Below are 100592 nucleotides of genomic sequence, written 5' to 3'. Positions count from 1 at the left end.
CCAGCTGGTGGGGAGCCTCCCGTCCGTCGTCTGGTCCCTCCACCACCTCGCGCCGTTCCACCTGCTTCGCCCCGCCGCCTGGTAGACACGGAGCATGGCCTCGACGCGCACCCCCGATCCCGACCCCGACTCCGGCTGGCTGTCCGACGAGGAGCTCGCGATGGTCCGCCGTCGCCTGCCGATCTGCTACGTCGAAGCCATCCCCGTGCGCACCGACGGACTCGGTGTCGTGACCGAGGTCGGCGTGCTGCTCCGCGTGGCCCCGAGCGGGTCGATCGCCCGCACGCTCGTGTCTGGACGTGTCATGTTCGGCGAGTCGATCCGCACCGCGCTGTTCCGGCACCTCGAGAAGGACCTCGGGCCGATGGCGTTCCCGCAGCTGCCCTCGAACCCGGCGCCGTTCACCGTGGCGGAGTACTTCCCGCTCCCCGGTGCCTCGGTCTACACGGACGAGCGCCAGCACGCGATCTCCCTGGCCTACGTCGTGCCCGTCACCGGGACCTGCGAGCCGCGGCAGGACGCCCTCGAGCTGACGTGGATGAGCCCGATGGAGGCCGCCTCGATCGCCGTCTCCGAGGAGATGGAGGGCGGCCGCGGCGCCCTCATGCGCGCCGGGCTCGCCTCGGTCGGCGCCCTGCTCTAGCACCGCACTGCGCACGACGAAGCCCCCGGGACCGATGGTCCCGGGGGCTTCGCAGCGCGGTCTGTCGAGACCGGCTTGGTCCTACTTGTCGTTCTTGAAGCTGTCGGCCACGCCGTGCGCGGCGTCCTTGACGTCGGTCGCACCCTGCTTGGTCGAGGCCTTGGCCTGGTCGGTCTGACCCTCGGCCTTCAGCCGGTCGTTGTCCGTCGTGTTGCCGACGGCTTCCTTGACCTTGCCGGCCGCTTTCTCAGCGGCGTTCTTGATGTCGTCGATGCCTGCCATGTGGCGGCCCCTTCCGTCGTCGGACAAAACCACCGGTGGTCGCTCTCGCGCCCTCCGATGACCAGAACCGTACGCGCTCTGCGGACATTCGTTCGCAGGGCCCGTCCAGGTTCCGTCAGAGCGGTCGGTCAGCGTCCGGTGCCGGCCGGACGGGAGGCGCGGCGCGAGCCACCACGACGGTTGCCGCTGGACTCGGTGCCGGCTGCGCGACCGGGGGCGTAGCCACCGTCGGAGGACCAGACCTGCGCCGAGCCGCCGCGAGGCGAGTCACTGCCGGCGCGACGGGGGGCGCCACCGGAACGACGCTGGCCGGTCGAGCCGGCGGACGAGGCGGACGCGCCCTCGGCGGCACGACCGCCGCGACGACCCGAACCCGAGCCGTTGCCGGCCGAGCTGGACTGCGCGGCCGGAGCCGAGCCTCCGGTGCGGCCACCGCGGCCACGACCGCGACCGGCGGACGACGAGCCGGCGGCGGAGGACTGCTGACGGCGCTGCGGCTGCTGCTGCTGGACGGGCGCCTCGGCCACGTGGCGGATCGGGGCGATCTCGCCGACGAGCTCGAGCACCGGCGCGGACCGCGGGGTGACCTGCTGCGGTGCGACGGAGATCGCGGCCTTGCGCATCATCTGCGCGACGTCGCGACGCTCGGCGGGCATCACCACGGTGACGACGTCACCGGACGAACCGGCACGGGCGGTGCGGCCCGAGCGGTGCAGGTACGCCTTGTGCTCGGTCGGCGGGTCGACGTGCACGACGAGCTCGACGTTGTCGACGTGCACACCGCGGGCGGCGACGTCGGTGGCGACGAGGACGAGGGCCTCACCGGCGGAGAACTTGGCGAGGTTGCGCTCACGAGCACCCTGCGACAGGTTGCCCTGCAGGTCCACCGCGGGGATGCCCTGCGAGGAGAGCTGCTTCGCCAGGCGCTTGGCGTGGTGCTTCGTGCGCATGAAGAGGATGCGACGACCGGTGCCCGAGGCGAGGGTCTGGACGAGGTCCTTCTTGCCGTCGGCGTCGGCGACCTCGAACACGTGGTGGGTCATCGCCTCGACGGGGCTGGACTCGTCGTCGACGGAGTGCATCACCGGGTTGTGCAGGAACTTCTTGACGAGCTTGTCCACGCCGTTGTCGAGCGTGGCGGAGAAGAGCATGCGCTGCCCGCGCTCCGGCGTGGCCTGCATGATCTTGGTCACACCGGGCAGGAAGCCCATGTCGGCCATGTGGTCGGCCTCGTCGAGGACGGTGACGTCGATCGCGTCGAGGTGGGCGTGGCCCTGCTGCATGAGGTCGGCGAGGCGGCCGGGGCAGGCGACGACGATGTCGACGCCGCTGCGGAGGGCCTCGACCTGACGGCCCTGCGAGACGCCGCCGAAGATCGTCGTGGTGGTGAGGCCCATCGCCTTGGCGAGGGGGGCGAGCACGGCGTCGATCTGCGTCGCGAGCTCACGGGTCGGGGCGAGCACCAGGGCGCGGGGGCGGCCCGGGCGGCGCTTCTGCGGGTTCGCCGCGAGACGGGCGACGAGGGGGATCGCGAATGCGATGGTCTTGCCGGAGCCGGTGCGACCGCGGCCGAGCACGTCCTTGCCCTTGAGGGAGTCGGGGAGCGTGTCCGCCTGGATCGGGAAGGCGTTCTCCTTGCCCTGGCTGACGAGCACGTCGACCATGGGGGCGGGGACGCCGAGGTCGGAGAAACGGATGTCTTCGATGGGGTTGGTCATGACGACCTTTCGGGCCGGATTTGGCCGTGGTGCGCGCTCGATCGGCGCGCGGGCGGGATCATGTCCGCGTCCGTCGTCCGCTCGGGGAGCGGGCTCGTCCTCTGCTGGAGAGGACACGGAGGTGCGGGCACTGTCGCCGCAGCAGAGAGCCTGGCACCGGTGTCCCACCCGGACGGGTTCCGGGGGAGCGGTGGTGCGCGATACGCATCGGTCGAGTTCGACCGGGAGGTTTCGGGGGCGTCCGTACGACGCACGAGGCGATCGGCGCCTCGAGTACGGCCAGTGTAGCGCTCCGACGGGACCCGGCGGAAGAGCAGGCACCGCATGGGACCCTGGTCGTCGTGCGTCTCCGTTCCCTCCTGCTCCCCGCCGTCCTCCTCGTCACCCTGGTCGGCACCGCCGGCTGCGCGACCGACGCCGCCGCCAGCCCCGAGCCCCTCCCGACCTCGGGCGTGCCGGACTACCAGCTCGGCGGGGCGTACACGCCGCCGTCCGGCGTGACCGTCGTCGAGCGCGACAGCACCGAGCGCCCGGCGAAGGGCACCTACGGCATCTGCTACGTCAACGGCTTCCAGACGCAGCCTGGGGACGCCGCGATGTGGAAGGAGCGGTACCCCTCCGCGGTCCTCCGCACCGCGAGCGGGAAGCCCGTGTCCGACCCCGGTTGGCCGGACGAGATGCTCCTCGACACCCGCACCGCGGCGAAGCGTGCTGTGATCACGAAGGTCATCGGGAAGGCGATCACCCGCTGTGCGGACCGGGGCTTCGACGCCGTCGAGTTCGACAACCTCGACTCGTGGACCCGGTCGAAGGGCGCGCTGACGCGGGCGGGCAACGTCGCGCTGGCGAAGTCCCTCGTCGCGGCGGTGCACCGCGAGGGGATGGCGGCGGCGCAGAAGAACACCCCGCAGCTCGGCACGGCCGGCAAGCGGACCGCCGGGTTCGACTTCGCGGTCGCCGAGGAGTGCGTGCAGTACCGGGAGTGCTCGGCGTACACGGACGTCTACGGCAAGCGGGTCATCGACGTCGAGTACGCGGACACGCTGAAGCCGACGTGGTCGGCCGTGTGCGCGATGCGGGACCGACCGGCGATGACGATCCTGCGCGATCGCGACCTGGTGCCGAAGGGCGACTCGGCGTACGTCTTCCGCCACTGCTGAGCGCAGCGGATCCGCCGCGTCCAGCGGACGTGGTCCCTACGCGGGCCAGGCGTCCCGGAGCGCGGCGGCCGCCTGGTCGGCGGAGAGCCCCGCTGCACGGGCCTCGGTGACCACCGCACGGATCGCCGCGGCGACCTCGTCCGGCACCGCTGCCGGCCGGACCACGCGGGTGCCGGCTCCGCGCGCGGTCTGCACGAGCCCCGACTCCTCGAGCAGCTGGTACGCCTTCGCGACCGTGCCGGGAGCGAGTCGCAGGTCGTCCGCGAGCGACCGCACGCTCGGCAGCCGTTCGCCGTCGACCAGGTAGCCGGCGGCGATCTGCGCCGCGATCTGGGAGCGCACCTGTTCGAAGGGCGGGATGCGGCCGCCGGGGTCGAGTGCCACCAGGCTCGTCGTCGACATGTCGGAAGCTCCTAGAAGTCGTACTGCTCGCCGACGGGGATCGGCACCGCGACGGTGTTGCCGGGAGGCGCGAGCGGGCACGCCCACGCCGGGTCGTACGCGCACGAGGGGTTGTACGCGAAGTTGAAGTCGAGCACGAGCTCGCCGTCGTCCCCACCGAGGTCGGAGCCCTTGATCGTGTCGAGCAGGTAGCGCCCACCGCCGTACGTGCCGCGCGCCTTGCCGGCACTGGCGTCCTTGACGGGCACGAAGACGCCGCCCGCGTAGCCGCCGTGGGACCACACGTCGAGCGTGCCGATGCCGGCCAGGGAGACCACGCCGAGGCGGTCGAAGTGCACGATGCCGTCGGTGCCCGTCTCGACGTCGAGCACCTGCGGCTCGGCGGCCTCGATGCGGGCCCGGAAGCGCCACGCCGGGTCGTACGCCGGCACGGGGAGCTCCTCGAAGTCGCGGGCGTCCTCGTCGAGGAGCGGGCTGGCGGGGTGCTCGGCGAACATCGCGTCACGGGTCTCGCGCCACAGCGCGTGTGCCGTCTCCGGGTCGGCTGTCGCGCGGACCCGGCGGTACAGGTCGAACGTCATGCGCCGCCAGTCCACGGTCGCCATCGTGCTGTGCACGCGGTCGTCGGTCGTCGGCTCCTGGGGGCGCGTCTGGCTCACAGGGACGAGGCTACGCCCGTCGCGCTCCCGGCCACCAGGGCTGACGGGAGGCCCGGGTCCGGTCGGCGTGTCCTGTCCAGCCCGCTCCGTGACAGGTCCACGGCACGGGGCGGCTCAGCGACGCGAGTCCGGTCAACGCGGCGGTGCCGCGTCGGTCGGCAGTGTGCCGTCAGGCCGGCGGCCAGGACGGCGCCTGCGCCCGCATCCGGATCGCCCGCCACTGCCAGATGACCCACATGCCGGGCCAGAGCGCGATGCCGAGCACGGCCGGACGCATCCGGTAGTCGAGCCGGTCGACGAACAGGGTCTTCCCGTCGGGGAGCTCGGTCGCGGCCATCCGATGCCGCATGTCCATCCGGGCGAACAGGCCGCTCGTGCCGCCGCCGTTGTCGCGCTGCACGGGGACGCCGTCGACCTCGTACCGGTCGATGTCCACGTGGCTCGCACCGCTCGGCACGACGCCGAAGGCACTCGCGGCGATCGGGTGCGGCTGCCCGGGGGTCCAGCGGCGCGGGAAGCCCTCGGGGGCGAGCGAGCGGTAGACCAGGAACGGCTTGGTCACGCCCACCATCACCGCCGGGGCCATCAGGGCGTCACGGACGGACGCGACCGGGGCGTCGAGGACGAGGCGGAGACCGACGTGCATGACGCCGACCGTACGCCGCGGCGCTGCTGCCGGCCCGTGCCGGGTCAGGCGTGCCGGGCGGAGCGCCGACGGGAGCCCTCGGCCCGGTCGTGCTGCCGGAGGCGCTCGGCCAGGGACAGCCGGACGGTGGGCCACTCGGACGCGGTGATCGAGAAGACCACGGTGTCGCGGAGGGTGCCGTCCCGCCCGATCTGGTGGTTGCGGAGGACACCGTCCTGCTTGGCGCCGAGCCGGGCGATCGCGGCGCGGGACTGCTGGTTGTGCCAGTGCGTGCGGAACTCGACCGCGATGCACTGCCAGACGTCGAACGCCTGCGAGAGCATCAGCAGCTTCGACTCGGTGTTGATCCCGGACCGCTGCGCCGACCGCGCCAGGAACGTCGACCCGATCTCGACCCGGCGGTTGGCGGTGTCGACCGCCATGAACGTCGTCGAGCCCACCACGCGCCCGGTCGGCCGGTCGCGCACGGCGAACGGCACCATCCGGCCGGCGGTCTGCTCGGCCAGACGCCGCTCGATCTCGTCGTCGACCTGCGCCGGGGAGGGGATCGCCGTGTACCAGGTGCGCCAGAGGTCCCCGTCGGCGACCGCCGCGCGGAGGTCGTCCGCGTGCTCGGGGCCGAGTGGCTCGAGCGTGACGCGGTCACCGGTCAGGGTCGGTGCGGGGGCGATCTCCATGGGAGTCGATCGTACTGGCGGCCCTGCTGCCGAACGGTGCGAGAGCGCATCACCTGTGAAGAAGGACAGGTCCTCCACAGCGGTTATCGTGACGAGGTGCGTGAACGAGGCCAGCAGCAGTACCAGGTCCGCTTCGGGTGGGGCATCGCCGATGCCCGTCGGGTCGCCGTCGGGGCGCACCTGGTCGTCTGGACGGACGTCCTGCCGTCGCCGGGCGCCGACGACGACGCCACCCACCGGGCCGTGCGCCGCGCGGTGCCGGCCGGGGCGGAGGTCGTCGTCGGCCACCTCGGCAACGCGACGACGGTCGCGGACCGCGTGACGAGCCTCCAGGCTGCTCTCGGTGACCGCTGTGTCGTCGCGGTGATCGCTGCCGGCACCGCTCCGACGCCCGTCGGGGACGACGCCGCCGAGGCGGCCGGGGAGTCCGTCGACGTGCCGGACGCTCCCGGTTTCGCCGTCGAGGACCTGCTCGGCGCCGGTGCCGTCGTCGACGCGCTGACGGCGGTCGGGATCGACCACTGCTCGCCGGAGGCCGCCGCCGCCTGCGCCGCGTTCACCGGACTCCGACGGGCCGTCCGCCACCTGGTCTCCGCGTCCGAGGCGGCGCGGGAGCTCGGACCGGAGCGGGTGCAGGCGGCGCTCGCCTCGGGGCCGGAGCTCCTGACCGTCCGGCCCGGGGAACACACCAGCCGGGCGTAGCGTTCCAGCCATCACGCCAGCGGTCACCGGATCGCGGGCACGGCACGAGGAGCACATCATGAAGGCAGTCGTCGGCGACACCGTCATCGCAGAGGCATCCGAGGACGACCTCATCAAGATCGAGGGCAACTGGTACTTCCCGCCGTCGAGCGTGAAGACCGAGCTCTTCACCGAGACCGACACGCAGTACCACTGCCCGTGGAAGGGCGACACGCAGTACTTCACCGTGAACGTCGACGGGCAGTCGCTCAAGGACAGCGCCTGGTCGTACCCGACCCCGATCCCGTCGTCCTTCGACCGGGTGGGCAAGGACTACAGCGGCTACGTGGCGTTCTGGAAGGGCGTCCGCGTCGTCGAGTAGCCCCGGGCTCAGCCGACGAACGTGAGCACCACCAGGGCCACGTTCAACGCGACGATCACCGCCGCGATCACCCACGCCACGACGCGGGTGATCGCGGCGTTGACGTCGGTGCCCATGACGCTCCGCCTGGACGTGTAGACCACGAGCGGCACGAGCGCGAAGGCGATCCCGAAGCTCAGCACGACCTGGCTCACCACGAGCAGCATCGTCGGGTCGGCGCCGACCGCCAGCAGGACGAGCGCCGGCACCAGGGTCACCAGGCGCCGGGCGAGCAGCGGGACCCGCACGTGCAGCAGCCCGTGCATGATCTCCGCGCCGGCCATGCAGCCCACCGAGGTCGAGGCCAGGCCCGACGCGAGCAGCCCCACGGCGAAGAGCACCCCGACGACCGGCCCGACGTTCGCGGCGATCGCGGCCTGCGCGCCCGGGATGGTGTCCGTGCCGGCGACCCCCGGCAGCGTCGCCGCGGCGAGCACGAGCATGCAGACGTTCACGCCGCCCGCGACGATCAGTGCCAGCGCGACGTCCCACCGCGTCGCGACGAGGACCCGCCGGCGCTCCGGTCCCGCGGGGGTGTCGCCGTGCCGGTCGCGGGCGAGGGCTGAGTGCAGGTACACCGCGTGCGGCATCACCGTCGCCCCGAGCATCGACGCTGCGAGCATCACCGACCGGGTGCCCTCGAACCGCGGGACCAGGCCGGACACCAGCTCACCCGGTGACACCTGTGCGAAGAGCAGCCCCGCGCAGAAGCCCACGGTCAGGATCGCGAGCATCGACGTGACGACGACCTCGAACGTGCGGGCGCCCCGCCGGTTTTGCAGCACGAGGATCGCCATCGAGACGACCCCGGTGATGACGCCACCGACGACGAGCGGCAGGCCGAACAGCAGGTGCAGGGCCAGCGCGCCGCCGATCACCTCGGCCACGTCGGTCGCGGCGGCCACCACCTCGGCCTGCGCCCAGAACAGCAGCCGCGGGGTCCGGCGCATCTTCAGCCCGAGCAGCTCCGGCAGCGACCGTCCGGTGACCACCCCGAGCTTGGCGGACAGGTACTGGACGACCACGGCGCTGGCGTTCGCGGCGACGAGGACCCAGAGCAGCAGGTAGCCGTACTGCGCCCCCGCGGTGAGGTTCGCGGCGACGTTGCCGGGGTCGACGTAGGCGATCGCGGCGACGAACGCGGGCCCGAGGAGCGTCAGGCCGGCCGCACGCTTCCGCGGACCGCCGGCGGGTGCACGGCGCGGGGTGACGATGTCGGTCATGGTGCCGAGCATGCCAGAGGATTCGGGAGGCCGAATCCCGGAATTCGGTCGTTCGCAACCCGACGGACAGCCGAGCTTCCGTCGAGGACGTGCCCCGAGCCTCCCGGCTGACTACCGTGGTCGACCATGCAGGGGACCGCAGCACGACTGACCACGGCTGGGGCGCTCACCATCGCCGCCGCCATGACGCTCACCGGGTGCGCCCAGGGCGGCCACGACCTCGGCGACGCCGTGACCACGAAGCTCAACGGCTCCGCGTTCCACGGCCAGCTCGACATCCGGGCAACGAAGGTGGAGCGTGTGACCGCCCGGGCGATGGACCAGTTCGGGCTCGACCCGAAGGGGGACGACGCCTACCTGGCGCACTTCACCGTGCGCACCGAGAGCGGCACCTTCGACACGGACGCCGTCGGCGACCTGGCCAACGACGCCTGGGGACTCCGCGCCGGCGACCGGCTGCAGGCGGGTCCCGAGCTCGACCCGGCCGACCGGAACGCCGTCCTGCAGGACGCCTGCCCGTTCGACCGATCGGCGATCGCCGAGGCGCTCACCGCCGACGGGACCGCTGACGTCTGCGCCGTCCTCCTCGCACCGCGGGGCAGCACCGTCGACGCGGTCAGCTACCTGCGCGCAGCACCGGTCGACGAGGGCCTGGAAGGCGACTCGACGATCACCTGGCGCGCATCCGACGCGTAGCAGCGGGTCAGGCCGCCGCGCGACGGGCGCGGTGTGCGCGCACCTTGGCGCGGTTGCCGCAGCGCTGCATCGCGCACCAGCGACGGGTGCCGCCGCGCGAGGAGTCGTAGAACACCAGCCCGCAGTCCGGCGCCGAGCACCGGCTCAGCCGGGTGGGTCGGCCGTCGGCCTCGACGTCGTCGAAGCCGACCTCGGTGAACAGGGACACGGCGTCGCGAGCGACGCTCGACAGCGCCTGGGTGAGCCGGACACGGTTGGCGCCGGCCCGGCGCCGTCCACCCGGGAGGCTCGGGGGCACGTCCGGCAGGGCGGCGAACAGGTTGACGGTGTCGATGTCGTCGGGCGTGGGACGCGTGCGGCCGCCACCAGCGCGGAGTCCTGCCGCCACGGCGGCCCGGTCCGCCGCGGACGAGGCCGGTGCGGGGGCTGCCGCGACCGCGAGGCGGCCGATGGCGGCACGGAGGGCGCGGGCGTCCTGGAGCTCGCGGGCGTTCGCGCCGACGTCGATGGGCTCGGTGTGCTCGCTGAGCCACTCGTCGAGGTCGGCCGGCGTCATCAGGAGCTCGCCGAGCCGTGACCGCGGGCGTCGGCCGTCGGGGTCGTCGGCGAAGCCACCGGTGTGCGCGAAGTCGAGCGCGATCCGTCCGGCGTCGAAGAACCACGACGAGCCCGAGTCCGTGCGGATGTGCTGCCCCGTGTGCATCCGGCCAGGCTAGTAGGTCGGTTCGCGCTCCTGTTGGCGAGCCCACGTGATGAGGTGACGCTCGTCGAACCGCCGGGAGCACTTCGCGCAGGCCAGGGGTCTGGTCGGCGTCCGGTAGCGGTAGTGCTCGTGGCCGGCAGGGCAGGTCCCCACCCACGGCGCGAGCTCGCTGGCGATCGGCCCGTCGTGCAGCCGCGACCCGGTGTACCCGATCGACCGAGCGGTGCGCCGCCAGGTCGGTCCGTGTCCGGCGCGGGCGCCGCTCAGCGCGTGGGCGACCTCGTGCAGCAGGACCTGCTCGACGTCCTCGTCGGAGAACCGTGCCGCCAGGTGCCGGCTGACCGTGATCCGGCGCTTCGCGAAGTCGCACTGCCCGGCGCGGGTCTTCGCGTGGTCGAAGCCGAACGACCACGAACCGCCGCCGAGGTGCAGGCGCAGCAGCTCCTCGGCCCGGTCGCGGACCTGGTCGAGCGAGGTCACCGGTCGGTGTCGGTGGGGCGCGAGCGGTCCGAACGCCCGGTCAGCTTGCCCCAGATGCTGTCGCCCTCGGTCCGGGCCGCGTCGGGGGCACCGAGGACCCGACGACGGATCGGCGGCACCTCCTTCACCGGCTCGGCCACCCGGGTGACCGGGTCGGTCTCGCGGCGGGCGGCGACCTCGCGGGCCGTCCGGGGACGGTCTGCTGCGTCGCGGTGCTTCGTGCCGGTCGCGGCGGGCTGGGCGATCGACGCGCGCATGGCGGCCTCGACCGCGGTGCGCAGGGCGTCGGTGCGCTCGGACGGCGCCCCGGCAGCGCGGAAGGCCTCGTACGAGCGCGCCAGGACCTCGCGGGCCTCGTCGAAGCGGGAGAGCTCGAACAGGGACCAGCCCTCGATCTCGGCGGCGGCGCCCTCGAGCTCCGGCCACTCCTCGGTCGTGGCGGTGTCGCGTGCCATGGCGGCCTCGCTCGCGGCGCGCTCGTGGCGACCCAGGTCGTGCAGGACGTGGGCGCGGCGGATGCGGGCGGCGACCTTGTCGGAGCGTTCCCCCGTGAACATCGTCAGGCGGAAGACCTCCTCGGCCAGCACGAGGGCTTCGTCGAGACGGCCGAGCAGCCGCATCAGCTCGGCGCGCTCGGCGAGGGCGTCCGTGCTGCGGCTCTGGCCGAGGTCACGGAGGCGGTCCTGCACGGCCTGTACGTCCACGGCGGGGCGCAGACTGATGGGCGCGAAGGTGCTGCCGGGGCTGACGCTCGCGCTTCCGGGGGCCGCGTGACGCGGTTCCCGGGCGTGGTCGTCCCGGTCGAGGTGCTGGCGGTCTTCGGGCGGGTTGGACATCAGGGTCGAGGGTAACCGGGCTCACCCGGGAGTGACCGCTGCCACACGCCGAAGGCCCGCCTCGCGCAGTGCGGGACGGGCCTTCGAGGGTGGGTCCGGTCAGGAACCGGAGACCGCGACCCCGATGTACACGACGAACGCCACGATGAACGCGACGACGGCGAGGATGATCGCGAAGACACCCCAGCGACGGCCGCGCTTGGTGGCGATCGCGACGATGCCCTGCACGATGCCCCAGAGGCCGAACAGCGTGGCCACCCACATGAAGACGCTGCCGATGGCGAACTGGCCGCCGTTCGCGGAGTTCATCAGCGAGTCCTGGAGCTGCCGCTGGAGCTCCTGCTGTTCGGTCGGGCTCGCGGCGCCACCGCTCTGCGCGAGGTCGCGGATGACGCCGGTGGCACCGAGTGCCGTGCCGAGGATCGACCCACCGATGATGCCGAGGACGAGTGCGACGACCGAGGCGACGAAGGCGATGCGGCCGACGGTCGGCTTCTTCGTGACGGGCTCGTGGTGCTGCTGCCACGCGGGGCCGCCGGACGACGCCGGGGCCGACCCGTACTGCTGCTGGTGCTGCGGCTGGTGCTGCTGGCCGCCCCACGAGGGGGCGTCCGACTGCTGGCCCTGCTGCTGCCCGTACTGGCCGTACTGCTGCTGCTGGCCGTACTGCTGCCCGGACTGGTCCCCCTGCTGCTGGCCGTACTGCTGGCCCTGCTGGCCCTGCTGGCCCTGCTGCTGGCCGTACTGCTGCTGCTCGCCGTACTGCGGCGTCGAGTCCGGCGTGATGCGCTCGCCGTAGCGAGGCCGGTCGTCGTTGCTCCGGTCGTCGTTCGTCATGAGGGCTTCCCCGTCTCGTTCGGTCGCGCACCTGCGCGGTCGTCCAGCGTCCATCCTGGCAGCGGGACCGCCCGGTTGCCCGAGAGCGCCGGTGGGCTACGCCCCGAAGACGGACCGGTTCGGCTCCGGGGACGCGACCGCCGTGGCGTCGGTGACGATGGGCGCCCCGGCGATGAACGCCCGCAGCTCAGCCCCGTGCACGACCTTCGCCGGCATCGGGTCCGAGGAGTACCGGCGCGGCATGTCGGCCACGGGCAGGTCGGTCGGCGAGCCGAGGAGGACGATGTTCCCGAAGCGCCGGCCCTTGAGCATGCCGGTGTCCGCGACCGCCGCGACCGAGGGCAGCACGGACTGCAACGTCGACGCCTGGCCGCGGGCGAACGCGAGACCGGCACCGTCGGCGACGTTCACCGCGACGATCCCGGTGGGGGAGAGGAACGCGGCGACCTCGCGGTAGAACTCGACACTCGTCACGTGCGCCGGGATCCGCGAGCCGCCGAAGACGTCCACGACGGCGAGGTCGACCGTGCCGTGCAGCCCGTTCGGCAGCTTGCCGAGGACCTCGCGGGCGTCGCCGTACCGCACGCGGATCGAGGCGCCGCGGGGGAACGGCAGCACCTCGCGCACCTGGTCGACGAGGTCGCGCTCGAGCTCGACCACCTGCTGGCGGGACCCCGGCCGGGTCACCGCGACGTACCGGGGGAGCGTGAGGGCACCAGCACCGAGGTGCAGCGCGGTGATCGGCCCGGGCGGCAGCAGGTCGATGGCGTGCCCGATCCGCCGGATGTACTCGAACGCCAGGTGCGTCGGGTCCTCCAGGTCCACGTGGGACTGGGGCGTGCCGTCGACCACCAGCGTGAAGGACCCCGGCCGGTGCCGGTCGGGCTCGATCACCGAGAACCCCGCACCGAGCTTGAACCCGTCGAACGCATCACCCATGGGTCCATGGAACACCACCGACATCCCCATCCCGGTCACCACCCCTGGGTGGTGGGGCTGCGGAGCCGTTCGTTGAACGATGGGACCACCGGCAGGGAGCCCCCGCCGGACACTTCGGAAGGCGCACACCATGTCGGCTCAACTCCTCGCGAACATCGTCATCGGCCTCGCACTCGTCGGCTTCCTGGCCTGGCACCAGGCGACGTGGCAGTACCTCGACCCCGCCCGCATCTGGCGTGCACCGCTCGTGATGGCGGTCGTCGGGATCGTCGTCCTCGCCCAGTCCACGGCGACGATCGGCACGACCGACGTCGTGTTCCTCGGCATCGAGGCGCTCGTGTCCGTCGGCCTCGGCCTCGCGATGGGCAGCCTGACCCGCTTCCGCACCGTCGGCACCCCCGACGACAAGGGCCGCACGCTGCAGTCCCGCACCGGTACGGCGGGCGCCGTGCTGTGGATCGTGCTCATCGTCGTCCGGATCGGCATCGACGTCCTCGGCGGCCACCTCGGAGCCCACCTGCTCAGCTCGACCGGCGCGATCCTGCTCATGCTCGCGATCAACCGGGCCGCCCGGGCGCTCGTCGTCGACCAGCGCATCCCCTCCCGCGCCAGCGGCATGATGGTCCGGTGACCCTCCTCTCCGGTGTCGAGCCGACCGACCTCACCAGGGGCCGGTCGCGTTCGCGTCTCGGCTGGGGGCTCACCGCCGTCGGGGTCGTCGCCGTCACGTTCTGGTTCGTGCGCAACGGCCTCGCCCTGCACCACCCCGCGTGGGTGTGGGCGGTCGGGGGCGTGGCGCTCGCCGCGTGGGTGGGGCGTGAGGTCGTGCGCTCCTCCCGAGCCGGGTTCGCCCTCGCCGTGGTGATGGTCGTCGCCGGGGCCGTCGTCGTCGTGCCCACCGACGCGCTCCTGCTCGTGCCGGTGATCATCGGCATCGTCGCCCTGCAGGCCAGCGCGGACCTGCCCGTCTGGACCGGCACGGTCGCGGTGCTGACGGCGGTCGTCGAGATCGCCGTCGTCGCCACCCTCGAACGGACGCCCGTCGCGTTCGTCCTCGCTGCCTGCGGTGGGCTCGTGCTCGGCGTGCTGGTCGGCTTCAGTCGCCGACAGGTCCGACTCACGGAGCTCCAGGCGCGCCAGGCCGAGCGGGACCAGCAGCGTGCCGAGCTCCTGGCCGACCGGTCCCGGGCGGCCAGGGACGTCCACGACGTCCTCGCGCACTCCCTCGGCGGGCTCGTGCTGCAGCTCGACGCGGTCGAGGCCCTGCTCGAGGCCGGGCGGATCGACGACGCCACCCGACGTGCGGCTGACGCCCGCACCCTCGCCGTCGACGGTCTCGCCGAGGCGCGGCGTGCGGTCCGCGCGCTGCGTGAGGACGACCCGGCTCCCGCCGACGTGCCGGAGCCGCACCGAGCCTCCCGGCCGGGGACGACCGCGGCGACCACCCCGACCGGTCTCGCGCCCCTCGTCGACGCGCACCGGTCCTTCGGCGGCGACCTGCGCGTCGACGGTGACCTCACCCTGGCCGCACTCGACCCGGCCCACCGTGCCGCCGTCGTCGCTGCCACCCGCGAGGCCCTCAGCAACGCCCGCCGGCACGCGCCCGGCCGCCCGGTCACGCTCAGCGTCGAGCGGACCGGACCGACGGGGCACGTCGACGTCGTCGTCACGAACCCCCTGGCCGACCCCGGACACGGACTCGTCGGCATGCGCGAGCGCTTCGCCGAGCTCGGCGACGACGCCACGATCCGCGCGGAGCGCACCGACGACACGTTCGTCGTCGCGATGCACCTGCCCGTGTCGCCGTCCGGCACGGAGGCCACCGCGTGAGCATCCGCGTGCTCGTCGTCGACGACCAGGCCATCGTCCGCGACGGCCTGGTGACGGTGCTGTCGCTCGTGCCGGACCTCGCGGTCGTGGGCGAGGCCGCCGACGGCGCCGAGGCGGTCGCCCTCGTGGCCGAGCTCACACCGGACGTCGTCCTCATGGACCTGCGCATGCCGGTGGTGGACGGCCCGACCGCCACCGCGCAGATCACGGCGGCGCACCCCGAGGTCGCGGTCCTGGTGCTGACGACCTTCGCCGACGATGACTCGATCACGACCGCCCTCCGCGCCGGTGCCCGCGGCTACCTGACGAAGGACGCGGGCCGCGTGGAGATCGCGACCGCGATCCGGGCGGTGGCCTCGGGACAGTCGACCTTCGACGCCGTGGTCGGGGCCCGGCTCGTCGCAGCGCTCGGCACACCGGAGCTCCCGACACCCCCGACGCCGGTGTCGGTCCGCGAGCGCTTCCCCGAGCTCACCCCGCGCGAGGCCGACGTGCTCGAGCGCATCGCCGACGGCCGGACGAACCCGGAGATCGCCGCCGAGCTGTTCCTGACCGTGCCGACCGTGAAGTCGTACGTGAACCAGCTGTTCCAGAAGCTCGGGGTGCGGTCCCGCGCCGAGGCCGTCGCCCTCGTCCTGCGCTGACACGGACGCGACCCCCGGTGGCGCGTCCCCTGCTCTGGGGTGGATGCGTCCACATGAACGGACAGTGAACGCCAAGGCACGCGACGTACCGTCGACGGGTCGTCCGCCGAGCGCGTCGACCCCCGGAGTCACTCCCGGCGGGTCCGCATCCGGCAGGCCGTGGCGCGCACCCCCACTGCCGCCACCCACGGGTCGCGCCGCAGCACCCGCGCCGTCGGCGCGCCCCGGTGCGCTCCGACCCCGAACACACCGCGTCCTGGGTGCCCCACGCCCCGGACCGCACGCCCCAGGAGACCCACTTGTCCGCCGACACCATGAGCATCCAGACGCCCCGTCGCGTCACCGCGAGCCGATCGACGGGGCCGAGCCGAGCCTCCCGGCCGTTCCACGCCGACCGCGAGGCGGCGCCGCTCTGGATGCGGGCGATCGGTGCAGCGCTCCTCGGCGCCGGAACCGCCCTGTCGGCGGCCGTCCTCGCCTGGCCGGGGGATGCGCCGGAGGTCGCACTCCTGGTACCGGGCGTCCTCGCCGTGACCGTCGGCCTGCTGCTCCTGCTCGCGCGTGCCGGGTTCACCGTCACCGAGCGGCACGTCACGCTGCACTTCCGTCCGCTGCCGCCGCGCCGGATCCGGCGCAGCCGGATCGTCCAGGCGCGCCTGGTCGAGGCCGACGCGACCACCTTCGGCGGCATCGGCCTGCGCATCGGCCGTGGGGTGCGCGCGCTCCTGCTGACGCCGGGTCTCGGCATCGAGCTCACCGACGACCGCGGCCGCACCACCTTCGTCCGGACGCGTCGTCCGGAGGACGCGTTCCGTGCGCTGGCCGGTCTGACCGGTCAGCCGGGAGGCTCGGTGCAGGCCGAGCGCGAACGGCTCGGCTGAGCGGCTGGTCGCCTCCGGATCCGCGGCGCGACGGCGATCGCGGGGCGGCGACCAGCGGGAGCAGTGACGACCTGCTCGTGCTTATACACGGCCCTGGCGATCTTGGTCAAGCCAGGACTGGACAGCACGTGTGACCACTGCATATGATGACTGTTCGCGCTCCCTGGCATCCGCGTCGTCATATTGCGGTCGACCGAAAGTCCTCGAAGGACTCCGCCTGGTGCAGCCGGACCCGCACATGTCGGCAGGTCCCGCTCACCCAGATCATCGCACATGCAACGCCTTCACTCGGATGGTGCATGACCGCGTGTTCTCGTGGGGTCGTCGGCGTTCAATCCACTCACCTACATGCTGCCCGTCAGTATCGGCCCGACGGGGCCAACCGGAGGTCAAACCCTTGGCTGCTGCGCTCAACGCATCCACCAACACCCCCAAGAACGGTCGCAACCACTCGCGACTCTCGTTCGCCAAGATCACGGACACCCTCACGGTTCCTGATCTGCTCGCTCTCCAGACGGAGAGCTTCGACTGGCTCGTCGGCAACGACGTCTGGAAGGCCCGACTGGCCGAGGGGCAGGAGCAGGGTCGTACCGACCTCGCGCTGCACTCCGGTCTCGAGGAGATCTTCGAGGAGATCTCCCCGATCGAGGACCTCGGCGAGACGATGCAGCTCTCGTTCACGTCCCCGGAGCTCGAGGACCCGAAGTACTCGATCGACGACTGCAAGGAACGCGGCAAGACCTACGCGGCCCCGCTGTACGTCAACGCCGAGTTCATGAACCACATGACCGGTGAGATCAAGACGCAGACGGTCTTCATGGGCGACTTCCCGCTCATGACCGAGCGCGGCACGTTCATCATCAACGGCACCGAGCGCGTCGTCGTCTCGCAGCTCGTCCGCTCGCCGGGCGTGTACTTCGAGCGCCAGCAGGAGAAGACGTCCGACAAGGACATCTACTCCGCTCGCGTCATCCCGTCCCGCGGTGCCTGGCTCGAGTTCGAGATCGACAAGCGCGACCAGGTGGGCGTGCGCATCGACCGCAAGCGCAAGCAGTCGGTCACGGTCTTCCTCAAGGCGCTCGGCATGACGAGCGAGGAGATCCTCGAGGAGTTCCAGGGCTTCGCCTCGATCGAGTCGACCCTCGAGAAGGACGCCATCCTCACGAAGGAAGAGGCGCTCAAGGACATCTACCGCAAGCTGCGCCCCGGCGAGCAGGTCGCTGCCGAGGCCGCGCGTGCGCTCCTCGACAACTTCTACTTCAACTCCAAGCGTTACGACCTGGCGAAGGTGGGCCGCTACAAGCTCAACCGCAAGCTCGGCATCGACGCGCAGCTGAGCGACTCGGTCCTGACCGTGCAGGACATCGTCCGCACGATCAAGTACCTGGTCTCGCTGCACGCCGAGAAGACGAACCTCGACGGCGTCCGCGACGGCGAGCCGGTGCAGCTGCGCCTCGACGTGGACGACATCGACCACTTCGGCAACCGTCGCATCCGCGCCGTCGGCGAGCTCATCCAGAACCAGGTCCGCACGGGTCTGTCCCGCATGGAGCGCGTCGTCCGCGAGCGCATGACCACGCAGGACATCGAGGCCATCACCCCGCAGACCCTGATCAACGTGCGCCCCGTCGTCGCCGCGATCAAGGAGTTCTTCGGCACCTCGCAGCTGTCGCAGTTCATGGACCAGAACAACCCGCTCGCGGGCCTGACGCACAAGCGGCGTCTGTCGGCCCTCGGCCCGGGTGGTCTGTCCCGTGAGCGTGCCGGCGTCGAGGTCCGTGACGTCCACCCGTCGCACTACGGCCGCATGTGCCCGATCGAGACCCCGGAAGGCCCGAACATCGGCCTGATCGGCTCGCTCGCGTCCTTCGGTCGGATCAACTCGTTCGGCTTCATCGAGACCCCGTACCGTCGCGTCGTCGACGGCGAGGTCACGAAGACCATCGACTACCTGACCGCTTCGGAAGAGGACGAGTTCGTCGTCGCGCAGGCCAACGCCCCGCTGACGACCGACTTCCACTTCGCCGACGACAAGGTGCTCGTCCGCAAGAAGGGCGGCGAGGTCGAGCTCGTCGGCCGCGGCGAGGTCGACTACATGGACGTCTCCCCGCGCCAGATGGTGTCGGTCGCGACGTCGCTCATCCCGTTCCTCGAGCACGACGACGCGAACCGCGCGCTCATGGGTGCGAACATGCAGCGCCAGGCCGTGCCGCTCCTCCGCTCCGAGTCGCCGCTCGTCGGCACCGGCATGGAGGGCTACACCGCCATCGACGCCGGCGACGTCATCATCGCCGACAAGGCCGGTGTCGTCTCCGAGGTCTCGGCCGACGCCGTGACCCTGCAGCTCGACGACGGTGGCACGCAGTCGTTCTACCTGCGCAAGTTCGACCGCTCGAACCAGGGCACCAGCTACAACCACCGCGTGATCGTCAGCGCCGGTGAGCGTGTGGAGCAGGGCGAGGTCATCGCCGACGGCCCCGCGACGGAGAACGGCGAGCTCGCGCTCGGCAAGAACCTCCTCGTCGCGTTCATGCCGTGGGAGGGCTACAACTACGAGGACGCGATGATCCTGTCGCAGAACCTCGTGAAGGACGACACGCTCTCCTCGATCCACATCGAGGAGTACGAGGTCGACGCCCGCGACACCAAGCTCGGCAAGGAAGAGATCACCCGCGACCTGCCGAACGTCAGCCCGGACCTCCTGGCCGACCTCGACGAGCGCGGCATCATCCGCATCGGTGCCGAGGTCCGCCCCGGCGACATCCTGGTCGGCAAGGTCACGCCGAAGGGCGAGACCGAGCTCTCCGCCGAGGAGCGCCTGCTCCGCGCGATCTTCAACGAGAAGTCGCGCGAGGTGCGCGACACCTCGCTGAAGGTGCCCCACGGTGAAGAGGGCACGATCATCGGCGTCAAGGTGTTCGACTCGCAGGACGGCGACGACGAGCTCGGCTCGGGCGTCAACCAGCGCGTGGTCGTCTACATCGCTCAGAAGCGCAAGATCACCGCGGGTGACAAGCTCGCCGGTCGTCACGGCAACAAGGGCGTCATCTCGACGATCCTGCCGGTCGAGGACATGCCGTTCCTGGCGGACGGCACCCCGGTCGACATCGTGCTGAACCCGCTCGGCGTCCCCGGCCGCATGAACTTCGGCCAGGTGCTCGAGATCCACCTCGGGTGGCTCGCGAAGCAGGGCTGGAAGGTCGACGGCATCCAGGAGTGGGCTTCGGCTCTCCCCGAGGCCGCACACAGCGCCGAGCCCGGCACCAAGGTCGCCACCCCGGTGTTCGACGGCGCCTACGAGCGCGAGATCGAGGGCCTCCTCGACTCGACGCTCCCGAACCGTGACGGCGAACGCCTGATCGGCTCCTCCGGCAAGGCCCAGCTCTTCGACGGCCGCTCCGGCGAGCCGTTCCCGGAGCCCGTGTCGGTCGGCTACATGTACATCCTGAAGCTCCACCACCTGGTCGACGACAAGATCCACGCCCGTTCGACCGGTCCGTACTCGATGATCACGCAGCAGCCGCTGGGTGGTAAGGCGCAGTTCGGTGGACAGCGTTTCGGCGAGATGGAGGTGTGGGCGCTCGAGGCGTACGGCGCGGCCTACGCCCTCCAGGAGCTCCTGACGATCAAGTCCGACGACATCCTCGGCCGCGTGAAGGTCTACGAGGCGATCGTCAAGGGCGAGAACATCCAGGAGCCCGGCATCCCGGAGAGCTTCAAGGTCCTCATGAAGGAGATGCAGTCGCTCTGCCTGAACGTCGAGGTCCTCTCGGCCGACGGCCAGGCGGTCAGCCTCCGCGACACGGACGACGAGGTCTTCCGTGCCGCTGAAGAGCTCGGCATCAACATCTCCTCGCGGTTCGAGTCGTCCTCCGTCGACGACATCTGATCCCGCCCCGCCCGACAACGTTTCGAATTCAGCAAGAGAGAAGAACATTGCTCGAAGCAACTTCCTTTGACGCACTGCGGATCGGCCTCGCCACGGCCGAGGACATCCGCCAGTGGTCGTACGGCGAGGTCAAGAAGCCGGAGACCATCAACTACCGCACCCTGAAGCCCGAGAAGGACGGTCTGTTCGGCGAACAGATCTTCGGTCCTTCCCGCGACTGGGAGTGCGCCTGCGGCAAGTACAAGCGAGTCCGGTTCAAGGGCATCGTCTGCGAGCGCTGCGGCGTCGAGGTCACCAAGTCCTCGGTCCGTCGTGAGCGCATGGGCCACATCGAGCTCGCCGCACCCGTCACGCACATCTGGTACTTCAAGGGCGTCCCGTCGCGCTTGGGCTACCTGCTGGACATGGCGCCGAAGGACCTCGAGAAGGTCATCTACTTCGCCGCGTACATGATCATCAGCATCGACGAAGAGGGCCGGCACGCTGACATGCCGGGTCTCGAGAACGAGATGCGCCTCGAGATCAAGAACCTCGAGAACCAGCGCGACTCGATCATCGCCGACCGCCTCAAGAAGCTCGAGGACGACCTCGCAGCGCTCGAGGAAGAGGGCGCCAAGGCCGACATCAAGCGCCGGACCAAGGACACCGCCGAGAAGGAGATGGCCCAGGTCCGCAAGTCCTTCGACGAGGACATCACCCGTCTCGAGCGTGTGTGGGAGGACTTCCGCAACCTCAAGGTGGGCGACCTCAAGCCCGAGGACGCCGTCTTCCACGAGCTGCAGGACCGCTTCGGGATCTACTTCGACGCCTACATGGGCGCCGAGGCGATCAAGCTGCGGCTCGAGGCCTTCGACCTGACCGCCGAGGCCGAGGCGCTGCGTCTGCAGATCGCCGAGGGCAAGGGCCAGAAGAAGATCCGTGCGATCAAGCGTCTGCGCGTCGTCAGCTCCTTCCTCGCCACCGGCAACTCGCCGGCAGCGATGGTGCTCGGCGTCGTGCCGGTCATCCCGCCGGAGCTCCGCCCGATGGTGCAGCTCGACGGTGGCCGGTTCGCCACGTCGGACCTCAACGACCTCTACCGTCGTGTGATCAACCGCAACAACCGTCTCCGCCGCCTGCTCGACCTCGGTGCCCCCGAGATCATCGTGAACAACGAGAAGCGCATGCTGCAGGAAGCGGTCGACGCGCTGTTCGACAACGGTCGTCGTGGACGTCCGGTCACGGGTACCGGCAACCGCGCCCTGAAGTCCCTGAGCGACATGCTCAAGGGCAAGCAGGGTCGTTTCCGTCAGAACCTGCTCGGCAAGCGCGTCGACTACTCGGGCCGTTCGGTCATCATCGTCGGCCCGCAGCTCAAGCTGCACCAGTGCGGTCTGCCCAAGCAGATGGCGCTCGAGCTGTTCAAGCCGTTCGTCATCAAGCGCCTGATCGACCTGTCCCACGCGCAGAACATCAAGTCGGCCAAGCGCATGGTCGAGCGTTCGCGTCCGCAGGTGTGGGACGTGCTCGAGGAGATCATCCGCGAGCGCCCCGTCCTGCTGAACCGTGCGCCGACGCTGCACCGTCTGGGCATCCAGGCGTTCGAGCCGCAGCTCGTCGAGGGCAAGGCCATCCAGCTCCACCCGCTCGTGTGTGCCGCGTTCAACGCGGACTTCGACGGTGACCAGATGGCGGTGCACCTGCCGCTGTCGGTCGAGGCCCAGGCCGAGGCACGCATCCTGATGCTCGCCTCGAACAACATCCTCAAGCCGTCGGACGGCCGTCCGGTCACTCTGCCCGCGCAGGACATGATCATCGGTCTGCACCACCTGACGACCGTCCGCGAGGGCGCCGTCGGTGAGGGCCGTTCGTTCTCCTCGGTCGCCGAGGCGATCATGGCGAAGGACCAGAACACGCTGCACCTCAACGCGACCGTGAAGATCCGCATGTCGGGTGTCCACTTCGCCGAGGGTGAAGCACCCGAGGGCTACGAGGTGGGTCAGCCGATCCTGCTCGAGACCACCCTCGGTCGCGCGCTGTTCAACGAGACCCTGCCGGCGGACTACCCGTTCGTCCAGAAGGTCACCGACAAGGGCACGCTCTCCGCGATCGTCAACGACCTCGCCGAGCGCTACTCCAAGACCGAGACGGCCGCTGCGCTGGACCGGATCAAGGACGCTGGCTTCTACTGGGGCACGCGCTCCGGTGTGACCGTCGCTCTGTCGGACGTCGTGACGCCTCCTCGCAAGAAGGAGATCATCGCGGGCTACGAGATCCAGGCCGCCAAGGTCCAGGGTGAGTTCGACAAGGGTCTGATCACCGACTCCGAGCGTCGCGCCGACCTGATCAAGATCTGGACCGAGGCCACCAACGAGATCGCACAGGAGATGCGGGACAACTTCCCCATCGACAACACGATCAACCGCATGGTGTCCTCCGGCGCCCGAGGCAACTGGCTGCAGGTCCGCAACATCGCCGGTATGCGTGGTCTGGTGAACAACCCGAAGGGCGAGATCATCGCCCGCCCGATCATCAACTCGTACCGCGAGGGCCTGACCGTGGCGGAGTACTTCATCGCCACCCACGGTGCTCGCAAGGGTCTTGCCGACACCGCGCTGCGTACCGCGGACTCCGGGTACCTCACCCGTCGTCTCGTGGACGTCTCGCAGGACGTCATCATCCGCGAGGACGACTGCGGCACGACGCGTGGCCTCGAGCTGCCGATCGCGACCGTGGACGCCGACGGCAAGCTGGTCCGCGACCCGCGCGTCGAGAACACCGTGTACTCCCGCACCCTCGCCACCGCGGCGTCGGACGCGTCGGGCACGGTCGTCGCCGAGGGTGGCGAGGACGTCGGTGACGTCCTCCTGGACACGCTGCTCGCTGCCGGTGTCGAGAGCATCAAGGTGCGCTCGGTCCTGACCTGCGAGTCGGCCGTCGGTGTCTGCGCGCAGTGCTACGGCCGGTCGCTCGCCACGGGCAACCTCGTCGACATCGGCGAGGCGGTCGGCATCATCGCCGCCCAGTCCATCGGTGAGCCCGGTACCCAGCTGACGATGCGTACCTTCCACACGGGTGGTTCGGCCTCGGCCGACGACATCACCCAGGGTCTGCCCCGTGTCACCGAGCTCTTCGAGGCTCGTACCCCCAAGGGCGCGTCCCCGATCGCCGAGGCCCCCGGCCGCGTCGTCGTCGAGGACACGGACAAGGGCCGTCGGATCATCCTGACGCCGGACAACGGTGACGAGCCGTTCATCTACCCGGTGCTCAAGCGTGCGACGCTCCTCATCGAGGACAACCAGCACGTCGAGCTCGGCGAGCAGTTCATCGCCGGCACCGTCGACCCGAAGGAAGTCCTCCGGGTCAAGGGTGTCCGAGAGGTCCAGAAGCACCTGGTCAACGGTGTGCAGGACGTCTACGGCTCGCAGGGTGTGCCGATCCATGACAAGCACATCGAGGTCATCGTCCGGCAGATGCTCCGCAAGGTGACGGTCGTCGACCACGCCGACACGGACCTGCTGCCGGGTGAGCTCGTCGACCGGTCGCGCTACAACGCGATCAACCGTGCGGCGCTGCAGGAGGGTCGCAAGACCGCCTCGGCTCGCCAGGAGGTCATGGGCATCACGAAGGCGTCCCTCGCGACCGAGTCGTGGCTGTCCGCTGCGTCCTTCCAGGAGACCACCCGCGTGCTCACGCAGGCGGCCATGGAGGGCAAGCAGGACCACCTCGTCGGCCTCAAGGAGAACGTCATCATCGGCAAGCTCATCCCCGCGGGGACGGGTCTCAGCCGGTACCGCGACGTGGACGTGAACGCGACGGAAGAGGCGAAGGCAGAGCGGTACCCCAACCGCATCTTCGCCGACGACTCGTCGTTCTCGGACGCCGACCTGAGCTTCGTCGACTTCGACAGCTTCTCGTCGGACGACTTCACGCCGGGCACCTACAACTGAGCACGCGCAGCCGGCTGGACACCAGCCGACTGAGTCGATCGGTCTGACGGAAGGGCCCCGCATCCACCTGGATGCGGGGCCCTTCCTGCGTCGTGTCGCGTCCTGCTGCCGGGCGTGCTCCGTCCTGTCGCGGGGTGCACCACGTCCTGCCGCGGTGCAGGCCGCGTGGGTCAGCGGTACGTCACCGTGGCGCTGCCGAGGGGGCCGTCGTCGCCCGTCGCCGAGACCGTCACGGATCCGCCAGCCATCCGCCGCGGGTCGAGGGTCACGCGCCACGAGGAGCTGCCGGGGACGGCGGGCTCCACGCGGTTGCCGTCAGCGTCCGTCACCGGGGTGCCGTCCGCGTCCGTGAAGGACAGGCGCGCGCCGGGTTCGGCGGTGCCGGTGAGGACGAGCCGCTTCGGTGTGTACGAGGCCACAGCGGCGGTCACCGGGAACGGGATCGTGGCACCGGTGGTGGTCGAACCGACCAGTCGGCCGGCGTCGAACACCTGGGCGACGATCCCCATGAAGCGGGTGCCGGCAGCGGGCCAGGCGAGGTCGGCGCTCCAGGTGCCGTCGGCGTTCGTGATCCAGTCCTCGCCCGAGGCCAGCGCCCACGGCGCGTCGGACTCGTCGACGAAGCGCATCTCGGTGCCGGCGGGGCCGCGGCCTTCCACGTGCACGGTCCTGCCGATCGGGTCGACGGACACGGCGTCGACGAGTGGGAACGGCTCGAGCTTCGCCGAGGAGTTCACCCGCAGCTGCTCGGCGCCGTCGAAGTGCTCGGTCGTGGTGACGGTGTGCTCCCCGAACGGCACGCCCGTGACCCGGTGGGCGAAAGCGCCGTCGCGGTCCGTGGTGGTCGTGCCGACGCGGTTCCCGTCGACCGCGAGCTCGATCCGCGCGTTCGGTTCGAGTCCTGCGCCCGTCACCCGGAGCGCCCGGCGCCAGTTGTCGCGCAGCACGCCGATCGTGGTGAAGCTCACGCGGTGGGTCGTCGCGCGCAGGTCCGCCGTGGGGGAGCCGATGGAGTCCGCGACGTGGAACGTGTGCGCACCGAAGCCGTCGACGTGGGCAGTGGTCTGCCAGGACCCGTCCGTCGCGACCCTGGCGTCGACGGGCGCGCCGTCCGACGGCGTGACCGAGACGAGGTCGCCCGGGTCCCCGGTGCCGGCGATGGTCACGTCACCGGCGTTGTGCGCGATCGCTGCGACCCGAGCGGTGAACGCGGCCGCGTGCGCCGGGGCTGCCACCCCGACGGCTCCGAGTGCCACGGCCGCGACGAGCGCCATGCCGCCGATGAGCCGACCTTTCAGATGTGGAATCCGTGTGTTCTGCATGGCGGCCATGCTGGCAGGACCGGCCGCCGAGCGTCCAGCGCGGAAACCAACTGTTCACAACCATGCTGCAGCGCGGAACGAGACCGTCCTGTGGAGGAACGACAGACGGACTGGAGGCGCGGTGCGGGCCCGCACCGCGCCTCCAGTCCGTCCTGGGGCGTACCGCTAGACCGAGCGACCGGCGTCGCTGTCCTGACCCCCGTGGCCGTGGCCCGTCTCGTCCGCGAGGGAGTACAGGCTGAGCACGTTGCCGTCGGGGTCGCGCACGTCGAACCAGTCGACGGCCCCCTCCACGTGGTCGACCGGGCCGACGTCGATGCCCAGCGCCGCGATCCTGCGGTGCTGTGCGGCCACGTCGTCGACGCCGAAGCGCACGAGGACGGCGTTCTCCTCGGCGCCCGGGTCCTCGACCAGCTGGATCCAGATCCCACCGATCTCGTACTCCGCGACGCCCTCGGCGGGCTCGAGGTCGGGGTCGACCCGTTCGAACACGGCGCCGTACCAGAGGCAGGACGCCTCGAGGTCGGTGACGGGCAGCCCCACGGTCACGCTCGTGATCTCCATGACTCATCATGTCCTCTGGGCGCTTCCCGCGTCGAGGGGATCCGCGCGCTGCGGCCGCACCGGTCCCGAGCGGCAGGTGTCTCCTCCACAGGTGCCCTGACGGGCAGAACTGTCCACGCACCCCTGTTCTGGGTGCACGTGGAGGCCCTCGCCCCCTCATTCTGGGACTGCGGCACCGACCGGCGCCGGACGTAGCGTTGACGAGCGCCGAGCCCCCTGGTCGGCGCTTCGACCCCACCCGCTTGCGCGCGACTCCGAGGAGGCTCCGAGACCCATGGCGACGCTCTCCGAGATCCTGATCCTGAACGGCGCTCTCCCGATCGAGCACCTCGACGCCCTGACCGGCGACGAGGACATCGACGAACGCTCCATCCGCTCCCTGGTCACGCAGGGCGTGGTGAGCGAGGCACAGTTCATCACCGCGCGAGCCGCGTCGAACAACTCGAAGACGGTGCCCCTCACCGACTACCCCGTCGACGGCACCGCGGTGTCGATGCTGCCGGCGGCGCTCTGCCGGCGCCACGGTGTGCTCGGCGTCGGGTTCGAGGGCGAGACCCTGGTGCTGGCGATGGTGAACCCGTCGAACGTGCTGGCGATCGACGACGCCCGTGCTGCCTCCGGCCGGACGATCCGGCCGCTGCAGGTGGACGAGCGCGACCTCACAGCCGCTTTCGACCGCTACCTGCGCGCCGACGACGAGCTGAACGACCTGACCTCCTCGCTCGAGGAAGAGGCCGGTCGGACCACCGAACAGCAGGTCGACCTCGCCGACGGGTCGCTCGACGACGTCCCGATCGTCCGCTTCGTGAACCTGCTCGTCTCGCAGGCGATCCAGGACCACGCCTCGGACATCCACATCGAGCCCGGCGAGCACGAGGTCCGGGTCCGCTACCGCATCGACGGCGTGCTGCACGAGATGGCGCCGGCGCCGAAGAACATCCAGAACGGCGTGATCAGCCGCCTCAAGATCATGAGCGACATCGACATCGCCGAACGGCGCAAGCCGCAGGACGGCCGCATGTCCGTGCGCCACGGTGGTCGGCAGATCGACCTCCGCGTCGCGACGCTGCCGACCGTGTGGGGCGAGAAGGTCGTCATGCGCATCCTCGACAACACGAACACGTCGCTGACGCTCAAGGACCTCAACCTGCTCGACCGGAACGCCGCCGCGTACCAGCGCTCCTACTCCAAGCCGTACGGGATGATCCTGGTCACCGGCCCCACCGGGTCGGGCAAGTCGACCACGCTGTACACGACCCTGAACGCGGTCGCCCGACCGGAGATCAACGTCATCACGGTCGAGGACCCGGTCGAGTACCGGATGGCCGGCATCAACCAGGTGCAGGTCAACCCGAAGGCCGGTCTGACGTTCGCGTCCGCGCTGCGCAGCATCCTCCGCTCCGACCCCGACGTGGTGCTCCTCGGTGAGATCCGCGACCACGAGACCGCCCAGATCGCCATCGAGGCCTCGCTCACCGGTCACCTCGTGCTCTCCACGCTCCACACGAACGACGCCCCCTCGGCCGTCACCCGCCTGACCGAGATGGACATCGAGCCCTTCCTCGTCGGCTCCGCGCTCGACTGCGTCGTCGCCCAGCGTCTCGCGCGCAAGCTCTGCGACCGGTGCAAGGCGCCTGCGGTCTACGAGCCCGAGCAGCTCCGCGCCCTCGGGTTCATCCACGGACAGGACGTCCCCGCGTTCTTCGCCCCGGTCGGCTGCGCCGTGTGCTCGAACACCGGGTACCGCGGCCGCATCGCCCTGCACGAGGTCATGACCGTGTCCGAGGAGATCGAGCGGCTCGCAGTCGCCCGGGCCTCGAGCGCCGAGATCAGCCGCGTCGCGCAGGACCAGGGCATGCTCACCCTCCGGCAGGACGGGTGGGAGAAGGTCAAGCTCGGCATGACGAGCATCGACGAGATCCTGCGCGTGGTCGCGTAGCGAGGCAGAGGACGATCACGATGAGCGACTCGGTATACGACATCACGACCGCCGGCGACGAGCCCGTCGCCGGCTGGCACCCCGGCCGCCCGGGGCACGAGATCGGGTCGCGTCGCGCTGCCCGGTTGGCCCAGACCGGTGCCCAGCCGACCGTGGCCCCGCCCGAGCCCGTGCCCGTCGTCCCCGTGTACGACCTCGGCGACGACGTCGGCGGATGGCCTGCGCCGTCCGGATCGCCGGTGGCCGTGCCGGTGGCGCAGCCGCACGCCGCCCCGGCGACCCCGCCGGCCGCGGTCCCACCGTCGACCGCGAGCTACGGCTACCCCGACGCAACGCTCCCCACCCCGGCTGCGGCTCCCGTGACGACGGTGCTGCCCAGCTCGGACGCGTCGGAGATCCACTTCACCCACCACGCGCGCGAGGTCGCCGACCCCGACCTGCTGACCGCGCTCGCGCAGGTCGTCTACCAGGGCGCCTCGGACCTCCACCTGACCGCCGACGCCGCACCCACGGTGCGCGTCGACGGCTCCCTCCGCCCGGCGGTGCCCGGCGGTCCCTGGGCGCGGAACAAGGTGGTGGCGGCCCTCAAGACGCTGCTGTCGCCCGAGCAGGCCGCCCAGTTCGACGAGCAGCAGGAACTCGACTTCGCCTACTCGCTGTCGCCGGAGTACCGCTTCCGTGTGAACTACTACCAGCAGCGCGGCAACTGGGGCGCCGCCTTCCGCATCATCCCGACGAAGATCAAGACCCTCAAGCAGCTCGGCATCCCGGCGCACGTGTCGGAGTTCGCGAAGCTGCCCCGCGGTCTGGTGCTCGTCACCGGCCCGACCGGCTCCGGCAAGTCGACGACCCTCGCCGCGCTCATCGACCTGGTCAACGAGACCCGTGCCGACCACATCGTGACGGTCGAGGACCCGATCGAGTTCATGCACGACCACAAGAAGGCGATCATCAACCAGCGCGAGGTCGGTGCGGACACCCGCTCGTTCGCCGCCGCCCTGAAGCACGTCCTGCGCCAGGACCCCGACGTGATCCTGATCGGCGAGCTCCGCGACCTCGAGACGATCTCCGTCGCCCTGACCGCGGCCGAGACCGGGCACCTGGTGTTCGCGACCCTGCACACCCAGAGCGCCCCCGGCACGATCGACCGCATCATCGACGTCTTCCCGCCACACCAGCAGGGGCAGATCCGGACGCAGCTGGCTTCGACGCTCGAGGGCGTCGTCTGCCAGACCCTCGTGCCGAAGGCCAACGGCTCCGGTCGCGTCGTCGCCACGGAGATCATGAAGACCACCCCCGCCATCGCGAACCTGGTGCGCGAGGGCAAGACGTACCAGATCACCTCGGCCATGCAGGCCGGGCGTGACGCGGGCATGCACACGATGGACCAGGACCTCGCCGAGCTCGTCAACGTCGGCACCGTCACCCGCACCGCGGCGATGGAGAAGGTCCACGACCACGAGGGCTTCGACCGGCTCGTCCAGCGCGTCGAGTCCCCGTCCGACTCGTCCGCCGCGGCCATCGCCGCGAGCGAGATCGACTTCGGCGACAAGTTCTCCGGAGGCCACTGATGTCACTCGCATTCGACTACCGCGGGCGGGACGGCGCCGGCAAGCTCGTCAAGGGGCGGCTCGACGCCGCGTCTGAAGGTGCCGTCGTCGCACGGTTGCGCGGCATGGGCGTCTCGCCGATCGACATCAGCGAGGCCAAGGCCGGCACCGGGCTGCAGACCGAGATCAAGATCCCGGGGTTCGAGAAGGGCGTCGGACTCAAGGACCTCGCGATCATGGCGCGCCAGGCGTCGACCATGCTGTCGTCGGGGCTGTCGCTGCTCCGGGCGCTGACGATCCTGGCCGACCAGACCGAGAACAAGAAGCTCCAGGACATCCTCGGCAAGGTCCGTGACGACGTCGAACGCGGCGTCTCGCTGTCCGACGCGGTCGCGAAGTACCCGGTCGACTTCCCGCCGATCATGATCAACATGATCCGGGCGGGTGAGGCCGGAGGCTTCCTGGACCAGGCCATGGACTCCATCGCGACGAACTTCGAGAAGGAGCACAAGCTCCGGTCGACGATCAAGTCGGCGATGACCTACCCCGTGGTCGTCCTGGTGATGTCGCTCGTCGCGGTCGTCGTCATGCTCGTGTTCATCGTGCCGATCTTCCAGAAGATGTTCTCCGGTCTCGGCGGTCAGCTCCCGCTGCCCACGTTGATGCTCGTCTACATGTCGCACGCCATGACCTACGTGGGACCGGTGCTGCTCGTCGCGGTGGTCGCCTTCTCATTCTGGTGGCGCGCGAACAAGAACACCGACCGCGTGCGGGCGTTCGTCGACCCGGTGAAGCTCCGGCTGCCGGTGTTCGGACAGCTCAACCGGAAGATCGTCATCGCGAGGTTCGCTCGCAATTTCTCGAACATGATCGGTGCCGGTGTCCCCATCCTCCAGGCATTGCAGATCGTCGGCGAGGTCTCGAACAACTTCGTCGTCCAGCGGGCGTTGGAGCGCGTTGCGGAATCGGTGCGGAAAGGTGAGTCGATCGCAGGACCGCTCGCCCAGGAGAAAGTGTTCCCGGAAATGGTTTCACAGATGGTCGCCGTCGGTGAGGACGCGGGTTCCCTCGAAGTGATGCTCGAAAAGATCGCGGTGTTCTACGACAATGAAGTGGAATCCACGACCGAGGCCTTGACCTCGCTCATCGAGCCGCTGCTCATCGCGTTCCTCGGCGTCGTGGTCGGCGGCATGATCGTCGCGCTCTACCTGCCGATCTTCAAGATCACGTCGCTCATCCACTGACGCTGCACGCCCCCGCACGGGGGTCCGCCGAAGACGAATGCCCCCGCTACTGGGGGCATTTTCTTGCCCGGTCACCCCCCGTTCTCGGGATTATGCCGGGAAACCACCGTCAATACGCTTCTACCTGGCGGCAGAGCACAGCCCCCGACACCATTTACCGTCACATTTCGAAAGAATGGAAAGAGCACATGTACTCCGCTCTCATGGGCAAGCTGAACGCTCGCCGCAACGGCCTCGTCGAGAACAACGACAAGGGCTTCACCCTCATCGAGCTCCTGGTCGTGGTGATCATCATCGGCATCCTCGCCGCGATCGCCATCCCGGTGTACCTCGGCGTGCAGAACAACGCGAAGGACTCGGGCGTCCAGAACGACGTCTCCAACTTCAAGACCGCCGTGGTGAGCATCTCCACGCAGAACAGCAACACGCTGCCGGCGGCGGCCACGCTCGCCAGCTCGGCCGACATCACGAAGGCGGCCGTCACCGGCGGCCAGACCTGGGCCGACGCCGGTGTCACCTGGTCGGACTCTGAGAAGTCGATGAAGTTCACCAAGAGCGCGGACGGCAAGAACTTCTGCGTCCAGGGGACGAGCACGACGGACAAGACGTTCGCCGCCACCGAGACCGCTGGTGCCAAGGCCGGCACCTGCGCCGACACCGGCCTCTTCACCGCGGCCAAGTAGTCCGAGCAGTCGAACAACCGGATGGAGGGGAGCCAGCACGTCTGGCTCCCCTTCCGCCGTCCTGACCAGGAACGAGGTGAAGCATGATCCGCATCGCACACGCCGCACGGCGACGACTGGACTCGGATGACTCCGGCTTCACCCTCGTCGAGGTCATCGTCGCCATCACCGTCTTCGGGATGATCATCACCGGCGCGCTCGTCGGCATCGCGTCGGTCATGCGCGTCACGTCGGACAACTCGGCCCGCGCACAGGCGACGAACCTCGCGGCGAGCGCGATCGACGCCGCGCGCATCGAGGCCCAGGACAACATCACCGGCATGGGCGGTCGTTCCGACCCGGTGCCGGTCGACGGCCGGACGTACACGGTCAAGCGCACGCTCGACTGGCAGTACACGGACGGCACGACCAACCGGTGCACCGCCTCGGCCACGGGCGGCACCGCGCAGCTGCTCTTCCTCAACGTGCACATCAAGGTCACCTGGCCGGGCATGGGGTCGGCGGCGCCGGTCGTGCAGGAGACGGTCTTCTCACCGTCCACGAAGATCAACGACCCGACGCTCGGGACGATCCTCGTCCAGGTGCAGTCGATCACGGGGTCGGGCGGCATCGCAGGCATCGCGGCTGCCATCGTCCCCGCGCCGACCTCGGTGGTGCCCGGGAACAAGGCAGCCCCGCTGGCGACGACACCCGACCTGACGAACAGCGACGGGTGCACCGTCGCGATCAAGGTGACCCCCGGCACGTACACCGTGACGCTCGCCGGCCCCGGCGGAGCGCAGTACCGCGACCAGGACCAGGCAGCCGCGCCGACGAAGACGGTCGTCGTGCGGGAGGGGCAGTCCAGCGGCGCCGCGTTCAACTACGACCCGGCCATCGCCGTCGCGATGACCTACGGCAGCAACGGGTCGTCCCCGCTGCTCCCCACGAACCTCACGACCTCGTTCGTCAGCACCTACGGCACCTACAAGGCCACCGGCACGCCGTCCACCCAGTACCTCAGCCCCATCCCGTCCGGCTACGTCGTCTACCCAGGGCCCTACGACTCCAACGTCACGAAGGCGGACGGCTCGGTCAACCCGAACAGCTGCCTCTCCACGGACCCGACGATGTGGCCCAGTGCGGCCGACGGTCGGACGGGCAAGACGCCCACCCCGGCGGTGTCGAAGGACCAGTTGGCCGGCACCGTCACCATGGGCCTGGTCACCCTGACGATCAACAAGTCGGACACGATCCTCACGGCGAGGACGGCCGCGGCGGCGGGCGATGACCCCGGGTGCAAGATCGGGCAGACGCTCGCGTTCTCCCGGACCGCCACCGGCTCGAGCGGCACCGTGGACGTGACCGTGGCCCTGCCGTACGGCACGTGGACGATCACGAGTCAGCAGAGCTCGCTCTCGATCCCGGTGAACCGCACGGCGAAGGGCATCATCGGCGTCATCCTGAACGCCGGTTCGGTCACCCTCGACCCGAGGACCGCCCCGTGATCGCCATCAGGGACCGCATCGCCGGACGCCTCCGGCAGGACGCCGGGCTGACCCTGGTCGAGCTGCTGGTCGCGATCTCGCTCTTCGCGGTCCTGTTGGCGATCGTCGGCGGCACGTTCTACTCGATCACCCGCGCGACGACCTTCGCCGCGGCACGCGACCAGAACAGCCGCGTCGCGTCCACCGCCATGAACGAGATGGTCAAGATGGTCAGGGGCGCGGCGGACAACGCCCGCGTCGGCCTCAACGACAGCCCGGCGTTCATCGCCGCGGGTGGCAAGAGCCTCTCCTTCACCACGCTGGTGTCGACCGGGCGCGTGTCGGTGCCGCAGCAGGTCACGTTCGCCCTGACCCCGGCAGGGGCGCTGACCGAGACGATCGTCGCCGGCACGACGACCGACAACGCGTACTGGTCGTTCGGCGGTGCCGGGAGGACGCAGACCATCGCGACCTCGATCGAGGTGCCCGCGGCGTCGGGTGTGCAGGTGTTCCAGTACCTCGACATCAAGAAGGACGCCCTGACGCCGGACCCGGCGACCGGGGTGCTCTCAGCCGCCCAGGCGGACCGGGTCGCGTTCGTGCAGATCTCCATCCGCGTCTCGTCGACCGCGAGCGCCCTCCGGAACGGCATCACCCTGCAGAACACCGTGGGGCTGCCGAACCTGCTCGAACCCACGGGGGACCCGACATGATCCGACTCCGACGGCTGCTGCACCTCGACGCCCTGCGGGACGACCGCGGCATGGCCCTCGCCATCGCCATCATCTTCGGCACGGTGGTCGTGTTCATGATCGCCACCGCCACGACGGTCGCCGTCGCCGGCATCAAGAAGTCGTCGTCCGACTCGGACTGGAACGCTGCGCTGAGTGCCGCGTACGCCGGTGTCGAGGACTACGAGGCCCGGCTGTCGAACGACACCGGCTACACGAAGTACGGCAACCCCGCCGCGCCGTTCTCGTCGACGAGCTCCGCGCTGGTCCTGCCGACGGGCGGGGCCACGAACGCCGCCTTCGGGACGGGGACCGCCGGCACGTGGGCAGCCGTGCCGGGGGGTGACGGTCGGTCCGCCTACCGCTACGAGGTGGATGCATCCAAGTACTACGACACCGGCGTGATCCGGGTCCGGGCGACCGGCAAGGTCGGCTCGGCCGTCCGGTCGGTGACGGCGAGCATCCGTCAGCAGGGCTTCATCGACTTCCTGTACTTCACCGACTACGAGATCCAGGACCCGGTGCTGACCAACGCCGACACCGGGACCTGCGTCAAGCACGCCTGGGAGGGGCGTCCGACCTCCAGGACGAACCTCTGCGGTGAGATCGCCTTCGACGGCGGAGACTCGATCGACGGTCCGGCGCACTCGAACGACACGATGCGCATCTGCCAGGCGACCTTCACCAAGCAGCCCTCCACGTCGAACCCCACGTCAGGGCTCCGGTACACCCGGACGGACTCGACCGGTGCGAGCTGTGGCGGCCAGACCTTCCCGGCCGGGGTGACGCAGCCGTCCTTCACGTCGACGATCGGGATGCCCTCGACGAACGCGCAGCAGAAGGCGGCGACGCAGTACAACACCGGCACGGCATCGACGCGGCAGCCGGGGTGCATGTACACCGGCCCGACCGACATCACCTTCAACCCCAACGGCAGCATGACGGTGAAGTCCCCGCGGTCGGTCAAGACCCAGACCGACGCCGCGAATCCGACCCAGGGCCAGACACCGGCGGCGTGCGGCGCCGTCGGGACCGGCGCCGGTCAGCTCGGTTCGGCCGGCGGCGCGACCGTACCGGTCCCGGCGAACAACCTGGTGTACGTCCAGAACGTCCCGCTGTCGAACGACGCGAACGCCACCTCGACGACCACGCTGCGGGACTCGTGCAACACCGGGAACGGCGTCGGGTACCCGCGGAGCGGTGAGACCCAGCTCAGCACCAGCCCCTGCAGCTACGGGTCGCGGTCGGGTGACGCCTTCGTCCACGGGGTGCTCGACGGTCAGGTGACGGTGGCGGCCGAGAACTACCTCTACGTGACCGGCGACCTCACCTACCTCGACCGCGGGTCCGACATGCTCGGGCTGACTGCCACGAACGCGGTGATGGTGTGGAACCCGATCTCGAGTGTCGCCTGCGGACGGTCGACGTGTTCGGCGGCGATGCTGGACGACTACGACCGGGAGATCGACGCCGCCATCATCTCCGCGGCGCACACCTTCCAGGTCCAGAACAACGCCTTCGGCGGGGACCGCGGCACCCTCACGATCTACGGCGCGATCGCGCAGAAGTTCCGTGGTGTGGTGCGTTCCGGTGGCAACGGCTACAAGAAGGCCTACGGCTACGACGCCCGCCTCAAGCACACGGCGCCGCCGAGCTTCCTCAACCCGGTGACGACCACGTACGGCGTCACGACGATCGGTGAGGTCTCCCCTGCCTACGCCGTGAACGGCGACTGTGCGAAGAAGGACGGGGCGTGCGTGTGACCGCCGTCCAGCAGCTCGCCGTGGTCCTGGTCGGTCTCGCGGGGGTCTTCGGCCTGCTCATCGGGTCCTTCCTGAACGTCGTCGTGTACCGCGTGCCCGCCGGCCTCTCGGTCGTCCGTCCTGCGAGTGCCTGCCCGTCGTGCGGCCACGAGATCCGTGGGGTCGACAACATCCCGGTCGTGTCCTGGCTGGTGCTGCGTGCCGCCTGCCGCGACTGCGGGTCGCGGATCTCCGCGCGCTACCCGCTCGTCGAAGCGGCGACCGGGGTGCTCTTCGCCGTCGTGGCGGCCGTCGTGATCGCCAGGACCGGGGCCGGGTCCGTGGCGACCGTCTCGGTGTCCCTGGTGGCGATGCTGTACCTCATGGCGATCACGGTCGCGCTGGCCCTGATCGACCTCGACACGCACCGTCTCCCCGACGCGATCGTCCTCCCCGCGTACGTCGTGCTCCTGGTGCTCCTCGCCGTGTGCTCGGCGACCACCGGCGACTGGTCCGCGCTGCTCCGCGGTGTCATCGGCATGCTCGTGCTCGCGGTCGGGTACTTCGCGCTGGCGGTCGCCGTCCCGGGCGGCATGGGCATGGGGGACGTCAAACTGGCCGGCGTGCTCGGGCTCGTCCTCGCGTACCTCGGATGGGGACCCCTCGCAGTGGGAGCTTTCGGTGGCTTCGCCCTCGGGGCTATCTTCGCGATCGGGCTCGTCGCAGCGCGGCGAGCCAGACGAGGGAGTGGCATCCCGTTCGGCCCGTGGATGCTCGCGGGCGCCTGGGTCGGCATCCTCGCCGGCGACGGCATCTGGAGCGCGTACCTCGGCCTCATCGGCCTCACCTGACCTGCCCGAGAAAGGCGACCACCATGGCGAGCAACATCGTCGGCATCGACATCGGCAGTGCGTCCATCCGCGCTGTCGAGGTGTCCACGGGGTCCCGTGGGGCGACCTCGATCATGCGCTTCGCCGAGATCGCGGTACCCGAAGGGGCCACGAGCCGAGGTGAGGTCCTCGAGCCCAACACCGTCGCCGGTGCGCTCAAGCAGCTCTGGTCGCTCGGTCGGTTCCGGACGAAGGACGTCGCCCTGGGCGTCGGGAACCAGCGCGTCCTGTCACGCGACCTCACCGTGCCGAAGGCGCCGATGGCCCGCATCCGCGAGTCGCTGCCCTTCCAGGTGCAGGACCTCCTCCCCGTCCCGGTCGGCGATGCGATCCTCGACTTCTACCCGATCTCGGAGTCGGTCGAGGACGGCCGTCCGGTCGTCCAGGGCCTCCTCGTCGCGGCGATCAAGGACGCGGTGCTCGCGAACGTCCGCGCGGTGCAGCTCGCCGGTCTCAACCCCGTCGGCGTCGACCTCATCCCGTTCGCCCTCAGCCGGGTCTTCGTGCCGTCCACGAGCTCAGTGGGTTCCGTCGCGCTCGTCGAACTGGCTGCGAACACGACCACCGTCGTCGTGACGGTGGACGGCATCCCGCAGTTCGTCCGCATCATCCCGACGGGTGGGGACGACCTCACCAAGCAGATCGCCGCTCGACTCGAGGTCCCGCTCGAACAAGCGGAGCTCGTCAAGCGCTACATCGGCATGGGGGACCGCGCGCGGACCCCGGACGACATGCGTGCCGCAGCCGTCATCCGGGAAGCCGGGCACGAGCTCATCTCAAGTGTGCGCAACACGTTGAACTACTTCGTCAACACCAAGGGCGGCGGCCAGCCCGTCGACCGTGTCCTCCTCGCCGGCGGCGCGCGGGAGCTGCCCGGGCTCCGCGAGGCCCTCGCCGAGTCCACGGGCGTCCCCACCACGAACGGCGACGCGTTCGCCGAGGCACGGCTCGCACGGTCGATCGACCCGGGCATCATCGCGGACAAGGCCCCGGCGATGGCCGTGGCCTGGAGCCTGGCAGCGGGAGGACGAGCCGCATGACGGAGATCCTGGAGAAGCCGACCGGCGAGAAGTCGACGCGGCGCCCGAAACAGCGTGGTGTGCGGATGCCGGTCACCCGGGTCGTGGAGGACCAGGGCGAGCGCTCGAAGCAGCAACGCCGTGGTGCGGGCAAGGCGCTCGTCATCGGCGGCGTGCCGCGCGTCGACCTGCTGCCCACCGAGGTCCTCATCGACCGTCGGCAGCGGACGATCGCTCGGCGCGCCTGGCTCGGTGTCGTCGTCGTCGGCGTGGCGACCGTGCTGGGCGTCGGTGCGGCGACCGTGACGAACGTCTCGGCGGAGCAGCACCTCCGACTCGCCCAGTCCCAGAGCACCTCGCTCCTGCAGCAGCAGGGGCAGTACTCGGCGGTCCGCGACACCGAAGCGCGGACCGGGCTCGTCCAGGCAGGGCAGGCGGTCGGCGGGTCCACGGAGATCGACTGGAGCTCCTACCTCCAGCAGGTGCAGGACTCCCTGCCCACCGGGGTGACGATCTCCGGCATCGACGTGGACTCGGCATCACCGCTCGCGACCTACGCACAGGCCTCGACGCCGCTCGAAGGCGCCCGCGTCGCGACGCTCGGGTTCGAGGCCGACAGCCCGACGCTGCCGTCGGTCCCCGACTGGCTCGACCGGGTGCACGGGCTCCCCGGATTCGTCGACGCGAACGTCGATGCCGTGACGCTCGACGAGACCACGCGGCACTACACCGTGAACATGACGGTCCACATCGACGACAGCGCGTTCGACGGCCGGTACTCGGAGGAGACGAAGTGACCAGGAACCGACTGCAACTCGTCATCGCCGTGGCCGTCGGCCTGCTCATCGTGGCCGGCGGCGCCCTGCTCGGAGTGCAGCCGCAGCTCGCCCAGGCGGCCGCGAACCGGTCCCAGCAGCAGGACATCGAGGCGACGAACCGCACCTACCAGGCCGAACTCGACCGTCTCGCGACGCAGTCGAAGAAGCTCGACGCGATGAAGGCCGACCTCACGACCCTTCAGGCGTCCGTGCCATCGACTGCGGACACAGCGGCGTTCTACAAGGAGATCGACCAGGTCGCACTCGCCAGCGGTGTGACCGTGGCGGGCATCACGACCTCGAACGCTGCTGCGTACACCCCGCCGCAGGCCGCGGCCGCGAGCACCGCCTCGTCACCGCCCTCGGCTTCCGCGTCGGCGACGCCGTCCCCGGTGGCATCGCCGTCGGTCCCCACGGCGCCACAGCCCGTCACGAACAGCTCGATCACACCCGCGAACTTCTCCACGATCGCGGTGAGCATCGACGTCACGGGTGACTTCGCCCAGGCGCTCGCATTCACGAAGGGCATGCAGCACGGCACCCGTCTGTTCCTGGTGAACGACATCGGTTCGCAGAAGGACGACGGCGTCGAGGGCGAGTCCGCGCCGTCCACGTCATGGACCCTCTCCGGGTACGTCTACGTGCTCGCCGACGCCAAGGCAGCACAGGGCACGCAGACCGACGCCCCCGCGTCCGACGGCTGATCCCGCCCGCCCGACCATCGCACCGGCGACCGTGAGCGCCGCCGCCCAGCAGCACCTCCCTGCGCAGGACGGACTCGCCCGCACCGAGCCGCACACGTCCAGAGCCCTCGACGCTACGATCGCTGCATGTCCCGATGGCTCGTGGCGACGATGACGTCCGTCCTGTTCGTCGCCCTCGTGATCGCCGTGACCGGTTTCGAGTCCCTGCTCGCGAACGTCGAGGTGATCACCCAGACCGACGCGACCCCGTACCTCGGCCCGGCCATGGTCGTCGGGGGAGCGGTCGTCGTCCTGTTCGCGACCGCGCTCGGCATCCGCGACGGCAACCCCGGCGTCACCGGGCTCGTCGCGGCCGCCACCGCGTACCTCGTCATGCTCGGCATCGGCGCGGTCGGCTACGCGCTGATCCGTCACGACGTCACGGAGCTCCTGGTGTTCCCCGCCGGGTACGCCCTCGGCCCGTTCGTCGTGAGCTCGGTCGTCGTCGCACTCCTCTGCGTCGTCGGCGGGGTCAGCCTCGCGCGGCACCAGCCCAAGCAGTCGCAGTGACGTCGGTCGCCGGTAGGCTCGATGCTGCCGGAGGACCGAACCGGCAGTGACGACGGGGGATCCATGACCGACCAGCCGACCGCGGCCGGCCAGGCCGAGAACGGCCAGCCGAACGGCCAGGCCGAGAACCGCCAGCCCGCGACCGGCCAGGCCGAGAACCGCCAGGCCGAGAACCGCCAGCCCGACACCGGCTGGACCTCCGTCCCCCGCATCGCCGACATCAGCGGCACGCACGAGGCACCGCCCGCGGTGTCCGCCCCCGCCGGCACCAACAGCACCAGCAGCCCCCGCAGCCCCCGCCGGCGCCTCCGCCGCGGCCAGCTCATCGGCATCATCGCCGGCTCAACGGCGGTCGTGCTGCTCGCGGTCGCCGGCCTGGTCGGTTACTCGGTCGGCAGCGCCTCACACGCACCGGAGCGCCAGGTCGAGGCCTTCCTCGACGACCTCAGCACCGGTCACGTCGACGACGCCCTGTCGGCTGCCGGCATCCGCCACTCGAAGTCCGACGTGCTGCTGACCGATGCTGCGTACGCCAAGGCGTCGGGCCGGGTCACCGGCTACCGCGTCGCCGCCGTCGAGCGCAGTGGCGACACCGCGACGGTGGGCGTCTACCTCACGCAGTCGGGCCGCCGGGTCCCCGCGACGTTCACGCTCGAGCAGGTCGGCACCGACTGGGGTGTCTTCCCGAGGTGGCAGCTCCGTGCGCCGACCCTCGGCTCGGTCGACGTGGCCGTGACGGGGCCGCCGAGGACGGCCGTCGCGATCGCCGGGCAGCGCACCCGCACGGACTCCTCCGGCGCGGTCGCGCTGCGAGCGCTCCCCGGCACGTACGACGTCGCCGTGGACGGCGGCAAGTGGTTCTCGGCCAAGGCCACGACGGCGCGGGTCCTCGGGTTCGGCGAGACGAGCTCCAGCCCGGTCTCGATGACCACCTCGCTCACGGCAGCCGGCAAGCAGGCCGCCACGACCGCCGTCGACGCCTGGGTGGACGCCTGCATCGCCTCGACCGAGGCGGCACCGAGCGGGTGCAGCTTCTACGCCTACGGCGAGAACCCGGCGAACACCTACACGAACCAGAAGTGGACGCTCGACACCCGTCCCACCGTGCAGGTCGACGGCTGGCTGACCAAGGGGTGGATGGTCACGACGTCGTCCTTCGGCTCGGCGACGTTCACCGCGGCCTTCACCGGCCCGGCCGGCACCGGCACCGCGACCGCCGGCCCGATCAACGTCAACGCCAGCGGCTACGTCACCGGCTTCTCGGACGCCGGTGCGACCTTCGTCTCGGCGATCGGCAACGGTTCGTCGGACACCGGTTCCTGAAGCCGTCCCACCTGGCCGAGACCCCAGGTCACACCCGGCCGGGAGGCCGTGGTCACCACTCCGGGACCCGCCCGCTCGTCGACGTGCCCGGCCACGGGGAGCGCCCCGCGCCCAGCGGGAGCGGCCGACGGTCGCGGCGTTCGCCGACGGCCGACACCACGGGCCTCCAGGGCGACGCGCCCGGATTGATTTCGCCCGGTGACGCAGGTAGTCTCATCTGGGTGTGCGCCCTCGGGCGCGCCCTGAAAGTCCGGCTGGTCGATGACCACGACCGGACAGTCCGCCCCCGGACCACGATCTGCCACTTCGGCGGTCGTCTGCGTGGGCGAGGATGCCGACGGACCGCGTCGGCCAGAGAACCACGAGCGAGAACCAGGAGAACAGTTGCCTACTATTCAGCAGCTGGTCCGCAAGGGTCGTACGCCCAAGGTCGTCAAGACCAAGGCGCCGGCACTCAAGGCGAACCCCCAGCAGCGTGGTGTGTGCACCCGCGTCTACACCACCACCCCCAAGAAGCCCAACTCGGCACTGCGCAAGGTCGCTCGTGTGAAGCTCTCGAACGGCACCGAGGTCACGGCCTACATCCCGGGTGAGGGCCACAACCTGCAGGAGCACTCGATGGTGCTCGTCCGCGGCGGTCGTGTGAAGGACCTCCCCGGCGTGCGCTACAAGATCATCCGAGGCGCCCTCGACACGCAGGCCGTCAAGAACCGTAAGCAGGCGCGTAGCCGCTACGGCGCGAAGAAGGGTTAGTCAGATGCCTCGTAAGGGTCCAGCCCCCAAGCGCCCCGTCGTCGCAGACCCCGTCTACGGCGCACCGATCGTCAGCCAGCTCGTCAACAAGATCCTCCTCGACGGCAAGAAGGGCCTCGCCGAGCGCATCGTCTACGACGCGCTCGAAGGTGTCTCGTCGAAGAACAGCCAGGACGCCGTCGTCACGCTCAAGAAGGCGCTCGACAACGTCCGACCGACCCTCGAGGTCCGCAGCCGCCGCGTCGGTGGCTCGACCTACCAGGTCCCGGTCGAGGTCAAGCCGCACCGTGCGAACACGCTGGCGCTCCGCTGGCTGACCTCGTACGCCAAGGCTCGTCGCGAGAAGACGATGACCGAGCGTCTCATGAACGAGATCCTCGACGCCTCCAACGGCCTCGGTGCCGCTGTCAAGCGTCGCGAGGACACCCACAAGATGGCCGAGTCGAACAAGGCCTTCGCGCACTACCGCTGGTAGTCACCGGCCTCGTCAGGGTGCCGGTGGTCAAGAACCCCGGCGCCCTGACGGACGCCATCTCTCCTACAACTCTTCCGGAGGAACCCTGTGGCACAGGACGTGCTCACCGACCTGAACAAGGTCCGCAACATCGGCATCATGGCGCACATCGATGCCGGCAAGACCACGACCACCGAGCGCATCCTGTTCTACACGGGCATCACGCACAAGATCGGTGAAGTCCACGACGGCGCAGCCACGATGGACTGGATGGCGCAGGAGCAGGAACGCGGCATCACGATCACGTCGGCCGCGACGACCTGCTTCTGGGACAACAACCAGATCAACATCATCGACACCCCCGGTCACGTTGACTTCACGGTCGAGGTGGAGCGCTCGCTCCGCGTCCTCGACGGTGCCGTCGCCGTGTTCGACGGGAAGGAGGGCGTCGAGCCCCAGTCGGAGACCGTGTGGCGTCAGGCGGACAAGTACAACGTCCCGCGCATCTGCTTCGTCAACAAGATGGACAAGCTCGGCGCGGACTTCTACTTCACCGTCGACACGATCGTGAACCGCCTCGGTGCGGAGCCCCTCGTGCTGCAGCTCCCGATCGGTGCGGAGTCGTCCTTCGAGGGCGTCGTCGACCTCGTCGAGATGCGTGCACTCACCTGGCGCGGCGACGCGAAGGGTGACGTCCAGATGGGCGCGAAGTACGAGATCGAGGAGATCCCCGCGGACCTCGCCGACCGTGCTGCCGAGTACCGCGAGAAGCTCATCGAGCGCGTGGCCGAGGCCAACGACGAGCTCATGGAGCGCTACCTCGAGGGCGACACGGACTTCTCGGTCGCCGAGATCAAGTCCGCGATCCGCACGCTCACCGTCAACAGCGAGATCTACCCGGTCCTCTGCGGTTCCGCGTTCAAGAACCGTGGCGTCCAGCCGATGCTCGACGCGGTCATCGACTACCTGCCGTCGCCGCTCGACGTCCCGCCGATGATCGGTCACGACGTCAAGGACGAAGAGAAGGAGATCATCCGCAAGCCGGAGGCCTCCGAGCCCTTCTCCGCGCTGGCCTTCAAGGTCGCCGTGCACCCGTTCTTCGGTCGTCTGACCTACGTCCGCGTGTACTCGGGCCACATCGAGTCCGGTGCACAGGTCATCAACTCGACCAAGGGCAAGAAGGAGCGCATCGGCAAGATCTTCCAGATGCACTCCAACAAGGAGAACCCGGTCGACAACGTCACCGCCGGTCACATCTACGCGGTCATCGGCCTCAAGGACACGACCACGGGCGACACGCTCTGCGACCCGCAGGACCAGGTCGTCCTCGAGTCGATGACGTTCCCCGAGCCCGTCATCGAGGTCGCGATCGAGCCGAAGACGAAGGCTGACCAGGAGAAGCTCTCCACGGCCATCCAGAAGCTCGCCGAGGAGGACCCGACGTTCCGCGTCGAGCTCAACGCGGAGACCGGTCAGACCACGATCAAGGGCATGGGCGAGCTCCACCTCGACATCCTGGTCGACCGCATGAAGCGTGAGTTCCACGTCGAGGCGAACGTCGGCAAGCCCCAGGTGGCCTACCGCGAGACCCTCACGAAGGTCGTCGAGCGCTACGACTACACCCACAAGAAGCAGACCGGTGGCTCCGGTCAGTTCGCGAAGGTGCAGATCGCGCTCGAGCCGATGGAGGTCACCTCCGAGAAGGTCTACGAGTTCGTGAACGCCGTCACCGGTGGTCGCATCCCCCGTGAGTACATCCCCTCGGTGGACGCCGGCATCCAGGACGCCATGCAGGTCGGCATCCTCGCCGGGTACCCGACGGTCGGCGTGAAGGCCATCCTCAAGGACGGCGCGGCGCACGACGTCGACTCGTCCGAGATGGCGTTCAAGATCGCCGGCTCGATCGCGTACAAGGAAGCGGCTCGCAAGGCCGGTCCGGTGATCCTCGAGCCGATCATGGCCGTCGAGGTCCGTACGCCCGAGGAGTACATGGGCGACGTCATCGGTGACCTGAGCTCCCGTCGTGGCAACATCGCCGCGATGGAGGACGCCTCGGGCGTCAAGGTGGTCCGCGCGAGCGTGCCGCTGTCCGAGATGTTCGGCTACGTCGGGGACCTTCGTTCGAAGACCTCCGGTCGTGCCGTCTACTCGATGACCTTCGAGACCTACAACCAGGTCCCGTCGAACGTCGCCGAGGAGATCGTCGCGAAGGCCAAGGGAGAGTAACGCTCTCTCGAGCGTGTTCTCCACAGGCGGGGGCGCCCGGCGACGGGCCCCTCGCCACCAAGTAAAGTACAGACACACACACCGCGGACCAACGGAGCAGCACCCCGACAGGGTTGCCTCCGGGGGTGTCGCATCCGAGTCCTGAGGAGGACCCACAGTGGCCAAGGCCAAGTTCGAGCGCACCAAGCCGCACGTCAACATCGGAACCATCGGTCACGTCGACCACGGCAAGACGACGCTCACGGCGGCGATCACCAAGGTTCTGCACGACCAGTACCCGGACCTCAACGAGGCCCGTGACTTCGCACAGATCGACAACGCTCCCGAGGAGCGCCAGCGCGGCATCACGATCAACATCTCGCACGTCGAGTACCAGACGGAGAAGCGCCACTACGCGCACGTCGACGCTCCTGGTCACGCTGACTACGTGAAGAACATGATCACCGGTGCGGCCCAGATGGACGGCGCGATCCTCGTGGTCGCCGCCACCGACGGTCCCATGCCCCAGACGCGTGAGCACGTGCTGCTCGCCCGCCAGGTCGGCGTGCCCTACATCGTCGTCGCGCTGAACAAGTCCGACATGGTGGACGACGAGGAGATCCTGGAGCTCGTCGAGCTCGAGGTCCGTGAGCTCCTCGGCTCGCAGGAGTTCGACGAGGACGCCCCCGTCGTGCAGGTGTCGGCGCTCAAGGCGCTCGACGGCGACGAGAAGTGGGTCAAGTCCGTCCAGGACCTCATGGCGGCTGTCGACGAGAGCGTGCCGGACCCCATCCGCGCCACCGACCAGCCCTTCCTGATGCCGATCGAGGACGTCTTCACGATCACCGGTCGTGGCACCGTCGTCACCGGTCGCGTCGAGCGTGGCGAGCTGGACCTCAACTCCGAGGTCGAGATCGTCGGCATCAAGGCGACCCAGAAGACCACGGTCACGGGCATCGAGATGTTCCGCAAGCTGCTGGACAAGGCAGTCGCCGGTGACAACACCGGTCTGCTCATTCGTGGCCTCAAGCGCGAGGACGTCGAGCGCGGCCAGGTCGTCGTGAAGCCGGGTTCGGTCACGCCGCACACCGAGTTCAAGGCGAACGCGTACATCCTGAACAAGGAAGAGGGCGGCCGTCACAACCCGTTCTACGCGAACTACCGCCCGCAGTTCTACTTCCGCACCACGGACGTCACCGGCGTCATCACGCTGCCCGAGGGCACCGAGATGGTCATGCCCGGCGACACCGTCTCGATGACGGTCGAGCTGATCCAGCCGATCGCCATGGAGGAGGGCCTCCGTTTCGCCATCCGTGAGGGTGGCCGCACGGTCGGTGCCGGTACGGTCGAGACGATCATCAAGTAACTCCGGTTCCTTGCGACAGCGGGGTCGGGCCTTCGGGCTCGGCCCCGCTTTCGTCTTTCCCGGGGCTCCCGACGCGCAATGCGACGTTTCCTGCTCCCTCGAGCAGGCACGACGTGTTTGCTCGGTCGAGTGACACGTCTCCGCAGATCCAAGACCAACGGTCGTGGCTACCACCGGGTCCGCAGCGGACAGGGGTACTCGTACCGCGACCCCGACGGCAACACGGTCACGGACCCCGAGGTGCGCCAGCGCCTCGAGGACTTCGTCATCCCGCCTGCGTGGGAGGACGTCTGGATCTCGCCGTACGAGAACGGCCACATCATCGCGACCGGCTTCGACGGAGCCGGTCGGCGGCAGTACATGTACCACCCGTCCTGGCGCGACCGGATGGACAAGATCAAGTACGACAGGGCCCTCGCCCTCGCCGAGTCGTTGCCCGCCGCCCGCCGCATGGTCACGCAGGACCTCCGTCGGCCGGAGCCGGACCAGCGTCGGTCCCTCGCGGCGGCGTTCCGGATGCTCGACCAGGGCTCGCTGCGCGTCGGGTCCGAGCGGTACGCCACCGAACACGGCAGTCGCGGCCTCTCGACGCTGCTCTGCGCGCACGCCAAGGTCTCCGGCGACGACATCGAGCTGTCGTTCCCCGGCAAGAGTCACCAGGAGTGGTCGTCCTCGATCCACGACGCCGACCTGGCCCGAGTGATCGCGGGCATGAAGCGACGCGGTGCGAACGCGCGGCTGCTGTCGTACCGCGAGGCCCGCGGTGCCGACTGGGAGCCGCTGTCGGCCGAGGACATCAACGCGTACGTCAAGGAGCGCGCGGGGGAGGAGTTCACTGCGAAGGACTTCCGGACGCTGCACGGCACCGTCGCCGCGGCGGTCGACCTCGCGAAGACCGGCCCGCAGACCGGCGTGGGCAAGCGGAAGAGCGCCGTGTCGCACGCGGTGAAGGCCGCGAGCGAGGTCCTCGGCAACACCCCGACGGTCGCGCGGGCGAGCTACATCGACCCCCGACTGCTCGACGCGTACGACCACGGGGAGACGATCGACCCGGCTCGGCTGCACGCCGCAGAGGCCGAGGTCCGCGCGTTGCTCTACCGGCAATGAGCGGATCGGTCCCGCTCCGGGGCTGGATGACGTACCGTAGAACCTTGTGCCGTTCCACCCCCACGCGGCACGGAAGGACCCACACCAGTCGTGACCGACGAGTGCATCCACGGATTCCCCACTGAACTCTGCGACATCTGCGCCCCGCGCCAGCGTGACGTGCCGGAAGTCCCCAAGGCCCCAGCTCCGCGGCGAACCCGCGTGAGCACCTCCCTGCGCTCGACCCCCGGCGGTTCGCCGGCCCGTGCGAAGGCAACCGCTCTGCGTGCTGCAGAGCCCGCGATGCCCGCAGCGCGCGTGTTCGGCACGCTGCGCGCACACCACGTCACCCACATCGACAACTTCGACGGCATCGTCGCAGACCAGGCGATCGTCGCCGCCGACCAGGTGACGCCGTCGTACGACATCAGCAGCCCGGAACTCCGCGAGTCCCGTGCCGCCGCGACCGCGCCCGACGGCTCGAGCGTGGCCGGCCACGTGCCGTTCTCGCTCTCGCCCGACGGCGCCCGCTGGGACGAGGTGCGTCGTGGCGCGCACGACGAGACCCGCTGGTCGGACGCCGCCCGGACCGCCCGAGGCGTCGACTACGTCGTCCTCGTCGTCCCCACCGCGGCGTTCGGCGACTCGGTGATCCTCGCGGACACCGACGCCGACGCCGAGGACGTGCGCTTCGCCGTGGGACCCGAGGCAGCGGCGAACCTGCTGCGCCGCACGGACCTCACCGACCCGGACATGACGGGGCTCGAGGTCCTCGCGGGCCCGAGCGTGCCGTTCTCCGCGGTCGCGGTCATCGGCGTGCCGAACGACCGGGCACGCCACGCGGTGAAGGACATCCTCTCCGAGCACGGTGGCCACGCTCCCCGCGTCGCCGTCTTCCCGCCGTGGTTCGTGCCGCCGGTGGTCCCGGACGAGGACTGACCGCAGCCGAACGACGAACGGGCACAGCACCGCGCACCAGCGCGGTGCTGTGCCCGTTCGGGCGTCCGGCGAACGGTGGTCGGGGACGGCGTCGGAGGTGACGAGCGGGGCGGACGCGGGCCGAGCCTCCAGGCCGGGGGATCCGCGGCAGGACGGGGGCGGCGACCCGGCCGAGGAGCGCGACACGCCCGGGTTGCACCGATGGCAGGGACATGCGAGACTTGTCCGGTTCCGAAATTCCGCCGGCGTACGCGCCCGCCGGATCACTGCTCTGGCAGTGCACAACCCCCCTGTCCAGCAGGGCTGGGTTGGGCCGCAGGCAGCAGAACAGCTCGACTCCCACCACCATGCCGGTCCGCCGGTGTGCGGGAGGCGACACGTCCACGCGGGCCGGTGTGAGCACCAGCAGCACGTCCGCCCGCGCGGTTGACAGGAGAACAGCGGTCATCCCCAGTGGATGCGCCCGGTGATTCACGTAAACAGCCAGGTCCGCACAGGGCGGAACCCGGCGGTGTCAGGCGGCCTGAGGGTGCGCGGCGCAGAGAGGACAGAAGACATGGCGGGACAGAAGATCCGCATCCGGCTCAAGTCGTACGACCACGAGGTCATCGACACGTCGGCTCGGAAGATCGTCGACACGGTGACCCGTGCCGGTGCAACTGTGGTCGGCCCCGTGCCGCTCCCCACCGAGAAGAACGTGATCGCAGTGATCCGCTCTCCTCACAAGTACAAGGACTCGCGCGAGCACTTCGAGAAGCGCACGCACAAGCGGGTCATCGACATCGTCGACCCGACGCCGAAGGCCGTCGACTCGCTCATGCGTCTCGACCTGCCGGCCGACGTCAACATCGAGATCAAGCTGTAAGGGGGCTGCACTGATGGCGAACTCAACCAAGACCGTCAAGGGCCTCCTCGGCAAGAAGCTCGGGATGACCCAGGTGTGGGACGAGAACAACAAGTTCATCCCCGTCACCGTGATCGAGGTCGGCCCCAACGTGGTCACCCAGATCCGCAACGTGGAGCGCGACGGCTACGAGGCGATCCAGATCGCCGCTGGCCAGATCGACCCCCGCAAGGTGAACAAGCCGGCTGCTGGCCACTTCGAGGCCGCCGGGGTCACCCCGCGCCGCACCCTCACCGAGATCCGCACCTCCGACGCGGGCGAGTACACGCTGGGCCAGGAGCTCACCGTCGACGCCACGTTCGAAGCCGGCGCGAAGGTCGACGTCGTCGGCACGAGCAAGGGCAAGGGCTTCGCGGGTGTCATGAAGCGCCACGGCTTCCACGGTGTCTCCGCCTCGCACGGTTCGCACCGCAACCACCGCAAGCCCGGCTCGATCGGCGCTTCCTCGACCCCGTCGCGTGTCTTCAAGGGCATGCGCATGGCCGGTCGCATGGGTGGCGAGCGTGTCACCGTCCTCAACCTCACGGTGCACGCCGTCGACGCCGAGAAGGGTCTGCTGCTCGTCAAGGGCGCCGTCCCCGGTGCTCGTGGCCGCTCCGTCTTCGTCCGCACCGCCGTGAAGGGTAAGTGATCATGGCCACCACGATCGACATCCTCGACGCCTCGGGTGCCGTCTCCGGCACCCTCGAGCTCCCCGAAGCTCTCTTCGACGTCGAGACCAACGTCCCGCTGATCCACCAGGTCGTCACCGCGCAGCGCGCCGCTTCGCGTCAGGGCACCCACAAGACCAAGAACCGCGGCGAAGTCCGCGGTGCCGGTCGCAAGCCGTTCAAGCAGAAGGGCACCGGCCGCGCCCGTCAGGGTTCCGTCCGTGCACCTGAGCACACCGGTGGTGGTGTCGTCCACGGACCGACCCCCCGCGACTACTCGCAGCGCACCCCGAAGAAGATGATCGCCGCAGCCCTGCTCGGCTCGCTCTCGGACCGCGCCCGCGGCGGCCGCATCTCCGCGGTGGAGGGCTTCGTCTCGGCTGACCTGCCGTCGACCAAGACCGCCCGCTCGCTCCTCGAGAAGGTCGCGCCCGTCAAGCACGTGCTCGTCGTGCTCGAGTCGGATGACGAGCTGACGCTCAAGAGCATCCGCAACCTGTCGAACGTCCACGCGCTCACGTACGGCCAGCTCAACGCCTACGACGTGCTCGTGTCGGACGCCATCGTCTTCAGCAAGAGCGCCCTCGACGCCTTCATCGCGTCGAAGACCGCGAAGGAGATCACCGCATGAGCGGCTTCAACAAGGACCCGCGCGACATCATCATCTCGCCGGTCGTGTCGGAGAAGAGCTACGGCCTCATCGACCAGGGCAAGTACACGTTCATCGTGGACCCCCGTGCGAACAAGACCGAGATCAAGCTCGCGATCGAGAAGATCTTCAACGTCAAGGTCGCCGGCATCAACACGCTGAACCGTCCGGGCAAGACCCGCCGCACCAAGTTCGGTCTGGGCAAGCGCAAGGACACCAAGCGTGCCATCGTGACGCTCAAGTCCGGTTCGATCGACATCTTCACGGCTGTCGGCTGAGGACCAGAGGGATAAATCATGGCTATTCGCAACTACAAGCCGACGACCCCCGGTCGTCGTGGCTCCTCGGTCTCCGACTTCGCTGAGATCACCCGCTCGACCCCGGAGAAGTCCCTCCTGCGTCCGCTGCCCAAGACCGGCGGCCGGAACAGCTCGGGGCGGATCACCACCCGTCACATCGGTGGTGGCCACAAGCGCCAGTACCGCGTGATCGACTTCCGTCGTCACGACAAGGACGGCGTGGACGCCAAGGTCGCGCACATCGAGTACGACCCGAACCGCACGGCGCGCATCGCGCTCCTGCACTTCGTGGACGGCACCAAGCGCTACATCCTCGCGCCGAACAAGCTCAAGCAGGGCGACGTCATCGAGCAGGGCGCCGGCGCCGACATCAAGCCCGGCAACAACCTGCCGCTGCGCAACATCCCCGTGGGTACGGTCATCCACGCGATCGAGCTCCGCCCCGGTGGCGGTGCCAAGCTCGCGCGTTCGGCCGGCGCCTCGGTGCGTCTCGTCGCCAAGGACGGCCCCTACGCGCAGCTCCGTCTGCCGTCGGGCGAGGTCCGCAACGTCGACGCCCGCTGCCGCGCCACGATCGGCGAGGTCGGCAACGCCGAGCAGTCGAACATCAACTGGGGCAAGGCCGGCCGCATGCGCTGGAAGGGCGTCCGCCCGACGGTGCGTGGTGTCGCGATGAACCCGGTCGACCACCCGCACGGTGGTGGTGAGGGCAAGACCTCCGGTGGACGTCACCCGGTCAGCCCCTGGGGCCAGTCCGAGGGTCGCACGCGCAAGGCCAACAAGCCGAGCGACAAGCTCATCGTCCGCCGCCGTAACGCCGGCAAGAAGCGCAAGTAGGAGTTCAGAAGATGCCACGCAGTCTGAAGAAGGGCCCCTTCGTCGACGAGCACCTGCTTCGCAAGGTCGTCACGCAGAACGAGGCCAGCACGAAGAACGTGATCCGTACGTGGTCGCGCCGCTCGATGATCGTCCCGAACATGCTCGGACACACCATCGCGGTGCACGACGGGCGCAAGCACATCCCGGTGTTCGTCACCGAATCCATGGTCGGCCACAAGCTCGGCGAGTTCGCGCCGACTCGTACCTTCCGCGGTCACGTGAAGGACGACAAGAAGGGCCGTCGCCGCTGACGCGGCGACGAAGAGGAGGAACGAAATGGTGGAGTCGATCGCACGCGTGCGACACATCCGCGTCACTGCTCAGAAGGCCCGTCGCGTCATCGAGCTGATCCGCGGCAAGCAGGCCCACGAGGCCCTCGCCATCCTGAAGTTCGCCCCCCAGGGCGCTTCGGAGCCCGTGTACAAGCTGGTCGCCTCGGCGATCGCCAACGCACGTGTCAAGGCGGACTCGACGAACAGCTTCCTGGACGAGCGCGACCTCTACGTGAGCCGCGTCTTCGTCGACGAAGGAACGACCCTCAAGCGGTTCCAGCCGCGTGCCCAGGGCCGTGCCTTCCGGATCAACAAGCGCACCAGCCACATCACGGTGGTCCTCGCGACCCCTGACGAGGCCGAGGCCGCTGCCGCGACGAGCAAGAAGGCGAGCAACTAATGGGCCAGAAGGTCAACCCGTACGGCTTCCGCCTCGGGATCACGACGGACCACGTCTCGCACTGGTTCACCGACAGCACGAAGGTCGGGCAGCGCTACGCCGACTACGTCGCCGAGGACATCAAGGTGCGTCAGTACCTGAAGAAGACCCTCGACCGTGCCGGCGTCGCCCGCATCGAGCTCGAGCGCACCCGTGACCGTGTCCGCGTGGACATCCACACGGCGCGTCCGGGCATCGTCATCGGTCGCCGCGGCGCCGAGGCCGAGCGCATCCGCGGTGAGCTCGAGAAGCTCACCAAGAAGCAGATCCAGCTCAACATCCTCGAGGTCAAGAACCCCGAGACCGAGGCCCAGCTCGTCGCGCAGGGCATCGCGGAGCAGCTCAGCGCTCGTGTCGCGTTCCGTCGCGCCATGCGCAAGGGCCTCCAGGGTGCACAGCGCGCCGGTGCCAAGGGTGTCCGCATCCAGGTCGCCGGCCGTCTCGGCGGCGCCGAGATGTCCCGCTCGGAGTTCTACCGCGAGGGCCGCGTGCCCCTGCACACGCTCCGCGCCAACATCGACTACGGCTTCTACGAGGCCCGGACGACGTTCGGTCGCATCGGCGTGAAGGTGTGGATCTACAAGGGCGACATCACGAACAAGGAGCTCGCTCGCGAGCAGGCGAACCAGCGTTCGTCGCGCCCGGAGCGTCGCGGCGGCCCTCGTGGCGACCGCAACGACCGCGGTGACCGCGGTGACCGTCGTGGTGGCGACCGCGGCGGCCGCGAGCAGCAGGCCCCGCAGGACGCGCCGGCCGGCGCAGGAGTTGAGGCGTAACCATGCTTATCCCCCGTCGAGTCAAGCACCGCAAGCAGCACCACCCGAAGCGTTCGGGTCAGGCCACCGGTGGCACCAAGGTCTCCTTCGGTGACTACGGCATCCAGGCCCTGACCCCCGCCTACGTGACCAACCGTCAGATCGAGTCCGCTCGTATCGCCATGACGCGTCACATCAAGCGTGGCGGCAAGGTGTGGATCAACATCTACCCGGACCGTCCGCTCACGAAGAAGCCTGCTGAGACCCGCATGGGTTCCGGTAAGGGTTCGCCCGAGTGGTGGGTCGCCAACGTCAAGCCGGGTCGTGTGCTCTTCGAGCTCTCCGGTGTGAGCGACGAGGTCGCTCGCGAGGCACTGACCCGTGCAATTCACAAGCTGCCCCTCAAGGCACGCATCATCAAGCGCGAGGAGGGCGACGCATAATGGCGATCGGTTCCAAGGAGCTCCGTCCGACGGAGCTCGACACGTTCGAGAACGAGCGTCTCGCTGACGAGCTGAAGAAGGCCAAGGAGGAGCTGTTCAACCTCCGCTTCCAGTCGGCCACCGGCCAGCTGGAGAGCCACGGCCGTCTCCGTGCCGTCAAGCGCGACATCGCCCGGATCTACACCGTCCTCCGCGAGCGCGAGCTCGGCATCCGTGCCACTCCTGCGCCCGTCGAGACCGCAACCAAGGCCAAGAAGACGACCAAGAAGGCTGAGAAGCCCGCTGCGTCGACCGAGGCCGAGACCGCCGAGGAGAACTGATGGCGAACGAAGAGAAGGACTCCGCCGCCCTCACCCGCGGCTACCGCAAGACGCGCCGCGGTTACGTGACCAGCGACAAGATGGACAAGACCATCGTCGTCGAGGTCGAGGACCGCGTGAAGCACGCCCTCTACGGCAAGGTCATCCGCCGCACCTCCAAGGTGAAGGCACACGACGAGGCCGGCTCCGCCGGTGTCGGCGACCTCGTCGTGATCAGCGAGACCCGTCCCCTCAGCGCGTCCAAGCGCTGGCGCCTGGTCGAGATCCTCGAGAAGGCCAAGTAGGCCTCGCGGCCCGCTTGCGGAAATAGGAGACAGCAGTGATTCAGCAGGAATCCCGCCTGAAGGTCGCCGACAACACGGGTGCCAAGGAGATCTTGACCATCCGCGTTCTCGGTGGCTCGGGTCGTCGCTACGCCGGACTCGGTGACGTCATCGTCGCCACGGTGAAGGACGCCATCCCCGGCGGCAACGTGAAGAAGGGTGACGTCGTGAAGGCGGTCATCGTTCGCACCAAGAAGGAGACCCGTCGTCAGGACGGCTCCTACATCAAGTTCGACGAGAACGCGGCAGTGATCCTCAAGGCCGACGGCGACCCGCGCGGAACGCGCATCTTCGGTCCGGTCGGTCGCGAACTTCGCGACAAGAAGTTCATGAAGATCATCTCGCTCGCGCCGGAGGTGCTGTAAGCCATGGCGAACATCAAGAAGGGTGACCTCGTGCAGGTCATCACGGGCGCCACGCAGGCGCGTGGCGGTGACCGCGGCAAGCAGGGCAAGGTCATCGAGGTCCTCCGGGACAAAAACCGGGTCGTCGTCGAGGGCGTGAACTTCGTCACGAAGCACGTCCGCGTCGGCCAGACGCAGCGCGGCTCCAAGACCGGCGGCATCGAGCAGCACGAAGCCTCGATCCACGTGTCGAACGTCGCGATCGTCGACCCCACCACGAAGAAGCCGACCCGCGTCGGCTTCCGCAACGAAGAGGTGGAGAAGGACGGCGTCAAGAAGACCGTCCGTGTCCGCTACTCCAAGAAGTCTGGTGAGAAGCTCTGATGACTGACACGACTGCCGCGACGGCTGACAACGTCCAGCCGCGCCTGAAGCAGAAGTACAAGGACGAGATCAAGGCGGCGCTGACCGAGCAGTTCGGGTACGCGAACGTCAACCAGGTCCCCGGCCTGGTCAAGGTCGTCGTCAACACCGGTGTCGGCGAGGCAGCTCGCGACTCGAAGATCATGGACGGGGCCATCAAGGACCTGACCGCGATCACGGGTCAGAAGCCGCAGGTCACGATGGCCCGCAAGTCCATCGCGCAGTTCAAGCTGCGTGAGGGCCAGGCCATCGGCGCGCACGTCACCCTCCGTGGTGACCGCGCGTGGGAGTTCCTGGACCGCCTGGTCTCGCTCGCACTTCCCCGTATCCGCGACTTCCGTGGTCTCAGCGACCGCCAGTTCGACGGCAACGGCAACTACACGTTCGGTCTCTCGGAGCAGAGCATGTTCCACGAGATCGACCAGGACCGGATCGACCGTGTCCGCGGGTTCGACATCACTGTCGTGACCTCCGCGAAGACGGACGACGAGGGACGCGCACTGCTCAAGCAGATGGGCTTCCCGTTCCGCGCAGCCGAGCAGACGGTCTAAGCTACTCCGGGTGATGCGGGCCGGAGGATCACGTCCTCCGGCCCGCTCGCACGAACACACAGACTCCGGGGAATCGCCCTGGAGTCACTCGATCGCTCAGGTCGGCATTCGTGGAACGGGTGTCGAAACCAGGTGAAGAACGGAATCACATCATGACGATGACCGATCCGGTCGCAGACATGCTGACCAGATTGCGGAACGCGAACTCGGCGCACCACGACGCCGTCTCGCTTCCGAGCTCCAAGCTCAAGACGACCATCGCTGACATCCTCAAGCGCGAGGGCTACATCAGCGAGTGGAAGGTGGAGGACGCCCGCGTGGGCAAGACCCTCACCATCGAGCTGAAGTACGGCCCCGAGCGCGAGCGCTCCATCGCCGGCATCAAGCGCGTGTCGAAGCCCGGCCTCCGGGTCTACGCGAAGTCGACGGAGATCCCCCAGGTCCTCGGTGGCCTTGGTGTTGCGATCCTGTCGACCTCCTCGGGTCTCCTGACCGACCGCGAAGCCGAGCAGAAGGGCGTGGGTGGGGAAGTCCTCGCCTACGTTTGGTGATCGAACATGTCTCGAATCGGACGTCTTCCCATTGACATCCCCGCAGGCGTGACCGTCTCCGTCGACGGTCAGAACGTCGCGGTCAAGGGCCCGAAGGGCGAGCTCGCGCTCGTCATCGCGGAGCCCATCCAGGCCAGCGTCGACGAGAACCAGGTCCTCGTCACGCGTCCGGACGACGAGCGCACGTCGCGCTCGCTGCACGGCCTGACCCGCACCCTGATCGCGAACCAGATCATCGGCGTCACCCAGGGCTACTCCAAGGGCCTCGAGGTCGTCGGTACCGGGTACCGCGTCGCAGCCAAGGGCTCGAACCTCGAGTTCGCCCTCGGCTACTCCCACTCGATCACCGTCGAGCCGCCGGCAGGCATCAGTTTCACGGTGGAGGGCAACAACAGGGTCACCGTCAACGGCATCGACAAGCAGGCCGTCGGCGAAGTGGCGGCCAACATCCGCAAGCTGCGGAAGCCGGAGCCCTACAAGGGCAAGGGTGTCCGTTACGCCGGCGAGAACGTGCGCCGCAAGGCCGGAAAGTCAGGTAAGTGATCATGGCCATCGGAACTCGTACTCGAGGCAAGAGCAAGGCGGCCGCCAAGGCCCGCCGCCACAACCGTCTCCGGAAGAAGATCACCGGGACCGAGACCCGTCCCCGTCTCGCCGTCACCCGTTCGTCACGTCACGTGTTCGTGCAGGTCATCGACGACACCAAGGGTCACACCCTGGCCAGCGCATCGACGATGGAGGCCGACCTCCGCTCGTTCGACGGCGACAAGACCGCCAAGGCCCGTCGCGTCGGCGAGCTCCTCGCCGAGCGTGCGAAGACCGCCGGTGTCGACGCCGTCGTGTTCGACCGCGGTGGTAGCAAGTACGCCGGTCGCGTCGCCGCGATCGCCGATGGTGCCCGTGAAGGAGGGCTGAACCTGTGAGCGACATCGCGAACAACAGCAACGCCGAAGAGACCCCGGCCGTCGAAGAGACGACCAGCGTCGAGGAGACCGCGACCACCTCGGTGGACGAGTCGACCACCGTCGAGGAGTCCGCGAGCTCGGACGACGCCGCGACCACGGACGAGGCCCCGGCCACGGACGAGACCGCGACCACCGACGAGGCCGCGACCGCCGACGGCGAAGCGGCCCCGAAGGGCAAGGAGGCGGAGGCAGCTGCCCCCGTCGCCGAGCGTCCCGTCGAGACCGCTGCCGGCTCGGCGTCGAACAACCGCGACTCGGCCGACAACCGTGGCCGTCGTGGTGGCGGGCGTGACCGTCAGCAGGGCCGTGACCGCGACAAGCGAGGCGGCGACAGCCAGTTCCTCGAGCGCGTCGTCACGATCAACCGCGTCTCCAAGGTCGTCAAGGGTGGTCGTCGCTTCAGCTTCACCGCACTCGTCGTCGTCGGTGACGGCAACGGGCTCGTGGGTGTCGGCTACGGCAAGGCCAAGGAAGTCCCCACGGCGATCTCCAAGGGCGTCGAAGAGGCGAAGAAGAACTTCTTCCGCGTCCCCCGCGTCGGCAACACGATCCCGCACCCGGTGCAGGGTGAAGCCGCCGCTGGCGTCGTCCTCCTGCGTCCGGCCGGCCCCGGTACCGGTGTCATCGCCGGTGGTCCGGTCCGCGCCGTGCTCGAGTGCGCCGGCATCCACGACGTCCTGAGCAAGTCGCTCGGTTCGTCGAACACCATCAACATCGTGCACGCCACGGTCGAGGCCCTCAAGCAGCTCGAGGAGCCCCGCGCAGTCGCCGCACGTCGTGGCCTCGACATCGACCACGTCGTGCCGGCTCGCCTGCTCCGTGCCGAGGCAGCTGCGCGTCACGCCGCGAACGAGAAGGCAGGTGCCTGATGGCCATGCTGAAGATCACGCAGACGAAGTCCGTCATCAGCGAGAAGCAGTACCAGCGCGACACGCTCCGCAGCCTGGGTCTCAAGCGCATCGGCCGTACGGTCCTGCGTGAGGACAACTCCCAGAACCGCGGTTACGTCGCCACGGTGGCGCATCTCGTGAAGGTCGAGGAGGTCGACGCATGAGCGACGAGAAGAACGAGCGCGTCCAGATCCTGAAGGTGCACCACCTTCGTCCGGCCGCTGGCTCGAAGAAGGACCGCACCCGTGTGGGTCGCGGTGAAGGCTCGAAGGGCAAGACCGCGGGCCGTGGTACCAAGGGCACGAAGGCCCGTTACCAGGTCCGCGTCGGCTTCGAGGGTGGGCAGATGCCGCTGCACATGCGCACCCCGAAGCTCCGCGGGTTCAAGAACCCGTTCCGCGTCGAGTACCAGGTCGTGAACTTGGACAAGCTCGCGGAGCTCTACCCGAACGGCGGCGACGTCACCATCGCGGACCTGGTCGCCAAGGGCGCCGTCCGCAAGAACGAGAAGGTCAAGGTTCTCGGTCAGGGTGACATCGACGTGAAGCTCACCGTCACGGTCGACAAGGTCTCGGGCTCCGCCCAGACCAAGATCGCGGCAGCGGGCGGCACCGTCACCGAGTAGTCCCGTCCGGCGGCCCGTGTGCATTGCGCACGGGCCGCCGTTACGGTTTCCTTGATGGAGGCCCGGAACGCCCCGCCAGTCAGGCTGGCGGTCACCGGGCCACGCGGTCGGCGCTTCCGGCCACGGGCGACCACGCCCGGCACGACTGGCCAGTCCGGTCCCAGAAGTTCGGAGTTCTCGTGTTCAGAGCGGTCGCGCGCATCATGCGCACCCCCGATCTTCGGAAGAAGATCGGCTTCACCCTCGCGATCATCGCGCTGTTCCGCCTGGGGTCGTACATCCCGGCGCCGTACGTCGACTACGCGGCGGTCCAGACCTGCCTCGCGAGTGCGTCGTCCTCGGGCGGTCTCTACGACCTGATCAACCTGTTCTCCGGCGGCGCGCTGCTGAAGCTCTCGGTCTTCGCGCTCGGCATCATGCCGTACATCACGTCGTCGATCATCGTGCAGCTGCTGCGCGTCGTGATTCCGCACTTCGACGCCCTCTACAAGGAGGGCCAGACCGGTCAGGCCAAGCTGACCCAGTACACGCGCTACCTCACCATCGCGCTCGGTGTGCTGCAGTCCACGACCCTGATCACGGTCGCACGCTCCGGTCAGCTCTTCGGCACGAACGCCAGCGCCTCCTGCTCGTCGATCATCTCGAACGACAGCTGGTACGCCATCATGCTCATGGTCGTCACCCTGACCGCCGGCACCGGCCTCATCATGTGGATGGGCGAGCTCGTCACCGAGCGCGGCATCGGCAACGGCATGTCGCTCCTCATCTTCACGTCCATCGCAGCGCAGTTCCCCTCCGCGCTCTGGGCGATCGAGCAGTCGCAGTCGTTCGAGCTGTTCCTGTTCGTCATCCTGGTCGGCCTGGTGATCATGATGGCCGTCGTGTTCGTCGAGCAGTCGCAGCGGCGGATCCCCGTGCAGTACGCCAAGCGCATGGTCGGTCGTCGCACCTACGGCGGCAACAACACGTACATCCCGATCAAGGTGAACATGGCCGGCGTCGTGCCCGTCATCTTCGCCTCGTCGCTGCTGTACCTGCCGGCCCTGGTCGCGCAGTTCAACAAGCCGTCCGACGGCACCGAGCCCGCGGCCTGGGTCACCTGGATCGAGAGCAACCTCGTCTCCGGTGACAACTGGTTCTACATGGTGCTGTACTTCCTGCTCATCGTCGGCTTCACGTACTTCTACGTCGCGATCACCTTCAACCCCGAAGAGGTCGCCGACAACATGAAGAAGTACGGCGGGTTCATCCCTGGCATCCGTGCCGGTCGCCCCACCGCCGAGTACCTCGACTACGTCCTCACCCGGGTGACGCTGCCCGGCTCGCTCTACCTCGGTCTCATCGCGCTCATCCCGCTGGCAGCACTGGCGCTGTTCGGCGCGAACCAGAACTTCCCGTTCGGTGGCGCGAGCATCCTCATCATCGTGGGTGTCGGTCTCGAGACCGTCAAGCAGATCGACTCGCAGCTGCAGCAACGTCACTACGAAGGGCTCCTCCGTTGAGCGCACGTCTCATCATCGTCGGACCTCCCGGAGCGGGGAAGGGCACCCAGGCCGGCCGCATCGCCGAGTCGTTCGGCATCCCCGCCGTCTCCACGGGTGACATCTTCCGCAAGAACGTCACCGAGGGCACCCCGCTCGGGGTCGAGGCGAAGGCGATCATGGACGCGGGCGACTACGTCCCGGACTCCCTGACGAACGAGCTCGTGAAGTCCCGCCTGCAGGAGTCCGACGCCGAGCAGGGCTTCCTGCTCGACGGCTACCCCCGCACGGTCGGGCAGGTCGGGTACCTCGACGCCCTCCTCGCCGAGCACGGCACCGCGATCGACGCCGTCATCCGGCTCGTCGCCGACCAGGACGCGCTCGTCGCGCGCCTGCTGAAGCGTGCCGACGAGCAGGGGCGCAGTGACGACAACGAGGAGACGATCCGTCGTCGCCAGCAGGTCTACGTCGAGCAGACCGCACCGATCGTCGACGCCTACCAGCAGCGCGGTCTCGTGCTCGAGGTCGACGGCCTCGGCGCGATCGACGAGGTCGGCGACCGGATCCAGGCTGCCCTCGCATCGCGCGGGCTCGCCGCCACCGTCTGACCGGCGTGGTCCGGTTCCGCAAGCCGTCGATCTACAAGACGCCGGACGAGCTCCGGGCCATGGTGCGCCCTGGGCTCCTGACCGCGGCTGCGCTCGACGCCGTCCGGTCGGCCATCCGGCCCGGCATCACGACGGGTGAGCTCGACGCGATCGCGGAGCGCACCATCCGCGACGGCGGCGGCGTCCCGAACTTCCAGCTCGTCCCGGGGTACCGCCACACCCTGTGCGTCTCCGTGAACGACGAGATCGTGCACGGGATCCCCGGGGAGCGCGTGCTGCAGCCGGGAGACCTCGTCTCGGTGGACGCCGGTGCCGAGGTCGACGGCTGGAACGGCGACAGCGCCTTCACCACCGTGGTCCCCGGCGGCGACGCGACGACCACGGCCGCACGCCAGCAGCTCGCCGACACCACCGAGCGGTCGCTGTGGCACGGCATCGCGGCACTGGCCGGTGCGAAGCACCTGCACGAGGTCGGCGACGCCGTGGAGGACGCCGTCGACGAGACGGGCACCTGGGGCATCGTCGAGGACTTCACCGGCCACGGCATCGGCCGCTCGATGCACGAGGAGCCGCCGGTCTTCAACCACCGCGTCCGCGGCGGCGGTCCGGCGGTCCGGCCCGGGCTGGTCGTCGCCATCGAGCCGATGGTCACCGCCGGCACGATCGAGAACACCACGGACGCCGACGACTGGACCGTCCGCACCCGTGACGGGTCCGACGCGGCCCACTGGGAGCACAGCGTCGCGGTGCACGCCGACGGCGTCTGGGTCCTGACGGCCGCCGACGGCGGTGCCGCCGGGCTCGCACCGCTGGGTGTCACACCCGTCCCGATCCCGTAGGGACAGCCTCCAGGCCCGTGACGGCCCACGGGACGGCCCGGGGGACGGGCCGGGGGACGGGCCGGACAGGCCGGACGGGAGGCCCGGTGCCGGCCCGTCCCGCCGGCGTCAGTTGCCGACGGAGCAGGTCTGCTCGGCGGCACTCTGCCCGGTGATGGTCGAGGGCAGGGCCGTCGGGGTGGCGGCCGTCCCCGTGCCCGTCCCGGTGTCGGTCCCCGCGCCCGCGGACGGTGCGGTGGTCGTCGGCGCTGCTGCCGGCGTCGAGGGGGCAGCGCTCGGGCTCCCCGTGGCCGTCGACTGGTCCTCCGACGCGCGGCCCGTGGACGAGTCGCCGAGCGTGGTCTTCTCGTCCGTCTGCAGCGCCACGTTGAGCGCATGGGCGGTGGTCTCGTCCACGACGACCCGCGCGCTGTCCGCCGGGTCGTCGACGACGGGGTACTGCACGAAGAGCATGTTCGCCGTGTCCATGCCGCGGAGCATCCCCGCCAGCCCGACGAGGGTCTGGGCGCGGTTGAGGCCGTCGGAGAGCACGACGTTGTGGAGCGCCGCCCCGGCGAGCTTGTAGAGCGTGACGGGGTTCGACAGGGTGCCGTCCGAGGTCACCTTGCGCAGGAGCGAGGACAGGAAGACCTGCTGGGAGCTGATGCGTGCCAGGTCGCTGCCGTCGCCGACGCCGTGTCGGCTCCGCAGGAACGCCAGCGCGTCGGAGCCCTGCAGCGCGTGCGAGCCGGCGGTCAGGTGCAGGCCGGTGTAGGTGTCGTCGATCGGCTTCGCCACGCAGACGTCGACGCCGCCCAGCGCGTTCGACATCTCGATGACGCCGTCGAAGGTGATGAGCCCCGCGTACGGGATGCTCAGGCCGGTGAGGTTCTCGACGGTGTCGACGACGCAGGAGACCCCGCCGTTGCCGAGCGCGGTGTTGAACTGCGCGGACGCCGCAGCGGGGTAGTTCGTCCCGGTCTCCGGGTTGCTGCACGCGGGGATCGGCACCATCAGGTCGCGGGGGAAGCTGACCGCGGTGAGCTGCTGGTGGTCCTGCGACACGTGGATGAGCATCGTGACGTCGTTGCGTGCGCCCTCGACGTCCTCGTCGGAGTCGAACTGGCCGACGCGGGTGTCACTGCCGATGAGCAGGATGTTCGCGCCGCCCTTGATCGCGGTGATGTCGGCCGTCTTCGCGGTGCTCTGGTCGTCGGTGCTCAGCTGCACGGACGTCGGAGCGCTCGCGAGCTGGGCGCCGGCGATGGCCGCGACGCTCGTGCCGCTGACCAGGACGACCGCGGCGGCGGACGCGACGACGCCCACGAGCGTCGACCACCCGCGACGGCGGGGGAGACGGCCGTGTCGGGCGAAGGGGCGGGGGCCGCTGTGGGCGTCGGGCACGGGTTCTCCGTTCGTGGGGCTCGGGTGTCACCGTAGGGGTGTCGACCGCCCGTGATCCAGGAGCGCGCCGGGGATCGACTGTGCAAGCGGGCCCAGGCACACAGGAACACCCTCGGACTGGGGTCCCCGACGCGCCCGGGCTTGGCATTCGGGCAGCTGTCCCATAAGATCGATCTTTGGTGTGCCATGCCCTCTCGGGTGTGGCACCCGACCCGCAGACCGGCTCGGGGGTCACACCGGTAATCCAACCAAGCGACAGTGAGGCTATGGCCAAGAAAGACGGCGTCATCGAGATCGAAGGCTCGGTGCTCGAAGCTCTGCCCAACGCGATGTTCCGCGTTGAGCTGACGAACGGGCACAAGGTCCTCGCGCACATCTCCGGGAAGATGCGCCAGCACTACATCCGCATCCTCCCCGAGGACCGCGTGATCGTGGAGCTGAGCCCGTACGACCTGACCCGCGGCCGGATCGTCTACCGCTACAAGTGATCCGCGAGCTGGAAAGGAACGACTCGGCGAACCCGCCGAGCACGAAGCCAGCGAGCACGAGGAATCAGCAATGAAGGTCAACCCCAGCGTCAAGCCCATGTGCGAGCACTGCCGTGTCATCCGCCGCAAGGGCCGCGTCATGGTGATCTGCAAGAGCAACCCGCGTCACAAGCAGCGCCAGGGCTAGTCCCGGCGCTCTGATGCGGATCGCCCTCGGGCGGCCTGCGCAGGAACCACAACTCAACATCGAACGCAGTACCAAGAACCGCGCGAGCGGGGACACCTCGGGTCGGAGGCCCGAGCACCGGTACTGCTCCACACCTCCATCGACAACAGGAGCAGCCAGCACATGGCACGTCTAGCAGGCGTCGACATCCCGCGCGAGAAGCGCGTGGAGATCGCACTCACGTACATCTACGGCGTCGGCCGCACTCGCGCGGTCAAGACGCTCGCGGACACCGGTATCTCCGGTGACATCCGCGTCAAGGACCTCACTGACGACCAGTTGGTCGCCCTTCGTGACTACATCGAGGGCAACTACAAGGTCGAGGGTGACCTCCGCCGCGAAGTGGCAGCCGACATCCGCCGCAAGGTCGAGATCGGCAGCTACGAGGGCATCCGGCACCGCCGTGGTCTCCCCGTGCGCGGTCAGCGCACGAAGACCAACGCGCGTACCCGCAAGGGCCCGAAGCGCACCGTGGCAGGCAAGAAGAAGGCCCGATAGGAGATCACCATGGCTACTCCCAAGACCGCCGCGCGCAAGCCGCGCCGCAAAGAGAAGAAGAACGTCGCAGTGGGCCAGGCCCACATCAAGAGCACGTTCAACAACACGATCGTCAGCATCACCGACCCGTCGGGTGCCGTCCTGAGCTGGGCGTCCTCCGGGGCCGTCGGCTTCAAGGGCTCGCGCAAGTCGACGCCGTTCGCGGCGCAGCTCGCCGCCGAGTCCGCTGCGCGTCAGGCGCAGGAGCACGGCGTCAAGAAGGTCGACGTCTTCGTGAAGGGCCCGGGTTCGGGTCGTGAGACCGCGATCCGCTCCCTCCAGGCCGCTGGCCTCGAGGTCGGTTCGATCAACGACGTCACGCCGCAGGCGCACAACGGGTGCCGTCCGCCCAAGCGCCGCCGCGTCTGACGCGAGGAGCAACCGGCCGTCCCCTGCTCGTTCCCTAGCGGGTCCGAGCAGGGACGGCCATTCCTGGTCGTTCGATCGCGCACATCGGTGCGCGTGATCACAACTCAACAGACCCGTCGGGGCCCGGCTGGCCCCGTCGTACCGCCAAGTGTCATATAGCGGACACTTCGCCGAAAGGAATCCCACAGTGCTCATTGCACAGCGCCCCACCCTCACCGAGGAGCCGATCTCCGAGCACCGCTCGCGATTCGTCATCGAGCCGCTCGAGCCCGGCTTCGGCTACACCCTCGGGAACTCGCTGCGCCGCACGCTCCTCTCGTCGATCCCCGGTGCTGCCGTCACGAGCATCCGCATCGACGGCGTCCTCCACGAGTTCAGCACCGTCGCCGGTGTCAAGGAAGACGTCACGGAGATCATCCTCAACATCAAGAGCCTGGTCGTCTCCAGCGAGCACGACGAGCCCATCACGGCGTACCTGCGCAAGCAGGGTGCCGGTCAGGTCACCGCAGCGGACATCTCCGCTCCGGCCGGCGTCGAGATCCACAACCCGGACCTCGTCATCGCGACCCTGAACGACACCGCGCGCTTCGAGCTCGAGCTCACGATCGAGCGTGGCCGTGGCTACGTCTCGGCGACGCAGAACCGTTCGGAGTTCAGCGAAGCCGGGCAGATCCCGATCGACTCGATCTACTCCCCGGTCCTCAAGGTCACCTACCGCGTCGAGGCGACGCGTGCCGGTGAGCGCACGGACTTCGACCGTCTGGTCGTCGACGTCGAGTCGAAGCCGGCCATCACACCGCGCGACGCCATCGCGTCGGCCGGTCGGACGCTCGTCGAGCTGTTCGGTCTCGCCCGCGAGCTGAACACCGCGGCCGAAGGCATCGAGATCGGCCCCGCGCCGGTCGACGCCGTGCTCTCGAACGAGCTGCAGACCCCGATCGAGGACCTCGACCTGTCGGTGCGCAGCTACAACTGCCTGAAGCGCGAGGGCATCAACACGGTGTCCGAGCTCGTCGCCCTCTCGGAGACGCAGCTCATGAACATCCGCAACTTCGGTCAGAAGTCGGTGGACGAGGTCAAGGACAAGCTCACCGAGCTCGGCCTGTCCCTCAAGGACACCGTCCCCGGATTCGACGGCGCCCACTTCTACAGCGGGTACGACGAAGAAGAGTCCAGCAACTGACCTCGCGCTGATGCGCACGCGCGTCGTCACGGCGCGCACCACTCTTTCACCACTGGAGAACTGACATGCCGAAGCCCACCAAGGGCCCCCGCCTCGGTGGCGGTCCCGCTCACGAGCGCCTGCTCCTGAGCAACCTCGCCAACGCCCTCTTCACGCACGGTCGGATCACGACCACCGAGACGAAGGCCAAGCGCCTCCGCCCGGTGGCCGAGCGTCTGATCACGTTCGCGAAGCGCGGCGACCTGCACGCTCGTCGTCGGGTCATCGCGGCCCTCCGCGACAAGACCGTCGTGCACACGCTGTTCACGGAGATCGCACCGCAGGTGTCCGACCGCCAGGGCGGCTACACCCGCATCACGAAGCTCGGTTTCCGCAAGGGCGACAACGCGCCCCTCGCGTCGATCGAGCTCGTGCTCGAGCCGCTCTCGAGCAGCCCGGCTCCCGTGACCCGCACCGCGGCCCCGGCCGCCGCTGCTCCGGTCGCCGAGACCGCAGAGCCCGAGACCACCGAGGAGGCCCCGGTCGAGACGACCGAGACCACCGAGGAGTCGGCTCCGGTCGAGCCCGAGACCGAGGACGCTGCTGCGTCCGAGGTCGAGGCCGACGCCGCTGCGAAGTCGGACGACGCCACGAAGTCGGACGACACCAAGTAGTCCACGCACCACCACGAGACGGCCCCCGCAGCGCATGCTGCGGGGGCCGTCTCGTGTTCCGAGAACGCACGCACCAGACGGACTGGAGGCCCGTGGCGGCGCCGCCACGAGCCTCCAGTCCGTGACCAGCACCGGCACCACGGAGGACCCATGGGACTCGAACACGTCACGGGGGTGGGGACCAGGATCTGGCGATGGAGCCGGACGTCCGGCACACAGCCGCGCCTGCTGCACGCGGGCAAGGCGGCGGGTGCCGCCGCGCTCGCGTGGGTCGTGGCGCGCCACGTGCCCGGTGTCGCGTCGGACTACCCCTACTACGCGCCGCTCGGTGCCGTCATCGCGATGCAGACCACGGTGTTCGCCGGGCTCCGGAGCGGCATCCAGACGCTCGTCGGGATCGCGCTCGGCATCGGCGTCGCGGGCTTCACGATGTGGGTCGGCGACCCCGGCGTCCTGGCGGTCGCACTGGCGGTCGGCATCGGCGTGCTGGTGGGTGGGTTCCGGATCCTCGGCGAGGGCAGCTCGTGGGTGTCGACGGCAGCGCTGTTCGTGCTGCTCGTCGGGGGCGCGCACGCCGAGGGGTACTCGCTCGGCTACCTCGTGCAGATGGCCGTCGGCGTCGTCGTCGGCCTGCTGGTCAACTTCCTCGTGTTCCCGCCGCTGCACTTCTGGGACGCCGAGCACCGCATCGACGCCGTCAACGGGGTGCTCGCCGACCACCTCGACGGCCTGGCCGCGGTGCTCCGCGAGGGCAAGCGGGACATCGCGGCGTGGGACAAGCAGCAGGACCGGCTCGACCGGGCGATCGCGGACGTCCGATCGCGGGTGTCCATCGCGCACGAGAGCCGCAGGGTCAACCCGAGGGGCGCGCTGCGTGGCTCCCGGGCGCGGCTGCAGGAGGACGGGGCACGCTTCCGCGCGTTGGAGCGGGTGGCCTGGTACACGACGGACCTCACCGAGCTCGTGGCGCGGTCCGGTCCGGTGTCGGAGGGCATCGGCCGCCCGGACCCGGCGTTCGCGGAACCGCTCGCTGCGGCACTCGACCAGATCGCGGCCGTGATCCGTGGCACGAGCCCCGAGCACGAGGCCGACTCGGCCATCGCCGCGGTGGAGAAGGCCCTCGACGCCTCGCGGGAGAACCCCTCGCACGTCGCGGTCACGTCCGCCGCGCTCGTGGCACTGCGCGGGATCGTCGAGTCCGAGCGCCGGGCCACGGCCGACATCGACACGAAGACCGGGCCGTTCGGCTCCGCGCGCGCCGCGGGGCGCTGACGGTGGGTCAGCCAGCCAGGGAGGCCTCGGCCCAGCGGACGACCCCGGCGGAGGGCTCGTCGGCCACCCGCTCGTAGAGCACGAAGTGGGTCCAGTCGCCCTCGTCCACGACGTCGATCGAGCACGCGAGGTCGGTGCAGCTGCGCCACGCGGCCGCACCCGAGGGCAGACCGTCGAGGTCGACACGGTCCGCGCGGTCGATCGTGCCCGCGTCGAGTCGGCGTTCGACGACCCATCCGCCACCGGGCACCACGGAGTACACCGCGCCGGTGATCGCGTACGGCTGCTCGCCGGCGCCCTGGGCCTCGAACACGCAGTTCGAACCACCGAGTCGGTTCATCGCGTACTGCTGGATGCCCGCCGAGGCGTCGCCGCCACGGGTGTGCGGGTCCGCGAGCTCCTTCGACGCGACCGCGTTCACGTTGGCGGCGTCGCAGGTCGTGTACGAGCCGTCGGGGGAGCCGTGCTCGGTCGTGGCCGACCCGAGTGCGCTGCCCTCCACGGCTGCAGCCGTCGCGGCGAGCAGGGCCGTGAAGGCGGGTTCCGCGGCCTCGGGGGTGGCGTCGGCGCTGTCCTGCACCCGGACCGAGCGGATGTCGACCCAGGCCGAGCCGGCGCGGACGGCACCCCCGCAGTACACGCGGGCCGAGTCGCTCGCGTCGCACCGCACGGTCGTCGCGGCGACCTCCGGGCTGGTGGCGCTCGTCTGGGCGTCGGCGTAGTCGGCGTCGGCGTCCGGGAGCACCGTGAGCCGCACACCCTGGTACGCGGGGTCGTCCTTCATGGTCGGCAGGACCTCGTCGATGGCCGAGACACCGTTCGCGCGCTCGCAGTCGGTGCCACCGGCCGTCGCCGTGAACGCCCACGCCCCGGCGATGTCCGGGGTGTCGGCGAGGGTGTCGACGGGCTTCGTCCCGGGGACGAGGGCCTCGACCAGGTCAGCGGGCAGCAGGGCGTCGCACGCGGGGACACCGTCGCGGCTCGGGGCAGCGCCGAAGTCGACCGGGGCGGCCGACGCCGTCGCCGATGGTGTGGCCGAGGACTCGGACGGCATCGCGGAGACGGTCGGGTCAGCGCTCGTGGTGGGGGCGCAACCGGCCAGGGTGACGGCAGCGGCGGAGAGGAGCGCGACGCTCACGATCCCCCTCGTGAAGGTGTGCATGTGCTCAGGCTAGCCAGCGCCGGGCCCCTCGGATGCCCGGTTCCATCACGATCGCGCATCACGTCGACCTAGACTCGGGCCGTGGCAGCGCACCCCCGCATCGCCGTCCTCGGACCGGTCCTCGTCGAGGACCCGGCGGGCGTCCCGGCACCCGTGCCCGGAGCGCTCGCGCGGGCCTTCGTGACCGCCCTGGTCCTCGCCCGCGGGCACGCCATGACGACCGACGCGCTCATCGACGAGCTGTGGGGCGACGCCCCGCCGAAGGGCGCCCGGGCAGCGCTCCAGACCCTCGTCTCGCGGCTCCGGCGGAGCACCACCGAGGGGCTGGTCCTCTCGACGGCGACCGGGTACGCGCTCGGGGTCCGCCCCGAGGACGTCGACCTGGCCTGCGCCGAGCAGCTGGCCACCGATGGCACCCGGGCGGACGCCGCGCTCCGGACGGCGCTCGCGACCTGGCGGGGGGAGCCGGGCGACGACGTCGAGGGCGACCTCGGACAGGCGCTCGCCCACCGCGCGGACGTCGCTCGCCGCGCACTCCGACGCGCCCTCGGCTCGGCCCTGCTCGACGCCGGCGACGCCGACGGTGCCGTGGCCGTCTGGCGCGAGCAGGCCGAGGCCGACCCGTTCGACGAGGTCGCCGTCGCCGGCTCGATGCGCGCGCTCGACGCCGCGGGGCGCACCGCCGAGGCGCTGGCCGCGTTCGCAGCCCACCGGGAACGTCTGGCCGACGGCCTCGGCGCAGACCCGTCCGCCGAGCTCGTGCGGTTGAACGCCGAGCTGCTCCGCCGCGCGCCGTCCGGTCCCGGTGCCGTCCGCCGCGTCGGGCAGCGGGCCGCGCCGAACACGCTGGTCGGACGGGAGGCCGACCTCGCCGCCGTCACGGACCTGCTGTCCCAGGGACGGCTGGTGACGATCCTCGGTGCGGGCGGGCTCGGCAAGACCCGGCTGGCGCAGGCGGTCGCCGCCACGGTGGCCCAGGACCGCGGCGTCGTGGTGCTCGAGCTCGCGCCGCTCACCGCCGGCGAGGACATCGTCCCCGCGCTCGGGGCACTGCTCGGGATCGCGGAGGTCCGCGGGGCGCGGTCGCTCCGGGAGGCGGTCGTCTCCGACCTCTGGGGTCGGGTCGTCCGGGCACTCGCCGAGGAACCCACCGTGCTCGTGCTCGACAACTGCGAGCACCTGGTCGAGGCCGCCGCGTCGTTCACCGCCGACCTGCTAGCCGTCCTGCCGTCGCTGCGCGTGCTGACGACGTCCAGGGCGCCGCTGGCCATCGCCGGCGAGGTCGTCGCGGCGCTCGCACCGCTGCCCGTCGAGGCCGACGGGTCCGCGGTCCGGCTGTTCACCGAACGGGCACGGGCCGCTCGCCCCGGCGCGGTGCTCCCCGTGGACACCGTCAGGAGCATCTGCACGCGGCTCGACGGGTCGCCGCTCGCCATCGAGCTCGCGGCCGCCCGGATCCGGGGCATGAGCGCCGAGGAGATCGAACGGCGGCTCGACGACCGGTTCGCCCTGCTCCGCGGGGGCGACCGTAGCGCGCCCGAGCGGCACCGGACGCTGCTCGCCGTGATCGAGTGGAGCTGGCGCCTGCTCGACGACGGCGCCCGCGACCTGCTCACCCGGCTCGCGCTCTTCCCGGACGGGCTCGCGGTCGACGCGGTCGAGGCCGTCGCCGACCCGGTCCGCCACGACGACGCCCTCGACGACCTGGCGGAGCTCGTCGAGCAGTCCCTCGTGCAGCTCGTCGAACACGAGGGCGAGCCGGTGCGGTACCGCCTGCTCGAGACGGTGCGGGAGTTCGGCGCCGCACGGCTCGCGGAGCGTGGCACCACGGACGCGGTCCGGGCCGCGATGCTCCGCTGGGGACGGGACTTCTCGGCGGCCCGGAACATGTTCACGGTGACGGGCGAGCGCCAGCGCCGGTGGTTCCGCGAGGTCGGGCACGAGGCCGACAACCTCGTCACGCTGCTCCGGTGGGGGCTCCGGGACGGGGACCACCGCACGGTCGCCCAGGTCTTCGCGGCGCTCGGCGGGTACTGGACGCTCCGTGGTGCCCACGGCGAGGTGGTCACCATCGCGCCGGACCTGCTGCCGCTGCTCCGTCGGACCCCGCCGCTGCCGGAGGACCGCGCCGCCGTGGTGCTCGGGCTGGTCCTGACGGGGGCGTCGTCCGTCTTCACCGACCGACGGACAGCCGCGTGGGCGATCTCCGCGCTCCGCCGGGTGGTCCGACTCGGGCCCACCGGCGCGGCGACCCTCGACGCACAGGCTGCCCTGCTGCTCACCCTCGGGCGTCCCGAGGACGGCACGGCCCTGCTCGCGCGCTACCGGGACGGCGACGACGAGGGCGTGGCCTGTCTCGCGTTCCTGCTCAGCGCGCCGCTGGCCGAGAACGACGGGGCGTTCGACGACGCACTCCGGTACGCGCGCCGCGCCGCGGAGCTCGCCGAGCGGGTCGACGACGCCTGGGCGCTGGGCTCCAGCGCCGTCACGCTGGCACAGCTCCTCGCGCAGAACGGGCAGCACGCCGAGGCGCTCGCCGCGGCGGCCGTCGCGCGGGAACGGCTCGAGGTGTTCGGCGCCGAGGACGACCTGTACGAGATCGGGTGGACCATCGGGCTGTGTGCCGCGGCCACCGGGGACGTCGACCTCGCCAGGTCGATCGCCGCCGACCTCGGCGACCAGCCGGTGGCCAACCGCGGGGGCTTCGAGGACGACGCCGTGCAGGTCGGGGTGATCGCGATCGCCATCGACGCCGAGTGCAGCCGCGCGGACGGTGACCTCGACGGTGCCGTCGAGCACTGGCGCCGTGGGTGGGACTTCGTCGTGCCCCGACGCAAGCGCACGCAGAACTGGTGGCTGATGGCCGGGGCCGCGCGCATCGTGGCGGAGGACGAGGCGGCGGCGAGCCGGTCCGGCGGGGCCGCACCGAGCCTCCAGGCCGACCAGCAGGCCGTCGCGCGCCACCTGCGGGTCGGGGCCCTGGTGATGCTGCGCCTGCACCCGTGGTGGCTCGACCTGCCCGTCATCGGCACCGCGCTCGTCGGGATCGCGGTCGTCGCGCTGCGCCGGGGGATGTCCGTCGAAGCGGCGAGGTGCTGGGGCCTGGCCAGGCGGTTCGGCTCGCGGCAGGACTTCGCCGTGCTCGCACACCGGCGCCTGCGCCCGCTGCTGGTGGACGTGGTCGGTGCCGACGCGGTGGTGGACGCTGAGACGGCCTCGGCCGGATGGGACCGGGCCGAGGCCGTGACGGCGTTGCGGGCACTGCTCGAGGAGCTGCGCACCGTCGCGTGAACCGCGCGGAGTCAGGCCTTCCGCATGTAGGCGCGCACCGTGAGCGGGGCGAACACCGCGACGATGACCGCGGCTCCGAGCAGCGAGAGCCAGAGGTCGGCGCCCACCTGGCCGTGGTTCACGAGTTCGCGGACCGCGGTGATGAGGTGTGAGACCGGGTTCACCTCGGAGAACCAGCGCAGCCAGTCCGGCAGGGTGTCCGCCGGGACGAACGCGTTCGAGAGGAACGTCAGCGGGAACAGCACGAGGTTCGAGATGCCCGAGACGCTCGACGCGGTGCGCGCCACGACGCCGAAGTACGCGAAGACCCAGCTGATCGCCCAGGCGACCACGATGACGAGCAGGCCGGCCAGGACGACGGCGCCGAAGCCACCCTCGGGACGGAGCCCCATCGCGAAGCCCGTGACGAAGGTGATCGTCGTCGCGATGGCGTACCGCACGGTGTCGGCGAGCAGGGCGCCGGCGAGCGGGGCGATGCGGGCGATCGGCAGGGACCTGAAGCGGTCGAAGACGCCCTTGTCCATGTCCTCGCGGAGCTGGACGCCGGTGACGATGGAGGACGTGATGTTCGTCTGGACGAGGATGCCCGGGATGATGATCGGCAGGTAGGCCGCCACGTTGCCGGAGATCGCACCGCCGAAGATGTACGTGAACATCACGGTGAAGACGATCGGCATCAGCGTCACGTCGAACAGCTGCTCGGGTGTGCGACGGACCTTGATGAGGCCGCGGTACGCCATCGTGAACGACTGCCGGACCGTCGCACCGAGCCCGGTGCCGCCGACGCCGGGTCGTGGGGTGCTCCTGGCTCCGGTCGTGCCGGTGGACACCAGGTCGGGTGTGGTGAGCGTGGTCATGCGTTGCTCCCTTCGAGCGCGTGCTGGTGCTGGTCGGCGGTGTCGTCGCGGTCGGCGTCGGCGTCGGCTTCGGCGACCGGGTTGCCGGTGATGGTCAAGAAGACCTCGTCGAGCGTCGGCTTCTGCACGCTCATCTCGGCGAGGGAGATGCCCGCGTCGCGGAACGACACGAGCAGGTCGGTCACGCGGTCGGGGTCCGACATCGGCGCGGTCAGGCGCGACCCCTCGGGGCTGACGACCGCGGGGGTGCCGAGCACCCGGGCGACGAGGTCGGCCGCCGTCGCGACGGTCTCGGCGGAGGCGTCGGCGAGCCGCAGCTGCAGCGACGCGGTGCCGATCGACGCCTTGAGCTCGTCGCCGGTGCCCTCCGCGACGACCCGGCCGTGGTCGATCACGGCGATGCGGTCGGCGAGCTGGTCCGCCTCGTCGAGGTACTGCGTGGTGAGCAGCACGGTGGAGCCCGTCGCGACGAGCTCGCGGATCGTGTCCCACATCTGCGCCCGGGTGCGCGGGTCGAGGCCGGTGGTCGGCTCGTCGAGGAAGATCAGCGGCGGCTGCGCGATGAGGCTCGCCGCCAGGTCGAGGCGTCGGCGCATCCCACCGGAGAAGTTCTTGAGCGGACGGGTGGCGGCCTCGGTCAGGCCGAAGCGCTCGAGGAGCTCCGCGGACTTCCGCTTCGACTCCGCTCGGCCCAGCCCGAGCAGGCGGGAGAAGACCACCAGGTTCTCGGTCGCGCTGAGCGTCTCGTCGACGCTGGCGTACTGACCGGTCACGCCGATGAGCCGGCGGACCTCCTGTGCCTCGCGGCGGACGTCGTGGCCGAAGACCCTGGCCTCGCCGGCGTCCGCCTTGAGCAGGGTCGCGAGCATGCTGATCGTGGTGGTCTTGCCGGCGCCGTTCGGGCCGAGCACGCCGTACACGGTGCCGGCCTCGACGCGGAGGTCCACACCGTCCACGGCGCGGTTCTGCCCGAAGGTCTTCACGAGGCCGACGGCCTCGACCGCGAGGGGTGTCGTGGTCATCGTCGGTTCCTTTCTCCGATGGGGCGTCGGCGGTCGCGTCGACGTCGAGGACGATGGTGTCGGCCGGCGCTCACGCGGCACTGACGCGGCGCTGACATCGGTACCGTGGTGGTGTGAGCGAGACGGACGTGGCCGTGGCCCGGGCGCAGGTCGACGGCGGCGTGCGGCTCCGGCTCGACGTCGCGTACGACGGCGCCGCGTTCTCCGGGTGGGCCAGGCAGCCGGGGCTCCGGACCGTGCAGGGCGCGCTCGAGACCGCGCTCGCCACCGTCTTCACCCGCTGGGGCTCGCCGCCGCTGCTGACCGTCGCGGGGCGCACCGACGCCGGGGTGCACGCCGTGGGGCAGGTCGCGCACCTCGACCTCGACGCTGCGCAGTGGGCGGCGCTGGCACGGCCACGGCGGACCGCGGCTGACGGCGGCGGACGGGACGGCGGCGGAGGCGGGCGCGACGGCAGCGGGCGCGATCCGCTCGACGGGCTCGTGAAGCGCGTCAACGGCATCGCCGGGGTCGACGGCGACGTGCTCGTCACGCGGGCGTCGATCGCGCCCGACGGGTTCGACGCCCGGTTCTCCCCGCTCTGGCGGCGCTACCAGTACCGGGTCGCGGACGTCGACGCCCCCCGTGATCCACGGCGTCGTGGGCACACGCTCTGGTACCCGGGGCGTCTCGACCCGGCAGCGATGGAGCGCGGTGCGCTGACGTTGTTGGGGCTGCACGACTTCGCGGCGTTCTGCAAGCCGCGCGAGGGGGCGACGACCATCAGGACGCTCCAGGAGTTCCGCTGGGACCGCGAGCCGGACGGCGTGCTGGTGGCGAGCCTCCAGGCCGATGCCTTCTGTCACTCCATGGTGCGCGCGATGGTGGGGGCGACCATCGCCGTCGGTGAGGGCCGCTTCGGGCCGGAGCGGCTCGAGGAGCTGCGCGTGGCGGGGGAGCGGACCAGCGCGTTCAAGGTGGCACCGGCGAAGGGGCTCACGCTGACCGAGGTGGGCTACCCGGCGGACGCGGAGCTCGCGGCGCGGGCGGACCAGACGCGTGCCCGGCGTTCTGTCGACGGGACCTCGGCTACCGTCGAGGGATGAGCTCCCGCGAACCCCGGTCCGTCGTCTCCGTCGCCCCCGGTGTCGTCTTCGTCGAGGGGCCCGTCTCGAACTGGGTCGTGCTGGCGGAGGAGGACGGCGTCGCCCTGATCGACGCCGGCTACCCGGCCGACAGCGACCTCGTGCTCGACACCGTGCGCTACGCCGGACACGACCTCGGCGACCTGCGCCGCATCTACGTCACGCACGGGCACGTCGACCACGTCGGTGGCATCCCCGGGATCCTCGAGCGCCACCCGCACGTCGAGGTGCTCGCGCACGCCGCCGAGCTCGACAACGTCCGCGGGCCCGACCGGCAGCAGGTGACCCCGGCGGAGATCGGCGGACGGCTGGCTTCCGCGCGGGTGCTCCGCTGGCTCGGCCGGGCGATCCGCTCCGAGGCCCTGCGGCCGACGACCGTGCCCAGCGCCAGGGCCTTCACCGGGGCGGACTTCGAGGGCCGGGCGATCACGCCGTTCCCCGCCGAGGGGCACACGGCCGGGTCCACCGCGTACCTGCTGCCCGCCGCCGACGCGATCGTCACCGGGGACGCGGTCGTCTCCCACCACGACACACAGCCGGCGTCGTGGACCCCGCGGCCGCGGATGATCACGCCCTTCTTCACGGCGGACCAGGCGACGGCGCTCGAGTCGGCGCGGGCGCTGCCGATCCCCGAGATCGTGCTGCCGGGGCACGGGCCGGCGGTGCACCGGGTGGGGCGGGAGTGGGTGGCGGTCGGGTCGTGAGGCGCAGTTCTGTACTGAACGGCAATATGCTGGTCGGATGACTGACGACGTCCCGACTGAGTCCGATGCGATGCGGACGGTGATCGTCGCGGTGCTCGTGGTGGTGGCGACGCTCGCTCTCCTCACGGTGGGTGTCGCAACACCGACGCGGCCGCCTGTGGCCCTGATTGCAGGCGGCGTCGCTGTCGTCACCGGAGGGCTGTCCCTGGTCGGCGCGCGCAAGCGGGGCAACCTCCTCGGTTGGTACGCGATGACGCTCGGGGTCATGGGGCTGCGGGCACTCACCGGGTCGTGAGGCGCAGTAGACCGAAGGGTTCACCTCGCCGAAACCTGAACGCCTCCGCAGATCGGTAGCGTGCGAGGGTCCACGACCCCGCACCGAAGGTCCGCATGCCCCAGCACATCCGTCGCACCCTGCTGTGCGCCACGGTCGCCGCGACACTCCTCGCCGCACCACTCGTCTCCGCCACCACCGCCTCGGCTGACCCCGCCGGCACCGGCCTCGTCATCCGCGAGGCCTACCTCAAGGGCGGCAGCGCCGGCGCGCCCTTCAACCACAAGTTCGTCGAGATCGGCAACCCGACGGCTGCGCCCGTCTCGGTCACGGGGTGGTCGCTGCAGTACCGGTCCGCAACGAGCACCGGCGCGTTCAGCACGAGTGCGCTGGAGGGCACCGTGCCCGCCGGTGGCACGTTCCTGGTGTCGATGGCGGGGAACGGCTCCGCTCCCGTCGGCGCCGACCTCCCCACGCCCGACGACGAGGCGAGCCTCAACCCGTCCGGCACGACGGGGACGCTCGTCCTCGCGGACCGCACGACGGCGCTGACCCTGCCCGCCGGCGCGGTGGCGACCGGCACGCCCGGCGTCGTCGACCTGCTCGGCTACGGCGCGTCGAACACCTTCGAGGGGGCAGTGCGCTCCGTCGACGGCGGGAACCCCGTGCCGAACGCCCTCGTGCGAGCGGGCACGACCGACACCGACGTCAACGCCACGGACTTCTCGAACACCACGACGCCGACCCCGACGAACGCCGCGGGGCAGACGGCAGGCGGGGGCACGACCCCGACCGACCCGACGCCACCGGCCGACCCTGGGCCAGCCGAGGCGGTCACGATCGCGCAGCTCCAGGGCACGACGGACACCTCGCCGTACGCGGGGAGGAACGTCGTCACGTCGGGCGTCGTCACCGCGGTGTACGCCACCGGCGGCTTCAGCGGCTACACGATCCAGACCCCTGGCACTGGCGGCGCGGTCGACCTGACCACGCACACCGCGTCGGACGCCGTCTTCGTCTACTCGTCCGCGACGGCGTCGTCCGTCACGGCGGGCCAGCACGTCGAGGTCACCGGCGCCGTGTCCGAGTTCAACGGCCTGACCGAGCTCACGGTGTCCAGCGCGGCCGGACTGCGCACGCTGTCCGACACCGTGCCCGCCCCGCAGGCCGCGGCCGTCGCCTTCCCGCGGACGGACGCGCAGCGCGAGTCGCTCGAGAGCATGCTCGTTGCACCGCAGGGCGCGTACACCGTCGCCGACAACTACACGACGAACCAGTACGGCGAGGTCGTCCTGGCCTCCGGCACGGAGCGCCTCGTGCAGCCGACCGAGGTCGCGCGCCCCGGCACTCCGGCGGCAGCGGCGGTCGCCGCCGACAACGCCGCCCGGAAGGTCACGCTCGACGACGGTGCCAGCACCAACTTCCTGACGAAGGCCAACCAGGGCATCCCGGTGTCGTGGCTGACGCAGGGCCCCGTCACCGTCGGGGCCGCCGCCACGTTCGACGAGCCGGTCGTGCTCGACTACCGCAACAACGCCTGGAAGTTCCAGCCGACCGCGCCCGTCACCGGTGCGACGCCGGCGGCCGACCTGCCCGTCGCGTTCTCGGACGTGCGCACCGCGAAGCCCCAGGACGTCGGCGGAGACCTGACGCTCGCCGGCTTCAACGTGCTGAACTACTTCCCCACGACGGGCGACGAGCTCACCGGCTGCACGTACTACACCGACCGCGATGGCGACCCCGTCACGGTGAACTCCGGCTGCGACGCCCGTGGTGCGGCCGAGCAGGAGGACCTCGAGCGCCAGCAGGTCAAGATCGTGAAGGCGATCAACGGCCTCGGCGCCGACGTCGTCTCGCTCGAGGAGATCGAGAACTCGGCACGCTTCGGCCAGCCGCGGGACACCGCGGTCGCGACCCTCGTCGGGGCGCTGAACGCCGCGACCGGTGCCGACACGTGGGCGTACGTCCCGTCCCCGGCCGTCGTGCCGGCGAGCGAGGACGTCATCCGCCTCGCCCTCATCTACAAGAAGGGCCGCGTCGCCCCCACCGGAGCGTCGACGATCCTGCAGGACCCCGCGTTCACGAACGCCCGGCAGCCCGTCGCCGACGCCTTCCGTCCGGTCGGCGGCTCCGCGGACGACGAGTTCCTGGTGATCGCGAACCACTTCAAGTCCAAGGGCTCCGGCACCGGTGCGAACGCGGACCAGGGCGACGGCCAGGGTGCGTCGAACGCCGACCGCGTCGCGCAGGCGAACGCCCTGGTGACGTTCTCCACCGCCATGCAGACGCAGTACGGCACGGACAAGGTCTTCATGCTCGGCGACTTCAACGCCTACAGCAAGGAGGACCCGATGGTGGTCCTCGGTGACGCCGGGTACACCGACCTGGGGCCGACGCGGGACGCCGACGAGTGGTCGTACGTCTTCAGCGGCCTGAGCGGGTCGCTCGACCACGTGCTCGCCTCGCCCGCCGCGCTCGAGGACGTCACCGGCGTGGACATCTGGAACATCAACTCGGTCGAGTCGGTGGGCCTGGAGTACAGCCGCTACAACTACAACGCGACGAACCTCTACACGGACGACGTGTACCGCGCGAGCGACCACGACCCGATCCTGGTCGGCATCGACCTGCCAGGCATCGGTGGGACGACGCCTCCTGGTGACGGGACGACGCCGCCGGGTGACGGTGGGACTCCGATCCCGACGCCGACGCCGGTCCCGACCCCTGCCCCGCAGCCCGGCGACTCGACCGCGGCCATCGCCGTCGACGGGCCGCTCCGTGTCGGAGCCTCGTTCCACCTGACCGGCACCGGCTTCGCGGCCGGCGAGCGGACCACGGTGGCGCTGCACTCCGAGCCGGTCGCGCTCGGCACGCTGACCGCTGACGCCTCCGGTCGCCTGTCCGGCACGTTCACGGTCCCGTCGTCGGTCACCGCCGGCACGCACACCCTGGTGGTGACCGGCCCGACGACGGGCACGGTGACCCTGGTCGTCACGGTGGACCCCGCCGCGGGCACCGCCCCGGCGCTCGCGTTCACCGGTGCGGAGCTGACCGGCGGCATCGTCGCAGCGCTGCTGCTCCTGGCAGCGGGCGCCGGCCTGCTCGTGGTGCGCCGACGTCGCCTGGCTCGCGCCGCGTAGTCCACGCGACCACGACCGGACGGGAGGCTCCCCACCGGTCACAGCCGGCCCGCCGCTGGCGCGTCGGTCCGGAACCGGCCGGCGTGGGCCCAGGTGCCAGCTGGCACCGAGCCTCCCGTCCGGTTCTTCCCACCCCGCTCGCGATGGAAGGCGAGATCGCGCGTTGCAGGTCGGAGATCCTGACCCGCAACGCGCGATTCCGCTTGCTGCGCGCGATTCCGCTTGCGGGGGAGCGGGAGCGGGGCGCGGGGAGAGGGCGGGCGGGGCGCGGTGCGCGCGTGCGTTTGACCCGCGCGAGTCGTGTCCGGTAGGCTCTCACCTTGGTCTGCGCGCCGTTGTGCGCCAGACAGTCAGATGAGCCCTCCACCGGGGCGTTCAGCGGGTGTCGCCCGCCAGAACACCCCACCGGAGCGGGATTCACGGACTCCTCACCTCGACACGAAAGCAGCACTCCTGTGACTCGCACGTTCTCACCGAAGCCGGCAGACGTCCAGCACGACTGGCTCGTCATCGACGCCACCGACGTCGTCCTCGGCCGTCTCGCCTCGCACGTCGCCGCCCTGCTCCGCGGCAAGCACAAGGCCACCTTCGCCCAGCACATGGACATGGGTGACTTCGTCATCATCGTGAACGCGGACAAGGTCGCCCTGACCGGTTCCAAGCTCGCCAAGAAGATCTACTACCGCCACTCGGGCTACCCGGGCGGCCTCACGGCGACCTCCTACCCGGAGATGCTCGAGAAGCACCCGACCCGCGCCGTCGAGAAGGCGATCCGCGGCATGCTCCCGAAGAACTCGCTGGGCCGCGAGCAGCTCAAGAAGCTCAAGGTGTACGCGGGCCCCGAGCACCCCCACGCCGCGCAGCAGCCCAAGACGTACATCTTCGACCAGGTCTCGCAGTAACCAGCGGCCACGACGACTTCCAAGGACTAGAGAAAACTCATGGCTCAGATCGCTGACTCCCTCGACCAGACCCCGGAGAGCTTCACCACGGAGAGCGCACCCGCCGCTGCCGAGGCCGCTCCCCGTCAGATCCTCAACGTCTCCGGCGGTGCCGTCGGGCGCCGCAAGGAGGCCATTGCCCGCGTGCGCCTCGTCCCCGGCTCCGGCACCTTCGTGGTGAACGGCCGCACGCTCGAGGACTACTTCCCGAACAAGCTGCACCAGCAGCTCATCAACGACCCGTTCAAGATCCTCGAGCTCCTCGGCTCGTACGACGTCGTGGCCCGCGTCACCGGTGGTGGCCCCTCCGGCCAGGCCGGCGCCGTCCGCCTCGCCATCGCGCGCACCCTGAACGAGATCGACCGCGAGAACAACCGCGCGGCCCTCAAGAAGGCCGGCTTCCTCACCCGTGATGCCCGCGTCATCGAGCGCAAGAAGGCCGGTCTCAAGAAGGCCCGCAAGGCGTCGCAGTTCTCGAAGCGCTGATCCACTGACGTCGGAGGACACCATGCCGCGTCTGTTCGGTACCGACGGCGTTCGTGGCCTCGCCAACGGCGAGTTGACGGCCGCGCTCGCACTGGGTCTTGCCCAGGCGAGCGCGGCCGTGCTCACGCACGGACATCATGCCGACGCCCGACGGGCGTCCGGCCGACGGCGCCCCCGCGCCGTCCTGGCGCGCGACCCGCGCGTCTCCGGTGAGTTCCTGGGTTCCGCGGTCGCGGCCGGGCTCGCCAGCGCTGGTGTCGACGTCCTCGACGCCGGTGTGATCCCCACCCCGGCCGCCGCCTTCCTGGTGGCCGACATCGACGCCGACTTCGGCGTGATGATCTCCGCGTCGCACAACCCGGCGCCGGACAACGGCATCAAGTTCTTCGCCGCGGGCGGGCGCAAGCTCCCCGACGAGGTCGAGGACCGCATCGAAGCCGCGATGCACGACCAGTCGGCACCGACCCCCACCGGCATCGACGTCGGGCGGATCACCCGCTTCGCCGACGCCGAAGACCGCTACGTCGTCCACCTGCTCGGCACGCTCCCGCACCGGCTCGACGGCATCCACGTCGTGCTCGACTGCGCCAACGGGGCCGCCGCGGGTGTCTCGCCCGAGGTCTTCGTGAACGCCGGGGCCAAGGTCACGCTCATCGGCGCCGACCCCGACGGCTGGAACATCAACGACGGCGTCGGGTCGACCCACATCGACAACCTCGCACGTGCCGTGCTCGAAGCCGGTGCCGACGTCGGGATCGCCCACGACGGCGACGCCGACCGGTGCCTGGCCGTGGACGCCGCCGGCAACGCGATCGACGGCGACCAGATCATGGCGATCCTCGCCCTGTCGCTGCAGGAGCGCGGCCGGTTGAAGGACGACACCCTCGTCGCGACGGTCATGTCGAACCTCGGGCTCAAGCGGGCCATGGCCGACGCGGGCATCACGATGATCGAGGCCGGCGTGGGCGACCGCTACGTGCTCGAGAAGATGAACGAGGGCGGCTACTCGCTGGGCGGCGAGCAGTCCGGCCACATCATCTTCCAGGAGTACGCCACGACCGGCGACGGCATCCTCACCGGGCTGCACCTCGTCGCCGAGATGGCACGGACGGGCAAGACGCTGCAGGAGCTCGCGTCGTGCATGACCGTGTTCCCGCAGGTGCTGCTCAACGTGCGCGGGGTCGACCGCCACGGGCTGGCCGACCAGGGCGTGCAGGACGCCGTCGCCGCGGCCACCGCGTCACTCGGTGACACCGGCCGCGTGCTGCTGCGTCCGTCGGGCACTGAGCCCGTCGTGCGTGTGATGGTCGAGGCCGCCTCGCAGGAGACCGCTCAGCGCGTCGCCGAGGAGCTGGCCGCGGTCGTGTCGGAGCGCCTGGCGCTCGACGCCGCGTAGGGGCTGCGTCGGCCGGACCGGCCGGTCGCCCGCTGGCTGCACGTCCGCAAGACACCGGTGTTCGTGCTTCGCGCCGCGGGAAGCCCCGGCGCGAACGACGAACACCGGTGTTTTGCTGCCCCGCCGGGGCCCGCCCCGCCGGCGCGTCAGATCTTGCGGAGCAGGACCGAGCTGACCTTGTGGTTGGGGCCCTTCTTCAGCACGAGGGTCGCCCGGGAGCGCGTCGGCAGCACGTTCTCGACCAGGTTCGGCTCGTTGATCGCATGCCAGACCTCGGTCGCGGTGCGGACGGCGTCCTCGCGCGACAGGCTCGCGAACCGGTGGAAGAACGAGTCAGGGCTCGAGAACGCCTCTTCCTGCAGCGCGAGGAAGCGGTCGACGTACCAGGACTCGATGTCGCGGGTCTTCGCGTCGACGTAGATGGTGAAGTCGAAGAGGTCGGACAGCGCCAGTCGCCCGTGCAGCGGCGGCGCGAGCACGTTCAGGCCCTCGACGATGAGGATGTCCGGCTGTCGGACGACGATCTCGGCGTCCTCGACGATGTCGTAGACCAGGTGCGAGTAGTACGGCGCCCGGACCTCCGCCGCTCCGCTCTTCACCTGGCTGACGAAGCGCAGCAGGGCCCGGCGGTCGTAGGACTCCGGGAAGCCCTTCCGGTCCATGATCCCGCGGCGCTCGAGCTCCGCGTTCGGGTACAGGAAGCCGTCCGTCGTGACGAGCTCGACCCGGGGGGTGTCCGGCCAGCGCTTCGTCAGCTCGCGGAGCAGTCGGGCGACGGTGGACTTGCCGACCGCAACGGAGCCGGCCACCCCGATGACGAACGGCGTGCGCCGGGCACGCTCCCCGAGGAAGCGACTGGTCTCGGCGTGCAGGTCCTTCGCCCCGGCGGCGTACAGCGTCAGCAGGCGGGAGAGGGGGAGGTAGACCTCCTGCACCTCCTGCATGTCGAGGCGGTCACCCAGGCCCCGGAGCTGGACGATCTCCGTCTCGGTCAGGGACAGGTGCTCCTTGGGAGCGAGCTGCGACCACTCCGCGCGCGGGATCTCCACGAAGGGGGAGGGGTGCGCGACGGTGGTCTCCGTGATCGGCATGGCTCCGAGCGTACAGACGGGAGGCCCTGATCACGTGAGCCGACCGGCTCACGTGATCCGGGCCTCCCGTCTGGACCGTCGGCGCGCGCCGGGCGCGACCGCTCAGGCGGGCAGGGCCGCCTCGATGGCCGCGATGACCTCCGGTGCGTCCGGCTTCGTGGTCGGGCGGAAGCGCGAGACGGTGCCGTCCGGCGCGACGAGGAACTTCTCGAAGTTCCAGATCACGCGACCGGCCTTGCCGCCGGCGTCCGGCGTCTGCTTCAGCTCCTTGTAGAGCGGGTGGGCGCCCATGCCGTTGACCTTGACCTTCTCCGACATCGGGAAGGTGACACCCCACGTGGCGGAGCAGTACTCGTCGATCGCTTCGGCGGAACCGAGCTCCTGCAGGAACTGGTTGCTGGGGAAGCCGAGGACCGTGAAGCCGCGCGGGCCGTAGGTCTTCTGGAGCTCCTCGAGCTGCTCGTACTGGGGCGCGAGACCGCAGCGCGACGCCACGTTCACGACGAGCACCGCCTTGTCCCCGAACGCCCCGAAGGTGGTCTGCTCGCCGCGCAGGGTGGTGATGGCGATCTCGTCGAAACGTCCCATGGACCGAAAGCTAGTCGTCCAGGTCGAGATCGGCCTGACGACGGACGAACTCCCCCATGTTCGGCACGGTGAAGGCGACGCGGCCCCGCTCGGGCGAGTAGACGATCCCCTTCGCGATCAAGGACTGCCGCGCGGGGCTCGTCGCCTTCGGCTCCACGCCGAGACGACTCGCGACCACCGCTGTTCCCGACACCCCGGACGGATCGTCCGACATCGCGACGAGGTACTGCCGCTCGACGCGGGTGGCGCGGTCCCACCGCGCCGGGAAGAACCCGCTGTCGAGTTCGGCGTTGCCCCGGTCGATGGCTGCCTACGGCTGTCTACGTTCCAGCGTAGACATGTGGAGAAAGTCGAAGAGACCCCGTGGTCTGCTCCTTCGCAGGGAGCGGACTCCGCCACATCGTAGGATCGTCGCCATGTGTGGAATCGTCGGCTACGTCGGCAGCAACAGCAGCACGGACGTGCTCCTCGGTGGTCTCCGTCGGCTCGAGTACCGCGGGTACGACTCCGCCGGGATCGCGGTCATCGACCCCGCTGGGGACATCACCTCGGCGAAGAAGGCCGGCAAGCTCCAGGCCCTCGTCGACGAGCTCGACGCACGGCCGATCCCCGACGGCGGCACCGGCATCGGCCACACCCGGTGGGCGACCCACGGCGGCCCGACCGACGAGAACGCGCACCCGCACCTCGCCGACGGCGGCAAGCTCGCGCTCATCCACAACGGCATCATCGAGAACTTCTCCGCGCTGCGTGCCGAGCTGACCGACGAGGGCGTCGAGTTCCTCAGCGAGACCGACTCCGAGGTCGCCGCGCACCTGGTCGCCCGGGCGTTCCGCGAGACCGGCGACCTGACCACTGCCATGCAGCAGGCCGTGCAGCGACTCGACGGCGCCTTCACGCTCCTCGTCGTGCACGCCGACCAGCCCGGTGTCGTCGTCGGCGCCCGACGGAACTCGCCCCTCGTGGTGGGTCTCGGCGACGGCGAGAACTTCATGGGCTCGGACGTCGCCGCGTTCGTCGCGTACACGCAGCGCGCGCTGTCGATCGGCCAGGACGAGATCGCCACGATCCGCCCCGACGGCGTCGACGTCATCCACTTCGACGGCACCCCCGCCACCCCGAGCGAGTTCGAGGTGAACTGGGACGCCTCGGCCGCCGACAAGGGCGGCTGGTCCTCGTTCATGGCGAAGGAGATCAGCGAGGAGCCGGAGGCCGTCGCGAAGACCATCCTCGGCCGCGTGCACGAGGGCGCGGTCACCCTGACCGACCTCGACCCGATCGCCGACCGCCTGCAGCAGGTCGACCGCGTCGTCGTCATCGCCTGCGGCACCGCGGCCTACGCCGGCATGCTCGGCAAGTACGCCATCGAGCAGTGGGCACGCGTGCCCGTCGAGGTCGAGCTCGCCCACGAGTTCCGGTACCGCGACCCGGTGCTGAACGACCGCACGCTCGTCGTCTCGATCAGCCAGTCCGGCGAGACGATGGACACGCTCATGGCCGTGAAGTACGCCAGGGAGCAGGGCGCGCAGGTCCTCTCGATCTGCAACACCCAGGGCGCCACGATCCCGCGTGAGTCCGACGCGGTGATCTACACCCACGCCGGGCCCGAGGTCGCGGTGGCGTCGACGAAGGCGTTCCTCGCGCAGGGCGTCGCGCTGTACCTGCTGGGGCTGCACCTCGCCACGCTCCGCGGCACGCTGACGACCGAGCAGGTGGCCGAGCAGGTCGCCGAGCTCGAAGGCCTGCCCGCCAAGCTGCAGCAGACGATCGAGGACGCCTCCGGGGTCGCCGAGCTGGCGAAGTGGATGGCCGACACCCGCAGCGTCCTGTTCCTCGGCCGCCACGTCGGGTACCCGATCGCGCTCGAGGGCGCGCTCAAGCTCAAGGAGCTCGCGTACATCCACGCGGAGGGCTTCGCGGCGGGCGAGCTCAAGCACGGCCCGATCGCGCTCATCGAGCCGGGGCAGATCGTCTTCGTGATCGTGCCGTCGCCGCGTGACGCCCGCTCGCTGCACCCGAAGGTCGTGTCGAACATCCAGGAGATCCGCGCTCGCGGCGCCCGGGTGATCGCGATCGCCGAGGAGGGCGACGCCGCGGTGCTGCCCTTCGCCGACGAGGTCCTCCGGATCCCGCTCGCGACGCCGTTGTTCGAGCCGCTGCTGGCCGTCGCGCCGCTGCACATGTTCGGCATGGAGCTGGCAGCCGCGAAGGGGCTCGACGTGGACCAGCCGCGCAACCTCGCGAAGTCGGTCACCGTCGAGTAGTCGGCGATGATCATCGGCATCGGGGTCGACGTCGTCGACCTGGAGCGGTTCGAGCGCACCCTGACCAGGACGCCCGCCATGCGGTCGCGCCTGTTCACGGCGTCCGAGCTCGTGCGTGACGGGGAGCCCCGCTCGCTCGCGTCGCTCGCGGCGCGGTTCGCCGCGAAGGAGTCACTGATCAAGGCGTTCGGGTCGAGCGCCGGGCTGAGCTGGCAGGACCTCGAGGTCGTCTCCGACGACCAGCGGAACCCGTCGCTGACGCTGCACCGGCAGGCGCGCCAGGTCGCGGACGCGCGTGGCGTGGTGTCGGTGCACCTGTCGCTCTCGCATGATGGGGGCATCGCCACGGCGTTCGTGGTGCTGGAAGGAACAGGGGAAGCGGCTTGAGTGCGTTCACGGGGATCACGGTCGACCGGGAGGCGCTGATCGCCAACTACGCGACGGTCGCCGACCAGGTGGCACCGTCCGGCGTCATCCCGGTCGTCAAGGCGAACGGGTACGGCCACGGCGCGGCTGACGCCGCGCAGGCGTTCGTGGACGCGGGCGCGGCGTGGCTCGGGGTCGCGGACATCGACGAGGGCATCGCGCTGCGGCAGGCGGGCATCGACGAGGGCGTGCGGATCCTCGCCTGGCTGCACGCCCCCGACGAGGACTTCCGTCGTGCCGCCCACCACGGCATCACCCCGGCGGTGTCCAGCGTCGAGCAGCTCTCCAGCGCCGCCGACGCCGAGGTGCCCGCCGTGCACGTCTGCATCGACACCGGACTCAGCCGGAACGGTGCCGTCGAGTCGGAGTGGCCCGAGCTCTTCGACCGTGCGGCGTCGCTCGCTCGCGGTGGTGCACGCACCCGGGTCGAGGGCGTGATGTCGCACCTGTCGAACGCCTCGCGCGCCGACGACCTCGACCAGGACGCCTCGCTGCAGCGGGCCCTCGACGGCCTGGCCGCGCGCGGGATCGTGCCGGACATGGTGCACCTCGCCGCGAGTGCCGCGAGCCTCGCGGTGCCGGAGACCCGACGCGACCTGGCCCGCGTCGGCATCGCGCTCTACGGACTCAGCCCCTTCCCCGACCGGACGTCGGCCGACCTCGGCCTGCGCCCCGCGATGCGCCTGACCGCCTCGGTCCTGCGCACCGTGGTCGTGCCCGCCGGGGACGGCGTGAGCTACGGCTACACCTGGCGAGCCGAGACGGACACACGACTGGCGGTCATCGGCCTCGGCTACGCGGACGGCTTCGACCGCGGGTTCGGCAACCACGTCTCCGTGCGGATCGGTGACCGGCTGTTCCCGGTCGTCGGACGGGTGGCCATGAACGCGATGCACATCGCCATCGGGGACGCCGACGTCGCCGTCGGGGACGAGGTCGTGCTCTGGGGCGACCCGGCCAACGGCGACCCGGCCGTGGAGGACTGGGCGGCGGCCGTCGGCACGATCAACTACGAGGTGGTGGCCCGGCTCGGCCGGAGCATCGAACGGAGGACGACGTGAGCGCGCCCCTGCGTCAGGCCGAGATCGACCTCGACGCCTACCGCGCCAACCTCGAGCGGGTCCGCGGGTGGATGCGTCCCGTCGAGGTGATGGCGATCATGAAGGCCGACGCCTACGGGCACGGCCTCGAACCGATCGCGCTCGCCGCGGTCGACGCCGGCATCCGGTGGATCGGGGTGTTGACGGTCCCCGCGGCCCTGCGGCTCCGGGCGATCGGCGTCGGCGAGGACGTGCACCTGTTCACGTGGCAGCACGATCCGGCGCTGGACTTCCGCGACGCGATCGACTCCGCCGTGGACCTCGGCGTCTCGAACCTCGCCGAACTGCAGCGGATCGTGGAGGCCGTCGACCAGCGTCCAGCACGTGTGCACCTCGGCGTCGACACGGGGCTGCACCGCGACGGGTCCTCGATCGACGACTGGCCTGCGCTCGTCGAAGCGGCCCGTGACGCCCAGCGCGCCGGTCGGATCGAGGTCGTCGCCGCGTACACGCACCTGGCGGAGTCCTCGGACGATGACGACGCAGCGTCGGTGTCCCTGTTCGAGGCCGCGATCGAGCGCGCGGAGGACCTCGGCGTCGACGTCCCGATGGAGCACGTGGCCGCGTCGCTCGCCGGGCTCGAACGCAAGGAGTTCCGCAAGGACATGGTCCGGATGGGGGCGAACCTCTACGGCATCCCCGGCGCCGACGGCGTCTCCGCGGCGGACCTCGGGCTCGAACCCGTGATGACGGTGACGGCCTCGGTCGCGAAGACGAAGCGTGTCCCCGTCGGCACCGGCGTCTCGTACGACTACACCTACCGAACGGACCACGAGACGACCCTCGCGCTCGTGCCCTTCGGCTACGCGGACGGTGTGCCTCGCTCGGCGCAGGGCCGCGTCGAGGTCGCGATCAACGGCAAGCGGTACCCGATCGCCGGTCGCGTCGCCATGGACCAGTTCCTGGTGGACGTCGGCGACGACGACGTGCAGGTCGGCGACACCGTCGTGCTGTTCGGCACGGGGGAGCGCGACGAGATGACCGTGCTGGAGTGGGGCGCTGCGCTCGACACCATCGGCGAGGAGATCGTCTGCCGGATCGGCGCCCGGGTGCCCCGCGTCTACTCTGGCCACTCCGTCGAGGGCCGCGTCGGCGAGTACCTGCGCGGGGACCACGCGTGACCACGCTCCTGGACGCCACCGTCCTGAGCACCGAGGAGATGGGCGCGCTCGGAGCCCGACTGGCCGCCGTGCTGCGCGCCGGGGACCTCGTCGTGCTGACGGGGCCGCTCGGTGCCGGCAAGACCACGCTGACGCGGGGCCTCGGGGCGGCGCTCGGCGCTCGCGGTCAGGTGTCGAGCCCGACGTTCGTGCTCGCCAGGACCCACCCCACGACGACCGGGCCGGACCTGGTGCACGTCGACGCCTACCGCCTGAGCGACCCGGTCGAGCTCGACGACCTCGACCTCGACTGGGACGGGGCGATCGTCGTGGTGGAGTGGGGCCGCGGCATGGTCGACGGGGTCACCGACGCCGTCCTCGACGTCGAGATCACCCGGGCGACCGGTGCCGACGCCGACGTGTCCGCGGACGACCTCGACCCGGACGACGTCCCCGACGAGCCCCGCCGCGTCGTCGTGACCGCGACCGGCTCCCGCTGGGACGGCGTCACCCTCTAGGCGTCCGTCGGGCCATGGCCACCAGGACACCGGCCAGCATCAGCAGGACGAGACCGACGAAGGCCGCCACCTCCCCCAGGAGGACGAGGATCCCCGCGCCGATGTTGGCCACGGTGCCCTCCTCCATCGGCATCTCGTTGAACCAGAGTCCGAGCCAGTACCGACGAATCCGACCACCACGAGGCAGAGGCCGGTGATCGTCATGGCCCGTCGGTCGTTCCACATCGCGCGCACGAGACGACCATGTCGGACCCGTGGGCGTCCGTCCAGCCCCACAGCGGGGCCGAGCGGTCAGTGCGATGCCTCCGGCGGCAGGACGACGCGGTTCTGGTAGGCCCAGACCACGGCCTGCAGGCGCGACCGGACACCGAGCTTCGGCAGGATCCGCGCGACGTGCGACTTCACCGTGGACAGCTCGACGACGAGTTCGGCCGCGATGTCCTCGTTCGACAGGCCCTGCGCCAGGAGCAGCAGCACGTCGTGCTCGCGGGCGGTGAGCAGGTCGTCCGCCCGCGCGCCCGTCACCGGCTGTAGCTGCCGACGGTCGACGAACTCGCGGAGCACCCGCTTGGTCAGCTGGTGGTCGAGCGTGCCGTTGCCCGCGGCGACCTGCCGCACCGCGCCGATGATGGTGTCCGGGTCGGCGTCCTTGAGCAGGAACCCGGACGCGCCGGCCTCGAGGGCACCAAAGACGTAGTCGTCCAGGTCGAACGTGGTGAGCATCAGCGCGGGCACGGCGGGGTCGGCATCCGGGCCGCACAGCGCGCGTGCGACCTCGATGCCGTCCATGCCCGGCATCCGGATGTCCAGGCACGCCACGTCCGGGCGCGTGCTCCTCGCCAGGGCCAGCGCCTCGATGCCGTCCGACGCGACACCGACGACCTCGATGTCCGGCTCGGCGCCGAGGAGCGCCGAGATGCCGGCACGGACGAGGGCCTGGTCGTCGGCGACGAGCACGCGGATCACCGGGAGGACCCCTCGCGCGGGAGCACCAGGCGGACGTCCCAGCCGCCGTCGGCAGCGGGTCCGACGGCCACCGTGGCACCGACGAGTTCTGCACGCTCGCGCATGCCGAGCAGCCCGAACCCGCCCGCCGAGGACCCGGCGACCGGACCCGCCGACGGCGGGTCGTTGTGGACGGCGACCGTGACCTGCTCCGGCGACCGGTCGTCGACCTGGACGGAGCACGTGGTGCCCGGAGCGTGCATGGCGGCGTTGGCCAGGGCCTCCTGGACGGTGCGGTACGCGGCCAGCTGCGCGAGCGGGCCGACCCCGGCACCGAACGATCCGTCGTCGTCGGAGCCTGGCGGGCGGAGGACGGTGAAGCCGACGTCGCCCGGAGTCCGTGCGACCAGTTCGGGCAGCGTGGTGAACGTCTCGACGGAGCGTTCGGCGGCAGCGGACTCGTCACGGAGCAGGCCGACGAGTCGGCGTAGGTCGTCGAGGACCGCGCTGCTCTGTTCGCGCACCTGGCGGACGCCGGCGTGGGCCTGCTCTGGGTCGGTGTCGATCTGTCGGTCCACGACGCCCGCCATCAGGGCGATGCCGGACAGGTGGTGCGCGGCGATGTCGTGGAGCTCCCGGGCCATCGCGGCGCGTTCCCGGGCGAGGGTGGCGTCGACCATGGCCTCGCGCTCGCCGACCAGGGCTCGCTGCTCGTCGCGGCGAGCGGCACCGACCTCACGTCGGGACCGCACCACGAGGGCGGCGAGCAGGGGGAGGACGACGACGCCGACCGCCTGCAGGAGCCCCTGGCCGATCGCTGCGGTGAGCGGTGCGCCGGCGGTCGCGACCATGCTGATCGTGACACCACCAGCGACCAGTGCCGCAGCGGCGACCAGCGCCGGCCAGCGCCGGAGCGGCGGGACGGTCAGCACGAGGAGGACGACGGCGATCCCGACCGGGAGGGCCGTCATGCCGTAGAGCGGCCCGGCGACGGCCGCGGGGACGAGGGCCGCCACCGCCGTGGCGACGAGGACGGACCCCGGCAGCCGACGGACCGGCACGAGTGCGGCCGACTGCACGAGCAGCACGACCAGGAGGAGCCACCAGCCGCCGGAACCGGCGTCGGCACCGAGGGCGACCGCTCCGAGGGAGGAACCGTCCGGGTCAGCGGCGTCGATGGCGTCGATCGCGGGGAGGGAGAGCAGGAGCCCGATCGAGACAAGGGCGGTGACGACGGCGACGACGACGTCGCGGCGACGGATGGACGCGTCGGCGCTCGTCCGGGCGTCAGCGGAGGCCATGAGCCGAGTCTACGAAGCGCTGGTCGGTGCCGTGCACGACGGCGTGGTCGCGGTCGCCGGTGTAGCCGAGTCGTCCGCGGGTGGCGATGATGATCGCCAGGGCAGCGACCGTGGCGCCGACGAAGAGCACGAGCACGCCGCGGTCACCGTCGATGCCCGGGTACATGTCGGTCCAGAGCACGGACACGGTGTTGTTCACTCCGACGTGCAGGAGCATCGACAGCGGCAGGCTCTGACCCGTGCGGTTGAACACCCACGCCATCACGACGTTGAAGGTGATCGTGAAGCCGGCGAAGACCAGCGGCGCGGTCCAGTGCGCGTCGGGCCACCCGCCCCAGTCGCTGAGGAAGAGCGGCATGTGCCAGAGGGCCCACAGCGGACCGAGGACGGCCGCGGCGCCGAGCGGGCCGAAGCGACGCTGGAGGCGGGGGAGCGCGAAGTCACGCCAGCCCGGCTCCTCGGACAGGCCGGTCGTCACCATCTGCAGCGCGAGTGCCGGGACGATCGTGGCGAGTGCCAGCAGCGACGGCGGGCGGATGACCCCGCCGGACGCGATCGCACCGGCGGCCACCACCACGAGCGGCACCGCGACGAGGGCGAGCACGTACCACTGCCACGACACCCGCCACTTCCAGAGCCGGCCGACCCAGGTGCGGAGTCCCGCGCGGCCGTCGGTGACCGCGGTGACCAGGAACGCGGCACCGAGCGGGCCGAGGAGCGCACCGGGCAGGACGCCGGCGAGCTGTGCCGAGCCGAACAGCTCCGGCACGTGGACGTCCCACACGCCGAGCCCGTGCGGGGACAGGATGTACGGGACCCAGGCGAGCCAGCTCAGGCCGCAGGCGAGGACCGCGAACGCGACGAGCGGGTGGCGCCGGACGAGGTTCGGCGCACCTCCCGTGTCGGGCGTCGCCCTGGTCGGGGTGATGGTGGTCATGATGTCCTCCGTGTCGATCCGCAACCGTCGATCGGTCACACCACGACGCTAGGAAGAGCCGTCGCCTGGGACGACCGGAGGAAGGACGAGGTCTCGGACATCGTCCGAAAGGAGGAGGCGTGGCCCGTATGCTTCGGCGGTGGACTCGACACTGCCCTCGGGGACGACACGACGCCGTGTCGAACTCCGGATCACCCGCCCGCTGCTGACCTGGTTCGCCCGTCCGACCGTCACGATCAACGGGGTCGGCCAGCCCGCCCAGTGGGGCGTCGGCACCTGGGCGGTGCCGGACGGCGACACCGTGATCGGGGTGTACTGCTACAACCGCGTGTGGCGGTTCGGGGCCGCGAGCACCACCGTCGCCCCCGCGGACCAGGGCTACGAGTACCGCGCCGGCGTGCTGCCCCTGGGACCCGGATCGCTCCGTCCACAGCCTGCGGCCTAGCGGCCGACGGGGCGCTCGCGACGCCTACGATGGACGGGTGCTGCTCGCGATCGACACCTCCGCCGGGACCTCCGTCGCCGTCGTCGACCCTGCGAGCCGCCGGGTCCTCGCCGAGCGCTCGACGGAGGACACCCGCCGTCACGCCGAGGTCATCGGCCCCTTTCTCGACGAAGCCCTCCGGTCCGCCGGGATCACCCCGGCCGACGTCACCGGCGTCGTCGCCGGCATGGGCCCCGGCCCCTTCACCGGACTCCGCGTCGGCATCGCCGCCGCCCGCACCTTCGCTGCCGCACGAGCCGTCCCGTTGCTGCCGCTCGTCAGTCACGACGCGGTCGCCGCGGACGTCGTCGCGACCGACCCCGTCGACGCCGGCCCGTTCGTCGTCCTGACGGACGCTCGCCGGCGCGAGGTGTACTGGAGCGCCCACGACCAGGCTGGCGCACGCACCGCTGGGCCTGGACTCGCCAAGCCGGCGGACCTGGACGAGGTGCTGGGAGCCTCCAGGGCGGTCCGGCGGATCACGGCGGCCACCGTCCCTGCCGGGAGGCTCGGGGTGCTCGCCGCGGACCGGCTCGCCTCCGGCGCGCCCTTCGCCCAGGACACCCCCCTCTACCTCCGTGACCCCGACGTCACCGTCCCCGGTGCGCCGAAGCGGGTCGCACGGTGACGCTGCCAAAAGGGCTGCGCCTGCGGCGCGCCCACCCGCAGGACCTCGACGACGTGATGTGGCTCGAGCACGCCTCGTTCCCCACCGACGCCTGGTCGGCGTCGCAGATGTCGGGTGAGCTGTACTCCCCGCACGGGTACTACCTCGTCGTCGAGACCACCGGGGACGGTGCACCGACGGTCGTCGGGTACGCCGGACTCTCCTCGTTGCCGGGCAACCCGGTGGCCGACGTCCAGACCATCGCGGTGTCGGCGGAGCACCGCGGGCAGGGCATCGGCCGGACGCTGTTCACCGAGCTATTGGACGAGGCCCGGCGCCGTGGCGTGCACGAGGTCTTCCTCGAGGTCCGCGCGGACAACCCCGTCGCCCAGACCATGTACACCGGGTTCGGGTTCGAGCAGATCGCCGTCCGCCCCCGCTACTACCAGCCGGACGGGGTCGACGCGTGGGTGATGCGGGCCGAGCTGCCGCCGGTTCCGACACCGCCACGGTCCGCGCCCGGCCCGATCGGACAGGAGGCCCTCGATGTCTGAACCACTCGTGCTCGGCATCGAGACCTCGTGCGACGAGACGGGGATCGGGATCGTCCGCGGGACCACCCTGCTCGCGAACGTCATCGCGTCGAGCATGGACGAGCACGCGCGCTACGGCGGGGTCGTGCCCGAGGTCGCCGCGCGGGCGCACCTCGAGGCCATGACGCCGACGCTGACCCAGGCGCTCACCGAGGCCGGCGTCACCCTCGACGAGCTCGACGCCGTCGCGGTGACCGCGGGCCCGGGGCTCGCCGGGGCGCTCATGGTCGGGGTCGGGGCGGCGAAGGCGCTCGCCGTGGCCACGGGCAAGCCGCTCTACGGGGTGAACCACCTGGTCGGCCACGTCGGGGCAGACGTCCTGCGCGCGGACGGCAGCGCCATCGAGCTCCCGACCGTGGCGCTGCTGGTGTCCGGCGGGCACACGTCGCTGCTGCTCGTGCGGGACCTGGTCGGCGACGTCGAGCTCCTCGGCGAGACCATCGACGACGCCGCTGGCGAAGCGTTCGACAAGGTCGCCCGACTGCTGGGGCTGCCGTACCCGGGCGGCCCGCAGATCGACCGCGCCGCTGCCGACGGCGACCCGACCGCCATCCGCTTCCCCCGCGGGCTGACCCTGCCGAAGGACATGGCCGCGCACCGGTACGACTTCTCGTTCTCCGGGCTGAAGACCGCCGTCGCGCGTTGGGTCGAGCGCTGCCGGGACGAAGGGCGAGAGGTCCCCGTCGCCGACGTCGCCGCCAGCTTCCGTGAGGCCGTGGTCGACGTGCTGCTGACCAAGGCGCTGAACGCCTGCCGGGACACCGGCGTGGACCGGCTCCTGCTCGGCGGCGGTGTCGTGGCGAACGCCCGCCTGCGCGCGGTGGCCGAGGCCCGCTGCGCCGAGGCCGGGGTGGCCCTCCGCATCCCCCCGCTCGACCTCTGCACCGACAACGGCGCGATGATCGCGGCCGTCGGGGCGCGGCTCGTCGCCGAGGGGCACGCGCCGAGCGACCTCGACATCGCGGCGGACTCCACGTTGCCGGTGACGACCGTCCAGGTCTGAGCACCGGCGACGGCCACCGTGCCGCCCGAACAGGGCTGGGTCGGCGACTCGGCGCCTGTGGCAGGCTTGCAGGCGACGGCCGCACGGGTCGTCGGGAGGGGTGCAACGTGTCCGATCAGAACCAGTGGCCGAAGCCGGGCGAGCAGCGACCGGACGGACGGCAGCCGGATGCGTCGGCACCAGCACCGGGATCCGCGGCTGAGCCGGGCGGGTACGGGCAGGACACCCCGCAGCAGCAGAACCCGTACCAGCAGCCGGGGCAGCCGCAGGCGAACCCGTACCAGCAGCCGGGGCAGTACGGGCAGTACGGGCAGGGCCAGGGCCAGGGCCAGGGCCAGGGCCAGTACGGCCAGCAGCAGCAGCAGCCGCAGCAGTACGGGCAGCAGCCGGGTCAGTCGGGCCAGGGCCAGCAGCAGCAGTACGGCCAGTACGGACAGAACCAGGGCCAGGGCCAGGGCCAGGGCCAGGGCCAGAACCAGGGCCAGTACGGCCAGCAGCCCCAGTACGGCGCCCCGCAGAACCCCTACGCAGCGTCGAACCCGTACGCCGCCTCGAACCCGTACTCGCAGCAGTACGCCCAGCCCGGCGCCTACGCGAACACCGGCTACCAGCCCTACGCGCAGCGGGCGAAGACGAACGTGCTCGCGATCCTGTCGATCGTCTTCGGCATCGGTTCGCTGCTGTTCGTCTTCATCTTCGTGGGCCTCGCCACGGGTGTCGCCGGCGCGATCATGGGGCACATCGCGCTCGGCAAGATCAAGCAGACCGGTGAGAACGGCCGTGGTCTCGCGCTCACCGGCATCATCACCGGCTGGGCCGCCGCGCTCTTCACCATCCTGTGGATCGTGTTCATCGTGCTGCTCGGCGCTCACGCCGGCGGTGGGTACACCGACTACGGCAGCTACGACTCCGGCGCCTTCATCAGCTGACAAAGCGGACGAAGGCGCAGACGCCCCGTCAGAGCCGCTCGCAGAGGACCGCCGTGTGGCGACCCTCGAGCCGGGTCAACACGAGCGTCACCCGGCCGGTCCCGCCGCGCAGTCGCAGGCGCTTCCGGAACTCGGCCGGGTCGACGTCGACCCCGCGCTTCTTGATCTCGACGGTGCCCACACCGTCGGCGGCCAGGCGTGCGGCGAGCTTCTTCACGTCGAGCGGCATCGTGTCGAGCACGCGGAACCCCTGCGCGAACGGTGTCGTCACGGCACGGTCGGCGCTGACGTAGGCGATCCCCTCGGAGAGCATCCGCCCGTCCAGGTGCCGCGCGAGGTCGCCGATCAACCGGGCGCGGATGACGGCACCGTCGGGCTCGTAGAGGTACTCGCCGAGCGGCCCGGTGTCGACGTCCTCGGTGTCGCCGTCGGCGGTCAGCTCCGCGATGCCGTGCACCCCGATGACGGTCGCCGCGCGTCGGATGCCCGGTCGTGCGAGCGGGCCGAACCACAGTGCCAGCTCGACGACCTCGCGGTCGACGGACGTCCACTGCGCCTCGGCCGTGTCCGGGATCAGGTCGCGGTCGATACCCGGTCCGAGCTTGACGCCCGTCGGGGTGGTCGTCGCGGCGGCGAACACGGTGTCGAGCGACGGCGACCAGTCGTCGGGGTCCGCCAGCCGACGGGTGTTCGTGTGCCCGGTGGTGCGCCGTGCCGGGTCCATCCACACGCCGTCGACGCGGGACAGGTCGAACGCGGCCGCGTCCCCGAGCTCGACCCGGGCGTCCGGCCAGAGCGCGAGGTTGTGCGTCGCGACCGCTGCCGTGACCTCGTCGCGGTCGACGGCCGTGACGTCGAGGTCGAGCGCCGCCATCGCCATCGCGTCCCCGCCGATGCCACACCCCAGGTCTGCGACCCGCCGCAGTCCGGCAGCGGCGAACCGGCCGGCGTGCTGCGCGGCGACGGACAAGCGGGTGGCCTGCTCGAGGCCGGCCTCGGTGAAGAGCATCCGGCTCGCGAAGTCGCCGAACTTGCCCCGCGCCTTCTGCCGGAGCTTCGCCTGTGTCAGCACCGCTGCGACGAGTCGAGGGTCGTGTCCCTCGGCGCGCAGTCGGGACACCACGCGGACGATCTCACCGCCGTCGGAGACCGCCGGGGTGCGGTCGAGCAGCGCCATGCCGTCCGGGGTCAGCAGCTGAGCGAGTTCGGCAGCGTCCATGAGACGATCCTGTCATCACCAGGAGACCTGGCACTCGGATTGACCGAGTGCCAGCCGCCCCCTACAGTTGGACCTGGCACTCTCGTGCGCGTAGTGCCAACCGGTTTTCATCTGTACCAGTCAGTACCGAGAAAGAAGAGGTCACCGTGGCCGTCACCATCAAGCCGCTCGAAGATCGCATCGTCATCCGTCAGGTCGAGGCGGAGCAGACCACTGCCTCCGGTCTCGTCATCCCGGACACCGCGAAGGAGAAGCCGCAGGAGGGCGAGGTCGTGGCCGTGGGTCCGGGTCGCATCGACGACAACGGCAACCGCGTCCCCCTCGACGTCGCCGTCGGCGACAAGGTCATCTACTCGAAGTACGGCGGAACCGAGGTCAAGTACTCGGGCGAGGACCTGCTGGTCCTCTCCGCCCGCGACGTCCTCGCGGTCATCGAGCACTGAGACAGCTCCACTCCTCGAACGCCTCGTCAGCCCCGTGCCGACGGGGCGTTCGTCATCTCGGCGCAGCCGTCGACCATCCCTGGAGGCCCGTCCAGCGTCCGCCGTGTCGCCTGCCGTCCGTAGCATTGGCCCGTGACAGAGCGCGTGGTGCGGAGCGAGGCAACCGTCGGTGTCGTCCAGGCCGTCATCGCGTACGGGCTCTGGGGGCTGATGCCGCTGCTCTTCGCCGCGATGGCCCCGGCGGGCGCGTTCGAGATCGTCGCCTGGCGGATCGTCTTCGGGCTGGGGTTCTGCGCCGTCGCGATCGCCGTGACCCGCACGTGGCTGCGCACCCGGACGCTGATGGCCCAGCGCCGCGTGATGGGCGTGATGGGGATCGCTGCCGTCCTCATCCTCGTGAACTGGACCGTGTACGTGGCCGCGACGACCACCGGCCACACGGTCGAGGCCGCGCTCGGCTACTTCATCAACCCGCTGGTCACGATCGCCCTCGGCGTCGTGGTGCTCCGCGAACGCCTGCGCCCGGCACAGTGGACCGCTGTCGGCATCAGCATCGTGGCCGTCGTCGTGATCGCGGTCGGCTACGGGCAGATGCCGTGGATCTCCCTCGCGCTGGCGTTCTCGTTCGGTCTGTACGGCCTCGTGAAGAAGCGCGTCGGTGGCACCGTGGACGCCCTGAGCGGCCTGACGATGGAGACCGTCTGGCTGGTCCCGATCGCGGTCGTCGCCCTGGTCGTCCTCGGGCTGACGGGCGTCGGCGGCGGGGTGACCTTCACGAGCGCTGGCTGGCTCCACCTCGTCATCACGGTGTTGACGGGCCCGGCGACCGCGGTGCCGCTGCTGCTCTTCGCGTCCTCGGCCCGCCGGGTCAGCCTGTCGACGCTCGGGTTGACGCAGTACCTCGCGCCGGTCATGCAGCTGCTCGTCGGCGTGGTCGTGCAGCACGAGCCGATGTCCCCGTCGCGGTGGGTCGGCTTCGGCATCGTCTGGCTCGCCCTCGTGGTCCTGACGGTGGACTCGTTCACCGCCGCCCGCGCTGCGCGCCGCACCGCTGCCCCCGCGACCGTCTGACGGACCGAGCTGGCGGGGCGGACGCCAGCCGAGCCTCCCGTCCGCCCTGCCGGGACGCGGAACGGCCCCGGGAGCCGAGCTCCCGGGGCCGTTCAGTGGTGGTGCGGTGCTACTTCTTGACGGCGCCCTGGATGGCGCTCTGGTAGACCGGCTTGTTGTCGCCGTCGAACTTGTAGATGCCGATGTAGGCAGTCGACGGGTCGTTGTTCGCGTCGAACGGACCGATGCCGGACGGGCCCGTGTAGTGGATGTCCTTGCCGTCGTCGAGGAGCGTCTTGCAGTCCTTGAACGTGGCGCACTCGGTGCCGCCGTCGACGCCGGAGACCTTGTCCATGTTGGCCTGGATGGTCCCGGAGTCGGTGCCCTTGCCCTTCACCGCGGCGAGGGCGGCGAGGGTGGTGGCGTCGTAGGACTCGGCCGCGTACGAGTAGTCGGCGAGTTCCTTTCCGGACGACTTCTTGTAGTACTCGGCGAGACGCTTCTTCAGGTCGTCCTTCGGCGAGGCGCCGGGGATGGTGCCCTGCGCGCCCTCGAGCGTGCCCGGGTCGAAGTCCTTCGAGTAGTCGGCCGTGTTGCCGTCCGACATGTAGATCTTCGACATCGAGGCGTTCTGCGACTTGAGCTCGGGGATGATCGACTTGGTCTCGTCGAACGCCAGCACGACGATCGCGTCCGGCTTGGTCGCGAGCGCGGCCGTCACCTCGGACGAGAACGTGGTCTGTCCGGGCGGGAACTCCTGGCCCTTGCCCTTGGCGCCGTAGACGACCTGGCCGCCGGAGGCCTCGACGGCCGCCTGCACGGAGTTGCGCAGGCCGGTGCCGTACGTGTCGTTGAAGACGAGGAACGCGACCTTGGCGTTGCCGTCACCCGTGACGAGCTGGCCGAGCGCCGAACCCTGCACCGAGTCCGGCGGAGCGGTCCGGTAGTAGTACGACGAGTAGCCCGAGAGGTCGGACGCGGTGTTCGCGGGCGAGATCTCGACGATGCAGTTGCTGGTGAGCTGGTCGATGACGTTGAGCGTCACGGACGAGGACTCGGCGCCGATCGCGACCGGGACCTTCGCGTTGACGAGCTTCGTCGCCGCGGAGCTCGACACGGTCATGTCGGTGCTGTCACCGGAGTCGGTCTGGGGGGAGATGGCGACGTCCTTGTCGAGCACCCCACCGGCGGCGTTGATGTCGTCGACGGCCAGGCCGACACCCGACTCGGCGGGCGGGTTGAGGTAGGCGAGCGATCCGGTGAGGGGCAGGATCGTGCCGATCTTCAGCGCGTCGGTGCCGGGCGACGACGGCGCCTTGCAGCTCGAGGCCGGGTCCTTCTTCGCGGCCGAGGCCGACGAGGACGGGCTGGTGCTGCCGGAGGTGGAGCACGCCGCGAGCAGGACCGCAGCCGCTCCCGCCAGTGCCAGCGCCGTGGTGACGCGGGTGGTTCTGATCATCCGTGGAACCCTTTCTGTGCGCAGAGGCCGTTGCCGCATCGGGTCGAGTGCGGCACCTCCACGTGGGGATGCGAGCAAAAGTAGGGTCTGAGTGTTTCGCCCGTGTGACGGGGTGGTACGGAAAGTGTTTCGTTACGAAGCCGTGACGAAGGCTGTGGGGACGTTCGGGGTCCGGTTCCGAGGCTGGATGTCCGGGTTGCGTCGGGTGGATGGTCCGGCAGGGCGCCCTGGAGGCTCGGCGTACGTTCCGCAGGCATGAGCGACTACCAGCCCACCAGAGCAATCGTCACCGGTTCCGAATCCGGGATCGGTCGCGCCACCGCCGTCGCGCTCGCCGCAGCGGGGATGGACGTCGGCATCACCTACCTGTCCGAGCCCGACCGCGCGAACGAGACCGCCGAGGAGGTCCGCGCCGCCGGACGCCGGGCCTTCGTCGAGCAGATCGACGTCAGCGACCTCGACAGCGCCGGAGCCGTGATCGACCGCCTCGCCGAGCAGCTCGGCGGCGTCGACGTGATCGTCGCCGATGCCGGCACCGGCGACAACGCGCCGTTCCTCGAGATGACGCTCGACCAGTGGCGCCACACGGTGTCCACCGACCTGGACGGGGCGTTCGTCACCATCCAGGCCGCCGCTCGTCGGATGGTCGCGCAGGGTACGGGCGGCCGGATCATCGGCATCACGAGCGTGCACGAGCACCAGCCGCGGTACGGGTCGAGCGCGTACGACGCCGCGAAGCACGGGCTCGGCGGCCTGCTGAAGACCATCGCCATCGAGCTCGCCGAGCACGGGATCACGTCGAACGCCGTCGCGCCGGGTGAGATCGCCACGCGGATGACCGGGGCCGAGGACGAGGACCCGCAGACGATCTCCCGCCCCGGGGTGCCGCTCGGCCGGCCGGGGAACGCGTGGGAGATCGCGGCCGCCGTGGCGTTCCTGGCGTCGCCCGCGTCGTCGTACATCACGGGGGTGTCCCTGCCCGTGGACGGCGGGATGCTGCAGATGGGGCCGCACGGGGGATCGCACATCACGTCGGACGAATGGCGCTCGGCCTGAGCCGTCGCGCGCTGCGTGCGTGTGGCGGGGCGAGGCGCCGGTGTCTCGGCGCGTGGAGGCTGCGGCGGGGGTGTGGAGACGCCGGTGTCTCGGTGCGTGGACGTTGGCGGGTGTCTCGAGACGCCGGTGTCTGGCGCGTAAGGGTTTCGAGACGCCGGTGTCTGGACGCGTGGACGCTTCGAGACGCCGGTGTCTTGGTGAGACGCCTCTTCGACTCCGAGACGCCGCAGTTTTCGGC

General features: G+C 70.4%; 108 protein-coding genes. 81 read left to right on the top strand and 27 right to left on the bottom strand.

Annotation, left to right across the window (positions count from 1 at the left end; genetic code table 11):
* Positions 1-94 precede the first annotated feature (94 nt).
* Positions 95-643: an NUDIX hydrolase family protein gene (locus BIU98_RS13350; RefSeq protein ID WP_071276854.1), complete on the top strand. Its 549-nt coding sequence runs from the start codon at positions 95-97 to the stop codon at positions 641-643.
* Positions 644-724: 81 nt separating this feature from the next.
* On the opposite strand, the gene BIU98_RS13345 is transcribed toward BIU98_RS13350, so the two are convergent.
* Both BIU98_RS13345 and BIU98_RS13340 read right to left on the bottom strand, forming a co-directional pair.
* Positions 725-925: a CsbD family protein gene (locus BIU98_RS13345; protein WP_071276852.1), complete on the bottom strand. Its 201-nt coding sequence runs from the start codon at positions 923-925 to the stop codon at positions 725-727.
* A 128-nt stretch (positions 926-1053) separates the two neighbouring features.
* Positions 1054-2643, bottom strand: coding sequence for a DEAD/DEAH box helicase (locus BIU98_RS13340; protein WP_071276850.1), 1590 nt, complete (start codon positions 2641-2643; stop codon positions 1054-1056).
* A 341-nt stretch (positions 2644-2984) separates the two neighbouring features.
* Between BIU98_RS13340 and BIU98_RS13335 the strand changes: the two genes are divergently transcribed.
* Positions 2985-3803: an endo alpha-1,4 polygalactosaminidase gene (locus BIU98_RS13335; protein WP_071276848.1), complete on the top strand. Its 819-nt coding sequence runs from the start codon at positions 2985-2987 to the stop codon at positions 3801-3803.
* A 36-nt stretch (positions 3804-3839) separates the two neighbouring features.
* Here BIU98_RS13335 and BIU98_RS13330 read toward each other — a convergent pair whose 3' ends face one another.
* The 4 genes from BIU98_RS13330 to BIU98_RS13315 all read right to left on the bottom strand — a co-directional run bounded on the left by BIU98_RS13330 (position 3840) and on the right by BIU98_RS13315 (position 6187).
* A complete protein-coding gene (locus tag BIU98_RS13330; protein WP_071276846.1) occupies positions 3840-4205 on the bottom strand; it encodes a GntR family transcriptional regulator in 366 nt (121 codons plus the stop codon).
* Positions 4206-4216: 11 nt separating this feature from the next.
* The gene (locus BIU98_RS13325; protein WP_071277090.1) at positions 4217-4810 is read right to left on the bottom strand and encodes a DUF1684 domain-containing protein; all 594 of its coding nucleotides are present in this window, start codon (positions 4808-4810) and stop codon (positions 4217-4219) included.
* Positions 4811-5033: 223 nt separating this feature from the next.
* Positions 5034-5510: a hypothetical protein gene (locus BIU98_RS13320; RefSeq protein ID WP_071276844.1), complete on the bottom strand. Its 477-nt coding sequence runs from the start codon at positions 5508-5510 to the stop codon at positions 5034-5036.
* Positions 5511-5554: 44 nt separating this feature from the next.
* A complete protein-coding gene (locus BIU98_RS13315) occupies positions 5555-6187 on the bottom strand; it encodes a GNAT family N-acetyltransferase (protein ID WP_071276826.1) in 633 nt (210 codons plus the stop codon).
* A 96-nt stretch (positions 6188-6283) separates the two neighbouring features.
* Here BIU98_RS13315 and BIU98_RS13310 point away from each other — a divergent pair, with 96 nt between their 5' ends.
* The gene (locus tag BIU98_RS13310; RefSeq protein ID WP_071276824.1) at positions 6284-6889 is read left to right on the top strand and encodes a hypothetical protein; all 606 of its coding nucleotides are present in this window, start codon (positions 6284-6286) and stop codon (positions 6887-6889) included.
* Positions 6890-6947: 58 nt separating this feature from the next.
* Entirely contained in the window at positions 6948-7250 is a 303-nt protein-coding gene (locus BIU98_RS13305; RefSeq protein WP_071276822.1) for a DUF427 domain-containing protein, read from the top strand.
* 8 nt (positions 7251-7258) lie between these two features.
* On the opposite strand, the gene BIU98_RS13300 is transcribed toward BIU98_RS13305, so the two are convergent.
* The gene (locus BIU98_RS13300; protein ID WP_139200730.1) at positions 7259-8512 is read right to left on the bottom strand and encodes an Nramp family divalent metal transporter; all 1254 of its coding nucleotides are present in this window, start codon (positions 8510-8512) and stop codon (positions 7259-7261) included.
* A 126-nt stretch (positions 8513-8638) separates the two neighbouring features.
* Between BIU98_RS13300 and BIU98_RS13295 the strand changes: the two genes are divergently transcribed.
* A complete protein-coding gene (locus tag BIU98_RS13295) occupies positions 8639-9208 on the top strand; it encodes a hypothetical protein (protein WP_071276818.1) in 570 nt (189 codons plus the stop codon).
* Between the two features lie 7 nt (positions 9209-9215).
* Here the strand turns inward: BIU98_RS13295 and BIU98_RS13290 are convergent, their stop codons facing one another.
* The 5 genes from BIU98_RS13290 to BIU98_RS13270 all read right to left on the bottom strand — a co-directional run bounded on the left by BIU98_RS13290 (position 9216) and on the right by BIU98_RS13270 (position 13003).
* Complete coding sequence (locus tag BIU98_RS13290) at positions 9216-9911, bottom strand: CGNR zinc finger domain-containing protein (RefSeq protein WP_071276816.1); 696 nt, start codon at positions 9909-9911, stop codon at positions 9216-9218.
* A 9-nt stretch (positions 9912-9920) separates the two neighbouring features.
* Positions 9921-10391, bottom strand: a complete 471-nt coding sequence (locus tag BIU98_RS13285) for a SprT-like domain-containing protein (RefSeq protein ID WP_071276814.1) — start codon at positions 10389-10391, stop codon at positions 9921-9923.
* Positions 10388-11227, bottom strand: coding sequence for a hypothetical protein (locus BIU98_RS13280; RefSeq protein ID WP_071276813.1), 840 nt, complete (start codon positions 11225-11227; stop codon positions 10388-10390). The genes BIU98_RS13285 and BIU98_RS13280 overlap by 4 nt, the downstream gene beginning before the upstream one ends.
* A gap of 99 nt (positions 11228-11326) precedes the next feature.
* Positions 11327-12064, bottom strand: a complete 738-nt coding sequence (locus BIU98_RS13275) for a DUF4064 domain-containing protein (RefSeq protein WP_071276810.1) — start codon at positions 12062-12064, stop codon at positions 11327-11329.
* 96 nt (positions 12065-12160) lie between these two features.
* On the bottom strand, positions 12161-13003 hold the full coding sequence (locus tag BIU98_RS13270; protein WP_071276808.1) for a spermidine synthase: 843 nt from the start codon (positions 13001-13003) through the stop codon (positions 12161-12163).
* A gap of 130 nt (positions 13004-13133) precedes the next feature.
* Between BIU98_RS13270 and BIU98_RS19515 the strand changes: the two genes are divergently transcribed.
* From BIU98_RS19515 to BIU98_RS13240, 6 genes are all read left to right on the top strand, one after another.
* On the top strand, positions 13134-13634 hold the full coding sequence (locus BIU98_RS19515; protein ID WP_071276806.1) for a hypothetical protein: 501 nt from the start codon (positions 13134-13136) through the stop codon (positions 13632-13634).
* Entirely contained in the window at positions 13631-14833 is a 1203-nt protein-coding gene (locus BIU98_RS13260; RefSeq protein WP_083393243.1) for a sensor histidine kinase, read from the top strand. The genes BIU98_RS19515 and BIU98_RS13260 overlap by 4 nt, the downstream gene beginning before the upstream one ends.
* The gene (locus tag BIU98_RS13255; protein WP_071276804.1) at positions 14830-15477 is read left to right on the top strand and encodes a response regulator transcription factor; all 648 of its coding nucleotides are present in this window, start codon (positions 14830-14832) and stop codon (positions 15475-15477) included. Before BIU98_RS13260 ends, BIU98_RS13255 begins: the two co-directional genes overlap by 4 nt.
* Before the next feature lie 299 nt (positions 15478-15776).
* Positions 15777-16358: a hypothetical protein gene (locus BIU98_RS13250; protein WP_139200728.1), complete on the top strand. Its 582-nt coding sequence runs from the start codon at positions 15777-15779 to the stop codon at positions 16356-16358.
* Positions 16359-16755: 397 nt separating this feature from the next.
* Positions 16756-20247, top strand: a complete 3492-nt coding sequence (gene rpoB, locus BIU98_RS13245; protein WP_071276797.1) for a DNA-directed RNA polymerase subunit beta — start codon at positions 16756-16758, stop codon at positions 20245-20247.
* A 47-nt stretch (positions 20248-20294) separates the two neighbouring features.
* Positions 20295-24176, top strand: coding sequence for a DNA-directed RNA polymerase subunit beta' (locus tag BIU98_RS13240; RefSeq protein WP_071276795.1), 3882 nt, complete (start codon positions 20295-20297; stop codon positions 24174-24176).
* Between the two features lie 170 nt (positions 24177-24346).
* On the opposite strand, the gene BIU98_RS13235 is transcribed toward BIU98_RS13240, so the two are convergent.
* Both BIU98_RS13235 and BIU98_RS13230 read right to left on the bottom strand, forming a co-directional pair.
* Positions 24347-25498, bottom strand: coding sequence for a hypothetical protein (locus BIU98_RS13235; RefSeq protein WP_139200727.1), 1152 nt, complete (start codon positions 25496-25498; stop codon positions 24347-24349).
* A gap of 165 nt (positions 25499-25663) precedes the next feature.
* Complete coding sequence (locus BIU98_RS13230) at positions 25664-26062, bottom strand: VOC family protein (protein WP_071276791.1); 399 nt, start codon at positions 26060-26062, stop codon at positions 25664-25666.
* Positions 26063-26336: 274 nt separating this feature from the next.
* Here BIU98_RS13230 and BIU98_RS13225 point away from each other — a divergent pair, with 274 nt between their 5' ends.
* From BIU98_RS13225 to map, 42 genes are all read left to right on the top strand, one after another.
* Entirely contained in the window at positions 26337-28001 is a 1665-nt protein-coding gene (locus tag BIU98_RS13225; protein WP_071276789.1) for a GspE/PulE family protein, read from the top strand.
* A 20-nt stretch (positions 28002-28021) separates the two neighbouring features.
* Entirely contained in the window at positions 28022-29572 is a 1551-nt protein-coding gene (locus BIU98_RS18590; protein WP_083393242.1) for a type IV pilus twitching motility protein PilT, read from the top strand.
* Positions 29572-30795 carry a type II secretion system F family protein gene (locus tag BIU98_RS13215; RefSeq protein ID WP_083393241.1) on the top strand — a complete coding sequence of 408 codons (1224 nt, stop codon included), beginning with the start codon at positions 29572-29574 and terminating at the stop codon, positions 30793-30795. Before BIU98_RS18590 ends, BIU98_RS13215 begins: the two co-directional genes overlap by 1 nt.
* Before the next feature lie 203 nt (positions 30796-30998).
* Positions 30999-31478 carry a type II secretion system protein gene (locus BIU98_RS20070; RefSeq protein WP_368073047.1) on the top strand — a complete coding sequence of 160 codons (480 nt, stop codon included), beginning with the start codon at positions 30999-31001 and terminating at the stop codon, positions 31476-31478.
* Between the two features lie 83 nt (positions 31479-31561).
* Positions 31562-32965: a type II secretion system protein gene (locus BIU98_RS13205; RefSeq protein WP_071276787.1), complete on the top strand. Its 1404-nt coding sequence runs from the start codon at positions 31562-31564 to the stop codon at positions 32963-32965.
* On the top strand, positions 32962-33657 hold the full coding sequence (locus tag BIU98_RS13200) for a type II secretion system protein J (RefSeq protein WP_071276785.1): 696 nt from the start codon (positions 32962-32964) through the stop codon (positions 33655-33657). The genes BIU98_RS13205 and BIU98_RS13200 overlap by 4 nt, the downstream gene beginning before the upstream one ends.
* Positions 33654-35438, top strand: a complete 1785-nt coding sequence (locus BIU98_RS13195) for a hypothetical protein (RefSeq protein WP_071276784.1) — start codon at positions 33654-33656, stop codon at positions 35436-35438. The genes BIU98_RS13200 and BIU98_RS13195 overlap by 4 nt, the downstream gene beginning before the upstream one ends.
* The gene (locus BIU98_RS13190; RefSeq protein WP_368073045.1) at positions 35429-36268 is read left to right on the top strand and encodes an A24 family peptidase; all 840 of its coding nucleotides are present in this window, start codon (positions 35429-35431) and stop codon (positions 36266-36268) included. The genes BIU98_RS13195 and BIU98_RS13190 overlap by 10 nt, the downstream gene beginning before the upstream one ends.
* A 23-nt stretch (positions 36269-36291) precedes the next feature.
* Positions 36292-37347, top strand: a complete 1056-nt coding sequence (gene pilM, locus BIU98_RS13185; RefSeq protein WP_071276782.1) for a type IV pilus assembly protein PilM — start codon at positions 36292-36294, stop codon at positions 37345-37347.
* A complete protein-coding gene (locus BIU98_RS13180; RefSeq protein WP_083393238.1) occupies positions 37344-38123 on the top strand; it encodes a hypothetical protein in 780 nt (259 codons plus the stop codon). The genes pilM and BIU98_RS13180 overlap by 4 nt, the downstream gene beginning before the upstream one ends.
* Complete coding sequence (locus BIU98_RS13175; RefSeq protein ID WP_071276780.1) at positions 38120-38848, top strand: type 4a pilus biogenesis protein PilO; 729 nt, start codon at positions 38120-38122, stop codon at positions 38846-38848. The genes BIU98_RS13180 and BIU98_RS13175 overlap by 4 nt, the downstream gene beginning before the upstream one ends.
* 126 nt (positions 38849-38974) lie before the next feature.
* A complete protein-coding gene (locus BIU98_RS13170; RefSeq protein ID WP_071276778.1) occupies positions 38975-39397 on the top strand; it encodes a DUF6121 family protein in 423 nt (140 codons plus the stop codon).
* A gap of 63 nt (positions 39398-39460) precedes the next feature.
* Positions 39461-40720: a hypothetical protein gene (locus BIU98_RS13165; RefSeq protein ID WP_071276776.1), complete on the top strand. Its 1260-nt coding sequence runs from the start codon at positions 39461-39463 to the stop codon at positions 40718-40720.
* A gap of 384 nt (positions 40721-41104) precedes the next feature.
* Complete coding sequence (gene rpsL / locus BIU98_RS13160) at positions 41105-41473, top strand: 30S ribosomal protein S12 (protein ID WP_058728453.1); 369 nt, start codon at positions 41105-41107, stop codon at positions 41471-41473.
* 4 nt (positions 41474-41477) lie between these two features.
* Positions 41478-41948 carry a 30S ribosomal protein S7 gene (gene rpsG, locus BIU98_RS13155; protein ID WP_071276774.1) on the top strand — a complete coding sequence of 157 codons (471 nt, stop codon included), beginning with the start codon at positions 41478-41480 and terminating at the stop codon, positions 41946-41948.
* A gap of 87 nt (positions 41949-42035) precedes the next feature.
* Positions 42036-44153, top strand: a complete 2118-nt coding sequence (gene fusA, locus BIU98_RS13150; protein WP_071276772.1) for an elongation factor G — start codon at positions 42036-42038, stop codon at positions 44151-44153.
* A gap of 157 nt (positions 44154-44310) precedes the next feature.
* Positions 44311-45498 carry an elongation factor Tu gene (tuf, locus tag BIU98_RS13145; protein ID WP_071276770.1) on the top strand — a complete coding sequence of 396 codons (1188 nt, stop codon included), beginning with the start codon at positions 44311-44313 and terminating at the stop codon, positions 45496-45498.
* A gap of 129 nt (positions 45499-45627) precedes the next feature.
* Entirely contained in the window at positions 45628-46605 is a 978-nt protein-coding gene (locus BIU98_RS13140; RefSeq protein WP_254787902.1) for a DNA topoisomerase IB, read from the top strand.
* Positions 46606-46887: 282 nt separating this feature from the next.
* Entirely contained in the window at positions 46888-47523 is a 636-nt protein-coding gene (locus tag BIU98_RS13135; protein WP_071277080.1) for a DarT ssDNA thymidine ADP-ribosyltransferase family protein, read from the top strand.
* A gap of 556 nt (positions 47524-48079) precedes the next feature.
* Positions 48080-48388, top strand: a complete 309-nt coding sequence (gene rpsJ, locus BIU98_RS13130) for a 30S ribosomal protein S10 (protein WP_017885534.1) — start codon at positions 48080-48082, stop codon at positions 48386-48388.
* 13 nt (positions 48389-48401) lie between these two features.
* Positions 48402-49058, top strand: a complete 657-nt coding sequence (gene rplC / locus BIU98_RS13125; RefSeq protein ID WP_071276767.1) for a 50S ribosomal protein L3 — start codon at positions 48402-48404, stop codon at positions 49056-49058.
* A gap of 2 nt (positions 49059-49060) precedes the next feature.
* Positions 49061-49708, top strand: coding sequence for a 50S ribosomal protein L4 (gene rplD, locus BIU98_RS13120; RefSeq protein WP_071276765.1), 648 nt, complete (start codon positions 49061-49063; stop codon positions 49706-49708).
* Positions 49705-50004: a 50S ribosomal protein L23 gene (gene rplW / locus BIU98_RS13115; RefSeq protein ID WP_056121415.1), complete on the top strand. Its 300-nt coding sequence runs from the start codon at positions 49705-49707 to the stop codon at positions 50002-50004. Before rplD ends, rplW begins: the two co-directional genes overlap by 4 nt.
* An 18-nt stretch (positions 50005-50022) precedes the next feature.
* Positions 50023-50862: a 50S ribosomal protein L2 gene (gene rplB, locus BIU98_RS13110; RefSeq protein WP_071276763.1), complete on the top strand. Its 840-nt coding sequence runs from the start codon at positions 50023-50025 to the stop codon at positions 50860-50862.
* A gap of 11 nt (positions 50863-50873) precedes the next feature.
* Positions 50874-51155, top strand: coding sequence for a 30S ribosomal protein S19 (gene rpsS, locus BIU98_RS13105; protein WP_071276761.1), 282 nt, complete (start codon positions 50874-50876; stop codon positions 51153-51155).
* A gap of 25 nt (positions 51156-51180) precedes the next feature.
* Positions 51181-51576 carry a 50S ribosomal protein L22 gene (gene rplV, locus BIU98_RS13100; protein WP_071276759.1) on the top strand — a complete coding sequence of 132 codons (396 nt, stop codon included), beginning with the start codon at positions 51181-51183 and terminating at the stop codon, positions 51574-51576.
* Positions 51576-52391, top strand: a complete 816-nt coding sequence (gene rpsC / locus BIU98_RS13095; RefSeq protein WP_056121423.1) for a 30S ribosomal protein S3 — start codon at positions 51576-51578, stop codon at positions 52389-52391. Before rplV ends, rpsC begins: the two co-directional genes overlap by 1 nt.
* A 2-nt stretch (positions 52392-52393) precedes the next feature.
* On the top strand, positions 52394-52813 hold the full coding sequence (gene rplP / locus BIU98_RS13090) for a 50S ribosomal protein L16 (RefSeq protein ID WP_071276757.1): 420 nt from the start codon (positions 52394-52396) through the stop codon (positions 52811-52813).
* Entirely contained in the window at positions 52813-53133 is a 321-nt protein-coding gene (gene rpmC, locus BIU98_RS19990) for a 50S ribosomal protein L29 (protein ID WP_071276756.1), read from the top strand. The genes rplP and rpmC overlap by 1 nt, the downstream gene beginning before the upstream one ends.
* Positions 53133-53417: a 30S ribosomal protein S17 gene (gene rpsQ, locus BIU98_RS13080; RefSeq protein WP_071276754.1), complete on the top strand. Its 285-nt coding sequence runs from the start codon at positions 53133-53135 to the stop codon at positions 53415-53417. Before rpmC ends, rpsQ begins: the two co-directional genes overlap by 1 nt.
* Positions 53418-53452: 35 nt before the next feature.
* Positions 53453-53821 (top strand): 50S ribosomal protein L14, encoded by a 369-nt coding sequence (gene rplN / locus BIU98_RS13075; RefSeq protein WP_017885523.1) that lies wholly within the window; start codon positions 53453-53455, stop codon positions 53819-53821.
* Between the two features lie 3 nt (positions 53822-53824).
* Positions 53825-54184 carry a 50S ribosomal protein L24 gene (gene rplX, locus BIU98_RS13070; protein ID WP_071276751.1) on the top strand — a complete coding sequence of 120 codons (360 nt, stop codon included), beginning with the start codon at positions 53825-53827 and terminating at the stop codon, positions 54182-54184.
* Positions 54184-54774 carry a 50S ribosomal protein L5 gene (gene rplE / locus BIU98_RS13065; RefSeq protein WP_071276750.1) on the top strand — a complete coding sequence of 197 codons (591 nt, stop codon included), beginning with the start codon at positions 54184-54186 and terminating at the stop codon, positions 54772-54774. The genes rplX and rplE overlap by 1 nt, the downstream gene beginning before the upstream one ends.
* Positions 54775-54926: 152 nt before the next feature.
* Complete coding sequence (rpsH, locus tag BIU98_RS13060; protein WP_071276748.1) at positions 54927-55325, top strand: 30S ribosomal protein S8; 399 nt, start codon at positions 54927-54929, stop codon at positions 55323-55325.
* Positions 55326-55331: 6 nt separating this feature from the next.
* The gene (gene rplF, locus BIU98_RS13055; protein ID WP_071276743.1) at positions 55332-55868 is read left to right on the top strand and encodes a 50S ribosomal protein L6; all 537 of its coding nucleotides are present in this window, start codon (positions 55332-55334) and stop codon (positions 55866-55868) included.
* Positions 55869-55870: 2 nt separating this feature from the next.
* Positions 55871-56248: a 50S ribosomal protein L18 gene (gene rplR, locus BIU98_RS13050; protein WP_071276741.1), complete on the top strand. Its 378-nt coding sequence runs from the start codon at positions 55871-55873 to the stop codon at positions 56246-56248.
* Positions 56245-57159, top strand: coding sequence for a 30S ribosomal protein S5 (gene rpsE / locus BIU98_RS13045; protein ID WP_368073044.1), 915 nt, complete (start codon positions 56245-56247; stop codon positions 57157-57159). The genes rplR and rpsE overlap by 4 nt, the downstream gene beginning before the upstream one ends.
* Positions 57159-57344, top strand: coding sequence for a 50S ribosomal protein L30 (gene rpmD, locus BIU98_RS13040; protein ID WP_083393236.1), 186 nt, complete (start codon positions 57159-57161; stop codon positions 57342-57344). Before rpsE ends, rpmD begins: the two co-directional genes overlap by 1 nt.
* Positions 57341-57805 (top strand): 50S ribosomal protein L15, encoded by a 465-nt coding sequence (gene rplO / locus BIU98_RS13035; RefSeq protein WP_071276739.1) that lies wholly within the window; start codon positions 57341-57343, stop codon positions 57803-57805. Before rpmD ends, rplO begins: the two co-directional genes overlap by 4 nt.
* 179 nt (positions 57806-57984) lie before the next feature.
* The gene (gene secY / locus BIU98_RS13030; protein WP_071276737.1) at positions 57985-59307 is read left to right on the top strand and encodes a preprotein translocase subunit SecY; all 1323 of its coding nucleotides are present in this window, start codon (positions 57985-57987) and stop codon (positions 59305-59307) included.
* Positions 59304-59894, top strand: coding sequence for an adenylate kinase (locus BIU98_RS13025; RefSeq protein WP_071276706.1), 591 nt, complete (start codon positions 59304-59306; stop codon positions 59892-59894). Before secY ends, BIU98_RS13025 begins: the two co-directional genes overlap by 4 nt.
* A gap of 5 nt (positions 59895-59899) precedes the next feature.
* Positions 59900-60733, top strand: coding sequence for a type I methionyl aminopeptidase (gene map, locus BIU98_RS13020; RefSeq protein WP_083393235.1), 834 nt, complete (start codon positions 59900-59902; stop codon positions 60731-60733).
* 108 nt (positions 60734-60841) lie between these two features.
* Here map and BIU98_RS13015 read toward each other — a convergent pair whose 3' ends face one another.
* Entirely contained in the window at positions 60842-62116 is a 1275-nt protein-coding gene (locus BIU98_RS13015; protein ID WP_071276704.1) for an LCP family protein, read from the bottom strand.
* Positions 62117-62382: 266 nt separating this feature from the next.
* Here BIU98_RS13015 and infA point away from each other — a divergent pair, with 266 nt between their 5' ends.
* The 7 genes from infA to BIU98_RS12980 all read left to right on the top strand — a co-directional run bounded on the left by infA (position 62383) and on the right by BIU98_RS12980 (position 66844).
* Entirely contained in the window at positions 62383-62604 is a 222-nt protein-coding gene (gene infA, locus BIU98_RS13010) for a translation initiation factor IF-1 (RefSeq protein ID WP_017885509.1), read from the top strand.
* A gap of 70 nt (positions 62605-62674) precedes the next feature.
* On the top strand, positions 62675-62791 hold the full coding sequence (gene rpmJ, locus BIU98_RS13005; protein ID WP_071276701.1) for a 50S ribosomal protein L36: 117 nt from the start codon (positions 62675-62677) through the stop codon (positions 62789-62791).
* A 162-nt stretch (positions 62792-62953) separates the two neighbouring features.
* Positions 62954-63328 (top strand): 30S ribosomal protein S13, encoded by a 375-nt coding sequence (gene rpsM, locus BIU98_RS13000; RefSeq protein ID WP_071276699.1) that lies wholly within the window; start codon positions 62954-62956, stop codon positions 63326-63328.
* A 9-nt stretch (positions 63329-63337) separates the two neighbouring features.
* Complete coding sequence (gene rpsK, locus BIU98_RS12995; protein ID WP_017885507.1) at positions 63338-63736, top strand: 30S ribosomal protein S11; 399 nt, start codon at positions 63338-63340, stop codon at positions 63734-63736.
* Between the two features lie 187 nt (positions 63737-63923).
* Positions 63924-64919 (top strand): DNA-directed RNA polymerase subunit alpha, encoded by a 996-nt coding sequence (locus BIU98_RS12990; protein ID WP_071276697.1) that lies wholly within the window; start codon positions 63924-63926, stop codon positions 64917-64919.
* 65 nt (positions 64920-64984) lie between these two features.
* Entirely contained in the window at positions 64985-65572 is a 588-nt protein-coding gene (gene rplQ, locus BIU98_RS12985) for a 50S ribosomal protein L17 (protein WP_071276695.1), read from the top strand.
* 150 nt (positions 65573-65722) lie between these two features.
* Positions 65723-66844: an aromatic acid exporter family protein gene (locus BIU98_RS12980; RefSeq protein ID WP_071276693.1), complete on the top strand. Its 1122-nt coding sequence runs from the start codon at positions 65723-65725 to the stop codon at positions 66842-66844.
* A gap of 7 nt (positions 66845-66851) precedes the next feature.
* On the opposite strand, the gene BIU98_RS12975 is transcribed toward BIU98_RS12980, so the two are convergent.
* Complete coding sequence (locus BIU98_RS12975) at positions 66852-68006, bottom strand: hypothetical protein (protein ID WP_071276691.1); 1155 nt, start codon at positions 68004-68006, stop codon at positions 66852-66854.
* Positions 68007-68087: 81 nt separating this feature from the next.
* Between BIU98_RS12975 and BIU98_RS12970 the strand changes: the two genes are divergently transcribed.
* A complete protein-coding gene (locus BIU98_RS12970; RefSeq protein WP_071276689.1) occupies positions 68088-71297 on the top strand; it encodes a BTAD domain-containing putative transcriptional regulator in 3210 nt (1069 codons plus the stop codon).
* A gap of 11 nt (positions 71298-71308) precedes the next feature.
* Here BIU98_RS12970 and BIU98_RS12965 read toward each other — a convergent pair whose 3' ends face one another.
* Together BIU98_RS12965 and BIU98_RS12960 are read right to left on the bottom strand one after the other, a co-directional pair.
* The gene (locus BIU98_RS12965; RefSeq protein WP_083393234.1) at positions 71309-72154 is read right to left on the bottom strand and encodes an ABC transporter permease; all 846 of its coding nucleotides are present in this window, start codon (positions 72152-72154) and stop codon (positions 71309-71311) included.
* Complete coding sequence (locus BIU98_RS12960) at positions 72151-73176, bottom strand: ATP-binding cassette domain-containing protein (RefSeq protein WP_071276687.1); 1026 nt, start codon at positions 73174-73176, stop codon at positions 72151-72153. The genes BIU98_RS12965 and BIU98_RS12960 overlap by 4 nt, the downstream gene beginning before the upstream one ends.
* 113 nt (positions 73177-73289) lie before the next feature.
* On the opposite strand from BIU98_RS12960, the gene BIU98_RS12955 reads away from it, so the two are divergent.
* The 7 genes from BIU98_RS12955 (at position 73290) to glmM (ending at position 81241) form a co-directional block, all read left to right on the top strand.
* Positions 73290-74261 (top strand): tRNA pseudouridine(38-40) synthase TruA, encoded by a 972-nt coding sequence (locus BIU98_RS12955; RefSeq protein WP_254787900.1) that lies wholly within the window; start codon positions 73290-73292, stop codon positions 74259-74261.
* Entirely contained in the window at positions 74258-75004 is a 747-nt protein-coding gene (locus tag BIU98_RS12950; RefSeq protein WP_071276685.1) for an MBL fold metallo-hydrolase, read from the top strand. The genes BIU98_RS12955 and BIU98_RS12950 overlap by 4 nt, the downstream gene beginning before the upstream one ends.
* Positions 75005-75041: 37 nt before the next feature.
* On the top strand, positions 75042-75299 hold the full coding sequence (locus BIU98_RS12945) for a hypothetical protein (RefSeq protein WP_071276683.1): 258 nt from the start codon (positions 75042-75044) through the stop codon (positions 75297-75299).
* A 95-nt stretch (positions 75300-75394) separates the two neighbouring features.
* Positions 75395-78418 (top strand): ExeM/NucH family extracellular endonuclease, encoded by a 3024-nt coding sequence (locus tag BIU98_RS12940; protein ID WP_071276681.1) that lies wholly within the window; start codon positions 75395-75397, stop codon positions 78416-78418.
* A gap of 455 nt (positions 78419-78873) precedes the next feature.
* The gene (gene rplM / locus BIU98_RS12935; protein ID WP_071276679.1) at positions 78874-79320 is read left to right on the top strand and encodes a 50S ribosomal protein L13; all 447 of its coding nucleotides are present in this window, start codon (positions 78874-78876) and stop codon (positions 79318-79320) included.
* 39 nt (positions 79321-79359) lie between these two features.
* The gene (gene rpsI, locus BIU98_RS12930; RefSeq protein WP_071276677.1) at positions 79360-79845 is read left to right on the top strand and encodes a 30S ribosomal protein S9; all 486 of its coding nucleotides are present in this window, start codon (positions 79360-79362) and stop codon (positions 79843-79845) included.
* A 22-nt stretch (positions 79846-79867) separates the two neighbouring features.
* Positions 79868-81241: a phosphoglucosamine mutase gene (gene glmM / locus BIU98_RS12925; protein WP_071276675.1), complete on the top strand. Its 1374-nt coding sequence runs from the start codon at positions 79868-79870 to the stop codon at positions 81239-81241.
* A gap of 146 nt (positions 81242-81387) precedes the next feature.
* Here the strand turns inward: glmM and coaA are convergent, their stop codons facing one another.
* The 3 genes from coaA to BIU98_RS18985 form a co-directional block, all read right to left on the bottom strand.
* Positions 81388-82332 (bottom strand): type I pantothenate kinase, encoded by a 945-nt coding sequence (gene coaA / locus BIU98_RS12920; RefSeq protein WP_071276673.1) that lies wholly within the window; start codon positions 82330-82332, stop codon positions 81388-81390.
* A gap of 102 nt (positions 82333-82434) precedes the next feature.
* Positions 82435-82920 (bottom strand): glutathione peroxidase, encoded by a 486-nt coding sequence (locus tag BIU98_RS12915; protein ID WP_071276671.1) that lies wholly within the window; start codon positions 82918-82920, stop codon positions 82435-82437.
* Positions 82921-82930: 10 nt separating this feature from the next.
* Entirely contained in the window at positions 82931-83134 is a 204-nt protein-coding gene (locus tag BIU98_RS18985; RefSeq protein ID WP_139200726.1) for a hypothetical protein, read from the bottom strand.
* Between the two features lie 202 nt (positions 83135-83336).
* Between BIU98_RS18985 and glmS the strand changes: the two genes are divergently transcribed.
* From glmS to tsaE, 5 genes are read left to right on the top strand one after another with little or no spacing between them, the layout of a single operon-like run.
* Positions 83337-85184 (top strand): glutamine--fructose-6-phosphate transaminase (isomerizing), encoded by a 1848-nt coding sequence (glmS, locus tag BIU98_RS12910; protein ID WP_071276669.1) that lies wholly within the window; start codon positions 83337-83339, stop codon positions 85182-85184.
* 6 nt (positions 85185-85190) lie between these two features.
* Complete coding sequence (locus BIU98_RS12905) at positions 85191-85571, top strand: holo-ACP synthase (RefSeq protein ID WP_071276666.1); 381 nt, start codon at positions 85191-85193, stop codon at positions 85569-85571.
* Complete coding sequence (gene alr, locus BIU98_RS12900; protein ID WP_071276664.1) at positions 85568-86671, top strand: alanine racemase; 1104 nt, start codon at positions 85568-85570, stop codon at positions 86669-86671. The genes BIU98_RS12905 and alr (BIU98_RS12900) overlap by 4 nt, the downstream gene beginning before the upstream one ends.
* Positions 86668-87831, top strand: coding sequence for an alanine racemase (alr, locus tag BIU98_RS12895; RefSeq protein ID WP_071276642.1), 1164 nt, complete (start codon positions 86668-86670; stop codon positions 87829-87831). The genes alr (BIU98_RS12900) and alr (BIU98_RS12895) overlap by 4 nt, the downstream gene beginning before the upstream one ends.
* Positions 87832-87869: 38 nt before the next feature.
* On the top strand, positions 87870-88328 hold the full coding sequence (gene tsaE, locus BIU98_RS12890; RefSeq protein ID WP_071277067.1) for a tRNA (adenosine(37)-N6)-threonylcarbamoyltransferase complex ATPase subunit type 1 TsaE: 459 nt from the start codon (positions 87870-87872) through the stop codon (positions 88326-88328).
* Here tsaE and BIU98_RS19725 read toward each other — a convergent pair.
* From BIU98_RS19725 to BIU98_RS12875, 4 genes are all read right to left on the bottom strand, one after another.
* Positions 88318-88455, bottom strand: a complete 138-nt coding sequence (locus tag BIU98_RS19725; protein WP_217635701.1) for a hypothetical protein — start codon at positions 88453-88455, stop codon at positions 88318-88320. The genes tsaE and BIU98_RS19725 overlap by 11 nt on opposite strands.
* 164 nt (positions 88456-88619) lie before the next feature.
* A complete protein-coding gene (locus BIU98_RS12885) occupies positions 88620-89294 on the bottom strand; it encodes a response regulator transcription factor (RefSeq protein ID WP_071276640.1) in 675 nt (224 codons plus the stop codon).
* Positions 89291-90574, bottom strand: a complete 1284-nt coding sequence (locus BIU98_RS12880; protein WP_083393232.1) for a sensor histidine kinase — start codon at positions 90572-90574, stop codon at positions 89291-89293. Before BIU98_RS12880 ends, BIU98_RS12885 begins: the two co-directional genes overlap by 4 nt.
* A complete protein-coding gene (locus BIU98_RS12875; RefSeq protein ID WP_083393257.1) occupies positions 90561-91511 on the bottom strand; it encodes a CPBP family intramembrane glutamic endopeptidase in 951 nt (316 codons plus the stop codon). Before BIU98_RS12875 ends, BIU98_RS12880 begins: the two co-directional genes overlap by 14 nt.
* A 139-nt stretch (positions 91512-91650) precedes the next feature.
* On the opposite strand from BIU98_RS12875, the gene BIU98_RS12870 reads away from it, so the two are divergent.
* From BIU98_RS12870 to BIU98_RS12850, 5 genes are all read left to right on the top strand, one after another.
* On the top strand, positions 91651-91956 hold the full coding sequence (locus tag BIU98_RS12870; protein WP_254787898.1) for a hypothetical protein: 306 nt from the start codon (positions 91651-91653) through the stop codon (positions 91954-91956).
* Between the two features lie 37 nt (positions 91957-91993).
* On the top strand, positions 91994-92623 hold the full coding sequence (gene tsaB, locus BIU98_RS12865; RefSeq protein ID WP_071276636.1) for a tRNA (adenosine(37)-N6)-threonylcarbamoyltransferase complex dimerization subunit type 1 TsaB: 630 nt from the start codon (positions 91994-91996) through the stop codon (positions 92621-92623).
* Positions 92620-93156 carry a ribosomal protein S18-alanine N-acetyltransferase gene (gene rimI / locus BIU98_RS12860; RefSeq protein ID WP_071276634.1) on the top strand — a complete coding sequence of 179 codons (537 nt, stop codon included), beginning with the start codon at positions 92620-92622 and terminating at the stop codon, positions 93154-93156. Before tsaB ends, rimI begins: the two co-directional genes overlap by 4 nt.
* A complete protein-coding gene (gene tsaD, locus BIU98_RS12855) occupies positions 93149-94198 on the top strand; it encodes a tRNA (adenosine(37)-N6)-threonylcarbamoyltransferase complex transferase subunit TsaD (protein WP_071276632.1) in 1050 nt (349 codons plus the stop codon). The genes rimI and tsaD overlap by 8 nt, the downstream gene beginning before the upstream one ends.
* Before the next feature lie 107 nt (positions 94199-94305).
* The gene (locus BIU98_RS12850) at positions 94306-95127 is read left to right on the top strand and encodes a DUF4190 domain-containing protein (protein ID WP_071276630.1); all 822 of its coding nucleotides are present in this window, start codon (positions 94306-94308) and stop codon (positions 95125-95127) included.
* A gap of 28 nt (positions 95128-95155) precedes the next feature.
* Here the strand turns inward: BIU98_RS12850 and BIU98_RS12845 are convergent, their stop codons facing one another.
* Positions 95156-96346 (bottom strand): SAM-dependent methyltransferase, encoded by a 1191-nt coding sequence (locus BIU98_RS12845; RefSeq protein ID WP_071276628.1) that lies wholly within the window; start codon positions 96344-96346, stop codon positions 95156-95158.
* 146 nt (positions 96347-96492) lie between these two features.
* On the opposite strand from BIU98_RS12845, the gene groES reads away from it, so the two are divergent.
* Together groES and rarD are read left to right on the top strand one after the other, a co-directional pair.
* Positions 96493-96789, top strand: coding sequence for a co-chaperone GroES (gene groES / locus BIU98_RS12840; protein WP_056121496.1), 297 nt, complete (start codon positions 96493-96495; stop codon positions 96787-96789).
* A gap of 132 nt (positions 96790-96921) precedes the next feature.
* Positions 96922-97860 (top strand): EamA family transporter RarD, encoded by a 939-nt coding sequence (gene rarD, locus BIU98_RS12835; RefSeq protein WP_071276626.1) that lies wholly within the window; start codon positions 96922-96924, stop codon positions 97858-97860.
* Between the two features lie 109 nt (positions 97861-97969).
* Here rarD and BIU98_RS12830 read toward each other — a convergent pair whose 3' ends face one another.
* Positions 97970-99298, bottom strand: a complete 1329-nt coding sequence (locus tag BIU98_RS12830; RefSeq protein WP_071276624.1) for an ABC transporter substrate-binding protein — start codon at positions 99296-99298, stop codon at positions 97970-97972.
* Between the two features lie 255 nt (positions 99299-99553).
* Between BIU98_RS12830 and BIU98_RS12825 the strand changes: the two genes are divergently transcribed.
* Positions 99554-100354 carry an SDR family oxidoreductase gene (locus BIU98_RS12825; RefSeq protein WP_071276622.1) on the top strand — a complete coding sequence of 267 codons (801 nt, stop codon included), beginning with the start codon at positions 99554-99556 and terminating at the stop codon, positions 100352-100354.
* Positions 100355-100592: the final 238 nt, after the last annotated feature.

The sequence above is a fragment of the Curtobacterium sp. MMLR14_010 genome, assembly GCF_001865015.1.
Taxonomy (GTDB): Bacteria; Actinomycetota; Actinomycetes; order Actinomycetales; family Microbacteriaceae; genus Curtobacterium.
Note: the sequence above shows the minus strand (reverse complement) of the source record. Positions and strands in the feature narration are given on the sequence as shown.

Coding starts and splice junctions, on each gene's coding strand:
- BIU98_RS13330 (WP_071276846.1), bottom strand. CDS start 4,205: ATGTCGACGACGAGCCTGGTGGCACTCGACCCCGGCGGCCGCATCCCG.
- rpsM (WP_071276699.1), top strand. CDS start 62,954: ATGGCACGTCTAGCAGGCGTCGACATCCCGCGCGAGAAGCGCGTGGAG.
- BIU98_RS12980 (WP_071276693.1), top strand. CDS start 65,723: ATGGGACTCGAACACGTCACGGGGGTGGGGACCAGGATCTGGCGATGG.
- rpsJ (WP_017885534.1), top strand. CDS start 48,080: ATGGCGGGACAGAAGATCCGCATCCGGCTCAAGTCGTACGACCACGAG.
- rpsK (WP_017885507.1), top strand. CDS start 63,338: ATGGCTACTCCCAAGACCGCCGCGCGCAAGCCGCGCCGCAAAGAGAAG.
- rplE (WP_071276750.1), top strand. CDS start 54,184: ATGACTGACACGACTGCCGCGACGGCTGACAACGTCCAGCCGCGCCTG.
- BIU98_RS13135 (WP_071277080.1), top strand. CDS start 46,888: ATGCCCGCAGCGCGCGTGTTCGGCACGCTGCGCGCACACCACGTCACC.
- BIU98_RS13280 (WP_071276813.1), bottom strand. CDS start 11,227: ATGTCCAACCCGCCCGAAGACCGCCAGCACCTCGACCGGGACGACCAC.
- tsaE (WP_071277067.1), top strand. CDS start 87,870: ATGGGCGCGCTCGGAGCCCGACTGGCCGCCGTGCTGCGCGCCGGGGAC.
- BIU98_RS12905 (WP_071276666.1), top strand. CDS start 85,191: ATGATCATCGGCATCGGGGTCGACGTCGTCGACCTGGAGCGGTTCGAG.
- BIU98_RS13315 (WP_071276826.1), bottom strand. CDS start 6,187: ATGGAGATCGCCCCCGCACCGACCCTGACCGGTGACCGCGTCACGCTC.
- rplR (WP_071276741.1), top strand. CDS start 55,871: ATGGCCATCGGAACTCGTACTCGAGGCAAGAGCAAGGCGGCCGCCAAG.
- BIU98_RS12965 (WP_083393234.1), bottom strand. CDS start 72,154: ATGACCACGCTCACCACACCCGACCTGGTGTCCACCGGCACGACCGGA.
- rplP (WP_071276757.1), top strand. CDS start 52,394: ATGCTTATCCCCCGTCGAGTCAAGCACCGCAAGCAGCACCACCCGAAG.
- BIU98_RS13180 (WP_083393238.1), top strand. CDS start 37,344: ATGACGGAGATCCTGGAGAAGCCGACCGGCGAGAAGTCGACGCGGCGC.
- rpmD (WP_083393236.1), top strand. CDS start 57,159: ATGGCCATGCTGAAGATCACGCAGACGAAGTCCGTCATCAGCGAGAAG.
- BIU98_RS12960 (WP_071276687.1), bottom strand. CDS start 73,176: ATGACCACGACACCCCTCGCGGTCGAGGCCGTCGGCCTCGTGAAGACC.
- BIU98_RS13295 (WP_071276818.1), top strand. CDS start 8,639: ATGCAGGGGACCGCAGCACGACTGACCACGGCTGGGGCGCTCACCATC.
- BIU98_RS12950 (WP_071276685.1), top strand. CDS start 74,258: ATGAGCTCCCGCGAACCCCGGTCCGTCGTCTCCGTCGCCCCCGGTGTC.
- BIU98_RS13325 (WP_071277090.1), bottom strand. CDS start 4,810: ATGGCGACCGTGGACTGGCGGCGCATGACGTTCGACCTGTACCGCCGG.
- BIU98_RS12880 (WP_083393232.1), bottom strand. CDS start 90,574: ATGGCCTCCGCTGACGCCCGGACGAGCGCCGACGCGTCCATCCGTCGC.
- BIU98_RS19515 (WP_071276806.1), top strand. CDS start 13,134: ATGTCGGCTCAACTCCTCGCGAACATCGTCATCGGCCTCGCACTCGTC.
- BIU98_RS12975 (WP_071276691.1), bottom strand. CDS start 68,006: ATGCACACCTTCACGAGGGGGATCGTGAGCGTCGCGCTCCTCTCCGCC.
- rplW (WP_056121415.1), top strand. CDS start 49,705: ATGAGCGGCTTCAACAAGGACCCGCGCGACATCATCATCTCGCCGGTC.
- BIU98_RS13205 (WP_071276787.1), top strand. CDS start 31,562: ATGATCCGCATCGCACACGCCGCACGGCGACGACTGGACTCGGATGAC.
- BIU98_RS12830 (WP_071276624.1), bottom strand. CDS start 99,298: ATGATCAGAACCACCCGCGTCACCACGGCGCTGGCACTGGCGGGAGCG.
- rpsH (WP_071276748.1), top strand. CDS start 54,927: ATGACGATGACCGATCCGGTCGCAGACATGCTGACCAGATTGCGGAAC.
- rplF (WP_071276743.1), top strand. CDS start 55,332: ATGTCTCGAATCGGACGTCTTCCCATTGACATCCCCGCAGGCGTGACC.
- BIU98_RS12825 (WP_071276622.1), top strand. CDS start 99,554: ATGAGCGACTACCAGCCCACCAGAGCAATCGTCACCGGTTCCGAATCC.
- tsaD (WP_071276632.1), top strand. CDS start 93,149: ATGTCTGAACCACTCGTGCTCGGCATCGAGACCTCGTGCGACGAGACG.
- rpmC (WP_071276756.1), top strand. CDS start 52,813: ATGGCGATCGGTTCCAAGGAGCTCCGTCCGACGGAGCTCGACACGTTC.
- pilM (WP_071276782.1), top strand. CDS start 36,292: ATGGCGAGCAACATCGTCGGCATCGACATCGGCAGTGCGTCCATCCGC.
- rpmJ (WP_071276701.1), top strand. CDS start 62,675: ATGAAGGTCAACCCCAGCGTCAAGCCCATGTGCGAGCACTGCCGTGTC.
- BIU98_RS18985 (WP_139200726.1), bottom strand. CDS start 83,134: ATGTCGGACGATCCGTCCGGGGTGTCGGGAACAGCGGTGGTCGCGAGT.
- rpsS (WP_071276761.1), top strand. CDS start 50,874: ATGCCACGCAGTCTGAAGAAGGGCCCCTTCGTCGACGAGCACCTGCTT.
- BIU98_RS13165 (WP_071276776.1), top strand. CDS start 39,461: ATGACCGACCAGCCGACCGCGGCCGGCCAGGCCGAGAACGGCCAGCCG.
- rplB (WP_071276763.1), top strand. CDS start 50,023: ATGGCTATTCGCAACTACAAGCCGACGACCCCCGGTCGTCGTGGCTCC.
- BIU98_RS13230 (WP_071276791.1), bottom strand. CDS start 26,062: ATGGAGATCACGAGCGTGACCGTGGGGCTGCCCGTCACCGACCTCGAG.
- rpsQ (WP_071276754.1), top strand. CDS start 53,133: ATGGCGAACGAAGAGAAGGACTCCGCCGCCCTCACCCGCGGCTACCGC.
- BIU98_RS13305 (WP_071276822.1), top strand. CDS start 6,948: ATGAAGGCAGTCGTCGGCGACACCGTCATCGCAGAGGCATCCGAGGAC.
- infA (WP_017885509.1), top strand. CDS start 62,383: ATGGCCAAGAAAGACGGCGTCATCGAGATCGAAGGCTCGGTGCTCGAA.
- coaA (WP_071276673.1), bottom strand. CDS start 82,332: ATGCCGATCACGGAGACCACCGTCGCGCACCCCTCCCCCTTCGTGGAG.
- rplC (WP_071276767.1), top strand. CDS start 48,402: ATGGCGAACTCAACCAAGACCGTCAAGGGCCTCCTCGGCAAGAAGCTC.
- BIU98_RS20070 (WP_368073047.1), top strand. CDS start 30,999: ATGGGCAAGCTGAACGCTCGCCGCAACGGCCTCGTCGAGAACAACGAC.
- BIU98_RS13320 (WP_071276844.1), bottom strand. CDS start 5,510: ATGCACGTCGGTCTCCGCCTCGTCCTCGACGCCCCGGTCGCGTCCGTC.
- rpsC (WP_056121423.1), top strand. CDS start 51,576: ATGGGCCAGAAGGTCAACCCGTACGGCTTCCGCCTCGGGATCACGACG.
- BIU98_RS13215 (WP_083393241.1), top strand. CDS start 29,572: ATGTCACTCGCATTCGACTACCGCGGGCGGGACGGCGCCGGCAAGCTC.
- BIU98_RS18590 (WP_083393242.1), top strand. CDS start 28,022: ATGAGCGACTCGGTATACGACATCACGACCGCCGGCGACGAGCCCGTC.
- glmM (WP_071276675.1), top strand. CDS start 79,868: ATGCCGCGTCTGTTCGGTACCGACGGCGTTCGTGGCCTCGCCAACGGC.
- BIU98_RS13345 (WP_071276852.1), bottom strand. CDS start 925: ATGGCAGGCATCGACGACATCAAGAACGCCGCTGAGAAAGCGGCCGGC.
- BIU98_RS13290 (WP_071276816.1), bottom strand. CDS start 9,911: ATGCACACGGGGCAGCACATCCGCACGGACTCGGGCTCGTCGTGGTTC.
- rplO (WP_071276739.1), top strand. CDS start 57,341: ATGAGCGACGAGAAGAACGAGCGCGTCCAGATCCTGAAGGTGCACCAC.
- BIU98_RS13275 (WP_071276810.1), bottom strand. CDS start 12,064: ATGACGAACGACGACCGGAGCAACGACGACCGGCCTCGCTACGGCGAG.
- BIU98_RS13350 (WP_071276854.1), top strand. CDS start 95: ATGGCCTCGACGCGCACCCCCGATCCCGACCCCGACTCCGGCTGGCTG.
- glmS (WP_071276669.1), top strand. CDS start 83,337: ATGTGTGGAATCGTCGGCTACGTCGGCAGCAACAGCAGCACGGACGTG.
- BIU98_RS13195 (WP_071276784.1), top strand. CDS start 33,654: ATGATCCGACTCCGACGGCTGCTGCACCTCGACGCCCTGCGGGACGAC.
- BIU98_RS12945 (WP_071276683.1), top strand. CDS start 75,042: ATGACTGACGACGTCCCGACTGAGTCCGATGCGATGCGGACGGTGATC.
- BIU98_RS13340 (WP_071276850.1), bottom strand. CDS start 2,643: ATGACCAACCCCATCGAAGACATCCGTTTCTCCGACCTCGGCGTCCCC.
- rplV (WP_071276759.1), top strand. CDS start 51,181: ATGGTGGAGTCGATCGCACGCGTGCGACACATCCGCGTCACTGCTCAG.
- rplD (WP_071276765.1), top strand. CDS start 49,061: ATGGCCACCACGATCGACATCCTCGACGCCTCGGGTGCCGTCTCCGGC.
- BIU98_RS12940 (WP_071276681.1), top strand. CDS start 75,395: ATGCCCCAGCACATCCGTCGCACCCTGCTGTGCGCCACGGTCGCCGCG.
- BIU98_RS13235 (WP_139200727.1), bottom strand. CDS start 25,498: ATGCAGAACACACGGATTCCACATCTGAAAGGTCGGCTCATCGGCGGC.
- BIU98_RS13170 (WP_071276778.1), top strand. CDS start 38,975: ATGTCCCGATGGCTCGTGGCGACGATGACGTCCGTCCTGTTCGTCGCC.
- BIU98_RS13270 (WP_071276808.1), bottom strand. CDS start 13,003: ATGGGTGATGCGTTCGACGGGTTCAAGCTCGGTGCGGGGTTCTCGGTG.
- rpsG (WP_071276774.1), top strand. CDS start 41,478: ATGCCTCGTAAGGGTCCAGCCCCCAAGCGCCCCGTCGTCGCAGACCCC.
- BIU98_RS12845 (WP_071276628.1), bottom strand. CDS start 96,346: ATGGACGCTGCCGAACTCGCTCAGCTGCTGACCCCGGACGGCATGGCG.
- BIU98_RS13225 (WP_071276789.1), top strand. CDS start 26,337: ATGGCGACGCTCTCCGAGATCCTGATCCTGAACGGCGCTCTCCCGATC.
- BIU98_RS19725 (WP_217635701.1), bottom strand. CDS start 88,455: ATGGAGGAGGGCACCGTGGCCAACATCGGCGCGGGGATCCTCGTCCTC.
- BIU98_RS12915 (WP_071276671.1), bottom strand. CDS start 82,920: ATGGGACGTTTCGACGAGATCGCCATCACCACCCTGCGCGGCGAGCAG.
- BIU98_RS13300 (WP_139200730.1), bottom strand. CDS start 8,512: ATGACCGACATCGTCACCCCGCGCCGTGCACCCGCCGGCGGTCCGCGG.
- rplX (WP_071276751.1), top strand. CDS start 53,825: ATGGCGAACATCAAGAAGGGTGACCTCGTGCAGGTCATCACGGGCGCC.
- rplQ (WP_071276695.1), top strand. CDS start 64,985: ATGCCGAAGCCCACCAAGGGCCCCCGCCTCGGTGGCGGTCCCGCTCAC.
- rpsI (WP_071276677.1), top strand. CDS start 79,360: ATGGCTCAGATCGCTGACTCCCTCGACCAGACCCCGGAGAGCTTCACC.
- BIU98_RS12875 (WP_083393257.1), bottom strand. CDS start 91,511: ATGACCACCATCACCCCGACCAGGGCGACGCCCGACACGGGAGGTGCG.